Genomic DNA, 115,343 nt, shown 5'->3' with positions numbered 1-115,343 from the left:
AAGGTGGGCCGGGTGATCGGCGCCCTGAACGGCCTGCTGATTGTCATGAAGGGCCTGCCGCTGGCCTATTCCAAGGATATGCAGGAAGACAAGGAGCCGGTCTTCATGGCGGATGAGACGCTGGCTTTGTGTCTGGCGGCCACCACCGGCATGATCCGCGACCTGACGCCCGACCCGGCCTCCATGCGCCGCGCGGTGGAGGCGGGCTTCCCCACCGCCACCGACCTTGCCGACTGGCTGGTCCGGTCCCTGGGCGTGCCGTTCCGCGACGCCCACCACATTACGGGCCGCATCGTGAAGCTGGCGGAGGAGGCGGGCACCGGTCTGGCTGAGGTGCCGCTGGAAAAGATGCAGGCGGTGCATGCTGGCATCACCGACGCCGTCTATGGCGTGCTGACCTTGGAAGCCTCCGTCAACAGCCGCACCAGCTTTGGCGGTACCGCCCCGTCGCGCGTCCGCGAAGCGGTGGCGGCGGCGAAAGCGCGGTTCCTGTAATCAGCACCCGGAAGGAGCAAGCCCATGCGCAAAGCCATGCTTTTCGTTGCCCTGTTGGCGCTGGCCGGGTGCGGGATGAAACCGCATTTCCCCAAGGCCCCGCCGGGCAGCCCGCCGCCCAAGACCTATCCCGATCCGGCCAGCGACCCGAAGCCGGTCCCCCCTTCGTCTGAGAAGCCGCAACAATGACCTGCTTCCCCGTTCCCGGTTTCCACTACACCGATGGCGCGCTGCATGCGGAGGGCGTGGCCCTGTCCGCCATCGCCGCCTCGGTGGGCACACCCACCTATGTCTATACGACGGAAGGTTTGGCCGCTGCCTGGCGCGCTTACGCCGATGCCTTCGCTGGTCAGGATGTCACCATCTGTTACGCGCTGAAGGCCAATTCAAATCTGGCCGTCATCCGCACGCTAGCGCAGTTGGGGGCCGGTGGTGACGTCGTGTCGGTGGGCGAAATGCGCCGTGCCCTGGCCGCCGGCATCCCCCCGGCCAAGATCGTGTTCTCCGGTGTGGGCAAGACGCGGGATGAACTGGCCGCCGCGCTGAAGGCCGGTATCCACCAGATCAATGTCGAAAGCCTGCCGGAACTGGACGCCCTGTCAGCGGTGGCGGTGGAACTGGGCGTAGAAGCGCCCATCGCCATCCGCATCAACCCCGACGTGGATGCTGAAACCCATGGCAAGATCGCCACGGGCCGCAAGGAAGACAAGTTCGGTATTGATTTCGCCCATGCGGGCGAGGCCTATGCCCGCGCCATGGCGCTGCCCGGTATCAATCCGGTCGGCATTGCAATCCATATCGGCTCCCAGCTTCTGAAGACCACGCCGTTCCGCAAGGCGTTCGGCAAGCTGGCCGGGCTGGTGCGGGACCTGAAGGCGCAGGGCGTGCCCCTGTCGCGCATCGATCTGGGTGGCGGCCTGGGTGTGCCCTACAAGCCGGAGGACAGCGCCCCCGATTACCCCGCCTATGCCAAGGCAGTGGCGGAGATGGTCGGCGACCTGGGCTGCCATGTCACGCTGGAACCGGGCCGGTCGCTGGTGGCGGCTGCCGGTCTGCTGCTGACCCGCACTATCTTCGTGAAGGAAGGGCTGCACCGCCGCTTCCTGATCGTCGATGCCGCCATGAATGATCTGGTGCGCCCGGCCATGTATGAGGCCTGGCACACGGTGATCCCCGTGGCGCAGCCGGCGGCGGATGCTGTGCTGGCCGATGCCGATATCGTGGGGCCGGTGTGTGAGACGGGGGATACGTTCGCCCGCCTGCGCCCCATGCCGCCGGTGGCGCCGGGTGACCTGCTGGCCTTTTTGACGGCGGGTGCCTATGGCGCTGCCATGTCTTCGACATATAATTCCCGTCCCCTGGTGGCCGAGGTTCTGGTGTCGGGCGCGAAGTTCGAGGTGGTGCGTCGCCGCCCCAGCTTTGAGGACAGCCTGACGCTGGAGACGATGCCCGATTGGCTCTCCCCTTAAACAGTGAAAGCGGGGTAGGCTGTCGGGCGACTTGCTAAGGTTTGAACGACAGATGCCGCCCCGCCCGACCCCACCCCGTGATCCCAGCCAGCGACCGGCCAGCCAAAGCCATGCCCGGACGCTGGCGGTACGGCTGCGGTTGCTGCTGGGCCGGTATCGGGTGGGATCGGTGCCGGTGCCGGCCAAGGCACCCTTGCCCGGCGATGCCGGCAGCCGGCCCCTGAAACTGGCCCGCGCCATCCTGTGGTGGGAGGCGCTGTGGCCCCCGCTCTGGCGGCCCCTGTCGCTACTGGGCCTGTTCCTGGCCGTGGCCTGGATGGGCCTGTTCGTGCATCTGTCTCCCTGGCTGCATGTACCGCTGCTGCTGACCGCGTTGGGCGGGGTCGGGTATCTGGTGCGGCAGGGTCTACGGTCGCTGCGCCTGCCAACGGAGGCGGATGCCCGTCGCCGTCTGGAACGCGACAGCCGGCTGGCACATCGTCCCCTATCGCAATTGCAGGATGGTATCGCTGGCGGGGCCGGTGATCCGCTGGCCCACGCGCTGTGGCGGCTGGCGCAGGAGCGGGCGAAGGGCCAAGCGCGGGACCTGCGCGTTGATCTGCCCGATAGCCGTCTGGCCAACCGCGACCCCTGGGCCCTGCGCGTTGCCGTCGCCTTACTGATGGTGGTCGGGGCGACGGTCGGCTGGGGTGATCTGGGCGGGCGCACTTTGAGTGCCTTTGTACCTTCCATGGGGTTGGGAGGTGTGTTCACGCCCACCCGCCTGGATGCCTGGGCCACCCCGCCCGATTATACCGGACAGCCGCCCGTGTTCCTGACGGGGCTGAAGCCTCCCGATGCCCAGGACGAGGAGGGGCAGGAGAAGCCCCTGTTCCTGCCGGCGGGGACCAAGCTGGTGGTACGGCTTGACGGTGGATTGGGTACGCCCACCTTGCGCGCCAATAACCAGGATGTGGATTTCCAGCCCGTGGCCGGTGGCGGCCATCAGGTGGAACTGGCCCTGACGGATGGGGAGGGCGTGTCGGTACGGCAGTTCGGGCGCGAGGTGGCGTCCTGGCCCGTCCGGCTGGTGCCGGATCAGCCGCCGGGCATCGCCTTTCGTACCCCACCATCGGCCACGGAACGCAATGCCCTGCGCATCGATTATACCGGGGCCGATGATTACGGCATCCATGCTGTCACGGCGACGGTGACGCTGGCGACCGACCTGCCGCTGGGCATTGACAAGACACCCCTCGATCTGGCCCTGCCCGTCCCGGCCAAGAACAAGCGGGAGATCACGGGCACCGGCTATCATGACCTGTCGGGCCATCCCTGGGCGGGGATGCCGGTGACCGTCCGCCTGCGCGCCACCGACGGGGCGGGACAGGTCTCGCAGAGTGCCGAACAGGCCATCACGTTGCCGGAACGGCATTTTAATCACCCCGTGGCCCGCGCCATCATCGAACAGCGTAAGACCCTGATCCTGATGGGGGACACGGTGCGCCCGCTGGTGGGCCGCGCCCTGCATGACCTGTCGGTCAATCTGGACGGCTACAATGGCGATCCACTGGCCTTCCTGGCGCTGCGCAGCGCTGTTGGCCGCCTGATGCGCAATGCGGGGCCGGATACGGTGCCCAGCTCCATCGCCATGCTGTGGGATGTTGCCCTGCGTATCGAGGATGGGAACCTGTCGCTGGCGGAACGGGAATTGCGCGATGCGCAGAAGGCGCTGATGGAGGCGCTGGACCGCAATGCCCCGGCGGAAGAGATTGATCAGGCGATGCAGCGCCTGGAACAGGCCATGCGCGACTTCATGGATGCGCTGGAGCAGCAGGAGGCCAAGAACCCGCAGGCGCAGGATCAGCCGCAGAACCAGGGCGAACCCGACCCCAACGCTCAGTCCATGACCCGTGACGAGGTCGAGGACATGGTGCGCCAGATGCGCGATCTGGCCGCCTCCGGCAATCATGAGGCGGCGCGCGAGATGCTGTCGCAGCTGCAGCAGATGATGGAAAATCTCCAGAACGGACAGCCGCAACAGCAGCAGGATGCGGAGGCGAACCAGCAGGGCCAGGCTCTCGCCGAACTGAACCAGAAACTGCGAGACGTGCAGAAGCAGCAGCAGCAGTTGATGGACGAAACCTTCACCCAGCAGCAGGAGCAGTTCGACGGTGCCGAAGAATTGCCCCCCAACCAGCTTCCGGGCCTGTCCATGCCCAACCGCCAGGGCCGCCGCCCCGGCGACCAGGGCGCGCAGCGTGGCAAGGCCGATGCCCATGCCGACGCCATGGCCGGCAAGCAGGAGGAGCTGCGCGGCGAACTGGGCGAGATCATGCGCCGGCTGGGCGAAGTCGGCGGCGAAATCCCCCGTCCGCTGGGCCGCGCTGAACGCGCCATGAAGGATGCGGCCGACGCCCTGCGCAGCGGCGCGCCGGATCAGGCCGTGGCCTCGCAGGGGGAAGCGCTGGAACAGCTTCAGCAGACCCTGAAATCCATGCAGGAGCAGATGGCCAAGGCCAGCCCCGGACAGGCCGGCGGCCAGCGCAACCGGTCGGGCCGGCAGCAGGGCCGCGACCCGCTGGGCCGCCCGCTGCCCGGTTCTGGCACCCTGGACGGGGAAGAGGTCAAAATCCCCGCCGAGGCCGACATGCAGCGCGCCCGCCAGATCCTGGAGGAACTGCGCCGCCGCGCCGGGGAACAGAACCGCCCCAAGGCGGAGCGGGATTACATCGACCGGCTGCTGGACCGGTTCAAACGCTATTGAGGGCTAACGGTCTCGACATCACGGCCCCGTTGCGCCATGTTCCGGGACCTAGAACACAGCCGGAACGACAGGCCGCCCTATGCCGACCGACAGCGCCCCCAGCACCGCCCTTCCCCCGGCCGACGGCACGCCGCTTTATCTGGTGGACGGGTCGGGTTTCATCTTCCGGGCCTATCACGCGCTGCCGCCGCTGAACCGGCCGGACGGGACGCCGGTGAATGCCGTCATGGGCTTCACCAATATGCTGATGCGACTGCTGGCGGAGCTGAAGGCCGATGCGGTGGCCATCATCTTCGACAGCAAGCGCCTGAATTTCCGCAATGAGTTCTATCCCGATTACAAAGCGCACCGGCCCGAGCCGCCGGAGGATCTGCGGCCCCAGTTCGCGATCATCCGCGAGGCGGTGGAGGCCTTCAACCTGCCGCGCATTGAGCTGGAAGGATATGAGGCTGACGACCTGATCGCCACCTATGCCCGGCAGGCCCGCGCCCAGGGCCGGCCCGTTACGATCGTGTCGTCCGACAAGGACCTGATGCAGCTGGTGGATGACGGTATCCGCATGCTGGACCCGATGAAGAACAAGATGATCGGGCCGGACGAGGTGTTTGAGAAGTTCGGGGTGACCCCTGACAAGGTGGTGGATGTCCAGGCGCTGGCCGGTGACAGCGTCGATAATGTGCCGGGCGTACCCGGTATCGGCATCAAGACAGCGGCACAGCTGATCACCGAATATGGCTCGCTGGAGGAACTGCTGGAGCGGGCGGGGGAGATCAAGCAGGCCGGGCGCCGGCAGAAGCTGCTGGAGAATGCCGATCTGGCCCGCATTTCCAAGCGGCTGGTGAAGCTGGAAGAAAACGCCCCCGTGCCCGTGCCCGTGGAAGAGCTGAAAGTGCGGGAGCCGGATGTGAACCGGCTGCTCTCCTGGCTGGGCGTGCAGGGCTTCCGGTCGATCATCGCCAAGGTGAAGGCGGAAATCGCCGCCGATGGCACTCTGGCCGACGGGGCCGCCATCCATGCCGCCGCCGGGGACGGCGGTGAACAGCAGCGCCGTGACCTGCGCGCCGCGTTGGATGGCCGGTCCTATGCCCCCTCTGCCGCCCCGGCAGAGGTGCGGGCCGATGCCCATATTCCCCGTCCCGACAAGGTGGAGCATATCCTTGTCGATACGGAGGAGGCGCTGGCCGCTTGGGTGGCAGAAGGTTTGGAAGCCGGTGTCGTTGCCGTCGATACGGAGACCGATGGGTTGACGCCCATGCGCGCCAATCTGGTGGGCATTTCGTTGTCCACCCGTCCGGGTCGCGCCTGTTACATCCCGGTGGCCCATATCGATCCGTCCACGCCCAAGGAAGGGGCGGGCGGCCTGGATTTCGGTGATGGTGCGCCGCCGCCCCGCCAAGTGCCGCTGGACCGTGCGCTGACAATCCTGAAGCCGCTGCTGGAACATCCGGGCGTGCTGAAGGTCGGGCACAATATCAAGTTCGACTGGCAGATGTTCGCCAAGCATGGCGTCACGGTTGCCCCCATCGACGACACCATGCTGCGGTCCTATGTCATCGGCGGGGGACGTCATGGTCATGGCATGGATGAGCTGGCGCAACGCCATCTGGGCGTCACCACCATCTCCTTTGATGAGGTGACGGGCACCGGCAAGAACCGCATCACCTTTGACCGCGTGCCGTTGGACAAGGCCACTTCTTACGCGGCGGAGGATGCGGATATCACGCTGCGCCTCTGGCATGTGCTGCGCCATGACGTACTGGCCGACCGGATGGTGACGGTTTACGAGACCATCGAGCGTCCGCTGGTGCCCGTTGTGGCGCGGATGGAGATGGAGGGCGTGCTGGTCGACCGGCAGGTCCTGAAGGAGTTATCCAACGATTTCGCCAAGCGTCTGGTGGAGCTGGAGGCCGAAATCCATGTCCTGGCCGGTCGCACTTTCAATGTCGGCAGCCCCAAGCAGCTGGGCGAAATCCTGTTTGATGAAATGAAGCTGTCGGGCGGCAAGAAATCCGCCAAGACCGGGGCTTGGTCTACCGACAGTTCGGTGCTGGAGGAACTGGCCGACCTGGGCATTCCCATCTGTCAGAAGGTCATGGACTGGCGGCAGTTCGCCAAGCTGAAATCCACCTACACGGATACGCTGGGCGAACAGATCAATCCCGGTACAGGCCGCGTCCATACCAGCTTTGCGCTGGCCGCCACCTCCACGGGCCGCCTGTCATCCACCGATCCGAATTTGCAGAACATTCCGATCCGCACGGAAGAGGGCCGGAAGATCCGCCGTGCCTTTGTCGCGGCCCCCGGCAACCGCATCATGTCCGTGGATTACAGCCAGATCGAACTGCGCATCGTGGCGGAAATGGCGGGCATCCCGGCCCTGCGACAGGCCTTCCGCGACGGGATCGACATTCACGCTATGACGGCGAGCCAGGTGTTCAGCGTGCCGCTGGATCAGATGACCTCGGAAATCCGCCGCCGGGCCAAGGCCATCAATTTCGGCATCATCTATGGCATTTCCAGCTTCGGCCTGTCGCGGCAGTTGGGCATTTCCGCAGGCGAGGCCGGGGCCTTCATCAAGGCCTATTTCGAACGCTTCCCCGAGCTTCAGGCCTATATGGAAAAGACCAAGGCAGAGGCGGCGCGCGACGGCTATGTCCGCACCCTGCTGGGCCGCAAATGCTGGATCCAGGGCATTCAGGAGAAGGGGGCGCGCAAATCCTATGCCGAGCGTCAGGCCATCAACGCCCCCATTCAGGGCACCGCCGCCGATATCATCAAGCTGGCCATGATCAAGCTGCCGGGTGCGTTGGCCGAGGCAGGGTTGAAGGCCCGTATGCTTTTGCAGGTGCATGACGAACTGCTGTTCGAGGTGCCGGAAGCGGAGGTGGAGGCCACATCCGCCCTGGTCCGTCGGGTTATGGAAGGGGCCCTGGACATCGGCATTCCGCTGGTGGCGGAAGCCGGCGTCGGCCTGTCCTGGGCTGAGGCGCATTGATCTGTCCTTGATATCTAGATAAGGATAATAATTGATAAAAGCAAATGGCCGTGGGGTTGATTTGTCATCCGCTCGTTCCAGTTCAATGTCATGCAAGTAATTACTTGACGTGGTGGATCAAAATGCATCAATTCAATATTATTGTTGGGAGGAAGATCCTGGAATCATTTATTATTCACGATTATTTTCAAGTGTATTTTATGGGCGGAGGTATTCTAAATCTGTACAATAAACTAAACACAAACTTTAAATTGGAAGGTTGTGAGTTAAAAAACAAATCAATAACCTCGGTTGTTTTTAATGAGGGGGCAGTCACAATTAATATAGAAGAGTTTTCAATTAAAATGTTTTTATGTGGCGCTTGCTTTTCTGGACCGGAATCTATCGAGTATATATCGGAAACTGGTAAGATAATAGTATTCCCTTGATAAATTCACTTATGAGGACAGTTTCATGACCCTTCGCCGCCTTGGCCGCACCGACCTGATGGTTCCCGCCCTGTGCCTGGGCACCATGACCTGGGGCCGGCAGAATACGCCGGAAGAGGGCTTCGCCCAGATGGACATGGCGTTGGACCATGGTCTGTTCTTCTGGGACACGGCGGAGATGTATTCCGCCCCGCCCACCCCCGCCACCTATGGCCGGACGGAGGAGATCATTGGCGACTGGTTCGCCCGCACCGGTCGCCGTAACGAGGTGCTGCTGGCCAGCAAGGTGGTGGGTGAGGCCATGGGCATGGATTATATCCGTGGCGGCACATCGCGCCCTGACCGCAAGAACATCGTGGAAGCCGTGGAGGCCAGCCTTCGCCGCCTGCGCACCGATCATATCGATCTTTATCAGTTGCATTGGCCCGACCGGCAGACCGACCGTTTTGGCCGGATTGTCACCCATCCGGCGACCCAGCCGGGAGAGATACCGATCGAGGAGACATTGTCGGTCTTTGCCGATCTGATCCAGGCGGGCAAGATACGTCATGTCGGCGTGTCGAATGAAACGCCCTGGGGCGTTATGCGCTATGCCGCAGCCGCCGACCATCTGGGCCTGCCGCGCATCGTCAGCATCCAGAACCCCTATTCCCTGTTGAACCGCACATTTGAGATGGGGCTATCGGAGGTGTCGCTGCGCGAGGAGGTATCGATGCTGGCCTATTCCCCGCTGGGCGGCGGGACGCTGGCAGGCAAATATCTGGACGGGGCCATGCCGGCTGGTTCGCGCCGCGCCATTGATCATCGCAAGTCCCGCTATGACCTGCCGCGCGGCGAAGCCGCGACGCGCGATTATGTGGCCATTGCCCACGATAACGGGCTGGACCCCGCCGCCATGGCCATCGCCTTTGTCGTTTCCCGCTCCTTTGTGACCAGCACGATCATCGGGGCCACGACCATGGGCCATCTCAAGGTCGCCATTGCTGCCAGGTCGCTGACCCTGCCGGCGGAGGTGTTGGCGGCGCTTGATGCGGTGCATGCCGTCAACCCGAACCCCTGTCCGTGAGGGGCGGAGATGCTGCGCCTGTTCGTCGGGATACCGATGCCGGAGGCGGTGGTGGAACGCCTGTCCAGCCTGGCCCATGGCCTGCCCGGTGCGCGCTGGGTGCCGCCGGACAACTACCACCTGACCCTGCGCTTCTTGGGGGAGATTGATGAGGGTACCGCCCATGATGTGGATGAGGCGCTGGACCTCGTCACCGGCCCGTCCTTCCTTCTGACCCTGTCGGGTCTGGGCAGTTTCGGCAGCGGCCATAAACAGCATGCGCTGTGGGCCGGGTTGGTGGACAGCGACCCGCTGCTGCATCTCCAGGCAAAGGTCGAATCCGCCCTGGTCCGGTCCGGCCAGCCGCCGGAACAGCGCAAATACAGCCCGCATGTGACGCTGGCCTATCTCACCGACACGCCGCCGGCCAAGCTGGCCAATTATATGGGTGCCAACGGCCTGTTCCAGGCGGGGCCGTTCGTGGTGGATCGTTACTGCCTTTATGAAAGCGTCTTGGGCAGGTCGGGTGCGACCTACCACATCCTGCAGGAATATCCGCTGGGCGGATGGGGGGTGTGATCACCCCGCCAACCGCCGCGCCGCCGCCAGCAAGGCTTCCACGGCAGCTTCATCGCTGTTCCAGGCGGTGACCAGCCGGACGACATTGCCGTCCCAGCGATAAAAGCCGAAGCCCGCCGCTTCCAGCCCCGCGATCACCGGTTCCGGCAGGGCGATGAAGATCTCGTTACCATCCACGGGATGGGCCAGATGCGCGCCGGGCAGGGCCGACAGCCCATCGGCAAGCCGCATCGCCATGCGGTTAGCGTGGCCGGCCAGCCGCAGCCACAGCCCATCCTGCACATAAGCTTCCAGCTGTGCCGACAGGAAGCGCATCTTGGAGAACAGGTGGGCCGCGCGCTTACGGCGATAGCCAAAATTCTCCGACAGTTCACGGTCGAAGAACACCACGGCCTCTGCGCCCAGCGCGCCATTCTTGGTGGCACCAAATGAAAGGACATCCACGCCGGCCCGCCAGGTGATGTCAGCCGGCGAACAGCCCAGCGAGGCCACGGCATTGGCAAATCTTGCACCATCCATATGCACACGCAGGCCGTGATGCCGCGCCACTGCGGTCAGGGTCGCCACTTCTGCCGGGCTATAGACCGTGCCGCATTCGGTCAGCTGGCTCAGCGACAGTGTCGCCGGCTGCACGGCATGCACGAAGCCCTTATGGACGCGATCCAGGGCAGCCGACAGCGTGTCAGCCGTCAGCTTGCCATGATCGCCGGGAAGGGTGACCAGCTTCGCCCCGCCCGTGAACATTTCAGGCGCGCCGCATTCATCGGCCTGGATATGCGCTTCGGCATGACAATAGATGCTGCCCCAGGGTGGCGTCAGGGCCGCCAGTGCCAGGGCATTGGCGGCGGTACCGGTGGCCACGGGAAAGACGGCGACGTCACGTTCAAACAGGTCCGCCAGGGACTGCGTCAGCCGCCGGGTCCATTCATCATTGCCATAAGACGGCGCGGTGCCGCCATTTGCCTTGACGATGGCATCCAGGATTTCCGGTGCCGCCCCCGTCACATTGTCGGACATGAAATTCATTTAACGTCCATTTCCCATGGGAATCGGTTCTATTGTGACCAGGATCACGGCGCGGATGTCACAAGCACCGCATGTTCGCCCGTGGCCGGATCGATGAGAAGCACCTGCGTGCGGCCATCGGTCAGTTTCACCTGCACGGCGATGCGGCCATCCACGGCGGCAATGCCGGGCAGCAGGACTGCACCCGGCGGCAATGTCGCCGCCCCGGTCGGCATCGGTGCCTTCACGGGTGCCGGGACCGGTGGTGCTGTCGGTGTCGGCAGCTCGGCCTCGGGGGCTTTGCCCTGCATGCCGAAACGGGCCGAAAACGTGCGCGGATGATTGGGGTCCGTGGAGCGTTTATAGACTTCATAGCCCAAGAACGCGAACCCGGCCGCGATGATCACGGCCCCGATGATAAGGATGTTCTTCAGTGCCTGCACGTTCGGCAAATCCCCAGTTGAAGGCCACCGGCCGGACGGATATCCCGCCCGCCGGCCTGGAATTCGACCTGGATGACGATCTGTGCGACGAGGAATTCCTGCCCGCCGCCGATCTTGTTGCCCCTGTCCAGGGTACCGGCCCCGCCGACCATGACGCCATCATCGATGGCGACCGGGACGGGGACCGTCTGGACAAGGCGCTGGCGGATCTGCTCGCCGCTGCCGGCCTGTCGCGTTCCCGCCTGCGCGCCCTGATCGATCAGGGGCATGTCTCCACAGGTGGGCAGACCATAGACGACGCGTCCCGCCGGGTCAAAGCCGGCCAGACCTTCCGCGTGCATGTTCCGGCCAGCGCGCCTGCCTTGCCGGTGGCGCAGGACATCCCGCTGTCGATCATCTATGAGGACGAAGACCTGCTGGTTATCGACAAGCCGGCGGGCATGGTGGTGCATCCCGCTGCCGGCAACCCGGACGGCACCCTGGTCAATGCCCTGCTGCACCATTGCGGTGACCGGTTGTCGGGCATTGGCGGCGTGCGCCGTCCCGGCATCGTGCACCGGCTGGACAAGGATACAAGCGGCCTGATGGTGGTGGCCAAGAATGACCGCGCGCATCAGGCCCTGTCGGCGCAGTTCGCCGACCGCTCGCTGTCGCGCACCTATCAGGCCGTGGTCTGGGCCGTGCCCAACCCGCGCAGCGGAGAGATCAACGCCAATATCGGTCGCCACCCGACCGACCGCAAGCGCATGGCCGTGCTGGACCGGGGTGGCAAGGTCGCCATCACCCGCTACAGCACCGTCCGCGCGCTAGGTCCGGCGGCGGCCCTGATTGAATGCAAGCTGCTGACGGGTCGTACCCATCAGATCCGGGTGCATATGACCCATGTCGGCCATCCGCTGGTCGGTGATCCTGTCTATGGCCGGGTCCGCACGGGTCGCACGCGCGGCCTGTCGGAGGCCGCCAAACAGGCGCTGGAAAGCTTTCCACGTCAGGCGCTGCATGCCGCCGCCATTGAGTTCATCCATCCGGCCACAGGCGCCAAGGTGCGCTTCGAAACTGTGTTACCGGATGATTTCAAGAGCTTAATTCATGCGTTGGAGGTGCTATAATGCCGCCGCGCATGGTGACCGGGCCTCTTCTGGACGGGCGTCCTGCGTGTCCGTTCAGGACCCATTCATCGCTGTCGGTGCCAGTTGGGCCGATGGTGTCAACCAGCCTTATGCAAGGGGGTTAACATGACCGCTTCCGTTCCCGCCATTCCGGTCGTCAGCTCGGAAAGTAGCCTCAGCCGCTATCTCCAGGAAATCCGCAAGTTCCCCATGTTGGAACCGGATGAGGAATACATGCTGGCCAAGAGCTGGCGTGAGCATGAGGATACCAAGGCCGCCCACCGTCTGGTGACCAGCCATCTGCGCCTCGTGGCGAAGATTGCCATGGGTTATCGCGGCTATGGCCTGCCCGTCTCGGAACTGATCTCTGAAGGCAATGTCGGCATGATGCAGGCCGTCAAGCGGTTTGAGCCTGACCGTGGCTTCCGCTTGGCCACCTATGCCATGTGGTGGATCCGTGCCGCCATCCAGGAATATATCCTGCACAGCTGGTCGCTGGTGAAGATGGGCACCACGGCGGCGCAGAAGAAGCTGTTCTTCAATCTGCGTAAGCTGAAGGGCCAGATGCAGGCCATCGATGACGGCGACCTGTCGCCGGAGGTGGTGACCAAGATTGCCACCACGCTGGATGTGCCTGAAGCTGACGTTGTCTCCATGAACCAGCGTCTGGCTGCCGGCGACCATTCCTTGAATGCGCCACTGCGCATTGATGGGGAAGGGGAGTGGCAGGACTGGCTGGTTGATGAGCGTGAGAGCCAGGAAATCCGCCTGGGCGATGAACAGGAACTGAACAAGCGCAAGGCCCTGCTGGCCGGTGCCATGAAGGGCCTGAACGAGCGCGAACGTCATATCCTGATCGAACGTCGCCTGCGCGAGGAGCCGACAACGCTGGAGGACCTGTCGCAGCAGTACGGCATCAGCCGGGAGCGTGTGCGCCAGATCGAGGTGCGGGCCTTTGAGAAGCTTCAGAAGGCCATCAAGACCGCCGCCATCCAGCAACAGCTGACCTGATCGATAGGCCTACCGCCAACATCCGTTGGCTGGGATCACCCCACCGCCCGTTCCAATTCCACCTCCTCCCGGGGGAGGTGGCGGGGCAGGGTCAGGGTGAAACAGGTCCCGCGTCCTTCGGCGGAATGGACGCTGATGGCACCCCGCAGGGACTGTGTCACCAGATTGAAGACGATATGCAGGCCCAGGCCTGATCCGCCGCGCGCGCGGTTGGTGGTGAAGAAGGGTTCGAACAGCCGGTCCATATGGGCCGCCGGCACGCCCTTGCCATTATCCTGGAACCGCAATTCTACCTGATCTTCCGGCAGTTCGCGGGCCGTGATGGTGATCGTGCCCTGCGTATCTGGCTCAAATGCATGGATCAGGGCATTGATGATCAGGTTGGTCAGCACCTGGAACAGGGCACCGGGATAGCTGTCCATATGAATGCCAGGCGGGCATTCAACCCGGATGCTATGCGGCTCTCCGCGCAGACGCGGTGCCAAGCTTTGCAGCACCTCATCAATATAGGCGCCCAGCAGGAAGTCGCGCTGCTCTTCGCTGGCCTGATCCACGGCCACGCGCTTGAAACTCTGCACCAGATCGGCCGCGCGACCGATATTGCTGTGAACCAGATGGGCGCTGTCGCGCAGCGTGCCCTGATGTTCCGTCAACTGGCTGCGGGTCAGCTTGCCCGCGGCCACGGACTTGTCCAGGGAGGTGACGACATCCTCCAGATGGGTGATGGCGGTCAGGGCAATGCCGATGGGCGTGTTCAGCTCATGCGCGACACCGGCGACCAGTCTGCCTAGGCTGGCCAATTTCTCGGCTTGCGTCAGGCTGTTGCGGGTTTCGCCCAGTTGCTGCTGCGCCTCTTCCAGTTCGGCGACCTTGTGGGCCAACTCGTCGCGTTGGCTGGCGATGATGGTCTCGCGGCGAAGCAGCTCGGCATTGGCTTCTTTCAGCCGGGCCTGTTCTGCCTGCAACGCGCGCAGCCGCTGAAACTCCATACGGCGCAGGGTGGATAGCTGATAGGCCGTGAAGGCACCGAAAATATTAGCCAGCGACTGCATCACGGTCGCCGTGCTCATCTGCGAGGCGGTGGCCCCGGACGCGGGCATGAACACGCCGATATAGATGGCACTGGCTGCCACGCCCCACGGGATCATGAAGATCACCCGCGTCGGCAGGAACAGATAGTTCATCAGCACGACGATCATCACGAAGAAGCTGACCGTCAGGCCGACCTGTCCCCCGCGATGGATCAGCAGGGCCCCTGCCGAGGTGAGGGCCCAGATATAAGTCATGGTCAGCAGGACCAGACCATATCGCAGACCGACATACTTGGTTTTCACCGGCACCAGCATGGTGGCGATGATCAAGACGTAGACGATGCCACGTAGCGGCATCATTACGGTCAGAACGGTCTCAAGGCTGAAATAGACAAAGTCCAGAGAGGCCGCCAGCAGGTAGAAGGCCGCCAGCGCCAGCAGATTGCGCCGCAGCCCCCTGGCTTCCGGTTCCAGCATATGCTGGCGGAAATCCTGCTCCATGGTCCGATCGGCGAATTCCGCGAATCTCAACATCTAAACGGCGCGTCCTTCCCCTCTGGCGGCACCACGGCGCGCCCAAACGCGGGAAACATTCTAGGCAAGAAGGTCGAGCGCGGCAACAGAAGTGCAACCATAGGCGGGCGGCAGGCGAAGTGCCTCCACCGCCCACCGGTTACCTGTTCAATAGGCATATTCCTTATATATGGGGTCAACGTTGCCCCCCCACGAGCCCTGGTACTTTTCCAGCATCTCCGTGGACAGCGAACGCCCCGACTCCGCGATGGCGACCAGCGGTTCGATGAAGTGGGTTTCATCATCGCCCATGCCAGCGGTGCGGGCGCGGTTACGCAGACCTTCGCGGGCAATATCCACCACGCGGCGGGCCACATCCTGCACTGTGCCCCCCTGGAACGGGGTGGCAAGGCCCAGGCGCGGCACGTCGCGGCGCAAGCTGGCGCGGTCTTCCTGGGTCCAGCCCTTGACGATGTCCCAGGCGGCATCCAGGGCGGTAGTGTCATAAAGCAGCCCGACCCACAGCGCCGGCAAGGCGCAAAGCCGGCCCCAGGGACCGGCATCGGCCCCGCGCATTTCCAGATATTTCTTCAGGCGTACTTCCGGGAACATGGTCGTCATATGATCCGACCAGTCGGTCATCAGCGGCAACTCGCCCGGCAGGATCGACAGGTTCCCGTTCAGATAGTCACGAAAAGAAAGGCCCGATGCGTCCAGATATTGCCCATCGCGATAGACGAAATACATGGGCACATCGAGCGCGTAATCCACATAGCGTTCGAACCCGAACCCATCCTCGAACACGAAGGGCAGATCGCCGGTGCGGTCCTTGTCCGTGTCGGTCCAGATATGGGAACGATAGCTCTGGAACCCGTTGGGCTTGCCTTCCGTGAAGGGGCTGGCCGCGAACAGGGCCGTGGCAATGGGTTGTAGGGCCAGCGACACCCGGAACTTCTTCACCATGTCGGCTTCCGACGCGAAGTCCAGATTCACCTGCACGGTGCAGGTTCGGGTCATCATATCCAGGCCCAGCGTGCCCACCTTGGGCATGTAGGAGCCCATGATCTTGTAGCGGCCCTTGGGCATCCAGGGGATGTCGGACCGCTTCCATTTCGGGTTGAAGCCCATGCCCAGCATGCCGAAGCCCAGATCCTGGCCGATGGCCCGCACCTCTGCCAGATGCTGCCCCACCTCACCGCAGGTCTGGTGGATGCTGACCAGCGGCGCGCCGGACAGTTCGAACTGCCCGCCCGGTTCCAGGCTGATATTGGCCATGCCCTTGGTCAGGGCGATGATGTTGTCGCCCTCCCGCACGGGTTCCCAGCCGAATCGGCGCTGGAATTCGCCCAGGATTTCCCCGATCCCGCCAGGGCCGGCATAGGGGACCGGAGCATGGTCGGGGCCACGAAAAACGAATTTCTCATGCTCGGTGCCGATGCGCCAATCGCTGGCGGGCTTCGATCCCTTTTCCAGATACTCGACCAGTTGCCGGCGGTCGGTGATCGGTTCGCCGCGCGACGTCGGAGGTGCGGACATTGGTTCAGTTCCTTAACGCGAAGGACGTTGCAGAGACGGCGGGCGGGATTACGTTCAGGTGCGATTGGGCGGCCTTGCGTCGCCATTGGCTGATTGCCAGTCACCCGCCGCCGCCTGCCAGACGGCAAGGGCGGAAAAGGCAGCCGTATCAGCGCGTAGCACGCGGGGCCCCAGGCCCACGCTTACCACAAAAGGCAGGCGGCGCAGGGCATCAAGTTCCTGTTGGTCGAATCCCCCCTCCGGACCCACAAGGAATGCGACGGGCTTTCCCGCCGCCGCAGTGACGGCGGTCACCAGGGGCTGTGCCACCCCGCTTTCCGCCGCAACAAACAGGGTGCGGGCCGGGTCCCAACCGGACAGCAGCCGGCCTAGCTCGACCCCGTCCGCAACGTCGGGCGCGTCCAGCCGCTCGCACTGTTCGGCGGCCTCCAGCGCGTTGGCGCGCAGCCGGTCGATATTCACGCGGTTGACGTCGCCGCGCCGGGTGAAGACGGGCACCAGCCGGCCGACACCCAGCTCCACCGCCTTTTCAACCACATATTCAGTGCGCCCGCCCTTCAGCGGTGCGAATAGCAGCCAGGGGGCAGGGGGCGCGTCGCCGTCAGGGCGGCGTGTCTGCCGATCCAGGCGCAGGGTGCCGGCGGATTTGGACAGGGTCTCGATATGGGCCAGAAACTCCCCATCCCGGCCATTAAAGGCCAGAACCCCGTCTCCCGGCCCCTGACGCAGCACCGCCCGCAGATAATGCGCCCGATCCCCATCCAACGCCGCCACCCCACCAGGGCTCAAGGGCTGGTCGATGAACAGGCGGGTACGGGGCAGGGCGTCGGCAGCCATGGGTCATCCGGGAAGCTGATCTCCACAACAGGGATAGGCTTTCGCGCGGAAAAGTCCAGTGTTGTGGGGCAGAACGGGGGCCGTTGCCGGCCCCTGTCTGTTTATCACGCCTCGCTGGCGCGCTTCTCACCCTCAATGGCGGCCTGTGCGGCGGCCAGGCGGGCGATGGGCACGCGGTAGGGGGAGCAGGAGACGTAATCCAGCCCCACCTTTTCACAGAAATAGACCGACGATGGATCACCGCCATGTTCGCCGCAGATGCCCAGCTTGATGTCGGGGCGGGTCTTGCGGCCACGCTCGGCGGCGATCTGCACCAGTTCGCCCACGCCTTCGGTATCCAGCGTCACGAACGGGTCGTGTTCCAGGATGCCTGCCCGCTGATAATCGGGCAGGAAGGCGCCGGCATCGTCGCGGCTGATGCCAAAGGTGGTCTGGGTCAGGTCGTTGGTGCCGAAGCTGAAGAAGCCGGCGGTCTCCGCGATCTTGGCGGCCTGCAGCGCGGCGCGCGGCAGTTCGATCATGGTGCCGACCAGATAATCGACCTTGTGGCCGCTTGCGGCGATCACTTCCGCCCCGACGCGGTCGATCACCGCCTTCAGGATGTCCAGCTCCTTCTTGGTGCCGACCAGGGGGATCATGATCTCCGGGATCACGGTCTCACCGGTTTCCTTGAACACCTCCACCGCCGCCTCGAAAATGGCGCGGGCCTGCATCTCATAGATTTCGGGGTAGGAGATGCCCAGGCGGCAACCGCGATGGCCCAGCATCGGGTTGGCTTCATGCAACTGCAAGGATCGGTGCTGCACCTTCTGCAGGTCGGTGCCGGCGGCCTTGGCCACCTCCACCATCTCCGCCTCATTGTTGGGCAGGAATTCGTGCAGCGGCGGGTCCAGCAGGCGGATCGTGACGGGCAGGCCCTTCATGATCTTGAACAGCTCAACAAAGTCCTTGCGCTGCATGGGCGCGATCTTGGCCAGCGCGTGGCGGCGGCCCGCCTCGCTTTCGGCCAGGATCATCTCGCGCACGGCGATGATGCGGTCGGCGTCGAAGAACATATGTTCGGTGCGGCACAGGCCGATGCCTTCCGCCCCGAACTTGCGCGCGGTACGGGCGTCCAGCGGGGTTTCGGCGTTGGTGCGCACCTTCATGCGGCGATGGGCATCGGCCCAGCCCATCAGCTCGGCAAAGTCGCCCGACAGTTCCGGCTGAATGGTCGGCACCTCGCCCAGCATCACCTCACCGGTCGAGCCATCGATGGTGATGATGTCGCCGGCCCGCACCTCGACATTGCGGACGGTAATGATGCCGCGCTTGTAATCGATGCGCAGTTCACCGGCACCGGCCACGCAGGACCGGCCCATGCCACGGGCCACCACCGCCGCGTGGCTGGTCATGCCGCCACGGGTGGTCAGGATGCCCTTGGCGGCGTGCATGCCGTGAATGTCTTCGGGGCTGGTTTCCACGCGGCAGAGGATGACATTGTCGCCCAGGGCCGCCTGCTTCTCCGCCTCTTCGGCGGTGAAGACGACCTTGCCGGATGCGGCACCGGGGCTGGCCGGCAGGCCCTTGGCGATGATCTGCTTCTTGGCCTTGGGGTCCAGCGTCGGGTGCAGCAGCTGATCCAGCGATTTCGGCTCGATCCGCAGGATGCCTTCCTTCTGGCTGATCAGGCCCTCACGCACCATGTCCACCGCGATCTTCAGGGCCGCCGGGGCCGTGCGCTTGCCCGACCGGGTTTGCAGCATATAGAGCTTGGATTGCTGCACCGTAAATTCAATGTCCTGCATGTCGCGGTAATGCCGCTCCAGCTTCAGGCGCACCGCGTTCAGCTGCGCGAACACTTCCGGCATGCTTTCTTCCATGGCCGGCAGGTCGGAACCGTTGGCGATCTTGCCGGCGATGGTCAGGTGCTGCGGCGTGCGGATGCCGGCTACCACATCCTCACCCTGGGCATTGATCAGATATTCGCCATAGAAGGCGTTTTCGCCCGTGGACGGGTTGCGGGTGAAGGCCACGCCGGTGGCGCAGTCGCCACCCATATTGCCGAACACCATGGCCTGGATATTGACCGCCGTGCCCCATTCGGCCGGAATGTCATGCAGCTTGCGATAGGTGATGGCGCGCGCATTCATCCAGGAGCCGAACACGGCCCCGATGGCACCCCACAGCTGTTCCTGCGGGTCCTGCGGGAAGGGGCGGCCCAGCTCTTCCTGCACCACCTCCTTATAGCCCTTGATCACCGCCTGCCAGTCTTCGGCGGTCAGCTCGGTATCCAGGTTCAGGTCATGGTCGCGCTTGTGATCTTCCAGCACTTCTTCGAAATGATGGTGATCCACATCCAGCACGACATTGCCGAACATCTGGATGAAGCGGCGATAGCTGTCATAGGCGAAGCGGGCATCACCAGACCGGCGGGCCAGCCCCGCCACCGTCACATCGTTCAGGCCCAGATTCAGGACGGTGTCCATCATGCCCGGCATCGACGCGCGGGCACCGGAGCGGACCGAGACCAGCAGCGGGTTTTCCGCATCGCCGAACTTCATGCCCACGATCCGCTCAATCTCCGCCAGTGCGGCACCGACCTCGGCGCGCAAACTGTCGGGATACTGGCGGCCATTGGCATAAAAGTAGGTGCAGACCTCCGTCGTGACCGTAAAGCCAGGGGGCACCGGCAGGCCGAGATTGCTCATCTCCGCCAGGTTGGCGCCCTTGCCGCCCAGGAGGTTCTTCATCTCCGCGCGACCTTCGGCCTTGCCTTCACCGAAGCTGTAGACCCACTTCGTCATGATCTTGGTCCCGTTTGATTATGGGGTTGGACTGGTGGTGACGTGGTGAAACACCGTGCAACACTCTTGACGGTGTTGTTGCACGGGGATACGGGCCGGGGCCCGGATGGGGGATTGGCGTGAAGCCGCAGCTCTCCCGTCATCCCGGCGAAAGCCGGGACCCAGGGGGTGCGGGAAACAGGGTGCCGCCGCGATGATCGACAGGGGCGGAAAGGTCGGGCGTTTGGCCCCTGGGTCCCGGCTTTCGCCGGGATGACGACAGGGGGCGTGGCCGCGTCGCGGGTGGAGTGCGCGGACATTGTCGTTCCCCGCCACTACCAAACTACCGCACTGCAACAAGGATAGCGTAATTCCACTACCTTCACCGCCGCACCGCGCCCGCCGTAGCGGGCGGGGGGTGCGAGGGTGATGGATCATGGGGTCAGCCTTCGATCTTCGAGAAGTCGGCGATCAGGTTCAGCGTCGCGCGGATCTGGCTCAACAGGCGCAGGCGGTTGGCGCGAACCGGCGCTTCGGGCGCGTTCACCGTGACCTTTTCGAAGAAGGCATCGACGGGTGCACGGAGCGCCGCGAAGGCGGCCATGGCGCCGGTGAAGTCTTCCGCCTCGATCAGCGGGGCCGCCTGTTTGTGGGCCGCGACCAGGGCGTCGGCCAGGGCCTTTTCCTCATCCTGGCTCAGCAGGCCGGCATCAACGGCACCATCATGCGGGCCGTCCTTCTTTTCCTCGATACGCAGGATATTGCTGGCGCGCTTGGAGGCCGCCAGCAGGTTCTTGCCGTCATCGGTGGCGAGGAAGTTCGACAGCGCATCGACGCGGGCCAGCAGGCGGACGAAGTCGTCCTCGCCACCCAGGGCCAGAACGGCGTCGATCAGGTCGTGCCGGACGCCCTTTTCCTTCAGGGAGACCTTCAGGCGGTCGTAGAAGAACGGAAGCACCTCAGAAGCGCCGCGTAGGCACTTGTTGAAGACATCAACCAAAATGGTTTGCTTTGCGGCATCTGAAACATAGGACTTCAAGTGCGCGTGCAGGTCTTCTGCTGCCACTGTATTGTCGTTACCGACAATTCCAAATACCAACTCTTCGAGGTCTTTGCCAACATCGTGGCCGATGGAGGCACCTGCAGATCGCGCTACCAGCGGCAAGTGACGCTTGATCACCTCACCCAGCTTCACCCGCAGACCATTCTCCACGATCAGCCGGATCACACCCAGCGCCGCACGGCGCAGGGCGAACGGGTCGCGCGAACCGGTCGGCTTTTCATCGATGCCGAAGAAGGCGACCAGCGTGTCGATCTTTTCGGCGAGCGCCACCGCCACCGACACCTTGTCGGTCGGCACGCGGTCGCTGGGGCCCAGCGGCTTGTAATGGTCGGCAATCGCCTCTGCCACGGGGGCGGGCAGCCCTTCGTGATAGGCGACGTAGCGGCCCATGATGCCCTGGACCTCGGGGAATTCACCCACCACGCCCGTGGTCAGGTCGGACTTGGACAGGCGGGCGGCCAGGGCGGCCTGTTCAATCGTTGCCTCGTCCCAATTCAGGGCCTTGGCGATGGAAACCGACAGGGCCTTGATCCGCTCCACCCGCTGCGCCAGGGTGCCCAGCTTGGCATGGAAGGTGATGTCCTTCAGGCCGGGCACCCGGTCTTCCAGCTTCACCTTCAGATCCTGGTCCCAGAAGAACTTGGCGTCCGACAGGCGGGCGCGCAGGACGCGTTCATTGCCGGCGATGACCGCCTTGCCGCCATCGATGGTGGTGCGGTTGGCGACCACGACGAAGCGCGGGGCCAGCTTGCCGTCAGCAGTTTCCAGGGCGAAATAACGCTGATGCGTGCGCATGGAGGTGGTCAGCACCTCCGCCGGCACGTCCATGAACTGATTGTCGATGGCACCGGTCAGGACCACGGGCCATTCCACCAGACCCGCCACTTCCTCCGTCAGGCCCGGATCATCCTTCAGGACAAAGCCTTCCGCCGCCGCTGCCTTTTGCGCACCGGCCAGGATCAGGCGCTTGCGCTCCTCCCGGTCCAGAACGACATGGGCCGCCGCCAGCTTGGAAGCATAGTCGGCGAAGCTGCTGACGGTGAGGGGACCTGGCGACAGGAAGCGGTGGCCTTCCGTCTGGTTGCCATAGGCAATGCTCTTGGCCCCCAAATCCAGGGCACCGGGGATAACCGCGCCATCGAACAGGGCGATGATGGAATGCAGCGGGCGGACCCACATGAATTCATTGGCGCCCCAGCGCATGGACTTGGGCCAGGGCAGTTCGCGGATGGCGGCATCAATGATGCCGGGCAGGGCGTCGATGGTGGCACCGCCCTTCTTTTCGATCACCGCGAAATAGAACACGCCCTTGCCGGTGTCGCGCTGTTCGGCCTGATCGATGCTGGACAGGCCGGCGGATTTCAGGAAACCCGCCAGCGCCTGTTCGGGCGACCCGACGCGCGGACCCTTCTTTTCGTCGCGCACATCGGCCTGGGCCGTGGGCAGGCCATCGACCACAAGGGCCAGACGACGGGGGGTGGAATGAACCTCGGCCTTGGTGAAGCCAATACCCGCCGCCGACAGCTTGTCCGTCACCAGACGCTTGAAATCCTCAGCAGCACGCACCTGCATGCGGGCCGGGATTTCTTCCATGAACAGTTCGATCAGCAGTTCGGCCATTTTGGTCACAAGCGTCCGGTGTTTATTGTTCTGGTGTCGTAATGATCAGGTTCAGGCGGCTTTACCTTGGCGGTAGCCATCGGCCAGCCACGCCTCGCAACAGGCCTTGGCCAGCGTGCGCACCCGCAGGATATAGCTCTGTCGTTCCACCACCGAAATGACCCCGCGCGCATCCAGCAGATTGAACAGATGGCTGGCCTTGATGCACTGATCATAGGCCGGCAGGGCCAGACCATGGGACAGCAGGGCAGCGCACTCCTTCTCCGCATTCTGGAAATGCTGCAACAACATCTCTGTGTTCGCATATTCAAAATTATGCGCGGAGTATTCCTGTTCGGCGCGGTGGAACACCTCGCCATACTTCACCGCCGGGCGGTCACCCACAGGATCGTTGAAGCGCAGGTCGTAAACGTTCTCCACGCCCTGGATATACATGGCAAGCCGTTCCAGACCATAGGTCAGCTCTGCCGCCACCTTCTCCACGCCGATGCCGCCCACCTGCTGGAAATAGGTGAACTGCGACACTTCCATGCCGTCGCACCAGACCTCCCAGCCCAGGCCCCAGGCGCCCAAGGTCGGGCTTTCCCAGTCATCCTCGACAAAGCGGATATCGTGCAGGGCCGGATCAACGCCCAGGGCCACCAGGGACTGTAGATACAGGTCCTGGATGTTGGCCGGCGACGGCTTCATGATTACCTGGAACTGGTAATAATGCTGCAGCCGGTTGGGGTTTTCGCCATAGCGGCCATCCTTGGGACGGCGGGACGGCTGAACATAAGCGGCATTCCAGTTGTCGGGACCCAGCGCCCGCAAGGTGGTGGCCGGGTGGAACGTGCCCGCACCCACTTCCATGTCGTAAGGCTGCAAAACCAGACAGCCCTGGGCCGCCCAGAAATTCTGCAGGGTCAGGATAACGCCCTGGAAGGAGAGGGGTTCTTTCGCCGCCATGGTCCCGTTACTTCACACGCTTGTTACACTGCATCGCACCTTAGAGGGCGCCAAGGGCCAAATCAAGGCAACGACCTGACTACGTTCTGTGCGGGGAACGCAGGGCTGACGGTTGGTTTGTTGCGCGGGGGGCGGTATCAGCCCACCGACAGATACCGCGCCGAATGCAGGTCCAGCGGGTTATCGACCCAGCCTTTCAGCTTCGGACTGACCAGACGGCGGCTGGCCTGACGCATGACGGGGATCATGGGCATGTCGGCCATGGCGATCCTTTCCGCCGCCGCCAGTTTGGCGCGGAAATCATCCAGGGTCAGGGCCTGATCCACCTCTTCCATGGCGCGGTCCATGGCGGGATTGATATAGCCGGGGCCGACCGTGTTGGCGCGCGAGCGCAGCAGGTTCAGATACTCAGTGACCAGCCCCACGGCCCAGGTGATGCGGACGATATCCGGGTAGGTATGTTCCTTCATCCGGCTGACCACGACCTTGAATTCCTGGTTCGACAAGGTGGTCTTCACGCCCAAGGTCTGCTGCCACATGGCGGCGACGGCCACGGCCACCTGCCGGTTCAGCTCATTGGTGTTGTACAGCAGTTCCAGCGACAGCGGCTTGTCCGGTCCGTATCCGGCCTTGGCGAACAGAGCCTTGGCGCGGGCGATGCGTTCGGCGGTGGGCAGGTCAGCCCAATCCGGCCTGGGCGGGGTATAGCCGACCAGCCCCTCCGGCGTCATGGCATAGGCCGGCAGCTCGCCGCCCTTGGTGATCTTCTCCACAATCACCTTGCGGTCGATGGCCATGGACAGGGCCACGCACAGGTCGGGATTATCCTTCCACGGGGCCTTGGTCAGGTTGGGGATCAGGAAGAAGGTGCTGGCGCGATAGGCCAGACGCAGACTGTCGGCCAGATTGGCCCGCGCCCAGTCCAGCTGGGTTGGCGGCACCTCCTTGGTGGCCAGCAGTTCGCCGGCCCGGAACCGTTTCAGTTCCGTCTGCAGATCCTCCGTGACATGGTACTTGGCACCGGCCACAGCGATGGATGTCGCCCTGTGGTAATGCGGGTTGACGGTCAGGGCATAATGGCTCTGCGGTACGGCCCCGGTCAGCATGAAGGGGCCATTGCCGATCAGCTTGCCCGGCTGCGCGAAGCCATCGCCATGTCTGGTGACCGACGCGCGGTGCAGGGGCGACAATATCCAATAGGCGGTATAGACGGTCAGGTCGGGCTTGGGATGTTCCAGCGTCACCTTCAAGGTGCGGTCATTGACCGCCTCCACGCCCAGGCTGGCCGGGTCCTTGCCATTTTGCAGGATGGGCAGGGCGTTCTTGATGGGCGCGATCCATTCCGGCAGGCCCAGAAGCGTGGTGGGCGTCACGGCGCGCCGCCAGGCGAAGACGAAATCGGCTGCCGTCACGGCGCTGCCGTCCGACCATCTGGCATCGGCGCGCAGGAAGAAGGTCCAGGTCAGGCCATCGGCGCTGGTTTCCCACCGTTCCGCCACGCCGGGGATGATGGTCCCGTCAGCGGCAAAGGTGGTCAGCCCCTCCCACAGCTCAATAAACAGCTGTCCGGCCACGATGGTGGTGGATTTATGCGGGTCCAGCGTGTCCACATCCGGCCCCAGGCCGATATCAACCACCGGCTTGCCCTGCGCCAGGGCGGCGGAGGAGGGGGAGAGAAGGGGCAGGGCCGCACAGGCCGCCAGCACGCCACGCCGTGTAATCCCACGCATGATCAAGCACTTGATCCTTTCGTTCCAGGCTTGTGGAGACTGGACCGTTGCGGCACCCCTGTCGAGGGCCTATAGCACCGGTCCACCCTTTTCCTGCCCCGGTGGTGCCTTTGGCCCGCCATAAAGCAGGATAAGGATGATCATCAGGCCGGGATCGTCCGGCCCTTTGTGGGAGCGGCGGCCCGACAGGAAAGGCCGCCGGTTTGGGGATGAAGCGCTGGGTGGCCGCACTGGCCGGGTTGATGGTGATGAGTCAGGCGGGTGCCGCCCTGGCTGGTTCGGTGACCTTGTTCTCCGAACCCTATTTCCGGGGCGAACGGATCACCATCCATGACAATATCGACTCGCTGGCCAAGCTTCCGCCCTGGAACGACCGCACCCGCTCCCTGATCGTGCATTCCGGCACCTGGGAAGTGTGCAAGGACAAAAAGTACGACCATTGCCGTACCCTGGTGGATGGTGCCCGTGTTGCCGATGTGGCGGAGGTGAAGAATTTGCGCGGTGGCGTCAGCTCCCTGCGCGAGGTCGGGCGCCGTCGGGATTGGGATGGAGGTCACTATGATGACTGGGGCCGCCCGCCGCCCCCGCCCCTGCCGCCCCCGCCGCCGCGCCGGCATGATGATGACATCATCTGGAATGGTGGTGGCGGTGGATACGGCGGTGGCTATGTCACCAAGAAGCCGCAGAATGCCTGCCAGAGCGAGGTGGAGCGCGCCTTTATCCAGCGCTATGGCTACCGTGGTCGCAGCGAGTTCTCGGGCAACAAGGTGGAAGGCACCATCTGGTGGGAAGGCGAGCCCTGGCAATATCGCTGTGCCGGCGGGCAGACGAATATCTGGCGGTAATGCAAAAGGGGCGGCCCACGGGCCGCCCCTTTCGTTTCAACTTTCCTCAACCATCAGGGCTTATACAGCGTCCCATCCGGTGTGATGCCTGTCGGCTGTCCCACCAGGATGGTGGTCAGCTTGGCCGGGTCCAGCAGCCGGGCGGCGACCCGCTTGATGTCGGCAAGCGTGACGGCGTTCAGCAGGTCATTGCGCTTGTTCAGATAATCGATGCCCAGATTGTCCCGCTGCACCTGCAACAACAGGCCGGCAATGGCCCCGTTATTGGTGAATTGCAGGGGGAAGGAGCCGGTCAGATAGGTCTGGGCATCGCGCAGTTCGGCCTCGGTAATGCCGTTCTTCGCGACATCGCCCCAGATCTGCTTGGTGACGCTGATCGCCTCTGCCGCCTTGTCATTGACGGTGGAGCCGCTGACCGTGACCAGATTGGCATGGTCAAAGCTTTGCAGGTTGGAGCCGATGCCATAGGTCAGGCCGCGCTTTTCCCGCACCTCGTCCATCAGCCGGGAGGAGAAGCCGCCGCCGCCCAGCGAATAGTTCAGAATGGTGGCCGCGTACCAGTCCGGGTCCGACCGATCCATGCCGGCATGGGCCAGGATCATCACCGTCTGCGGGATGGGGCGGGGGACCAGAATGGTCTTGCCCGGTGCCGCCGCGGTGATATCGGCCACCGGCGTCAGGTCGGCCTTGGCGGGCAGGGCGCCGAACAGGCTGTCCAGCAGCGGGGCCAGTTCTTCACCCGTAATATCGCCCGAAACGGCCACCTTCAGCCCTTCACGGGCCAGACGCGTGCGAGCGAAATTCACCAGATCGTCGCGGGTGATGGCGGCCAGGGTCTGGGCCGTGCCACGCTGCGGCCGTCCATAGGCATGGCCGGGGAACAGCGTCTCCCCGAACGCCATCTGGGCCCAGTAATTGGGATCGGCCTGCGACCGGCGCAGGCTGGTTTGCAACTGGCCCCGGATACGCTCTACCGCTTCGGTATCAAAGCGCGGCTTGGTCAGCGCCAGACGCATCAGGTCGAAGGCGGTGTCCTTGGTTTCGCGCAGGGTGGTCAACTGCCCCACGAAACCATCGCGCCCGGCGCTGAAGGACAACTGGATGGAGTTTTCATCCAGCTTGCCCTGAAACGCCTGACTGTCCAGATCGCCAGCCCCTTCATCCATGGTGCTGGCCGTCATGATGGCAAGGCCCAGCTTGCCATCGGGGTCGCGCTCTGTCCCACCCGCAAAGGCGAATTGCATGGCGATGATGGGGTTCTTGGTGTCCCGCACCAGCCAGGCCTCAATCCCGCCGGGGCTGACCACCTTTTCGATATCGACGGCGGCGGCGGGCAGGCTGGTAAAGGCGAGCGCGAAGGCCGCAAGCAGCAGCAGGCCCGTGCGACGGATCATCTTCATCACATCCATTACTTTGCCCCCCCCTTGGCCGGGGCGGCCGCCTGTGCCGGGGCCGGTGCGGCGGCGGGCAAAAGGATGCCCGTGACATGGTTATCCTGACCCAGCACCAGCTTTGCCGCCTGTTCCACCTGTTCACGGGTGACGGCGGCGATGCGGTCGGGCCAGGCCTCCACATCCTCAACCGTTTGCCCCGTGGTCAGGGCCACGCCGAACGCGTAAGCCGGTCCCTGCAGACTGTCGCGTGCGAAGACCGCGTCGCGGCGCAGGCGCACCTTGGCCGACGCGACCTCCGCGTCCGTGACGCCGCCCGACAGCAGCTTCGCCAGTTCCGCATCCAGCGCCTTTTCCACGGCGGCCACATCCTGGCCAGGTGCCGGCGTGGCGGAGACGGACAGGGTGCCAAGGTCCAGCGCGTTGGGATTGTAGGACAGGTTCACACCCGCCGCGATCTTCTGTTCCACCACCAGCGACTTGTAGAGGCGTGAGGTGGCACCGTCGGCCAGGATGCTTTCCAGCACCTCCAGCGCGGAGGCGTATTGTTTCTCCCCGGCGCTGTAGCTGGGGGCCTTCCAGATACGCATCCAGTTGGGCTGCCGCACCTGATCATCGGTCAGGGTGATGCGCCGCGCCCCCTCCGTCGGCGGCTCCGTCACGCGCACGCGGGCGGGGATGTCCTTGGACGGCTTGATCTTGCCATAGGTCTTTTCGGCCAGCGGCTTCAGTTCCGCCGCGGTAATGTCTCCGGCCACCACCAGGATGGCATTGTTGGGCGCGTAGTGGCGCTTGTAGAAATCCAGCGCGTCCTGGGTGGTCAGCTTCTCGATCTCATGCATCCAGCCGATGATGGGCGTGCCATAGGGGTGATGCACGAACAGCAGGCTGTAGAGCTGTTCATAAAGCCGCGAAGCCGGCTCATTCTCCGTCCGCTGCCGGCGTTCCTCCTGGATCACCTTGCGCTCCGGCAGGACAATATCGTCCGTCAGGCGCAGGTTGACCATGCGGTCGGCCTCCATCCCCATGACCAGTTCCAGCCGGTCGCGGGCGATATTCTCGAAATAGGCCGTGTAATCATAGGCGGTGAAGGCATTGTCGCGCCCGCCATTGCGGGCCACGGTGCGGGAAAATTCCGACGGCTTCATCTTGGCCGTGCCCTTGAACATCAGATGTTCAAGGTAATGGGCCAGGCCGGATTTGCCCGGCTCCTCATCCGCGGAACCGACCTTGTACCAGACCATGTGGCTGACGACGGGCGCGCGGGGGTTGTTCACCACCACCACCTGCATGCCGTTCTTCAACGTGAAGGTCTCGGGATCGAAAACGCGGGCCGCGGCGGGGAATACCGCCAGCGCCGACAGGGCCACGCCAGCCACCAGGGCGCGCCAGCGGCGTCGTTGCGTTACGGGACGTGCATCATGGGTCACGGGTAAAAATTCCTCCCGGCACAACAGGGCTGTTGGCCCGTACTGTGGCGCGGAGGATTCGGAAAGCCAATGGATTTAACGTGAACGAATTGTAATGTGAAAACGCAACGGGCCGGCGCAAAGGCCGGCCCGCAACCAAAGATATCTGGACGAACCTTACGCCCGCTTGGCCCCGATATAGGCCACATCGCTGCGCGTGGCTTCAAAATCGGTCAGCTCGATCGGGTATTCGCCGGTGAAGCAGGCGTCGCAATATTGCGGCATGTCGCCATCGCGCTTGGCATGGTTCAACGACTTGTAGAGACCGTCCAGGCTGATGAAGGCCAGGCTGTCGGCATTGATATATTGACGCATTTCTTCCACCGACATGCGGTGGGCCAGCAGCTTCTCCTTCTCCGGCGTGTCGATGCCGTAGAAGCAGGGGTTGCTGGTCGGCGGGCTGGAAATGCGCATATGCACTTCCTTGGCACCGGCATCGCGCATCATCTCCACGATCTTCACCGAGGTGGTGCCGCGCACGATGCTGTCATCGACCAGGATGATGCGCTTGCCCTCAATGAAGTGCCGGTTGGCATTGTGCTTCAGCTTCACGCCCAGGCGGCGGATCTTGTCCGTCGGCTGAATGAAGGTGCGACCCACATAATGGTTGCGGATGATGCCCAGGTCGAAGGGAATCCCGCTCTTTTCCGCATAACCCAGCGCTGCCGGCACGCCCGAATCCGGCACGGGGATCACCAGATCGGCATCGATATGGCTTTCCACGGCCAGCTGCGCGCCAATCTTCTTGCGCACGCCATAGACCGAATGGCCTTCCATGAAGCTGTCGGGGCGGGCGAAGTAGATATATTCGAAAATGCAGAACTTGGACGCGGTCTGCTGGAACGGACGCAGGCTCTGCACCCCGCTCTTGTCCAGCACCACCATTTCGCCGGGGTCGATATCGCGCACGTAATCGGCACCGATAATGTCCAGCGCCACCGTTTCCGAGGCCAGAACATGGGTATCGCCCAGACGGCCCAGCACCAGCGGGCGCACGCCATGCGGGTCGCGCACGCCGATCACCTGATCCTTGGCCATGCAGACCAGGGAATAAGCGCCTTCCACCTGACGCAGCGCATCGACCAGACGGTCAATGACGGAGCCGTTACGGCTGGTCGCCATCAGATGGATGATGGTTTCGGTGTCGGACGTCGATTGGAACAGGCAACCCCGGCGCACCAGCTGCCGGCGCAGCTGCATGGCGTTGGTCAGGTTGCCATTATGGGCCAGCGCGAAGCCGCCAAACTCAAACTCCGCGAATAAAGGCTGCACATTGCGCAGCGAGCGTTCGCCCGTGGTGGCATAGCGGACATGGCCGATGGCGATGTCACCGGTCAGGTTGCGCATGACCGTTTCGCTGCCGAAAATGTCACCGACCTGACCCAGCGCGCGATGCTGCGGGAAGTCCTGGCCGTCGAAGCTGACGATGCCGGCGGCTTCCTGTCCGCGATGCTGAAGCGCGTGCAGGCCCAGCGCCACCAGTGCTGCCGCATCCTGGGGACCGTACACACCGAAGACGCCGCACTCCTCGCGCAGCTTGTCGTCGTCGAAGGGATGGGTCGTAAGCATGGGCTTCGCACCTTTCGCGGGGGAGATGGTGTCCGGTAGGGTCATGTTCAAAGGCCGGGTCAGCGTTGGTCCCCTTCGGGACGTCGATCCGGTTGGTTGGCTTGCGGCTGGTCGGTGCTTTTGATTACCTGGTCAAGACGGCCAAGGTCATCAGCATTATAGCCGCGATCCTTTTCCGGCACAGCCGCATTCCCCGCAGATGTGGGGCGCGGATTGGCAAGCCGTTCCAGGGTACGTTTGGCATTCTCTGCCTCTTCCAACCGGTTCTGCGCGCGCTGGGCCTCGCGCTGCGCCGGGGACAGGTCGGCATTGGGCAGGAAGCCGCGCAGAATATCGGCACCCGTCTCCAGGAAGGGCTTGGCCTTCGCCTCGCGCAGCCAGACCGGCTGTTCCGGCCACAGCCAGGCCGCGAACAGGTAGGCCAGCGACACCAGGACTGCGCCGCGTACCACGCCAAAGGCGAAGCCCAGTGAGCGGTCGATGGCGGACAGGCTGCTTTCCTGCACCTTGCCGGAAATGGTGCTGGTCACCACCGACAGGGCGATCAGGGACAGGGTGAACACGCCCAGGATGGTGACGCCATCGGCCACATACTGGGTGCTGATATAGACACGGGTGTAAGGGGCGGCCAGCGGGAACAGCCACAAGGTGGCAAGGGCGGCGCCGATCCAGGCGGCAACCGACAGCACCTCGCGCACGAAACCGCGCGCAAACGCCATCAGGGCGGAGATCAGAAGGACCGTGACGACGGCAACGTCAACGGGGTTCAGGCTGCTGCCTTCCATGCGGCTCCCCTCAATCCCGGCCACGCGGCGGGCGCGGTGGCGCGTCCGCCTGGAACAATGGCAGCAGATCGGACAGATGGTCCAGTTCAACCCGCCGCAACCCATCCGCCGAGCCATCGCCGCGCGACCGGCGCGGCTGCGGCATCAGGGCGCGGTTAAAGCCCAGCTTGGCGGCTTCCTTCAGCCGCTGGTCGGTCTGGCTGACGGCGCGGATATCGCCCGACAGGCCAATCTCGCCAAAGACCACGGCATCGGCCGGCACCGGCTCGCCCGTCAGGCTGCTGATCAGGGCGGCGGCAACGGCAAGATCGGCGGCGGGTTCAGAGATTTTCAGGCCACCCGCCACCGACAGATAAACGTCGTTCGCCCCGATGGCGACCCCGCACCGCGCCTCCAGCACGGCCAGAACCATGGCAAGGCGCGACGTGTCCCAGCCCACCACGGCCCGGCGCGGCGTGCCCAGGGGGGAGGGGGCGACCAGGGCCTGTACCTCCACCAGCACCGGCCGCGTCCCCTCCAGCCCGGCGAAAACGGCGGTGCCGGTAATGTCGCGGCGGCGGTCGGCCAGGAACAGTTCGGACGGGTTCGGCACCTCGACCAGCCCGTCTTCGCCCATCTCGAACACGCCGATTTCGTCGGTGGCACCGAAACGGTTCTTGACGGCGCGCAGGATGCGGAACTGGTGCCCGCGCTCCCCCTCGAAATAAAGGACCGTATCGACCATGTGTTCCAGCACACGGGGGCCGGCGATCTGTCCGTCCTTGGTCACGTGACCGACGATCAGCAGGGTGATGCCCTTGCGCTTCGCCACCCGGATCAGTTCCGCCGAACAGGCGCGAACCTGCGCCACCGTTCCCGGAGCGCTGTCCAGCGTGTCGATATACATGGTCTGGATCGAATCGATCACCGCCACTTGCGGGCCGTCGGCGGCCTCCAGGCTGGCCACGATATCCCGAACATTGTTGGCTGATGCCAGTTGGACGGGTGCGTTGGCCAAGCCTAAGCGGCTGGCGCGCATGCGCACCTGATCCACCGCTTCCTCGCCGCTGATATAGGCGCAGCGCGTTTCCTGGGCCAGACAGCAGGTGGCCTGCAGCAACAGGGTCGATTTGCCAATGCCGGGGTCGCCGCCGACCAGCAGCGCGGAGCCATGGACAAGGCCGCCGCCGCAGACCCGGTCAAATTCCTGAATGCCCGTCATGCGGCGGGGCGCGTCGCTGGGCACGCCCGACAGGGCCACGAATTCGATCTTGCGCCCGCCACCGGCCTTGCCCAGCCCCTTGGGCATGGCGTCGGCCACCTGTTCCTCGACAAGCGTGTTCCATTCCCCGCAGGCGTCGCACTTGCCCGACCATTTGGGATAGCTGGCGCCGCAATTCTGGCAGACATATTTGCTGGTGGCGCGGGCCAAGGTCGTGACAGCTCCCAGGGGTGGCGGACGCGGCCCCTATATAGACGCTGGAAGGGCCCGTGGGGAGCCCTTCATAACACGAATGCAATATGCGCGGGATGCGTGCCGGACGGGGTACGCCCTCAGCCTACCCGACGCGGATCGCGCGCCGGTGCCGTAATGACCGGTTCCCGCCGGCCATTGGGGCCGGGTGCGGGGCCGCCCAGGGTGGGTTCACGGCGCACAGCACCGCCTGCCGGCGGCGGGGGCGGGGCGGGGCGACGGCCCTTGGCCTTGGGTGCCGGCTTAACCTGCCGACGACCGCTTCCCCACCAGAAACCCAGCATGCCAACCAGCAGTGCGCCGATGGCCCCCATCAGGCCATAGCGTACCCAGTCGGGCAGGCTGTCCGGGTTGAAGCCACCGGCCTCTTCCGGGGTCTCATGCGTCACTTCGGTTTCGACGCTGCTGCGCGGGGCGGCGTCGGGCTGGGCATTGCTGCTGCCGACGGACGGGGCAGGGCTGGCCGATGGCGTTGCCGTCTGCGGCAGGGCCGCCTGTTGCTGACGCGTGGCGACCGGCAGATCAGTGCCGCCGCGCGACACGCCCAGGACCGTGCTTTCGGTGCCGCCGCCGCGATCAACAGACGTGGCGACGGGGGCCGCCTGCGGCTTCACATCCGCCTCACGCAGGTTCACGGGCGCGCTGGCCTTGGCGCGGCTGGTCGGGTCGGCCAGATTGCCGACACCGGTACGTTCGGGCCGACCGCGCATCATGCTGTCGATGGTGCCCTGATCCAGGCGGCCCGTGCCCTTCAGCCCATTCTTTTTCTGATAGGCGGCGATGGCGGCGGCGGTGGCGCTGTCCATCTTGCCGCTGGCCCGGCCCTGATAGAAACCCTGCTGATCCAGGATCTGCTGTGCCCATTGGATGGTGGCGGCATTGGGGCCCTGATCCTGCGCGGTCGCGGCCGGAACCGCCAACAGCAGCAGCAGGGCAAGCATTGCCATGCCAGCCTTGGGACGGTGGTGACGGGCGGGACGGGTACGGGCCGGCGCGGACAAGACAAACACCCCTGCAAAAGACGGGACGAAATTGGGCCACACTGTTGTTGCGGCGCATCATCAAGGGATGACACCGCCATTATCCGTTGGCAAGTGCGACAGGGGTGCGGCCGCATCATGGCAGATGCGGATGATGGACCGGCCCGCCGCCGCAGCCTATACATGGACATGGATCATGTCCTTTCGAAGGCCGAATTGACCAATTCCAGCAACGATACGGCACCTGCCGCGAACGCGCCCGACACGGCCCCGCCGCCCGACCTGATGCTGGCGGGCGGGGCGTGGCTGTCGATCATGGCGCTGCTGGACGCGCTGCTTCTGGGGCTGTCGCCTGTTCTGCTGGGCCTGCGCGCGGTAGGCCTTTTGCTGCTGGCGGCATGCTGGTGGCAGGGGCCGCGCGTGCAGCGCTGGCTGCCGCCGCTATGGCTGATCATCACGGCCACGGGGCAGGTGGCCGCCACATATCTGTGGGTGGATGCGGGCGTGGGGGCCATGGCCATGGCGGGCGGCACGCTGGCCGCCTTCCTGCTGTTGCCCGTGGCGGCACCCTTGCTGCGCGGATTATCCAGGCCGCTGCGTCCGGCCACAGCACCGGTGGCGACGTCGGATGCGGTGCCGCTGCCGGTGCTGCGGCTGATGGCGGATAATCTGAACGGTCGGCTTAATACCATGATCCTGGAACTGGAGGCGCTGACCAACGGTCCGGTATCGCCAGCCCAGGCGATCCAGCTTCGCCTGCTGCGCAACGAAGTGTCGGTCATTCAGACCCTGGTCCGGCAACGGCTGGGCGGCGCCTCTTCCTGGGATGTCCGCCGGCAAGAACCGGCGCGGGTGGTGCCCGTGACGCCCCCACCGCCCGCGCCATCGGCGGCGCGCATCGCCGGAACGCCCAACGGCCTGTCCGCCCTGATCGTTGACGACGATCCCGTTGGCCGCAGCCTGACGCGGCTGCTGCTGGAACAGGCGGGCTATGCCGTGGAAGAAACAGACGACGCCAAGATGGCGTTGGAAATGGCGCTGATGGAGGGGCCGGATGTGGCGCTGATTGCAGCCCGCATCGGTCGGCACAGCGGTCTGGCCCTGGCATGGTGCATCGGGCGGGGCGGGGGGCCGCCGGTCGTGCTGCTGCGCGGGCGCGCCGATCCTGTCAGCGACCATCAGCAACAGCGCAGCCGCATCGCCGCAACCCTGGGCAAGCCGGTCACGGCGGAGGGTCTGGTAAAGGTGCTGGATCCACTTCTGGCCGGGCGCCGACCAGTGGTGCCGTCAGCGCCCCCCGTCAGCACGCCCGCACCATCGCCGCCGGATACGGCACCGGTGCTGGATGTGCGGGTGCTGGAGGAACATCTGTCGATCCTGGGTGCGGCCCGGGTTATCCAGATTATGGACAGTTTCGGGCGCAATGCGCCGGACACGCTGGCTGCCGTCGCCGATGCCATGGAGAAGGGCGACATTGCCGGCGTGGGCAAGGCCGCGCACAAGCTGGCGTCGGGTGCCCTGACAGTTGGTTTGACGGTCCTGGGCCGGTTGGCCAAACAGGCCGACAGCGCCGCCAAGCGTGGCGATGACGCCGAAGCGCTGGCGGCGGCGCGGCAGTTCCATGCCGCCTTCGCCGCCGGTCAGGCGGCTCTGGCGGGTTTCCGCCGCGACCGGCTTACAGCTGATCCGTGATTTCGGCGGCCAGACGGTAGCCCAGGCCCTTTTCCGTGATGATCACGTCCAGCGAGCCGCTATCCTGCATCTTGCGGCGCAGGCGGCTGACCAGCACGTCGATGGTGCGGTCATTGGGGTTGCGGTCGGTGCCGCTGACCGCGTCGATCAGCTGATCGCGCGTGACGACCCGGCCGCCCGACCGGACCAGCAGACCCAGCAGCTCAAACTCGCCCCGCGTCACCCGCACCTCCACCCCCGCCGGATCGACCAGTCGGCGGCGGGCCAGATCCATGGTCCAGCCCGCGAAGTACCGCACCGTCCCCTCGGCCTTGTGCATCTTGGTCGGGTGGGTGCGGCGCAGCAGGTTGCGGGCGCGGGCCAGCAGCTCACGCGGGTTGGGCGGCTTGGTCACATAATCGTCGCCGCCCGTCTCCAGCCCGAAGACGCGGTCGCCATCATTGGCGCGCTGGGTGACGATGATGATCCCGACATTGGAAATTTCGCGGATGGAGCGTGCCAGGCTGAACCCATCCTCGTCCGGCAGCTCGATATCCAGAAGCACCAGATCGGGTGGCTGACGCTGCATCACCTCCCGCGTCTGCTTGCCATTCTCCGCTTCGGCCACCAGGAAACCGGCCTCGTGGAAATAGCCAGCCAGCAGGGCGCGGGTCGCCGGCTCGTCCTCGACGATCAGAACCAGCGGGGCATCGGCGATCTCGGACATCCGGAACGGAACTCCATCCAGCGGGTGCGGGATGCCGGTGCAAAAACAGCGCCCGGCGCGGAACGTTTCTCCGGCTATAGCCCTTTTTCGCAGAAAAATGAAGCCGTTGGGCGATGGTCCCCCGCATGGGAGACCACCACCCAACGGCGCGGTACGCGGACTGCTGTCTTTAGGTTGTAATTTATTTAAGACAGGAAACAGCTTGATTGTTTCCGCCGTCGGGCCAGGGTGCGGGGCTTGCCCCCTGGCCCAACTCTGTTACGCCCCCAGTTCCAGGAGCGAAGCATTGCCGCCGAAGGCCGTCGTGTTGACGGTCAGCGTCTTTTCCGTGACGAAACGGTGCAGATAGTGCGGGCCGCCGGCCTTGGGGCCCGTGCCCGACAGGCCCTGTCCGCCGAACGGCTGCACACCGACCACGGCACCCACCATGTTGCGGTTGATATAGGTGTTGCCCACGGGCAGCGTCTTGAACAGGTTCTGGGCGCGGCCTTCCAGGCGGCTATGCACACCGAAGGTCAGGCCATAGCCGGTGGCCGCAATCTCTGCCGCGACCTTGTCCAGGTCCGATGCCTTGAAGCGCACGATATGCAGGATGGGGCCGAACACTTCGCGCTTCAGCTGCGACAGGCTGCCGATCTCATACAGGCGCGGGCCGAAGAAGGTGCCGTTCTGCACCGCGTCCGGCACACTCACGGCCTTGATCAGCCGCGCCTCGCCATCCATCCGCTGCGCATGCGCGATCAGGATGTCGCGGGCATCATCATCGATGACGGGGCCGACATCGGTCGCCACATCGATGGGGTCGCCTAGGCGGATCAGATCCATGGCCCCGGCCAGCATGTCGGCCAGCTTGTCCGCGATCTCTTCCTGCGCGAACAGGACGCGCATCGCCGAACAACGCTGCCCCGCCGACTGGAACGCCGAGGTGACGCAATCATCCACCACCTGCTCCAGCAGGGCGGTTGAGTCTACGATCATGCAGTTCTGACCGCCCGTTTCCGCGATCAGGGGCACGATGGCGCCGTCACGCTCGGCCAGACTGCGGTTGATCAGGCGGGCGGTTTCGGTGGAACCGGTGAAGCAGACGCCGGCGATGCGGGTATCGGCGACCAGCGCGGCACCGACCGTCGCGCCATCACCGGGCAGCAGATGCAGGACATCGCCGGGCACACCAGCCTTGTGCAGCATGCGCACCGCCTCGGCGGCGATCAGCGGGGTCTGCTCGGCGGGCTTGGCAATGACGGCATTGCCGGTCACCAGGGCGGCCACCACCTGACCCACGAAAATCGCCAGCGGGAAGTTCCAGGGGCTGATGCAGGCAAAGGTGCCGCGACCGGTCAGGTGCAGCTCGTTGCGCTCCCCCGTGGGACCCGGCAGCAGCACGGGCTTCAGCCCGCTGCGCGCCTGGGCCGCATAGTAACGGCAGAAATCCACAGCCTCGCGCACCTCGGCGATGGCGTCGGGCAGGGTCTTGCCCGCCTCCCGCACCAGCAGGGCCATCAGCGCGGGCGCGTCGATCTCCATCAGGTCGGCGGCGCGGTCCAGGCAGGCGGCGCGATGATCGGCCCCTTCCCGGTCCCAGGCCTTCTGTGCGGCGACCGACAAGGACAGGGCGCGTTCCACGGCGTCCTTACCAGCCAGAACGACGGTGCCGACAGTGCGCGCCCGGTTGGCGGGGTCGGTCACGGGCTGGGTGGGGCCGTCCAGTTCAGCCCCGCCCACGATGGGGCCAGCGGTCCAGTTCCGGGCCAGGGCTGCCTGCATCTGCTCGGTCAGGGCCGCCACCTTTTCCGGGGCCGTCAGGTCGAAGCCTTTGGAATTGGGACGCTCGGCACCATAGATGTCGGCGGGGGTGGGGATGCGCGGATGACGCAGCATGCCTTCTTTCTCCAGGAATGCGGCCGGGTCGGCAACCACGTCACTGACGGGCACGTCCGGGTCCATGTAGGCGTTGACGAAATTGCTGTTGGCGCCGTTTTCCAGCAGGCGGCGCACCAGATAGGGCAGCAAATCCTCATGCGTGCCCACCGGCGCATAAATGCGCACACGCGGGAAGGCGGGCAGGACCTCGCGCGCTGCCGTGTACAGCAGCTCGCCCATGCCGTGCAGGCGCTGGAACTCCAGGTCGCGATTATCGCCGGCCAGATGCAGGATGGCCGCGATGGTATAGGCATTGTGGGTCGCGAACTGCGGATAGATCGCGTCCTTGGCCGCCAGCATCTTGCGGGCACAGACCAGATAAGACAGGTCCGTCGCCGCCTTGCGCGTGAAGACCGGATAATCGGGGTGGCTGGCAATCTGGGACATCTTGATCTCGGTGTCCCAATAGGCCCCCTTGACCAACCGCACCATCAGGCGGCGGTTGGCAGCGCGGGCCAGATCAACCAGCCAGTCGACCAGCAGATGGGTGCGCTTGGAATAGGCCTGAATGGCCAGACCCAGCCCGTTCCATCCGGCCAGATCGGGGTCATGGGCCAGGGCGGACAGGATATCCTGCGACAGTTCCAGGCGGTCTGCCTCTTCGGCATCAATGGTCAGGTTGATGTCCCAGCGCTTGGCCTGCAACGCCAGCCCCTTCACGGCGGGCACCAGACGGGCCATAACATCGGCATGCTGGGCCTGAACATAGCGCGGGTGCAGGGCCGACAGCTTGATCGACACGCCGGGGGCGGCCACCGGGCCACGGCCCGCCGCCTCTGCCCCCACCGCGTCGATGGCCTTCACATAGGCATCCAGATAGCGGGTGGCCTGTTCCCAGGTGCGGGCCCCTTCGCCCAGCATGTCATAGGAATGGACGGTGCCGGTGGGGCGGGCCTTGCGCGCCTCGGCCATGGCTTCCTTGATGGTGCGGCCCAGCACGAAATGCCCGCCCATGACGCGCATGGCCTGACCCATGGCGGTGCGGATCACGCTTTCGCCCGACCGGGCCACCATACGCTTCAGGAAATTGCCGGCATCGCGTTCGCCGCCGCGTTCCAGATCGGTGATCTTGCCCGTCAGCATCAGGCCCCAGGCGGCGGCATTCACAAAGGCGCTGTCGCTGCGGCCCAGATGCGCATCCCACTGACCCTGCGCGATTTTCTCAGCAATCAACCGGTCCGCCGTCTCCGGGTCGGCGATGCGCAGCAGGCATTCGGCGATGCACATCAGGGCCACGCCCTCATTGTTCGACAGGCCGAATTCCTGCAGGAAATTATCCAGCGGCCCCAGTTCACGCCGGCGCAGCCGCGCCGCCTCCACAATCGCCACGGCCCGGTCATGGATGCCGGTCCGCTCTGCGGCGGTCAGCCCATGGCTGCGCAGCAGACCGGTGACGACAGTGACCTCATCGGCATGCTTGGCCTTGCGCAGGTCATTCAGAACGGTGCCGGACATCGCCGTAACTCCGAGACATCAGATTAAGGTTAAGGTCGGCGACCGCCGACCCGCAGCACGTGCGGCGTAAGCCAAGGCGGCGGATGCCGCCGCCCGGCGCCTGATGGAACAGTAAATTCACTCGGAGTATGGCAAATTCTCTGGACGATTTTTCTCCAAAGAAAGGGTTTTTGCAGGATATCATCCGGTAAGATTGACATTCTGCCAGAGAATATAATGCCCGCTGATTCCGCATCTGCGAAGCTCGACCGTATCGACCAGAACATCCTGCGCATCCTGCAGGAAGATGGCCGCATCTCGAACGTGGAACTGGCCCGACGGGTGAACCTTTCCCCCACGCCCTGCCTGGAACGGGTGCGCCGTCTGGAACGCGACGGCTTCATCCGCCAGTACGTGGCCCTGCTGGACCCCGACCTGCTGGACCGCTCACTGGCGGCCTTTATCGAGGTCCGCCTGGACCGCACCACCCCAGACGTCTTCCAGATTTTCGCCGACGCTGTGCGCCGGTTGGATGAGATTCAGGAGGCCCATATGGTGGCCGGCGGCTTCGACTATCTGATCAAAGTCCGCGTCGCCGACATGGCCGCCTACCGCGCCTTCCTGGGCGACAAGCTCTCCTCCATCCAGGGGGTCGCGCAGACCCACACCTATATGGTGATGGAGGAAGTGAAGAACACGCATGTGGTGCCGGTGGTGGGAAGGTGAGGGGGGGTGGATCGTCCGCATTGTACGCGACAAGACTCAGACGTTCCGCCGCCGACAGGGCGATGCCGCCGGGAGGGTCCAATTGGGACAGCGTGTGGCCATTTACTGCCGCGTGTCCACGGCCGATCAGTCCTGCGAGCGGCAGGAGCGGGATCTGCTGACCCTGGCCATGCGGGCGGGGTACGAGGTTGTCGTCGTCTAGAAGGAAACAGGGTCCGGTGCCAAGCTGGACCGGGCGGAGCGGAAGAAGGTGATGGCGCTGGCCCAGGCACGACAGATCGATGCCTTGCTGGTGACAGAGCTGTCGCGCTGGGGCCGCAGCACCATGGACCTGCTGCACACGCTGCGGGAACTGGAGGCCCGCCGCGTGTCGCTGATCGCCATGAGCGGCATGGCTTTCGACCTGGGCACAGCCACCGGTCGCATGCTGGCGACCGTCCTGGCCGGGATCGCGGAATTCGAGCGCGACCTGTTGAGGGAACGGGTGCGGTCGGGCCTCACAGCGGCCAAAGTCCGACCGGTTGGCGCCCAAGGTACTGGCCCTGGTCGCGGCGGGGCGCAGCTATCGGCTGATCGGCAGGGAATTGGGGCCGAGCCAAGAATACGGTGGCGGAGATCGTCGAGGGCCACCGGGCCGCGGTGCCCCTCGACTGAACGGGTTCACCAGACTGCTGCATTCAGTTGCAACCACCTGCGAGGGTAGAAATTGACATAATTTTCGCTTATACTGATTACTGTCATATGCGCAGGGGGCGGCAGTTGGTTGGTCCTGGTATGGTTTTACAGAGGGGTATCAAGGCCGCCTTGTTCACCTCGACGATATTGCTGGCTCTGGTCGGTGCGGTCGCAGCGCAGGAACGGGACCCGCGCCTGAAGGACCCGACCATCGATTTCAACACGGTCGAACTTTCCACCCTGCCACCGCTGCAATTCACCTTCGTGCCGGAATGGCGGAAGCTGGAGGGGTTCAGGCGGTTTGTAGCGGCGAAGCCACTGCGGAGGCTTGCCACTCCAGGAAAGGAAGCGCTGTGCGAGTCCTTTTGGGCCGATTGGGGAAACAAAAGTGAAAAGATTAAGGTCGTGGAGCCGATCATCCAGACCAATATCGTGGATGAACTGGAATCCTCGCCTCTGAGGAAGATGTGCCCTGATTTGTCGCTTGTTTATCCCGGTTATTCCGAGAGTTCTACGGGTTACACTGATTTCAAGGCACGATATGGATTGAGAATATTTGATGCGTCTACAGATGCACAGAAAGTATATGTTTACCAAAAGGGGTACTTCGGATTGGGCAAGAGTGTTTGGGAGGAGCCCAAGACCCCGCAAGAATTGGAACAAATGATACAGAATAAGGTAAATCACTTGGAGAGACGCAGAGGTACAACCATTTTGATTCCTGAAAAATCCTGCAAGCCACGAGAGATTGCATCAAAGCTTACACCGTTCATGACCGTGGATCGCGTCGCGGATGATGGATACATCGCGGACGATATAGTGCTGTCTTATGAGGGGGGATTTTATACCTTGAGAACATATGATTATGTCCAGATAGGAAGGAGGATTGACTTGATATCAATGGAAGAAGGTGGGGATTTTGGTTGGGAAATATGCAAACTGTATAAGTGATTGAAGGGAATATAAAATGACCATAAAGGATAAGATAGTATCATCACAGAGTATATTGACCGCTATACGGGGCGGGTTATCCGAGACAGAAGGTGGCTTGGGCCCATCGGAATTCAAACTGACATCCAGCAGATGATCCCAAGATCATAAGGTGACCGTCAAACGGCCCTTTGGCGGTCAACACGGCGGCTGTCCGGAAATTGGCAGGTGCGATGGCAATCCGGACGAACTTTCCGGACACAGCGTTCGTAACAATGTCCGCTTATGTAACGTTCACCGGGACGCCCAAACGACCAAAACGGCGCGCATGGCTGACTTTTCCCCCCTCTTGTGCCATACTGGCCGCAACGGTGTCGCTGCGCGTGCGGACGCCGGAGCAGTCGATGCGGATAACGCTGTTGGTCGTGAAACACCCCCTTATTTTGTGTTGCATCATGTTGCACGGCGCGCCGCCGGATGCTCCCTTCCTTACCGCCAGGACCAAAGCCCGAAGGCACCGACATGACCCAGGACGCAACCTATCTTGCGGTTTTCACCAGCAATAAGAACAGTCCCCGCTGGCGGGCCTGGTACGCAATGAGTGAGGCGGAGAAGCGGGCCACGGATGAGCGGGGGCTGGCGGCACTCGCCGCCTGGGATGAAGCGCATAAGAATGTGATTGTCTATCAGGGCGGGCCGCTGGGGCCGACCAAGCGCACCTCACCCGACGGCATCGCCGATGTGGTGAATGAGTTGACCGTGTTCGTGGTGGTGCGGGCACCGTCGCATCAGGCGGCGGCGGAGATGTTTGCGGGGCACCCGCATTTCACCATCTTCCCCTGCGACAGCGTCGATGTCATGCCGCTGCTGGGGCCGAAACAGGATGCTTGAGGGGGTGTCGTGACGCATCGAGTTTACGCCATGAGCTTCGCCAACCTGTACCCACTCTACGTCGCCAAGGCGGAGAAGAAGGGGCGCACGAAGGCGGAGGTGGATGAGGTCATCCGCTGGTTCACCGGCCACAGCCAGGAAAGCCTGGAGGCGGAGATTGCGGCTGGGACGAACCTTCAGGACTTCCTGACCCAGGCCCCGGCCCTGAACCCGGCCCGCAGCCTGATTACCGGTGTCGTCTGTGGCGTGCGGGTGGAGCAGGTTGAAGAACCGCTGATGCGGGAAATCCGCTATCTGGACAAGCTGATTGACGAGTTGGCGAAGGGCAAGGCGATGGAGAAAATCCTGCGCCGGTAGGGTGCAGGCTCAGTCCAGAACCCGCGCCACCTTGCGCATGCCCAGCGCGTTGGTCAGGACCATGTCGTCGGCGCGGCGCAGGTCCGCTACCGTCACCGCCCGTTCCTCCGCCCGCCAGTTCTTAATCAGGGCGGCGCGCATGGTGCCGGGCAGGGCACCTTCGGCCACGCTCGGCGTCACCCAATGCCCGTCCAGAGACAGGAAGATATTGGCGGCGGTGGCCTCCGCCACGCGGCCCTGGCTGTTCAGCATCACGGCATCATCGGCCCCACGCGCCGTCGCCTCCCGCCTTGCGATGATGCTGTCCAGATAGTTGAGCGTTTTCAGCCGTGACAAGGGCGATTTCTCATTGCGGCAGGTGGTGCGCGCGATGATTAGCCTGGCCGGCGGTGCCTCTGCCGGGATGCGGCCGGCGGCCAGCATCAGGGTAGGGGCGGGGGTGTCGGGCCGGGGCAGGCCACGGGGGCCGGGGCCGGCGGTCAGGGTCAGGCGCACCGCCGCCTCCCCCTCCATCCCGTTGGCCCCCAGAAGGCCCAGGATGGCATCGTGCAGGACCTGATCGCCCACCGGAACGGGCAGGCCTAAGAAATCCGCCCCATCCCGCAGGCGCTTCAGGTGCGCATCCAGGCGCAGGGGTACGCCGGCCTTGACGGCGATGGTCTCAAACAAACCATCGCCCAGGGTCAGGCCGCGATCATGGGCCAGCAGGGCGGGTTTGTCGGCGGCGATGAAGTCACCGTTCAGCCAGATGACGCTCATGCCGCCCGCTCCCCCGCCTCATCCACCGCGATGGCGGGGGGCCAGGCCATGACGGGGTCCAATGCCGTCAGGATGGCCTTGGCCTTGGTCAGGCTTTCCTGATACTCGGCCTCCGGCTCGCTGTCGGCCACGATGCCGCCGCCGGCCTGCACCTGTACCCTGTCGCCCAATATGGCGGCGGTGCGGATGATGATGGAACTGTCCATGGCCCCATCCCAGCCGATCCACATCACCGACCCGCAATAAGGGCCGCGTCGGGCAGGTTCCAGCTCATGGATGATCTCCATGGCCCGGATCTTCGGCGCGCCGGTGATCGATCCGCCAGGAAAACTGGCGCGCAGCAGATCGACAGGGCCCAGGCCGGGCTTCAAATGTCCTGTGACCACCGAGGTCAGGTGATGGACGGTGCGGTAGCTTTCCAGCCCCCACAGGCTGGGCACCTTCACCGACCCGATCCGTGCGACCCGTGACAGGTCATTGCGCAGCAGGTCCACAATCATCAGGTTTTCTGCCCGGTCCTTCTCCGACGACAGCAGCTCGGCGGCCAGTGCGGCGTCGCGCACGGCGTCGGCATGGCGGGGACGGGTGCCCTTGATGGGCCGCGTCTCGATGGCCCCATCGGCGGACAGCGACAGGAACCGTTCTGGCGACCCCGACGCGATGGCGCGCCCGTCCCCGAGGTTCAGGAAGGCAGAGAAAGGGGCGGCGGTGCGCGGGCGCAGCCGGCGATAGGCGTCCCAGGCCGTGACGCCAGGGCGCAGGCGGCCCAGGAAGCGCTGGGTCATGTTGGCCTGATAGATGTCGCCCGCCCGAATATAGTCCAGGATGCGCGCCACACGGTCGCGGTAGATGGCAGGCGACAGCTCCGCCTCCCACCCCGGTCGGCGCAGCAAGCCGTCGCCATTGTCACGCGACAGCGGCGGGGCATTGGTCAACCGGTTGTGCAGCGCGTCGGCCAGCTCCCTGGCTCGGTCGGGCCGGCGGGCGGGATCGGCCTCGCGCTCCGCACCTGACAGAACCCAGGCCTTGTCCTGGGCATGGTCGATGATGGCGACCGTGTCATAAAGGCCGAAGGCCATGTCAGGCAGGTCGATGCCGGTGCCGCGCGGACTGGGCAGCTGTTCCAGATAGCGGCCCAGCTCATAGCCCATGACACCGACAGCGCCACCGGTGAAGGGGGGGAGGCCAGCGGGCAGGACCCGCGCAAAGGGGCGGAGGGCCAGCTCCAGTGCGGTGAAAGGATCGTCGGTCAGGCGCACACCATCGCGCGTCACCGTCCCGTCGCCCGCCACCTCGATCCAGGAAAAAGGGTCGGCGGCGAGGATGGAATAACGCGCCCGCCCCCCATCCGCCGCCCCGCCATCCAGCAGCATGGCCCCCTTCTGCCCCGCCAGCATCGCGAACGCGGCCATCGGGTCGGGCAAGGTCAGGGGCAGAACATGGAGCGCGGCGGGGTTGGTCATGACCGGGACCATAACCGGGCCGGGCGGGTTCAACAATGGCATCTGCCCTTCCAAATTTTGGAACCCGGCGTTAGGCTGAAGCATGATCGTGATCGGCACCAATCTGGTGGAAGCCTATTTCGCGGCGCATGCCGGCCATCGTGGCATACGCGCGGCGATGGGCCAGTTTGATGCATGGTTGACCATTGCCAAGGCTGCAAACTGGCGAACGCCCGAGGATGTGAAACGGTCCCATCCCAAGGCCAGTATCCTGAAAGGTGGCCGGGTTGTGTTCAATATCAAGGGCAATGACTTTCGCCTGATTGTGCTTGTTGAATACCGGGCCGGTGTTCTTGCTATCCGGTTCTTCGGTTCGCACGAAGATTATGACCGTATCGACGCGGAGACCATCTGATGAAGGCGACACTTATCCTTGTCGAGAATGACGCCGATCTGGCGGAGGCACAGGCATTGGTGGTCAGCCTGATGGCATCCGATGATCCGGGCGATCTGGCCCGGATGAGGGCGCAGGCCCGGCTGGTGGCCGATTATGAGGAGACCCGGTGGCCGCGGGGCCGTGTCTCCATCCCCGATCTTCTGACCCACCTGCTGGATCAGCATGGCATGACCCGCCGGGATCTGGTCCCATTGCTGGGCACCACCAGCCGGGTCAGTGAGGTGATGTCCGGCAAGAAGGCATTGAGCCTGTCGATGGTAAGGCGGCTGCGCGCCCGGTTTGGTATTCCCGCCGACCTGTTGATCCCTGTTGCGGGGGATACGCCCGCGCACGCCGCCTGAAAAGGCGGCACCAACCCCTGGCATCATGCCGCCAGCACCCCATATCCCGTTGGCGCCCCATCTCGCGCGGTGAGTGCGGGGTGGGGAACTTCATCGTAACGGGGTTGTTTCACCTCTGGTCGCGCGGCTGCCTTCGCGGTTAGTGTGGCCGGGTTCGGTATCAATCGGAACGGGTCATGCGGATCATCCTGCGCGTTTTCGCCATCATCGGCTTTCTGTCTGTGCTTTTTGTGGCGGGTGCCATCGCCCTTGGCGTGCATCTGGCCAACCGGCAGCCCAAGTTGCCCGACAGCATCGTTCTTGAACTGGACCTGGAGAAGCCGCTGGCCGAGGCACCGGCCAACAGCCCGGTCGCGGGCCTGCTGGGCGATCATCGCACCACGGTGGAACAGGTGGTCCGCACCTTGAACCGGGCCTCCAAAGACCCGCGCGTCAAGGGCGTCATCGCGCGCACCGGCAATGGCGTGCATTCGTTTGCCGTGACGCAGGAACTGCGCGACAGCATCGCCAAGCTGCGCAAGGCAGGCCGCTTCGCCATCATCCATGCTGAAAGCTTCGGCGAGATGGGCAACGGCATGCAGCCCTATTATCTGGCCACCGCGTTCGAGCAGGTGTGGATGCAGCCGATGGGCGACATGGCCATCACTGGCATGCAGGCCGAACTGACCTTCCTGCGCGGCACGCTGGACAAGCTGAAGGTGGAGCCGCAGTTCCGCAAGCGCGAGGAATACAAGTCCTTTGCCGAGCAATATACCGAAACCGGCCCGACCCCCGCCAACCGGGAGGCCATCGACAGCCTGATCGGTGATCTGTTCAATCAGTGGGTGACCGATGTGGCGCTGGCCCGTGGCATTAATGATGCCGCCGTCCGCGCCGCCGTCGACAAGTCCCCGTTGATGGACAAGGAGGCGCTGGACGCCAAGCTGATCGACAAGCTGGCCTATTGGGATGAGGCGGTGGATTGGGCCATCGAAAAGGCCAAGGCCGCCAGTACCGCCAATGGCGAGCCGGAACTGGTCAGCCTGCAGGATTATAATCGCGCGCCGCCGGACGGGATCGACATGTCGATCACCGATGCGCCGCTGGTCGCCATGATCGTCGGTGACGGTGCCATCATGCGCGGCGACAGCCAGTCCGATCCCCTGTCGGGTGACGAGAGCTTCGGTGCCGCCACCATCGCCGCTGCCTTTGACCAGGCCATCGAGGATGACAATGTGAAGGCCATCCTGTTCCGCGTGAACAGCCCTGGTGGCAGCGCCGTAGCATCAGAGGTGGTGCGCCGCAAGGTGCTGAAGGCCAAGGCGGTGGGCAAGCCGGTCATCGTCTCCATGGGTGCCGTCGCGGCCTCTGGTGGCTATTGGGTGTCCATGGGTGCCGACCGCATCGTGGCCGAACCCGGCACCATTACCGGCTCCATTGGCGTCATCGCGGGCAAGATGGTGGTGCGCGGTCTGACCGATTGGGCCGGGGTGAATATCGAGCCGATCAGCCGCGGTGCCAATGCCGGCATGTGGTCCTCCAACACGCCGTTCAGTGAGACCCAGGAAGCCCGCCTGAACGCCTTCCTGGACGGCACTTATGCCGCCTTCACCCAGGGCGTGGCCGAAGGCCGCAACCTGCCGCTGGACAAGGTGAAGCAGATCGCCAAGGGCCGTGTCTATACGGGGCGTCAGGCCAAGGAACTGGGCCTTGTCGATGAACTGGGTGGCTATGCCACCGCCATGGGCGAGGTGCGCAAGGCCCTGAAACTGGCCGATGATGCGCCCGTTCGTGCCGTGACCCTGCCGCACAAGCGCTCGCAGTTCGACTTCATCATGGAACTGCTGTCCGGTGATGCCCGCGCTACTGTCAGCGATGCTGTGACGGCGCAGGTGGCTGAGCGGACCCTGGCCCCGTTCCGGCCCGCTCTGTCCACCCTGGCCCCCTATCTGAAGGCGGATCAGGATATGGTGGTGCTGATGCCGGCCATGGTGCGGCACGGGTTCTGAACCCGGACCGTGACGGGTGGGTCTTCATGGCCCACCCGTACTTCTCTCTAATCGCTCTGTTCTTCGATCAGGCCGGCGGGTTCTGGCTTATCGTCGCCCTTACCCATGATTTCGGGGCCCCAATCGGCGATCAGCAGGCTTCGCCGTTCCTCCAGTTCCTTGATCTTGGCCTCGTTACGCAGGCTCATGATCGCGGCCACAATCTGGGGGATGAAGAAATAGAGCAGCCAGCCGATGGCCGCCGCCCCGAACATGATCAGCCAGGTGCCCGGATCGGCCAGCATGCGCAATGTGATGCCCATCTCGTGACCCTGCTGCCACAGGCGCACCACGTAGGGGGCGATGCCGCACAGGTTCATGGCACCCACGGTCAGGGCCGCTGATTTCTCCGGGTCGCGGTCGATCAGATAGGCGACGATGGTCGGTGCCAGCCCCGCCAGCACCAGCACGCTGGTCGGCATCATCATCAGCCCGGCCGGGGCCAGCAGAAGCAGCAACAGCAACGCTCCGCCACCGCCGCCCCGCCGCTTTGGAGGCCGTTTGCCCAGTGCCGCGCTCATCCCAGCCTCAGCATGTAAAAGACGGTGCCGATCATGGTCAGGCCGGCGACGATGGAGGTGACGACGGCGGCAATCTGGCGTCCGGTGCCGTCGGCCATGGCCATCTTGTCACTGGCCGCACCACGCAGCTTCTCAATCTGACGGGTCAGGCCTTCATATTGGCGCATGGCGGCCAGGAAGCCCTTGTCATCGGCGCGGATGGCATCGACATTATCGACAATGCGGACGATGGCATCCAGCACCCCGTCGCGCGCCACATTCGTGACCTCGGCCTTCATCCGCTCCCGCGTTTCCCGGTTCTTGAACCGTTTGAAGACGGGGTCCATCAGTGCCGCCAGCCACCCGCACAGGTTCGGCACGCGCGCGGGGCCGAACCGGCTTTGCACGTCGGCCAGTACCGTGATCATGGCAATCATCCGCCGCGCCGGGTCATGCGGGTTCGACAAGGGCACCAGCAGCCGGTCGTTCAGCTTCTTATGATGCGTGGTGATATAGCCCAGCACGTGCCGATCCACGGGGTCGCGCCCGCGGTTGGGCTTGGTCGCGATCTGATCCAGAGCGGACAGCAGCTCTGCCGGGCTCAACACATAATGGTCGCGCAGCTGTGGCGACAGGCAGGGGCAGGCGGGACACAGTTCATAGACGATGCGTTCGATGCCGAAGCCCATGCCGACATGTTCCAGCAGGGCGCGGTAGCCATCATAGGCCTGCACCATGGGCACATATTCGGGCCGGAAATCGGTCTGGCAATTCACCCAGAAATGCGGGAACTGCGCCACGACGAATTCGGCGAAGGGCTGCACGCCGCTATTCTGCCAGAGGGCTTCCGCCAGCGCTGTCCCCAGCCCGTCCGGCATGACGGAGATGCCGCGATAACGGATGGGTGAGGGCGGGTCCAGCGCGATAGCCACGCGGGTCACCAGCTTGTCTTCCTGCGACGCTCCGCGCCCGCCGGCCCCGGCGGATGCAATGGCGGTCTGCATCGCCTCAGCTCGCGCCTCGTCGCCCACCGACCGGCGCACCCATTTCTCGACATCGCCGCGTTCGATCAGGGCGGCGGCGGCGGCACTCTGCCGGGTCAGCGCGCGGGCCAGAGCCCGGCAATGCATCAACTCCTCGCCCTGGAATTCGAACGGGCGGGCACCACGGCGCGGCACCTGCGGCTGTTTGGGCGACATGCGCCGCCCCTGCAGCCACAGGTCCAAGTCGGAGACGGACCAGCGCTGCTTGGGATCATCGATCATCAGGCCGCGCAGTGGCTCCACCAGGCTTTGCGGCAGGCGTACCTGGCTGGTCAGGGCAGGATAGGTGCCCTTATCCATCTTCAGCTTCAGGATGCTTTCATCATCCAGATCGGCCAGCGGGTTGCGGCCCAGATAGAGCGCCAGCAGCGTGACACCCAACGCATACAGATCGTCGGCGATGGTGCCGGGGCCGCGCCCCGCCGGCTGCGCCATCCCCCGCTCGATGGTCTCCACCAGCACCGGCTGCCCATATCCCACCGGCGTGGACAGGCAGTCGCCAATTGTGACGGTGGGGGAGGCGGGGTCCTTCTGGAACAGGTTGGTAGGCCGGACAGCGCCACAGGTCATGCCCCGTGCATTCATTTCTCGCAACGCGAACAGCAATGATGGCATCAGTGACCGGGTGATCTGGTCATCCTGCATCGGTTCGCGCGTTTCGCCCATATCCTGCATGACCCGGCGTCCGCCGGGCCGTTCATAGATCAGAACGAAGCGCTTCTTGCCTTCCGGCGTCCAATCGACCGTGCCCCAATCCATGAGGCGCAGCACGGCCGGATTTTCGATGGCGCGGTACGTGGCCATCATGTCGATCCGGGCGGGGACGGGACGATTGGTGACGATGGCAAAGACTTCCGTCTTGCGATCCCGGCTCATCCGCGCGGCGAAGGCGGGGCCGCCAACTGAATCCAGCGCCGGTATGGGCGTGCCCGGCATGATTTCGCATCGGCCGCCCAGATCAATGGGCGACGAGGGGACCATCATCTCCGCGCTGCGGCGGGGCGGCGGCGGGGCGGGCGGCTCGTCAAGATCGGCGCTGCTGACCATGATCGAAAGGGGCGCTCCGGTCGGAAGATCGTAATGGCGGGGCAATGGTTCCGCGCGATCATCGCAAACCATGTGCGATTGCACAATGGCACGTGACCCGATCCAGCCGAAAGGAACAGACACCTGAACTTTGGCCTAATACGCCTATCCATCCATCAATGCTTGTGGCGAAGGTCCAGAACCTGTTGGGCGGTCAGGGGGCGGTAATAGAAAAAACCTTGGCCGTAATCGCAGCCAGCATCGGCCAGCGCCACCAGCTGGGTCAGGTGCTCCACCCCTTCCACCACGGTTCGCATGCCCAGACGGCGGGCCAGGACGACGATGAACTGCACCACGGCCAGCTGCCGTTCATTCTCCACGACATTGTCCACGAAGCTCTTATCGATCTTCAGGGTGGAGGCCGGGCTATTCACCAGCAGGGACAGGGCGGAATGGTCGCGCCCGAAATCATCGATGGCAATGCCGAAACCTTCCCTGGCGATGTCCTTCACCTGCGCCATCACCTCGGCATTGCTCAACAATCCCTCCGTGATCTCCAGTTCCAGCCGGTCCCGATCCAGGCCAAGGCGTCGACATTCCTCCGTCAATATCTCCAGCACCGACGGCGCGCAGTTGCCGGGTTGAAGCTGCAAGGGAGAAACATTGATCGACAGATGGATGGTGCGGCCCTGTTGCCGCCAGATCTGTTTCTGGCGCAGGGCCTCCCGCATCAGCCATTCGCCGATAGGAACGATGGTCTGGTTGCGTTCGGCCAGCGGGATGAATTCCGCTGGCGAGACGGGACCGAATTCAGGATGGTTCCATCGCAGCAGCGCCTCAACCCCGAATACCTCGCCGGCGGGAATGTCGATCTTGGGCTGATACAGCAGCGACATGCCCGCCCCGCTGCGCGCGAACCAGAGCCCGTCCTCCAATGCGCGCTGCCGGGCCAGTTTGCGGCGCAGATCGTCGGCGTACCAGCCGATCTGTCGTCTGGTGCGTAGTGCCTCATGCCGTGCCGACCGTGCGGCCATGACCAGCATGTCCATATTGTCCGCGGCATCCACGAAACTGGCCACTCCGCAGGACAGGGAAAGATGACATGTGGTGTCATGTACGCGCAGCGGCGTTTCCAGCAACCGTATGATGCCTTCCACATTCGCATTGGCATCGGGCAGCAGGGCCGCGAAACGCTCGCTGTCGAACCGGGCCAGCAATGCCTCCTGTCCGAAGGCCATTTTCATACGTTCCCGAATGGTGGTCAGCAAGACCAAGGCAGCATCATAGCCCAGGCGGGAAATCAGCCCGTCATAGTCGTTCAGTTCCATGTAGATCAGGATGGCGTTGCCGCCGCTGGCCGACAGGCCCTTCAGGACACGGTTACCCTTCGTGACGAACCCGTGCTTGTTCAGCATCCCGGTCAGCGGATCATGCAAAAGTGCCGGTGCCTGATAGACACAGGGGCATTCCGGTGGCACGGCCGGCAAATTGTTGATGCCTTTGATCATTCCTGGACACCATTGGTTCGACAGGATGAAAGCTACTATGTCCTAAGATCTATGCCATTTGTTCGGATGGTCAGGTTTCCAAGGTTCCTGTCCGGCAATGGCCCGCCGACATCATGCGGCGTGGCGCAGGTCCATGACCCGGCCCGCGCACATGGGGCGATAATAGAAATAGCCCTGGCCATAGTCGCAGCCCGCCCCAGCGACCGCCACCAATTGCCGGATATGTTCGATCCCCTCCACCACTGTCCGCATGCCCAGATCATGGGCCAGTTCCGTGATGAAGCGGATGATCGTGGCCTGACGCGGGTTGCGCAGGACATTATCCACGAAGCTTTTATCGATCTTCAACGTATGGGCGGGGCTTTCCACCAGTAGCGACAGGGCCGAATGGTCGCGTCCGAAATCATCAATGGCGATGCTGAACCCGGCATCGGCCAGCCGGCGTACCTGCACCATGGCGGCTTCGTCGGTCAGCATGCCTTCGGTAATTTCCAACTCTACCTTCCTGCGGTCCAGGTCCAGCCGCGCGCATTCGTCCAGCAGGATGTCCAGGACAGAGGCATGACCCGGCTCCACGATCAACTGCACCGGGGAGATGTTGATGGCCATGGACAGGTCCATGCCGGCCTGCCGCCAATCCGCCTGCTGTCGCAATGACTCACGGATCAGCCATTCGCCCAGCGGATTGATGGTGCGGGTCCGTTCGGCCACCGGGATAAATTCGGCCGGCGAAATCGTCCCAAGTTCCGGATGGTACCAGCGCATCAATGCCTCCACCCCCGTCACCTGGCCCGAGTGGATTTCGACCTTCGGCTGGTACAGGAGCGAGACGCCGGTTCCGGCCCGGCTGTCCCACAGTCCATCTTCGATGGCACGGCTGCGGGCCAGACGTTTGCGCAGGTCACTGGCGAAGAAGCCGACCGGTCGGCCCTCGTTGGCGGCATCGCGTCGTGCGATGCGGGCGGCCACGACCAGCATATGCATGTCGTCAGCGGCCTCGGGATAGGAGGCGATGCCGCAGGTGATGGACAGGTGATAGGCATGGCCGCCAATGACCACCGGCGTCTCCAGTGCGCGGTTCAGGGCCTCCAGACTGCCGCCGGCATCCGGCAAAAGGACGGCGAAACGTTCACTGTCGAACCGTGCCAGCAGGACATCGCTTCCGAAGGCCAGCTCCAGACGCCGCCGCATGGCATGCAGTAGGTCCAGCGCCTCCTCATATTCCATGCGGGACACGATACCTTCGTAATTGTTCAGCTCGATGAAGACGACATGCGGATGTTCGCCCGCCTGCGCCATCATGGGCAGCAGACGGGTGCCTTCGCGGATGAAACCGTGCTTGTTCAGCAACCCTGTCAGCGGGTCACGCAGGGCGACAGGCTGCTGCGGTCCTGAGGCCGAGGCGCTGTCGTCGCCCGCACGAAGGTAGTGCACCCGTTGCATATGAAGCCTGTCAATCACTTTGCAATCCATTGCAGGATGATAGGCCTGGAGCTTGAATTTGTCAGATGTGCAGAGGGATAGTTGGTGATTTTAAATGGTAAACTGTTTGTTGGTAATTGTGATTAAGGTATTCAGTAAATATCCATTTACGAAATTCGTTAATATCTGCTTCTGGATGGCGTGTTGGAAACCTTGGAAAGTTTGTGTTGCAACAAGTTGCGGGCATTTGGGTGCCATTCTGCGTCCATAAGAAACAGAATGACACCCGTACCGTGTTTCCTTATGCACCTTCAACGCGCAGGACGGCACCATCGACGCCCGTGACCCGCACGCGGCTGCCCTGCGGCAAGTCGGCGGCACCGGCAACCCGCCAGATCCCATCAGCGATGCGCGCTCGGCCATAGCCGTTCACGATCCCCTCTTCCAGGGTCAGAACCTGACCCAGATATTGTTCGCCCCGCCTGTTCAGCGTACCGGACTGCATGTCAGTGGGGTCGCGTCGCGCCAGAAGTCGCGACACGAACCAGGCCAGCACCGCCAGCACGCCGAACATCACCAGTTCCGTGGCAAGTCCGATATCGAAGACCAGTGCCGCGACGCCGACGATAGCCGCCGCCCCGCCGATCCAGAGCAGGGCAGCCCCTGGAATGAACATTTCCAGCGCCGCCAGCACCAGCGCCAGGCACCACCAGTACCAGTAGAGAACGCGAAACCCTTCCATCGCTTCCTCCCTTCTTCCGGTTCAAATCTCTCAAGCGCCGGTTTTGTCGCCCCAGGGCGACGGCTGCTGTTGCGCGGCCTTGATGGCGGCCGCCTGTTCGGCATTGGTGCCGCCGGCTGCGGGCAGGGGCGCCGTTGGCTTGCGGGGTGGTTTCGGGGGCAACTGCGCTGGGGAATTGCCACCCCCGTCGCCCTTAAACGTATCCTTGGCCAGTTCGGCCAAGCCCCCCAGCGAACTGATGATGCCCGTCGCCTCCATCGGCATGAAGAACACCTTCTGGTTCGGGCTGTGCGCGAATTCCTTGAAGGTGGTTAGATATTGCTGGGCCACAAAGTAATTGATGGCCTGGACGTTGCCGCCGGCAATGGCGTCAGACACCATGCGGGTGGCGGCGGCTTCCGCCTCGGCTTCGCGTTCGCGCGCCTCCGCGTCACGGAACGCGGCTTCGCGACGGCCCTCCGCTTCCAGGATGGCGGCCTGCTTCTGACCCTCTGCCTTCAGGATGGCGGACTGGCGTGCTCCTTCGGCTTCCAGGATCAGGGCGCGGCGGTCGCGCTCTGCCTTCATCTGGCGGGCCATGCTGTCCACCAGATCACGGGGCGGCTGGATGTCGCGGATTTCGATACGGGTGACCTTGATGCCCCAGGGCTGCGTCGCCTCATCCACCACATGCAGAAGCTGGGCATTGATGCGGTCGCGCTGCGACAGCAGTTCGTCCAGGTCCATGGAACCCATGACAGTGCGGATATTGGTCATGGTTAGGTTCAGGATGGCGACCTGCAGCTGGCTCACCTCATAGGCGGCCTTGGCGGCGTCCAGCACCTGATAGAAGACGACCCCATCGACCTTCACCATGGCATTGTCCTTGGTGATGACCTCCTGGCTGGGCACGTCCAGCACGATCTCCATCATGTTCATCTTGGCACCGATGCTGTCGACGAAGGGCACGATGAAATGCAGGCCGGGGCGCAGCGTGTGGGTATAACGACCGAACCGTTCGATCGTGTACTCCATGCCCTGCGGCACGGTCTTGATGCCGGCAAAGGCCAGCAGAACGCCGAAAAGGGCGACGACGCCCGCAAAGATCGCCAATTCCATATTTTGGTTTCCCCCCTTGAACCCATGTCCCCAGCATCGCATGTGGGATAGAGGAAAGGCGAGCGCAAGTGATCAGCTACAACCATTAACCGATTTTCCAGCGGGACCGTTTCCACCCCGCCCTTGCCCCTTTCTTCCGGCCGGCATAGCCTGCCCGCCATCGGTCCTTTGTCTGGATTTTCAGGAGCCTTGCCATGCGCCGCTTCCTTGCTGCCCTGCTGTTTCCCCTGCTGCTGGCCCTGCCGACCGCCGCGCAGGAGGTGGTGGGGGAGTTTAGCAATGACTGGACGGGGAATGAGCTGGACATCACCGCCTTTCCCGACCCGGCGGTGAAGGGTATTACCTGTCATATCGTGGATTTCGACCGTTCCGTCTGGGACCGGCTGTCCAAGGGCAACTGGTTCGAGGACCCGTCCAACGCCTCGCTGGCCTGTCGGCAGACGGGTGCCATCAGCATCGGCGATATTGACCTGTCTAAACGCGGGGAGGAGGTGTTCTCCGAACGCAAGAGCCTGGTATTCAAGTCGATCGCGGTGCGCCGCATCTATGACAAGGCCAATGACACCCTGATCTATGTCGTTTACAGCCGACAGGTGAAGGATGCCTCGGCCAAGATGTCGATCAGCACTGTGCCCCTGTTCGCCGCCAATCCTACATGGGAGAAAGGCAAGCCCAAGTGACAGAAGGGGCTACTTACACCGGTGCCTCGTGGCTTTCCTTTGGCAAATCCAGACAGATGGGTTAATACAAGGTTTATCTAGAGTACCGTTCGGTGGTATGTATCCCTTGTCCCAAAGGGACGATGCATACTCCAAAATGGGGACCGTTGGTCATGTGGATGACGAGCCTTGTCGGGGGCGGCAAGGGTTCCGCCATTGGGCGCCGTTTAAATTTCGAGGTGCAGACCTTCAAGGCCGATCACTGGGTCATTGAAGACAGTCTGGCCACCGAGGAAGAAGCACGGGCGCTGGCCACCAAGCTGTTGCCGAACCGCGACGGCGTGCGCATCGTCCGTGACTTTGCCGGTGTTCCGGGGAAACCCGCTACGGAAACCATCATCTTCTCCGAAATGCGGGAAGCCAAGGGCAAGACCATCGCGGTTCAGCCCGTGGATGACAGTCCCGTCTGCACGGACACCAAGGATTACCTCCAGGCTGACAGCCGGCAGACCATCTCCAAGCTGCTGCGCCAATATCTGGAAGACAAGGCGCTGACCGCATCTGAGCTGCTGTACAACGCGGCGGAGATGAAGCGCGCCATCAATTTTGAGAACCTAGTGCCGACCGCCGTCGGCCGTGTCGCCACCATCCAGGGCAAGGTGACAGGCCAGGATGTGCGCGAACGCCGCGACCTGATTTATTCCAGCCTGACCGACCTGCGCAGCAAGGCGGAAGAGGCGCAGAAGCGCGCCGGTTTCAGCGTGAAGCAGGATGGGTTCCGGGGTGCCCTGGACAAGGTGGAAGCCCTTTGCAACGGCGATGAGGCCGAGGCCGATTACCTGTCCAAGGTCATCCTCTGCCGCGATCTGGTCCAGATCCGCAATCTGCTGGGCAAGGTGGAATGGCTGTTGGAAAGTGCCGGTGACGCCGCACAGAACAAGGCCTCCCATATCCACATCATCGACACGCTGGTGGCCGATGCCAGCAGCTTCCAGTCGGTCATCCAGGATTTGCTGGGCCGCCAGCCGGACCTGGGCACCGCCCTGGGCCGCATGCTGGATATGGTGGAAGGCAAGTTCGAGCCGACCGAACGCGAGATGGCGCCGCCCATCGCCAAGGTGCTGAGCCAGTGGCTGGGCATGGGCCACGCACCGCAGACCTATCAGGTGGTGCTGGAGAGCTTCTTGCGTGGCCTGCGCGGCACCTCGCCACTGTCGCGTGACCCGGAACGCAACCGGGCCAGTTTTACGGCCCTGGTCGCCCGTGTCATGCTGCCGTCCGGTCTGTTCGGCGGTTCGCGCATGGCCGATGCCATGACCAATGGCTATCTGCGCTTCATCGAACAGGGCGGCGGCGAAGGCCGGCGCATGTCGATCGAAGGCGTGATGAGCCTGATGCCCACTTGGCGCGACCGCACCCTTTATCTGGCGGAACTGGCCGGTGGCGATGTGGGTCAGCGGGAGATGGAGACGGTGGTGGCGCGGCTGCGCAACTGTCTGTCGACCGACCGCGACGTGAATTCCATGGTTGGTCTTCAGGTGCCGCTGAAGCCCAAGATGCAGGCCATGGCCTCGCTCTATACCGCTATCAACAATTCACAATTGCCCGATGATGTGCGGCCCACCATGGCCGACCGTATTGATGAGATGGTGGCCAGCTACATCGCTCAGGCCAAGGTGATCGAACGGCTGGACGATCCCTCGGCGTCGCTGCGCATCCGCGCCACCCGCCTGATGCAGTTTGCGGCCAACGACGTACTGTCCAGCCCCAAGGCCCGCAAGATGGTGCGCGACCAGATCGTCGGCCTTTTGCGTCAGCCCAATTTCGACGGCAAGTTCGTGGAAGGACTGAGCACACCACAGGAACAGGCCAACGCCCTGCGGCAATTCTACGGCCTGCTGCGTCAGGCGCAGTTCATGTAATTTGTTCCCTCAATCGCCGAGCAAGGTCAATGCTCGTCGGTTGCTTTTACCTGCTCCTGCCACCGCCGCCACAAGTGATACGCGGCGGGTGCGAACAGGATGATCAGGACGATGCGGATGATATGGTGCGTGGCGACAAAGGCCGCATCCACGTGCAGGGCCAGCGCCACCAGGCTCATCTCCGCCAGACCGCCCGGCGCATAGGCCAGGATCAGCCCCGCTAGGTTCAGCCCCGTCAGCAGATGCACCAGCAGCGACAGGGCCAGTGTCACCAGCAGCAGCACCAGGGTCAGTCCCACCGCGATGCCGGCGGTGCGGGCGATACGCATCAGGGGCACCCGCTGGAACCGCCCACCGATGGAGGCGCCGATCACCACCTGCGCGGCGGCGACCAGCAGACCCGGCGGCTTCACCGCCGTTAATCCCGCCAGATGCAGACCTGCGGACAGCAGCATCGGCCCCACCAGGATGCCGGCGGGAATGCGCAGCTTCTGCGCCAGTGGTGCGCCGAGAAAACAGGCAGCGATGACACCATAGTCGATGAGGGTCAGTTCCCAGGGCCAGGGACCCAGCCCATGCAGGCTCCAATCCCGGCCCGCCGGGTCGTATCCGGGCAGGGCCTGGAACGCGAAGGGCACCGTCATGACCACCAGCATGATGCGCAAACTGTGGCCAAGCGCGATGGAGCGGTCGTCCCCGCCCAAGGCGCCGCCCATCATCACCATCTCCGTGAACCCGCCCGGCATGGCCGTGAAATAGGCGGTGGGCGGGTCATAACGGGCGAAGCGGCGCAGATAGAAGGTGCCGGCCACGGCACCGATAATGATGTAGACGGCCATGAAGATCAGGCTGACCGACCATTCGCCGAGATGGCCCAGAAGGGTGGGATTGAACGCAGCACCCAGCATGATGCCCAGCACGATCACCAACCCGTCGCGCAGCCCCCGCGGCACCATGGTCCGCACGCCACCCAGGGCGGCGATGGTGGTCGCCAGCATGGCCCCGATCATGAAAGCCAGCGGCACATGCAGCTTGAAACAGATGGTCCCGCCTGCCGTACCCAGCACCATGGCCGTGACGAAGGCGGGCCAGTCGATGCGTGGCTTGCGCCGGGTGGATGCCGGCACCGTGTCGGGCGGCGTGGTCATGCCGCGAGCCGGCCCAGCCTGACGGCGGTCTGTCCGCGTTCGGGATGGCGCGAGGGCATGATCAGCACGCAATCATCATAGGGCGTGCGCAGCGCCACCTCACCATCCAGGGCGAAAGGGGTGCCGGCCAAGGGGATGACATCCATACCCTGATAATCCTTCAGGAACCGGAAACGATCACTGCCCACCGTAACGGTTTCCGTCACCTCCACAAGCCGGGCGGGTGGCGGTTCGGCGGATGGCAGCCATGGGGTCAGCGCAGATACCGGCACGATGCCCGAGAAATGCAGGAACCGCGCTGCCGTTCGTATCGCCACCCCGGCGCTATCGGGGTCCCAATGCTGTCCGCATTCGGCCAGAAGCGCGACGGGACCCTCGTCACCATCGGTAAATCGCGGGTGATCAATCAGGCGGCTACCCCCCACATGGCCCCGGTCCGAAACCACAATGCCGGGCACACCCAGCCGTCGCGCCAGTTCCCGCCCGCGTGCCGACGGACCGGACAGCATCAGGGGGATGCGGTCGGCCTGCATCGAATGCAGATCCAGCAGCAGGTCTGCCGTCGCGAATAGCGGCCACAGCTCCCGCGCCCGCCGCCGCTCCTGGCTGGCGCGGCCATCCGCCAGGGAAGCGGGGGACCAGACGCGGTTCATATCCTCTTCGGCATACCGGGCCATGATGGGGAATTGTGGATCGAACTGTGCAAAGGCCTCCACATTGGCGAAGGTGATGGAAAGTGACCCGTGCGTAGGGCGGATGCCGGCTTCCAGCAGCCGTATCGCGGCAATGGCGCCCGAATATTCATTGCCATGCATCAAGGCGTTGATCAGGACATGTGGGCCGGCCTGTCCGCTGTCGAAATGGTGGGCAAAGGCAATGCCTGTATTCCCCGCCTGCCAGGGTATGATATCCGGGGGCTGAAGATCATCGGGTGACAAGGGATCGATACGCGCCATGGTCCCTCCCTCTCGGGTGGCCCTTTACGCCATCTCCTGTAGTTGGCGTTTCGCCCCCAAAGGCAGGCATGTCTTCTGTGCTATCGACGCCGGCCCTGACACCAAGGTATAGGTTCCAAGTCAATTCGATGAAAGGGCGGTTTCATTTCCCCGCACCTTCATCGCTGATTTTCCGCAACCGGAGACGGGGTTGAATGAGTTTGGTGATCGATGATGTGGTCGTCCGGCATGATCCGGTCGGGCCCGCGGTCCCGCTGCTGTTCGACAGCCCGCATAGTGGCACGCGCTATCCGGCCGATTTTGATTTCACCTGCCCGTTTCCCCTGCTGCGCCAGGCGGAAGACACACATGTGGACGAGCTGTTTTCGATGGTGCCCGATATGGGTGCCACGTTCCTGTGTGCGCTGTTCCCCCGTTCCTATATCGATGTGAACCGCGCGCCCGATGATATCGAACCCTCCATGCTGGACGGGGAATGGCCGGAACCGGTCAACCCGTCACCGAAAAGCGTGGCGGGCATGGGTCTGGTCCGTCATCTCTGCCGTCCGGGGGTGCCCATGTATGATGGCCGCCTGCCCGTGGGGGTGGTCCGCGACCGGATCGAGAATTACTGGCGGCCCTATCACGAGCTTCTGTCGGAAAGCCTGGATGTGCTGCACGCGCGGTTCGGCGCCGTTTATCACATCAATTGCCATTCCATGCCGTCCTTTGTGATCGGCCCGGACCGGCAGTCGCCGGACTTCGTCATCGGCGACCGGGATGGCACCACATCGGAAGCCGGGTTCACGCGTCTGGTCGTGGGCACTCTGCGGGGCATGGGCTACAATGTCCGCCTCAACGATCCTTACAAGGGCGTGGAACTGGTCCGCCGCTATTCCTGCCCTCCGCGGGGACGCAACTCCCTACAGCTGGAAATCGACCGCCGGCTTTATATGGATGAAGAGACGCTGGAACCCCATGCCGGATTTCAGGAACTGCGCACCAATCTGGCGACGCTGGTCCGCGTGATGCGCGATTACGCCCTCGACCGTGCGGGGCGCATGGCGGCGGAGTAGGGCTGGTCTCTCAAAGCAGCCAGCGCCCTTCGGCCCAGCGCAGGGCCCAGAGCGCGGTTCGCCCTAGGGTCCAGCGCCCGGCCCAGGTGGCCAGCGCCTCCCCATTGCCCAGGTCGATGAACAAAGGCGGCCTGCGCGTCGGCGCGTGGCGGGGTACCAGATCGGTGGCAATTGCCGTCAGATTGTAACTGGCCGTTCCCCAGGACGGGTGTCGCCCGCCGGTGGGCCTCACCGCCTCTCCAACCGCCAGCACATGTTCCAGCCCGCCGACGAACAGTTTGGTATCGGTGCGCAGATGGCCATCGGCCTCTATATCCAGGCCACTGGTCTTCAGCCATGCGGGACCGATGCCGCCGGTGGCGTTCAAGAACAGGTCGAAGGCGACGCGGTCGCCATTGACCAGCACGGCCTCGTTCCCTTCCACGCGCGCCACGGGGGCCTTTTCGATCAGGATGGCGCCATGGGCCGACAGGATTTCCGCCAGCCGAACCCCCGCCGGTCCCGGCAGACCCTGCATCAGCAGGCCGCGCGTCAGGATGGTGATGCCGACATGTCCCCCCAGGCTGGCGGCCAGTTGGATGATGGACAGGGCAATGCGCGCCGCCTCCACCCCGCCGCCGGCGATGGTCAAGGCCACGACACGGCCCGGGTGCTGTTCAAACCGTGCCTCCAGCGCCGCCCGCAGGTCCAGCAGCCGCGACAGGGGCCGGGTGGCGAAGCAGCGGGCATGCCCTTGCGTGCCGGTCAGCGGCCTTGTCATCGCATCCGGGGCCATGGACAGAAGGTCGAAGGCGACCGGTTCCCCCTCATGGCGGTGGACGAGGCCGGCTTTCAGGTCCAGGCCCAGGACGCTGTCATCGATGAAGCCAATGCCGGCGTCCCGCGCCATGCTGCCGGCATCTATTCGCGCCGTTGCGGGATCAATCCGCCCGGCCAGCAGTGCCGGCACCGCCTCGGCCCAAATCTGGGGTGCGGGGGCCAGAAGGGTAACGCGATGACCCCGCTTCACCAGGGCGGAGGCTCGTTTCAGCAGGGCGGGCTGTGCATGGCCGCCACCCAGGAGCAGGATACGCTGTGGCCGTCTCAAACGGCGGCCTTCGCTGCCGTTGCCCCCTCGGTCGGGTCGCGCAGGACATAGCCGCGGCCCCAGACCGTTTCGATGTAGTTTTCGCCGTCCGTAGCGGTGGTCAGCTTCTTGCGCAGCTTGCAGACGAAGACGTCGATGATTTTCAGCTCCGGCTCATCCATGCCGCCGTAGAGATGGTTCAGGAACATCTCCTTGGTCAGGGTCGTGCCCTTGCGCAGCGACAGCAGTTCCAGGATGCCGTACTCCTTGCCGGTCAGGTGCAGGGGCGAACCCTCCACGGTCGCCGTCTTGGCATCCAGGTTCACCGTCAGCTTGCCCGTGCGGATGACACTTTCTGAATGGCCCTTGGACCGGCGGATGATGGCCTGTACGCGGGCGATCAGTTCGCGCTTGTCGAACGGCTTGGTCAGGTAATCATCGGCACCGAAGCCCAGACCCTTGATCTTGTTGTCCAGGTCGGACAAGCCGGAAAGGATCAGGATCGGCGTGTTGACGCGTGAGGCGCGCAGGCGGCGCAATACCTCATACCCGTCCATGTCGGGCAGCATCAGATCCAGGATGATGATATCGTAGTCGTAGAGCTTACCGATCTCCAGCCCGTCCTCACCCAGGCTGGTGGCGTCCACGATGTACCCGCCTTCGGCGGACAACATCAGCTGGATGCTTTTCTGCATCGCGGCATCGTCTTCAACCAGCAGGACGCGCATGACAAGTTCCTCGGGCATGAATGGGTATAACCCATCTACGGCAGATAGGTTAACAGAGCCTCTACGGATATGCTATCCGACCATTGGCTTTGCCAGGGGTCATAGGCGGTTCATTCGTATGGTTCCGGTCATGTCGTTGCAATGTTGCCAAAGACCAGGGGCATTCCATGCTTGATCACGATCAGTTGGTACAAGAGATCAACGCCTTGCCGACCTATGCCGTCTTTGGCCGCGTCACCTCGGTCCTTGGCATGATGGTTGAAGTGGGCGGTGTGGAACGGCGTCTGTCCATTGGCGGGCGCTGTCGCGTCATCACGCGCGGGGGAAAGCCCGTTCCATGTGAGGTGGTGGGCTTTCGCGGCGGGCGCGCATTGCTGATGCCGTTCGGCACGCTGGACGATATTGGCCTGGGCTGCCGGGCGGAGGTGGCGGAGGGTCAGGCGTCGATCTATCCGACCCAGGCCTGGCTGGGCCGTGTCATCAATGCCTTGGGACAGCCCATCGACGGCAAGGGGCCGCTGCCCACCGGTGACGTGCCCTATCTGATCAAGGCCGGCCCGCCGCCCGCCCATGCGCGCAAACGGGTGGGGGCGAAGATGGATCTGGGCGTGAAATCCATCAACACTTTCCTGTCCTGCTGCCGGGGACAGCGTATGGGCATTTTTGCCGGCTCCGGCGTGGGTAAGTCGGTGCTGATGTCCATGCTGGCCAAGTATACGGAGGCGAATGTCAGCGTAATCGGCCTGATCGGCGAACGCGGGCGTGAGGTGCAGGAATTCCTGGAACATGACCTGGGGCCGGAAGGTATCGCCCGCTCCGTCGTCATCGTGGCGACGTCGGACGAGCCGCCTTTGATGCGCCGTCAGGCCGCCTATCTGACCTTCGCCGTGTCGGAATTTTTCCGCGATCAGGAACAGGATGTCCTGTGCCTGATGGACAGCGTCACCCGATTCGCCATGGCCCAGCGTGAAATCGGCCTTTCCGCCGGCGAGCCGCCGACCACCAAGGGCTATCCCCCCACCGTCTTCGCCGAACTGCCGCGCCTGCTGGAACGCGCCGGGCCGGGCACGGGCGTGGGCACGATCAGCGGCCTGTTCACCGTGCTGGTGGAAGGTGGCGACATGGAAGAACCCATCGCCGACGCGGTGCGCGGTATTCTGGACGGCCATATCGTGATGGAGCGCAAAATTGGCGAGCGCGGGCGTTACCCCGCCATCAACATCCTGCGTTCCGTCAGCCGCACCATGCCGGGCTGCAACACGCCTGAACAGAACGCCCTGGTCGGCAAGGCGCGGCGGTTGATGTCGGCCTATTCCGACATGGAGGAGATGATCCGCTTAGGCGCCTATCGCAAGGGCAGCGACGCGCAGGTGGACGAGGCCATCCACTATAACCCCGCCATTGAGGCCTTTCTGCGCCAGGGCAAGGGCGAACGCAGCACCCTTGACCAGGGCTACGCCGAACTGGCGGCTATCCTGGGCGGGGCCGGTTGATGAAAGACCTGAAGCCCCTGATCCGCCTGAACCAGCGGGAGGTGGACCAGCGCCGCCGCGTGGTCGTACAGCTTCAGGAAAGCCAGGACCGGCTGGTGGCGGAACGGGAGCAGTTCGAACAACAGGTGATCGTGGAGCGCGAGTTGGCCGCTACGGACCTGATGCTCGCCAAATCATATCCCGCCTTCGCCCGGCGGGTGGAGATGATGCGTGAGGAATATGAACGCCGCGCCGCCACATTGCGCCTTGAACTGGAGCGGGCAGAGGAATCCCTGGCCGAGGCGTTCCGCGAGCAGAAGAAGTTCGAGCAGGTGCAGGAACAGCGCGACCTTGCCGCCAAGGAGGCCCGCCGCTACCGGGAAACCCAGATGTTCGATGAGGTCGCCTCCATCCGCTTCTCCCGACAGCAGGGGGTAGCGGAGGAGGGGGAGGGCTAGCTCACTTCATCTTCGCCAGACACTCCACCTCCAGCAACGCACCCAGCGCCAGACCGTTGGTCCCGAAGGCGGAGCGGGCGGGCAGGCGGTCGGGCTTGAAATAGGTGACGTAGATCTTGTTGAAGTCACCCCACTGCTTCATGTCCGCCATCATGACGGTGCATTTGAAGACATGGTCCATGGTCAGGCCGCGTTTTTCCACGGCGGCCTTGATATTCTCCATCACCTGCCGGCCCTGCGCCGCCATGCCGTCGGGCAGTCTCAGGTTGGCGTCGGTGCCCAACTGTCCCGACAGGTAAAGCACCCCATCCACCTCCACGGATTCGGAGAAGGGGGCGCCGGGGAAGGATTTGTGGAAGACCATGTCATCGGCCAGGGCCGGTGCTGTGGACAGTCCGGCCAGCATCAGGCCAGTTGCAAGTGCATGCTTCATCAACATCGTTGTTCCCCTTAACCCCAGACATCGCGCGCGAAGCGCAGGAAATTGCGACCCAGGATCTTTTCCACCTGCGCCGTCTTCAACCCCTTGGCCAGCAGCAGGTCGGCCAGTTTCTGGAACTGTCCCGGCCCGCGCAAATCCATGATGAAGGGGGTGGTAGTCGCACTTTCGCCTGCCGCCGCGATGCCCAGCCTCACCCGCTGCTCATTCTCCTTCCGCAACTCCTCCATATAGGCGTCCATATCGTCATAGGAGGTGACATAGCCGTCGGTGCCGATGCCGATATGATCCTCCCCCGCCACCTTGACCGCATGCAGGATATGGGTGGCGACATCGTCGGCGGTGGCGATGCGGCCCTTGGCCAGGAAGGGCATGAAATAGATGCCGACAAAGCCGCCCTTGTCGGCGATGCCGCGCATTTCGGCGTCGGTCTTGTTCCGGGCCAGATCGGTGATGGCGCGGCAGCCGGTATGATTGACCGACAAAGGCCGTGTCGCCGCCTTGATCGCGTCCAGGCAGGTCTGGCGGTTGGAATGGGACAGATCGACCATGACCCTGTTCGCCTCGATCCGGGCCATTACCTCCCGCCCGAAATCGGTCAACCCCTGATCCTCCGGCATCAGGCTGCCGGAACCCAGATCATTCTGGACATTGTAGGTCAGCTGCATGACCCGCACGCCCATATCGGCAAAAAGATCGACGCGTGAGGCATCCTTGCCGAACATCGTGGCGTTCTGGAAACCCATGATGATGCCGATTCTGCCCTCGGTCCGCGCGCGCTCAATATCGCCCGCCGTCAGGATCAGGGACAGATCGCGCGGCTGGTTGCGGATTTGCAGAAGGGTGGAGGCCGTCTCCCGCACGCTGAATTCAAACGGCTCTTCCGGTCCGGCGACCCAGCCGATGGTGTTGTTGACCACATGCAGGCCCGACCGGCGGGCATCATCCAGCGCGCGCTGATCGATGCGCAGCTTTTCCGCCCGTGAGGCCCCGTCCGCCGGCTTCACATTGGGATTGCCCAGCCCGCCCAAGGCATTGATGACCAGCATGTCGCGGATGCTTGTGGCACCTGTGGGGCCGGGGATCGCGGTGGCGGCCTGTGCCGCCACGGGCAGCAGGGTTGCCATGGCCCCGGTCAGCAGCAGATGGCGTCGGGCAATCTCAATCATCCTGTGGCATCTCCTGTGCGGTGATGGGGCGATAGGCGGTGCGGTCAAGGCGCGTGCCGCGCTTTACCGTGAAACGGATGGAAGTCAGGTTGCCCAGGTCGGCCAGCGGGTCCTGGGCCAGCACCACGAAATTGGCAAGCTTGCCGGCCTCCACACTGCCCATCTCCGCTTCCTGGCCCAGGACGCGGGCACCGTCCAGCGTGGCGGCGCGGATCACCTCTGCCGTGCTCAGGTCCGCGCGGCTATGCAGCAGGTTCAGCTCATCATAAAGCGCGGGCCAGGGATGGGCGGCGGGCGGTACGCCGTCGGTGCCGGTGACGATGGTGACGCCTTCGCGCCGCGCCTGCGCCGTCAGGGCCGCCGCCACCTCCAGGGTGCAATGGGGGCGGGGCTTCATGTCGGGCTTGGCGGCCAGCCGCTGATCATATTCCTGATAAACGCGCAGGGTCGCGTCCAGGATGATGCCCCGCTTGGCCATTTCCCGGAACAGGGCCCCCATCTCTGGATTGTCGCCGCCCTTCAGCCTGTCGATCTCCACCAGCCGCCGATCCTTATAGGTCAGGGGGCGGGGGTTGGAGATATGGTAGGCAAGGTAGCACGTGTGCGAAATGCTGTCGACGCCGGCACCCACGACATCGGCGGGCGGAGTCGGGAACACCATGCCATGGGCCCAGACGCGCATGCCCTGGCGGTGCGCCTCCGCCGTGATGGCGCGGACATCCTGGGGCCGCAGATTGTCATACAGCTTGACGGCGATGGCGGAGGTTCCGCGCGCCAGCGTGACGGCCTCGGACAGGTTCGTGGCGTCATCCACGGCGCGCATCCAGGGCACGGTGCCGGGCTTCACCCCCTCCGCCGCCGCCGCCGTGCGCGGATCATCGAAGAAATCGGGACCCGCGAAAAGGGCGGCGGCCCAGATGTCCGGCCCCGGCACCTCGCCCACGCGGGTGGTGCGGGCATATTCATTGACGGCGCGCAGGTCGTCGGCCATGTCGCGCACGGCGGTGACGCCGCCGAAGACATCCCGGCGCATCTGGGCTTCGGCCTGCACCCGGTTGGGTGGCGTTGCCATATGCTGATGGCTGTCGATCAGGCCGGGGATCAGGAAATGGCCGGTCAGGTCGATCAGGGTGGCACCCTGGTGGGCGGCGTCGTCCAGCTGTGAAAGCGGCAGGACCCTGGCGATCCGCTCCCCCTCCGTGATCACCGCCATGCCGGACTGTGCCGGACCACCGCGCCCATCAATCAGGGTGACGCCCGCATAGATCACCCGTATTGCCTTGTCAGCGGGCGCAAAGGGCCGGGCAGCGGCACCGGGCGGGCTGTGCGCTGATGCTGTCGGCGGCAGGGACGACAGCATCAGCAGAAGCGCCAGCCCCCCAGCCCCCAACATCCTTAAGGGGCGTGATCTCGGGGGAACTGGCCGGCAACCATCGGGCATATCATCCACCACGGCTATTTACCGTGATTGGTACTGTAAATGCGCCGATCCGCCAAGCCTGCGCGGGACCCGGCTCAGGCGGCCTGACGATCTCCTTTCGTCGTCTCGCTCAACCGGCTCAGCCGTTCATCCATCTTGCCACGTTGCTCTTCCGACAATGTAAAGCGCAGGGACGCGCCCCTTTCGTTGCCGGACAAGACTGTGAAATCCAGCGGTGCCGCGCCGTCGCCCAGGTCAAGCCTGCCTCTGGTGCCGTCGGCCAGATCTGCCCCTTCGACCAGGGCCCCACCGACCGAAATGTTCTGCAACATGCTCGCGATCGTCCTCCCGCCCAACAGCAGGGTGATGGGGCGGACGATGGCCAGCCGCTGGCTGCTGCGGCGATCAACATCCACCGTGGCCGTGCGCACCACACGCACCAGGGTCTGACGCAGTTCCTGGATCGCGTCTGCCACCTGTGTGGTCTGTTGGCTGACATACCCCGCCTGTTCACCCGCATTGCGCGCCTCATCCGACACGGTGGCGATGCGATGTGCCGTTTCGCGCGCGGCGGCGGCGGCCTGGACCACATTGCGCGCGATTTCGGCCGTGGCGGCACCCTGTTCCTCCACGGCGGCAGCCACGATGGTCGAAACTTCATCAACCTCATGCACGCTGCGGGTCATGGCCAGGACGGCATCGGTGGCCTGCATTGTTGCAGCCTGGATTTCTGCGACCTGCCGGGTGATGTCCTCTGTCGCCTGCGCCGTCTGATTAGCCAGGCTCTTCACCTCCGACGCGACGACGGCGAAGCCCTTGCCCATTTCGCCCGCCCGCGCCGCCTCGATGGTGGCGTTCAGGGCCAGCAGGTTGGTCTGGCTGGCGATCTCGGAAATCAGACGGGTCACCTCATTGATGCGGCCCACGGCGTCGCCAAGCTGGTTGATCATGTCGGCGGCACCATTGCCCCGCTGCACCGCCTGTCGGGTCACCTCGGTCGCATGGGTCACCTGCGACGCGATTTCGGAGATGGAGGCCGACAGCTGTTCGGTGGCCGACGCCACGGCCTCGCTGTTCTGCAAGGTCTGCTGGGCGGCGGCGGCCACGACGGTGGAGCTTTCAGAAACCAGACCCGCACTCAGCGCCATACGACCGGCGCGGTCGTTCATCTCGCTGGTACGCTCAGCAACATGGGACACGGCCTGGCGGGTCTCGGTCTCCACCTTCTCGGCCATGGCTTGCAGGGCCTCATTGCGGGCGCGTTCTGCGTCCAGCCGGTCCTGCTCCACCTGTTGCCGCAGCTTCAGCGCTTCCAGGCTGTTCAGCCGCAACTGGTCAATGCTGCGGGCCAGATCGCCGATTTCATCCTCGCGGCTGCGACCTTTTGGTTCAATATCATACTGCTCTCGGGCATAGGCGCGGGTCGCAGTGATCATGGTCAGCAAGGGTGTGACGATGGTGCGGCCCATGGCCCAGAAGACCATCGTTAGAAAGCCGATACCAGCAAGCGCCAGCACAATGGTCTTGGTGATTGCCTGCTGCGCCCGAGTGACGGCGGCATTCGCGATGGCCTTGTTATTTTCGCTGATGGCTTCTGACGCCTTCTCCATCTCGACGGCAAGCTGATCATATTGCTTATCAAAATCGGCCACAGCTTCCCCCAGCTGGGCATCATTCGCGTACTTTTGGTCCAGCAGGCGACGCGCCGTTGCGGCGTATTTCTTCAGCTCAGCCTGCGTGCGCACGACCTGGGCCGTGGCTTCCGCCGGCAGATCGGCCTTGGCGTTGCCGTCCAGGAGGGCAGTGAAATCAGTAATATTTTCATCCATGCGCTTGCGGGCATCGGCCAGATAGGCCTGGTCCTTGCGCTGCTGGGCCAGCAGACCCGCCATCACATCGCGCGCGATGGCATCATGCATCATATCAGCCTCGATCTGCCGGTTGGATGCCTCGGCCGAACTGATCAGATTTTCCACCAGAGTTGCTACAATGGAAACATCGCGCAACTCCAAGGCGGCATTGAAGCTCAGGAAGCCAGCAGCAAGGCCCCCGGACAGTAAGAGTTTCCAAGTGATACGCAAATTGTTTGTCAAACGCACGATCTGTCGCATTCCACCCGCTCGCATACAATGGGGCTTGTATTGGCGGGCGAATATATAGAGGGATTAATTTTTGGTAAACAGTCCATTTTAATATCAGGGTTTACTACTAAGGTGCCGAATGTGTGTCGATTGTTACAGTAGAAAAAAATTTCAAAATGATGGAATAAATCTAACTCACGGCAAACTGCCGTTGAAACTGATTCACGACTTTAATTGTCGGGCTTGGAAGACACGCCAAGCTTAGTCCCATGGTCGAACACCGGATGGGCAGACATTAGAAGCTTTTTTCGTCACGCACCGCTTTGGGCCGGTATTTGTCCTGTGGGGCGTTACAGCACCAGCTCCGGCCAGCCGCGTTTGCGCACCGTCGGCATGAAGGTGGCACTGACCGGGACCAGCAGCCCGCCTTCCAGCCGCAGCGCCCATTTACGCCCGTCGCGCCGTTCCAGCCCGCGCACGGCGCGTGCCGACACCCAATAGCCGCGATGCACCTGCTCCCCGTCCAGGGGGGACAGTTCGGCCAACGCGTCGCGTAGCCGGTAAAGGACCAGCGGCTTGCGTCCATCGGCCAGATGCAGACGCAGGTAATGATCCTCCGCCTCCACCGCCATCACCTGTGCCGGGTCGGTGACGCCGGCGCGCATAAGCAGGCTGCCGGTGATGGCATCGGGCGGGGTGGTGGCCGGTTCCGTGCTGTCGGGAATGCTGTCCGGTATTGATGGTGGGATCACCGGTTCGGCGGGGCGCAGGCGGCGCAACGCGGCGATACCGATGGTCATGGTCAGGCCCATGGCGGCGGCACTGCCATAGATGGCCCAATAGGGCATAGGCCCCTTGCCGCCGACGGCCATGTTGGCAGCCCAGACCTCCAGCGGCAAAGGCAGGTTCACCACCAGCACGCCGGCCAATGCCAGAAACAGCATCGACCGTGGCTTCCAGCCCAGATAATGACCGCCGATACGGAACCAGAGCGTCCATTTCACGGTATTGACCCCGATCAACGCCAGCCAATAGGGCAGGCGCAGGGCGAAGGGCAGGGAAATGGTGCCGAACGGCCCGGCGATGGTCACCGCTATCGACGCGATGATCCAGATCAGGGCAAGCCGGGAGACGGGAATGGGGGCGGTGAACATCGCACAGGGAGGCCATGGCAAGGGACGCCAGGATACTGGAAGGGCGACAGCGGTGCCACCCTCATAGGCAATCCCCTGGTGCCAATCTGTTACGGGGGTTTACGCCCACCCCCGGTTCCCGGCACACTCCGCGCCGTTTCGGTTCTGACGGTGCGGAAGGTGCGGTATGACGGCTGGGCGTTGGCAATTCTGGATCGACCGGGGCGGCACCTTCACCGACATCGTGGCCCGCCGCCCGGATGGCAGCCTGCGGACCCACAAACTTCTGTCGGAAAACCCCGAGCGCTATCGTGATGCGGCGGTGCAGGGTATCCGCGATCTGCTGGGCGTGGTGCCGGGGGAACCCGTACCGACGGACGCGGTGGAGGCGGTGCGCATGGGCACGACGGTCGCCACCAATGCCTTGCTGGAACGCAAGGGGGAGAAGACCCTGCTGGTCATCACCGCCGGCCTGGGCGATCAGTTGCGCATCGGCTATCAGGCACGGCCCAAGATTTTCGCGCGGAAGATCGAACTGCCGGAACAGCTTTACACCAGCGTGGTGGAGGTGCCGGAACGCGTGATGGCTGATGGCACTGTTTGCCGCCCCCTGGACCTGGATGCCGCGCGGGCGGGGTTGCAGGCGGCGCTTGCTGAAGGTTACCGCGCCTGCGCCATCATCTTCATGCACGGTTACCGTTATCCCGCACACGAGGCCGCCGTGGCTGATCTGGCGCGGGAGATCGGCTTCACCCAGGTATCGGCCAGCCATCAGGTCAGCCCCCTGATGAAGCTGGTGGGGCGTGGCGACACGACCGTGGCCGATGCTTATCTGTCGCCCATCCTGCGCCGCTATGTGGCGCAGGTGGCCGACGCGCTGCCCGGTATTCCCCTCTATTTCATGCAATCCAATGGCGGCCTTACAGAGGCTGCGCGTTTCCAGGGCCGCGACGCCATCCTGTCCGGTCCCGCCGGCGGGATCGTTGGGGCCGTGCGCACGGCGGCGGCGGAAGGGTTGGACCGTATCATCGGTTTCGACATGGGCGGGACCAGCACCGACGTTTCCCACTATGCCGGCACCTATGAACGCAGCCTGGAAACGGTGGTGGCGGGTGTGCGCCTGCGCGTGCCCATGCTGCGCATTCATACGGTGGCGGCGGGCGGTGGCTCCATCTGCCGGTTCGATGGCGCGCGGCTGCGGGTGGGGCCGGAATCGGCCGGGTCCAATCCCGGTCCCGCCGCCTATCGCCGGGGCGGCCCGCTGACCGTGACCGACTGCAACGTCATGGTGGGCAAGCTGCACCCCGATTTCTTCCCCGCCGTCTTCGGTCCTCATGGTGATGAGAAGCTGGATGCCGATGTGGTGCGGGCAAAGTTTACGGCGTTGGCGGCAGAGGTGGCAGCGGCCACGGGGCGGCCCATGGGGGCAGAAGCACTGGCCGAGGGCTTCCTGAAAATCGCCGTGGAGAATATGGCGAATGCCATCAAGCATATCTCGGTTCAGCGCGGATACGATGTCACCCGCTACGCCCTGAACTGTTTCGGCGGTGCCGGTGGGCAGCATGCCTGTCTGGTTGCCGACGCGCTGGGCATGACCAGTGTCTATCTGCATCCGTTCGCGGGCGTGCTGTCGGCCTACGGCATGGGGCTGGCCGATCTGGGGGCGTTGCGCGACCGGTCGGTGGAGCTGACCCTGGGGCCGGATGCGATGGCGGAACTGTCATCGGTGCTGGACGTCCTCGGTGCCGATGCAGCGGCGGAACTGCGCGAACAGGGGGTGGTGGATGCCGGCATCCGCCTGATCCACACGGCCCGCATCAAGGTGGCGGGCACCGATGCGACGCTGGAAGTTCCGTTCGGGGATGAGGGGGCGATGCGCGCCGCCTTTGCCGCCGAACATCGGCAGCGCTTTGGCTTTGACGTGCCCCACCGCCCCCTGGTGGTGGAAAGCCTGTCGGCAGAGGCGGTGGCAGCCAGCGGGGAGCAATTAGCCGAAGATGCGATGGCCGAGCCGGAGAGCGTGGCCGCCCCGCCCCCGCGTGCCACGGTGCCTGTGTGGATGGAGGGTGTGGAGCGGGCGGTGGCGGTCCATGACCGCGACGCCCTGACCCCCGGTGTCGCCATCAACGGTCCCGCCATCCTGACGGAGGCGACGGGGACGACACTTGTCGAACCCGGCTGGCAGGCGCGGGTGACGGCGCGCGGCGGCCTGATTCTGCGCCGGGTGGTGCCGCTGCCGGCCCGTGTGGCTGTGGGCACCGATGCCGATCCGGTTATGCTGGAAGTGTTCAACAACCTGTTCATGTCCATCGCCGAACAGATGGGGCTGGCGCTGGAGAACACGGCCCATTCGGTCAACATCAAGGAACGGCTGGATTTCTCCTGCGCCCTGTTCGACGCGGGCGGCAACCTGATCGCCAATGCCCCGCATATCCCGGTGCATCTGGGGTCGATGGGCGACAGCGTGCGCACCGTGATCAACGCAAGGCGTGACAGTTTGCGCCCCGGCGATGCGGTCATGCTGAACAACCCCTATCGCGGCGGCACGCATCTGCCCGATGTGACCGTGGTGACGCCGGTCTTTGATCAGGCGGGAACGGATATTCTGTTCTGGGTGGCCAGCCGGGGGCATCAGGCCGATATCGGCGGCATCACGCCGGGATCGATGCCGCCCGACAGCACCCATATCGACCAGGAAGGCATCCTGATCGACAATTTCCTGCTGGTCCGCGATGGTGTCCTGCTGGAACGCGAGGTCGTGGACCTGCTGACCAGCGGCCCCTATCCCGCCCGCAATATCGAACAGAATCTGGGCGACCTGCGCGCCCAGATCGCCGCCAATGCGCGCGGGCGGGATGAGCTGATGAAGATGGTCGATCTTTTCGGAATCGAAACGGTCACCTCCTACATGGGCCATGTTCAGCGCAATGCCGAGGAGCAGGTGCGCCGGGTGATCGGCGTGTTGAAAGATGGTCATTTCGATCTCGAAATGGATAGCGGTGCACATGTGCGCGTCGCCGTGTCCATCGACCGTGCTTCCCGGTCGGCCAAGATCGACTTCACTGGCACATCCCCACAGCAGCCGGGCAATTTCAATGCGCCATCGGCCATCGTCCGCGCCGCCGTCCTCTATGTCTTCCGCACCCTGGTGGATGATGACATCCCGTTGAATGATGGCTGTCTGCAGCCGCTGGAGATCATCATTCCCGAAGGCAGCATGCTGAACCCACGCTATCCCGCCGCCGTCGTGGCCGGGAATGTGGAGGTCAGTCAGGCCGTGACCAATGCGCTTTATGGCGCGCTGGGCGTGCTGTCGGCCTCACAGGGGACCATGAACAACTTCACCTTCGGCAATGCGGTGTACCAGTATTACGAGACGATCTGTGGCGGGTCGGGTGCCGGCCCCGGCTTTGACGGGACCGACGGGGTTCACACCCACATGACCAACAGCCGCCTGACCGACCCGGAGGTGCTGGAATGGCGCTTCCCCGTTCTGCTGGACAGTTTCCGCCTGCGCCGCGGTTCGGGCGGACAGGGCCGCTGGAAGGGCGGGGAGGGGGTTGAACGCCATATCCGCTTCCTGGAGCCTATGACCGCGGCCATCCTGTCCAACAACCGCCGCATCCGGCCCTATGGTCTGGACGGCGGCGGGGATGCCCTGCCGGGTGGCGCGCGGGTCGAAAGGGCCGACGGAACTGTGGAGACGCTGTCGGCCACGGCCAAGGCCGCCATGGGGGCAGAAGATGTGTTCGTGATCGAGACGCCCGGCGGCGGGGGCTATGGTTCGGCACGCCAGCCATAGTTGTAGAATCCTCTTCACGTCACCGTGCTGCTGATTCCCCAAAGCCTGCGGAGTTGCTATGGTGCGGCATCATAAAGATCGCAGCAGATGATGCCCCGCCTCCCTTCCTCACGTCGCCATCCGCTGTTGTCACGCCGGCCCCTGGCTGCGGCTCTCCTTGCCCTGTCTTTGCTGGTGTCTTTGCCAAGTCGGACCGACGCCGCAGACTGGTCCGGTTTCGCTGATCCGCTTTTTGAGCGTCTGGGGCGCGAACAGGGACTGCCCAATGATGTCGTGGGCGCCATCGTTCAGGATCAGGCGGGCTTCATCTGGTTCGGTACGGGCGGCGGTCTGGCCCGGTATGACGGGCACCGGTTTCGCCATTACACCAACGATCCCGCCGATCCCGGTAGCTTGCCCGACACCTATGTCACGGCCCTGCATGTCGATCCCAAGGGCGTCTTGTGGGTCGGGACCAATGCCGGTGGTCTGGCGCGCTATGACGCGGCATCAGACCGATTCGTGCGGGCCAATGAAGGGCTGCAGAACCTGTCAATCCTGTCGATCCTGACGGATGCCAAGGGCCGGCTGTGGACCGGCACCGTGGGCGGGGTGCATATGCGCGACCCCGCGACGGGCACCAACCGCTTCTACACCCGGCGCGGGCCGGAACCGGACAGCCCCGCCCTGGATCAGATCCGCGACATGGTCGAACTGTCCGACGGTGCCTTGCTGCTGGCCAGCGGGCGCGGGCTGGTGCGGTTTGAACCATCAGGCGATCTGACCACAGCTGTATCGCTGGGCGGTCTCATCCCGTCCGACGCGGCGGTGCAGAGCCTTATGCGTGACAGCAAGGGCCGGCTTTGGGTGACGGGGGAGTTTCCGGGCGTGGTCATGTGGGACCCCGCCAGCGGTGAACAGAAACTGTTCACCCTGTTGGGGGCTGCTGACCCGGACCAAGCCCCGGTGCCCAAGCACGCGTTGGCAGAACTGTCACACGACCGGATCGTGGTGGGCACGCAAGGGTCGGGTCTGGCCGAACTCAGCGTGACCGACGGAAAGGTCGTCGTGCATCGCAATGACCCGACCTTGAGCAGTTCCCTGGTCGCATCCGATATTCGGTCCCTGCTGGTCGACCGGTCCGGCATTCTGTGGGTCGGGACCTGGGGCGGCGGTGTCTGTCGGCGCAATCCGCCGACCCAGGCGGTGCTGTCGCTTCCGGCCTCTCATATTCGCCCCGACCGGCTGTCCGACCCGCAGGTGCGCAGCCTGATGCTGGCCGCCGATGGCCGTTTATGGGCGGGCTTGCAGGCGAACGGCATCGACATCCTGGATGCCGCCACAGGCACCCGTGACGGTATCCGCCCCGGCCTCAGCGGCCTGCCCGACGGGGCGGTTCTGGCCATGGAGACGATGGCCGATGGCGGCGTGTATATTGGCACGCAGCGCGGCCTGTTCCGCCGCCGTCCGGGCGGCACAAGGCTGGAGCCGCTGCCCCTGCCGGCGCCCACGCCGAAGGCCGCCGTCTGGTCCCTTATGCGGCAGGGCGATGTGTTGTGGATCGCCACAGATGGTCTGGTGGCGCTTGATCTCAACAGCGGTACCATGCGCGTGGACCGCACGCGGCTGGGCGATGCCCGTTCACTGATCGACAACCGGGTCCGGGTTTTGGCACCGGGGCCCGATGGCGGATTGTGGGTGGGTGGCAATGCCGGCCTGCATTACCGCGACCCTGCCGGCGGGTTTCAGCGTATCCGCACCGACCCTGCCGATCCGGCGTCGCTGTCGCATAATTTCATTACGGCTGTCCTCACCGACACCCGTGGCCGCGTCTGGGTGGGCACGCTGGGCGGCGGCTTGAACATCATGGAGGCGGGATGGAAGCCCGGCCAGCCGGCCCGGTTCCGGCGTCTGGGGCTGGCCGATGGCCTGCCCACCCTGCTGATCAATGCCCTGCGTCAGGATGCGGCGGGCCGTATCTGGGCCTCCACCGATGCGGGCCTTGCCGTCATCAATCCTGACGACCTGTCGGTCCAGGTTCTGGGTCGGCCGGATGGCGTGGGCGTGGGCAGTTTCTGGGGCAATTCCGTCACCACCGATGCCGACGGACAGATGATGTTCGGCGGGCGCGACGGTCTGGTGGTGGTGCGACCGGAACGGCTGGACAGCTGGCGGACCCTGGCCCCGACCGTCGTTACGGAAATGCGGGTGGATGGAAAGCCTGTGCCCGCCGACCCGTATAACCTGCCCGCCGCCCCGACCTTGAAGCTGCGTCCCGATCAGCGGTCGCTGTCGGTGGAATTCGCGGCCCTGGATTACACGGCCCCCGACCGCACGCGCTTCCTTTATCGTCTGGAGGGGTTTGACGAACAATGGATCGCGGGCGATGGCAATCATCGCAATGTCGCCTATGCCAACCTCGCCCCTGGTGATTACCGGCTGCTGGTACGGGGCAGCAACCGCACCGGCATGTTCGCGCCCGATGCGCTGGTGGTGCCGGTCACGGTGCTTCCGGCTTGGTATCAGACATGGTGGTTCCGCGTGCTGATGGCCCTGTCCGTCATTGCCGTCGCCGCCGGCGCGGTACAGCTGCGCACGCTCAGCCTGCGCCGCCGTCAGCGGGAGCTGGAGCGCGAGGTGGCGGAGCGGACAGAGGTAATCGCGCATCAGAAGGATGAACTGGCCGCCACGCTGGAGGATCTGCGCGCCACACAGGACCGTCTGGTGCGGGAGGAGAAGCTGGCCAGCCTGGGCCGTCTGGTATCCGGCGTGGCGCATGAGATCAACACGCCGCTGGGTGTGGCCATCACCACCTCCACCTATCTGGCGGAGGAGATGGGCGGCCTGGACCGGCAGGTGACGGCCAAGTCCTTGACCCGCACAGCCCTGTCCGATTTCCTTGCCACCGGGCGGGAGGCCATGGCTGTGCTGCACGCCAATTTGCAGCGCGCGGCCCGTCTGGTGCAGAGTTTCAAGCAAGTCTCGGCAGAGGAATATGCCGGCCCGAAGCAGCGTCAGCGTCTGGCCACCCTGGTGGGGGAAGCGGCGGCACCCTTGCAGCCTCGGTTCAGGGAAAAGCAGATCACGTTCCTGGTGGAGGGAGCGAAGGAACTGACAGCCCTGGTGCAGCCCGGTGCCATGATCAACGTCCTGACCAACCTGATGCTGAACGCGCTTCAACATGCCTGGCCGACAGGCGGCGGCGGCACCCTGACCATTACCTTGGCCGCCGTGGACGGCACCGCCATCGTGACGGTGGCCGACGATGGCGTCGGCATGACCGATGCGGTGCGCGCCAAAGCGTTCGACCCGTTCTTCACCACCAGCCGCGATCATGGCGGCACGGGCCTGGGCCTGCATATCGTCCATAATCTGGTGGCGGGCCCGCTGTCGGGCAGTATCAGCCTGGATACAGAACCCGGCCTTGGCTGCCGCCTGATCGTCACCCTGCCGGGCGCGGTGGTCACCGAGGCGGCCTGAACCGCCATGGATGCAGGGGTGCGGGCGGCTTTGTCCGCTTGCTACCGGCACCGCCAGCCCATAAAGTCCCGCCCCATCGTCATTTCCCACTTGGTGAGTTTTCCTCCCATGCGCATGTCCAGCTACTTCCTGCCCACGCTGAAGGAGACGCCGTCGGAGGCGCAGATCGTCAGCCATCGTCTGATGCTGCGGGCCGGCATGATCCGCCAGACCTCGGCCGGCATCTATGCCTGGCTGCCGCTGGGCTGGAAGGTGTTGCAGAAGGTCAGCCAGATCGTGCGGGAGGAGCAGGACCGCGCCGGTGCGCAGGAACTGCTGATGCCCACCATTCAGTCGGCGGACCTGTGGAAGCAGTCGGGCCGGTACGAGGCCTATGGCAAGGAGATGCTGCGCATCACCGACCGCCATGACCGCGAGATGCTGTTCGGCCCCACGAATGAGGAGATGATCACCGACATCTTCAAGACCTTCGTGAAGTCCTACAAGGACCTGCCGCGCAACCTGTACCATATCCAGTGGAAGTTCCGGGACGAGGTGCGGCCCCGCTTCGGCGTGATGCGCGGGCGTGAATTCCTGATGAAGGATAATTACTCCTTTGATCTGGATGCCGAGGGCGCGCGCCTGTCCTATCGCAAGATGTTCCTGGCCTACCTGCGCACCTTTGCCCGCATGGGCATCAAGGCCATTCCGATGCGCGCCGATACCGGCCCCATCGGCGGCGACCTTTCCCACGAATTCATCATCCTGGCCGAGACGGGTGAAAGCCAGGTGTTCTGCGACAAGCAATGGCTGGACATGGATGTCCTGGCCGACAATCCCGACGCCAATGGCGACCTGAAGGATTTCTTCACCAAATACACCTCCATCTATGCCGCGACGGAGGAGATGCACGACGCCGCCAAGGCGCCCGCCGATCTGGTCACCGCGCGCGGGATTGAGGTGGGGCACATCTTCTATTTCGGCACCAAATACTCCGCCCCCATGGGTGCCGTCGTGACCGGCCCCGACGGGCAGCCGGTGACGGTGGAGATGGGGTCCTATGGCATCGGCGTTTCCCGTGTCGTCGCGGCGCTGATCGAGGCCAGCCATGATGATGCCGGCATCATCTGGCCGGACCAAGTCGCCCCCTACAAGGTGGCCCTGATCAACCTGAAGGCCGATGACGAGGCCTGCCGCAGCACCTGTGATGGCCTCTATGCCCGCCTGCAGGATGCCGGTGTGGAGGTGATCTATGATGACCGCAACGAACGTCCGGGTGCCAAGTTCGCCGACATGGACCTGATCGGCATCCCCTGGCAGCTCACCATCGGCCCCCGCGGCTTGAAGGCTGGCACGGCGGAGCTGAAGCGCCGCGCAACCGGTGAGAAGCTGGAACTGCCGTTGGAAGAGGCGCTGGCCAAGGTGATGGCGTAAGCGGGGTTTGAGGTTGGTGTGATGGATATGGGGGCGGTGCCGTTGGTGCCGCCCCCTTTTTCGTTGCCACCTCGACAGCCATATCAACAGGTGCCACTATCGGACGCGGTCAAAGGAGGGTGCCATGTCGACGATTGAGATCGACCATCTGACCCCGGCGGAGAAGCTGGAGCTGATCGAACGTCTGGTCGACAGTCTGGAGCCGGGCGATATCCCCCTGCCACCAGGGCACCGGGAGGAGTTGGAGCGGCGGCTGGCGACCTTAGACGCAGACATTTCCAATGGTATGTCGTGGGAGGATTTTGACACCAGCTTGCGGAAGCGTTTTGGCTGATGTCCCGCTTGATCGTCACGCCTCTGGCGCAACAGGATATTGTGGTTGCGGCGGAGTGGTATGAAGACCAGAACCCTGCACTGGTGCATTCCTTCCTGGACCAACTTCGCGACGTTAAAGAACGTATCGTCAAGACGCCGCTGATCTATCAGGAGCGCTTTGCATCCATTCGGGTTGCGCGCCTGCGTCGCTTTCCCTATTGCATCTATTACCGCGCCGATGCCGATCTGATTGTGGTCATCGCTGTGCTGCATGAACGCCGCGACCCAGTGGTTTGGCAGGCACGCCGATAGGGCCAGACTACACGTCCGGCCATCCGTCTGCTCCGTGAAGCGCCAATCCGATCCGCGGCATGCCGGGCCTTATCGACGGTCGCCCAGCAGATAAAGCAGCGGCACATCCAGCCGGGCGCGCCAGGATTGCTCATTATGGTCGGCCCCTTCAAACCCGCGCGCCATGAAATCGCGTTCGGGCACCAGCCCCTTTGCAGCCATGGCGGCAACCATCACGGCATGTTCGGGCGGGTAGCTGGCATCCAGGTTCAAGGTGCCATGGTCGAAATAGAGCCGGTGCGCACCATCGGCGGGGAACGACCCGGCGACATAGTTGATCATGGCCTGAAGAGGCGTGACCTCGCCATTCCACCAGGGCTGGAATTCCGTTCCGACCGACCGCCAGTGGGCTGACACGGCCGCCGCCCCGCCAAACACCTGCGGATATTCCAGCATGGCATAGGTTGCGATCAGGGCACCGCTGCTGGACCCGATGGTCACGGTGTGGGTGGGGTCGGGGCGCGTGCGGTAGGTGCGGTCGATGAAGGGCTTCACGTCCTGCACCAGATAGCGCAGATAGGCATCCGACACGGGCTTCTGCCCCAGGGAATTGGCAAAGATGCTCCAGCGCGTGCGCCAGCTGGCGGCATCCAGAACCTTGGCCGGCGTATATTCCGCCCACCGATTATCGGTGTTCCAGATGCCGACGACGATGGTGCGGGGCAGCTTGCCCTGGGCCATCAGGTCGGTCACCACCTCATCCACACCCCATTCGTGGCCGTAGGAGGTGGTGGCGGCATCGAACAGGTTCTGGCCGTCATGCATATAGATGACGGCATAGCGATCATCCCCCTGTTCGTACCCATCCGGCAGCCAGACGGCGATGCGGCGCGGGGTGATGTTCTGCGACGGGATATCGTCATGAAACACCAGCCGACCCGCCGTCACCGAGCTGTCGGCGGCATGCGCCGTCGGCACCAGCATCAGCAGGCAGGTGGCGATAAGAACGCTCAACCGCCGCACAAACCTAAATGCCCGCATGACCGGCATCCTTTCCATTCTTGTTATCCAGCAAATTGAAATAATTGAAATTATTAGACATTCAGATGCCGGATCATCCCCGCCTTGATAAGGTCGTGGATTATGGCTGTCGAGGGCCGGATTGATGGAACCAGGGTGGTTCCACTCTCGCGGCGATCCCAATGACCAACCCAACAGGAGAAATCATGATGAGTGGGGCGGATAGGGAAGTTCCGGGATTTTTGGTGCATCGGATCCCATGAATTCATCCGCAATGGCATTGTGGTAACCAATTAGCCAGTTATATTTTTCGATTATTCTGGCGTCATTTTTCATTGGTGGAGGTATGTCATCGACAATATTCTTTATTTGATTTAATTGACTCTGCAATATTGCCATATTTATGTTATGGCTGGGCATGTTATTGAAATGCAATAAGTGGTCAAGAAAATGCCAACCGTCGTTGTCTATTCTCCAATTTCGTTGGTATCCGATAGGGGTCCCATCTAGATTAGAGAAAAGGGTGCCTTGTTTCCAATGTTCAGCGATGGAGTGGTCGAGTATAATCCGTGGGTATTTTGCATGTTCTTGTTCCAACTCATATGCTCGGACAAGCGCTGGTCCGTACACAATCCCAGGCCTATGTATAATCTTGCCAATAGTTATAGCCCCTCTTACCGGAAAGCCGAGATTCAGCATTTGTTGTAAAAATATCATCAGATGAGAGATGATTTCGCGCTCGGCTTGTGCATCAATTGGCACTGAAATTACAACGCAATCAGAGAAACTTGTCATTTCGGCTTGAGAATTTTCCTTGATATCTTTGAACATACTGTTGATGGATTCGACGTATTTTGAATGCATCCTAACTGAGTTGAGCGCTAATCCTAATTTCTTCGTTAGTTCATCGTCTATTACAGATCGTCTTATTGCGTCTCTCCAGCCCAGTATATCCATGAACGCAACTATCCTATTGTCATAATTCAGAGAATTCTTAAATTCCTCAAATTCTTCCTGTTGTCTCTTAGCTTCTGCATCTCGTAACGGCCTTTCGGCCTCCCACTTTGCTTCCTCGGCATCCCGCTCGCGCTCCTCCTCGTCTGTCAATTCACAGTGGTAATTACCCATTTCCATATCTGCTACTGACCTATAGCGTCTATTCGGGTCGCGTTTGTTTCCTGGCACGGGTACCAGTTTTCCATCTACCTTCCGATAGACAGGCAACTCATCGGACATGGAAATCTCCTGAAATTTTTAGGTCAGTATGACATCACTTCATACAGCTTCGGCGACAGCGTCAAACGGAACTGTTCCGCCCCCGCCCCATTTCCGCCTATAAGCAAGGCTAAACCGCCGCATCCCCATCCCCCCGCAGCCAGGGCCCCGATGATCTTCACCCCTTTTGAACGTATGGTCGCGTTGCGGTACCTGCGGGCGCGGCGGCAGGAGGGGACGGTGTCGGTGATTGCCGGCTTTTCCTTCATCGGGGTGGCGCTGGGCGTGGCGACCCTGATTATCGTTATGTCGGTGATGAATGGGTTCCGGGCTGAACTGGTCAGCCGGATACAGGGCGTGTCGGCCCATGCCGCCGTGACCGTCACGGGCGGCGGGCCGCTGAATGACTATGCCGCCCTGCTGGATCGGCTGCGCGCCGCCCCCGGCGTGACGCAGGTGATGCCGGTGGTGGAGGGCCAAGCGCTGGCCACCGTCAATGGCCGGGCCGTGGGGGTAAAGGTGCGAGGGCTGGAGGTTGCGGATTTTCAGGCCCGGCCCATTGTGGGGCGCAGCGTGATCCGTGGCCTGTCCGACCTGGGCGAGGATGGGGTGGCGCTGGGCTTCAATCTGTCCCGCTCGCTGGGCATTTCGGCGGGTGGCAATGTCACCCTGATCAGCCCGAAAGGCACCGTGACGGCCTTCGGCACCATGCTGCGGCGAAAGGAATTTCCCGTTTATGCCGTGGTTGATCTGCGCATGCCCGAACAGGATGCCAACCTGATCTATATGCCGCTGTTGGCCTCCCAGGCCTTTTTCCGCATGGGCCAGGGGGTCAGCGCCATTGACGTGTTCGTCAGCGACCCGCGCGATGTGGACCTCCTGCGCGCCAACCTGGAGAAGGCGGCGGGGCCCGGCTTTATCGTCACCGACTGGCGGCAGGCCAATAAGGGGCTGGTCACGGCGCTGGGGGTGGAGCGGGTGGCGATGTTCGTGGTGCTGACGCTGATTATCCTGGTCGCCAGCTTCAACATCGTCTCCTCCATGGTCATGCTGGTGCGTGGCAAGGCGGCCAGCATCGCCATCCTGCGCACCATGGGGGCGCAGCGCGCGTCCGTGTCGCGCATCTTCCTGCTGGCCGGTGCTTCCATCGGGGCGGTCGGCACGCTGGTCGGGTTCGCGCTGGGGGTTTTGCTGACCGTGAATGTGCAGGCCATCGGCTATGCCCTGGGTCAGGTGCCGGGCATCGCGGGCTCACAGATGCTGCTGTTCCTGACCACCCTGCCGGCCATCATCGATTGGGCGGAGGTGGCCTTGGTGGTGGCGCTGGGCCTGCTCCTGTCGGTGGGGGCCACGCTGTATCCCGCCCGCCGGGCGGCCGCGATGGACCCGGTGGAGGCGCTGCGCCATGGCTGATCGTTCCCGCATGTTCGGCGTCCTGGAACGCTGGATCGCCTTTCGCTATCTGGGCGCACGACGGCAGGAGGGGTTCATCTCTGTCATTGCCGGCTTTTCCTTTCTGGGCATCGCGCTGGGCGTGGCGACGCTGATCATCTCCCTGTCGGTGTTCAACGGGTTCCAGCGCGACCTACTCTCCCGCGTGCTGGGATTTCAGGGCCATGTCGTGGCCGTGGGCCAATATGGCCCGTTCCAGGCGTCAGACGCGATGGTGGAGGGGGTGCGTGGCGTGCCGGGCGTGGTGTCGGTGATGCCCAGCCTGGATGCGCAGGGTCTGCTCTCCACCCGTGACTTTGCCGGCGGCGTGCTGGTCAAGGCGCTGCGCCCCGCCGACATGGTTGCCCGGCCCGCCTTTGCCGACGCCCTGGTGGAAGGAACCCTGGCAGAGGGCGACGGCATCGCCATCGGCAAACGTATGGCCGACAATGGCCGCATCAAGCTGGGCGACCGGGTCACGATCCTGTCGCCGCAGGTGGATGCACAGGGCGGCCCACCCCGGTCCCGCGCCTTCACGGTCACCGGCATCGTGGCCTTGGGCGTGTCGGAATTTGACAATACCCTGGTGCTGATGGACCTCGCCACGGCGCAGGAATTCTTTCAACTGGACGGCAATGTGACGGCGGTGGAGGTGACCTTTACCGACCCCGCCCTAGGCCCGGCCCGCATGGCCGACGTGGCGGCGCGACTGCCCGCCGGCCTGCATGTCCAGAACTGGCAGCAGGTGAATGGTGCCTTCTTCGGGTTTATTGAGACGCAGCGCAATGTCGTCTCCCTGATCCTGGGCATGATCGTGGTGGTCGCCGCCTTCAACATCATTTCCGGCATGATCATGATGGTGCAGGACAAGGGGCGGGAGATTGCCATACTGCGCACCATGGGGGCCGGTCGCGGCACCATCCTGCGCATCTTCCTGATGTCCGGTGCCTCTATCGGTGTTGCCGGCACGGCGGCGGGGCTGGTTCTTGGCGTGACCTTGTCGGGCCATATGGAACAGTTGCGGCAGCTGGTGAAGGCCGCCACCGGCGTCGATCCGTTTAATTCGGACATCTATTTCCTGTCCTCCTTGCCCTCCTTCACCGATCCGTGGCAGGTGGCGCAGGTGGCGGTTGCATCTGTGGCCCTGTCGCTGCTGGCCACGCTCTACCCTTCCTGGCGGGCGGCAAGGCTGGACCCCGTCGAAGCCCTTCGATACGAGTGACAAATGTCAGACATCGTCCTGCGCCTGACCGGCATTCACCGCTCCTTTACGCAGGTAGAAACGCCGCTGCATGTGCTGCGCGGTGTCGATGCCGCCATCCAGGCGGGGGAGATGGTGGCATTGGTGGGGCCTTCCGGGGCTGGCAAATCCACCCTGCTGCATATCGCGGGCCTGCTGGAACCGGCCGACAAGGGTGGGATTGAGATTGCGGGGCAGAAGGCGGATGGCTTGTCTGACGCCGAACGCACCGCCATCCGCCGCGACAAGATCGGCTTTGTCTATCAGTTCCACCATCTGCTGCCGGAATTCACCGCGGAGGAAAACATCATCATCCCGCAGATGCTGGCCGGCGTTTCGCGGTCGGCGGCAAGGGACCGGGCGCGCGAATTGCTGGGCCTTGTCGGCCTGGCACCCCGCGCCGGCCATCGCCCGGCCAAACTGTCGGGCGGGGAGCAGCAGCGCGTCGCCATTGCCCGCGCGCTCGCCAACCGCCCGCGCCTGCTGATCGCGGATGAGCCGACAGGGAACCTGGACATGCACACGGCTGAAAAGGTGTTCGCCCTGTTCGCCGATTTGGTGCGCGGGCAGGGGCTTGGGGCATTGGTCGCCACCCACAATCTTGATCTGGCGCGGCGCATGGATCGGGTGGTGGAAATGCGCGATGGCGTCCTGGTCGCGGGTTGAACCATGGCAAACCTGCCCGATATCGCCCTGCCTGCCGGTTACCGCGCCGATTGGGTTCTCTCCTACCATGGCCGCGACCCGGACGGACTGTCGGAACGGGTGGTGGGCAATGTCATCACCAAGGTCCTGGCCCCTGTGGGCCGGGCCATCCGGGTGGAGATCACCATCCACCCCACCCATGCCACCCTTACCGCCGATCCCGCCGACCTGACGGATGCAGAGGCGGACAGCCTGTTGGCATCTGCCGCCCGCATGTTGGGCGTGTCGGGCGACGTGTCGGGGCTGGAGGCGCTGGCGGCAGAGGATGCCCAGGTCGCCCGCCTGCTGTCGCGCTGCGGCCCCGGCCTGCGTCTGGCCCAGACGGCGGGCGTGTTTGAGGCCATGTGCTGGGCCGTGGTCGGCCAACAGGTCAATCTGCGCTTCGCGGGCCAGTTACGACGCACCCTGATCGAACTGGCGGGCCTTCCGCACGCCTCGGGTATGAAGGCGCACCCTACGCCCGCCGGCATTGCGGCCCTGGACCCGGACCTTCTGGGTACCCTGAAATTCTCCCGCTCCAAGGCCGCCTATCTGATCAATGCCGCGCGCAGCGGCATTGATTTCGAAAACCTGCCCAACGGTGATGCCGCCACAGCAGAGGCCGCGATGACGGGGGTGAAGGGGATCGGCCCCTGGACACGGGCCTATGTGCTGCTGCGCGCCTGTGCCTTCCCGGATGTGGCTCCCATCGGCGATGCCGGTCTGTCGGCGGCGCTCCAGAATTTCCACGGGCTGGACCATCGGCCGGGTCCGGCGGAGCAGGAGGCGCTGATGCGTCCCTTCGCACCGTGGCGCAGCCTGGCAACGGCCCATCTTTGGGCGGGTTGGAGCTGAAAACCTGCCATAAATTCGCCTAGAGCCGGGTCCATCCTGTCAGCATGAACGATGTTCGTAACGGACATCCCGGCTGCTGGTGAGGCTATCATGCGGTTTCGCGAATTCGGAAAACTGACGCTGACGGCGGTTCTGGCCCTGTCGCTGGGCACGGCCCCGGCCATGGCCGGCGACTGGGACCGGGACGGGCGCGGGCATCGCGACGACCGTCATGATCACCGGGATCAGCGGCGCGATGATCGCTATGACCGGCGTGATGATCGCCGGGACGACCACTATGACCGGCGCGACGACCGGCGGGACCATTACCGGGGCGACCGCGATTATCGCTATCGCGCCCCGCCGCCGGGCTGGTACGCCCATGGCGGCTATCCGGTGCGGCATTGGGATGTGCCGCCGGCCCGCCGCCGCGTCTATCGCGATGTCGTGGTCGTGCGGCCCTATGGTCATTGGTATTCAGGCTATGGCCGCTACCGCCGCGATGACGATGCCCTGTTCTTCCTGGGCCTGACGGCCATCAGTCTGATCGCACTCAGCTCCCTGTCGGAGGCGCAGCAGCGTGCGCACGAGGATGCGCAAATCCGCGCTACCTCCGCCCCCATAGGCCAGCCCATCATCTGGTCCGACGGGCAGGCGACGGGTGCCGTCACCTCCCTGCGCGAAGGCCGCGCCGCCGATGGCGCCTATTGCCGGGAATTCCAGCAGCAGGTGACCATCGGTGGGCGCACGGAAGACGCCTATGGCACGGCGTGCCGGCAGCCGGACGGGTCCTGGCAGGTGGTCAACTAATAGCCATCGACCGCCGTCACGCGGGCCTGGATCTCTGCGACCTGTAAGGGCCCCCGGCCCGGCGGCACCGCCTCGCCAGGCTTGCACCCTTCATCCAGCAGGAACCGCAGCTTCAGGTCTGGGTGGGTGCTGTTGAAGGCATAAGCGGGCACGATCCCATCGAACCACAGCATCCCGTCCTCTGACGGTGGTGCCTTGGGATCGCGCATGATCTGCGTCACGAAGGCGGGGCCGGTGGGCACGTCCACCACAATGTGCCGGCCCTGATGGAAGCTGGCTTCCTTGATGCCGATGCGCAGAACCACCAGCTCGCTGGCCGTAGGCGTGCGTTGAAGGGCTACCTTGCGCCAGGCCGGCTTGTCCGCCGTCACTTCCGTCACCTCCTCCGCAAGGGCGGGCGGTACCAATAGCAATCCGGTCAGCAGCAGGGCGAAAGCGCGCATCAGGTCCCCTCCCTTGGCGATCAGGTCCCCATGATGCGTGGGCGGCAACACGCATGCAATGTAAAACTGCCGCACGCATGACGCGCTCTGGTAGAAATGGGCGTAGTCACGTCAGGCAGATGGCCGATAGTCCCCGCCCATAGTCCGGTTCCTGACGCAGGCAGGCCCGGCGATAGCTGAAGAACAGATCCTCCCGCGCCAGCGTGTCCAGACCGGTGGTTTCCACCTGTCCCAGCCCTGCGGCCTGCAACCGGCCCAGAACATAGCCGCCGATATTGAACATCCAGTGATCGGCCCGGTCCGACGGGCGGAACAGCACGTCATGTCCGGGATCGGTGGACACAAAGCGTTCGCGGAATTCCGGCCCCACCTCGTAACTATCCCAGCCGATATGCGGGCCGATGCCGGCCAGGATGCGGGGCCGGTCGGCCCCCAGCGCCACCATGGCCGCCACGGTGGCCTCCAGCACGCCCGTCACCGCGCCCTTCCACCCGGCATGGGCCGCACCGATGACGCGGGCGACCGGGTCGACGAACAGGACCGGCACGCAATCCGCCGTCAGGATGCCCAGGGCGATACCGGGCCGGTCGGTGACCATGGCGTCGGCCTTGGGTGCTACGCTGTAGGCAAACGGCTCGGTTACCGTCACCACATCGGGGCTGTGGACCTGATAGACGGTGGTGAGCGCGGAGGCGGGAACACCCAGCAACTCCATCGCGCGTGCCCGGTTGGCCGTGACATTGGCGGGATCATCGTTGGAGCCATAGCCGCAATTCATGGCGGCCAGGATGCCCGTCGATACGCCGTCGGTGCGGGTGAAAAACCCGTGGCGCAGGCCGGGAACGGCGGTCAGATGGTCAAGCGTGATCATGCGCTGTCTCCGGTCTAACGGGCAAAGCCGGCGGGAACTGGTGCCGCCGGATGGGTGATGGCAATGGCGCGGAACAGGCGGCCCATGCTGTTGGGCGCTGTCAGCCGGGTCAATGCGGATTGGATATCCGCCTGCTGCGCCGGGCTGGCACGGGCCGACAGGGCGGATGCCCGCGCAGCAATACCCAGGGCGTGCAGCAGGTGTCCCTGTTCCACACTGTGGCCCACACCGGGATGCACCTGCGCGCCGGCCTGACGTGCTGCTTGCGCCACGGCCGTGAAATCGACATGGGCCGTCAGGTCGGCAGAGCCGGGATCGTCCAACACCGCGACGGGCCTGTGCGCGCGCAGGGCCTGCAGCGTGTCGCCGATGGCGGGACCGTCATAGCCATAATCGATGATCAGGGCGGCCCCGGCCTGTGCCGACAACCGCCGCCCAATCTCTGCCGCCACGGCAATACCGGCCGGGCATGTCTCTGCAATCGCGCCCGGCGGGATGTCTGCTTCCCGGTGCAGCGGCGTCAGCAGGGCACCGCCGGGCGTCGGGTCGAAGGTGAAGGCCAACTTGCCTTCGGGGTTCAGCCCGACCTTGCGTTCGGCCCAGCCGGGAGGCGTGCGGATGAACTGCCGGATGGGCAGGGCGTCAAAGAACTCGTTCGCGACCAGCAGCATCGGCCCATCGGGCACACCATCCAAGCGATCATGCCAGCGGGGGCTAAAGCCGGACAGGGTGGCGGCCTGCCGCTCTCGCAGGGCCGGACTGGTTTCCACCAGATGCAGGCGGATGGCCTGATGAAACCCCGGCACCCGTGCGGTGGCGCGCAAGGCATCGGCCATCAGGGTCCCGCGCCCCGGCCCCAGCTCCACCAGTTGCACCGGGTTCGGGCAGCCCTGATTGATCCAGCAATCGGCCAGCCAGACGCCCACCATCTCCCCGAACATCTGGGAAATCTCAGGTGCCGTGGTGAAGTCGCCCTTGGCCCCCAGTGGGTCGCGGGTGATGTAATAGCCATGCTGGGGATGGCCCAACGCCTCGCCCATGAAGCTGGCGATGCTGATCGGCCCGGTCAGGGCGATGCGGCGCACCAGCAGGTCATGCAGCGCGCCCGTCATTTCTGGGCAGGGGCGGGTGCCGGGACGGGCGTGCCGAATGGTGCGCGCAGCACCATCCATACCCCGATGATCAGCATGGGCATGGACAGCAACTGTCCCATGGTGGTGCCAAACGCCAGGAAACCAAGCTGGGCATCGGGCTGCCGGAAGAATTCACCCACCATGCGGGCAATGGCATAGCCGATCAGGAATGCGCCCGACAGGGTGCCGGTCCGCGACCGGATGGCGGGATTGCGCGCCAGGAAGAAGATCACGGTGAACAACAGCAGGCCTTCCAGCCCCGCCTGATACAGTTGGCTGGGATGGCGGGGCAGGCCGGCGGGATCGGTGGGGAAGATCATGGCCCAGGGCACATCCGTGGGCCGCCCCCACAGTTCCGCATTCACAAAATTCGCCAGCCGGCCCAGCAGCAGCCCCACCGGGGCCGCACAAGCGACCAGATCGCCCAGCGCGAAGGGCGAGAAGCCTCGCCGCCAGGAGAAGAGCAATATCGCCGCGATGACGCCGGTCAGCCCGCCATGGAAAGACATACCCCCATGCCAGACGCGCAGCGCCTCCAGCGGGTCATTGATATAGGTGTCGAGATTATAAAACAGGATGGAGAACAGCCGTCCGCCGATCAGGATGCCACCCGCCGCCCAGACAACGAAATCGCCCAGATCATCCTCGGTCGGGCGCAGGCCGCTGTTACGCGCCAGCCGGACGCAGTACCACAGCGCAAAGGCGATGCCGGCGGCATAGGCCAGCCCGTACCACTTTATGGAGATCGGACCCAGGGCCAGTGCCACGGGGTCCAGGTCGGGGAAGGGGATGGCCAAAATCATGCGATATCCCGTCACGTTCCATCCCCGGCGGGGAAGACGCGACCTATATAGAGGGTTGGGGATCATGACGGCAAGGCGCGGGGCGGACCCGTATCTAACGCCATGGACAGGGATAGGCCCTATCCCCATAATGCGGCGCTTTTTTGAAGGGGACCCGCCATGCAGGTGGAAAACAAGCTGTTCGATGATCTGGCCCGTGTTGCCAGCGGGGCCATGGGTGCCATCTCCGGTATCCGGGGTGAGGTCGAAGGCCAGATTCGCCAGCAGTTCGAACGTATCCTGGCCCAGATGGACGTCGTCAGCCGGGAAGAGTTCGAGGCGGTGAAAGCCGTCGCCGCCGAGGCGCGGGCCCGTCAGGAGGCGCTGGAGGAAAAGCTGGCAGCCCTGGAGGCCAGGCTTTCCAACGGTTCCGAGGGCTGACACGGCCCCGGCCACCGCCGGACTTCAGATCGGTTTTGTTTCACGAAACGGCAAGGAACCGGAATCCGGTTGCGCCTGCGAAATGGCGCTGGCACCGTATTCCTGGTGGTTCCAACGCCGACAGGGCCACAATATCTGGACACCCCGATATGTGGCCCGCCGCTTCGCCTGGGGGATGGCGCTGCGGCAGGGTATTTGGGAGTGAGGGGGACGGCATGACGGCCTTGAATATCGAGACCCAGGCATCGACGCATAATCCGCTGGACATGCTGGAAGAGATGGTTGTCGCCAATGAATGGCCCTTCGACCGCGTCTCCGAGGAGGAGATGGTGGTGGAGATCAATGGCCGCTGGTGCGAATACCGCTTGTTCTTCATGTGGCAGGCAGAGGTGAGCGCGATGCAGTTCTCCTGCCAATACGACATGAAGGTGCCGCCGGGCCGCAAGAATGCCGTCGCGGAACTGCTGGCCGAGGTCAATCCCAAGATGTGGCTGGGCCATTTCGATGTCTGCCACGATCAGCACACGCCCATGTTCCGGCAGACCACCCTGCTGCGCGGTGCGCGCGGGGCCAGCTCTGAACAGTTGGAAGACCTGATGGACATTGCCCTGTCGGAATGCGAGCGTTTCTATCCGGCCTTCCAGTTCGTGATCTGGGGCGGCAAGACCCCGGCTGAGGCCGTGTCCGCCGCCATTCTGGACACGGTGGGCGAGGCCTGATCAAACCGGACGGGGCCAACGCCGTCGGGGATGAACCCCGCGACCCCGCCGGATACATGGGGGAAACACCGGATGAGTGCGAGTTTGCTGCTGGTCGGGTGCGGTAAGATGGGCGGGGCCATGCTGGCCGGCTGGAAAGCCGCTGGTGCCGCCGGTTCGGTCGTGGTGGTGGAACCGTTCGGCGTGCCCAGGGGGCTGCCCGCCGACGTGCTGGTCGTCAAGGAAGCCTCTGAAATCCCCGCTGATTTCGTGCCCAATGCCGTCATCCTGGCGGTCAAGCCGCAGATGATGGATCAGGCGCTGCCCAATTATGCCCGCTATGCCGGATCGGCCCTGTTCCTGTCCATTGCGGCGGGAAAGCCCATCGCCTATTTCGAAAAACATCTGGGGGCCAATGCCGCCATCGTGCGTGCCATGCCCAACACACCCGCTGCCGTGGGCCGGGGCATCAGCGCTGCCGTGCCTAATGCCAATTGCTCCGACGCGCAAAAGACCCTGGCCCGCACCCTGTTGTCGGCGGTGGGGGAGGTGGCCTGGGTGGCGGATGAAAGTCTGCTGGACGCCGTGACGGCCCTGTCGGGCAGCGGTCCCGCCTACGTTTTCCTGTTGGTGGAAACCATGGCCAAGGCCGGCGTGGCCGCCGGCCTGCCGCCGGACTTGTCGATGCAGCTGGCGCGCGCCACCGTCATGGGTTCGGGCGAATTGCTGCGCCAAAGCCACGAATCAGCCGAGCAGCTGCGCCGCAACGTCACCAGCCCCAAGGGCACGACGGAGGCGGCCTTGAACGTGCTGATGGTGGATGGGCCGGGGGGTATGCAGGACCTGCTGACCCGCGCCATCGCTGCCGGCACCGTCCGGTCGCGTGAGCTGGCGGGTTAAGAACAACCAAGGGTCATGAAAATGACCCTTGGTACGACGGCGACTGCCGTCGCGCGGCACGTGCCGCGTGAAGCCAAGCCGCCGGATGGCGGCGCCCGGCGTTTGAGGGAACATGAAATCAGCTTTGGTCGGTAACGATCAAAGCTGATTGGTATGGATAGGGAGTAAGGTTGGGATGGCCGGACCGTTAAGCCCCAGTGCGCAGAAGATACAGAACCTTCTGAACGATCTGGGCCATCCCATCCATGTCCTGGAATTCGCCGCCGCCACCCGCACCTCCGCCGAGGCGGCGGCGGCCATTGGCTGCGACGTGGCGCAGATCGCCAAATCGATCATGTTCCGCACACGCGACACGGGCCGCCCCGTCCTCGTCGTCACCTCGGGCAGCAACCGGGTGAACGAGGCGTCGGTGATCCGGCATCTCGCGTCAGCGCTGGGCGGGGAAAAACTGGCCAAGGCCGATGCCGATTTCGTGCGGCAGAAGACAGGCTATCCCATCGGCGGCGTTCCGCCCCTGGGCCACAATGTCCCGCCCATCACCCTGTTCGACCGCGACCTGTTGAACTTCACCACCGTCTGGGCCGCCGCCGGAACCCCCAACACCGTCTTCCCCATCGCGCCCGACGCGCTGGCCGGTATTGTGGGCGGTGTTGTGGCGGATGTGGTCTGAGGGCTGTGGTAGGCGGATTGAAGACATCCCCGCCGCTTCCTGCTAAGATGCGACCGCCAACACCATTCCCATGTCCGCACCCATCCGGAGCCATCGGCGTTCGGATCGGAAACGCTCCGAACGATGAAACACACCCTTGTTTTGTGTTTCACATCGTTGCACAGGCCCGCTTCCGGTTGGGGCGGACCTGTGGTCGATGGCGAATCCAGGAATGATTTAAAGGGTTGTTCTCACTCCGCCGGGACCAGCCGGCGGGTCTGAAGCACGCGGTGGGTCTGTGTGCTGCGGGCCTTGTCGATGACACCGGCCAGACGCTCGGCGGCACGCGACAGGCGTTCCGGTGTGAACGCGGCATAGCCCAGGATGACGGCCCCTGGATCCCCGGCAATGCCGGGCCCACGCCGGCAGGCCGACACGGCGGGTAGCGCGATGCGGGCCTGGGCGGCCAAGGCCGACAGGGTGGCGTCATCTATGCCGACCGATGGTGACAGCCGCCCGACCAGATGCAGACCGGAACCGACGGCGTCGACGGAGATAGCCCCGGACCAATGCCGTTCGGCGGCGAACAGTAGTGCCTGTTGCCGTTCGGCATAAAGGCGGCGGGTGCGCCGCATGTGGCTGGCATAATGGCCTTCCACCAGGAAATCATGCACCGCCATCTGCTCGGGCAGCGGCACATGCATGCCCATGCGGGCGCGCAGGTTCTGGGCGGCGGAGACCAGCGATGACGGCACAACCAGCCAGCTCAGGCGCAGGGCCGGCACCAGGGTATTATCCAAGGCACCCAGATGCAGGACGCGTTCATTCTCATCCAGCCCCTGCAGGGCCGGCAGCGGACGGCCCGTGTAGCGGTAGCCGCCGTCGCGGTCATCCTCCAGCAGCCAGGCCCCGCTGCGCCGCGCCCAGGCCAGCACTGCCATGCGGCGGCGCAACGGCATGGTGCCGCCCGTGGGGTATTGCCAGCCCGGCGTGACGACGGCCAGCCGCGCATCGGGGGCCAGACGCGCGCCGCGTTCCGGGTCGATGCCATCGGCATCCACTGGCACGTGGGCGACATTGTAGCCACGGTGGGCGAAGGTCAGCGCCTGCAGGGGCAGCCCGGCTCTTCCAGCCAGACGGTATCCCCCGCTGTCAGCAGCAAGGTAGCGACGAATTCAAGGCCCGACCGGCGGTCGGGCAGGATCAGAATCTGTTCGGGATCGCACGCGATGCCCCGGCTGGTCTGCAAATGACCGGCCAGCACGCGGCGAAGCGCGGTCCAGCCGCCGGACGTATCATTGCCCAGCAGCAAACCGCCAGCATCGCGCCAGCGTTTGGCCAGAAGCCTGCGCCAGGTGTCGATATCGAACTGGTCATAGGCGGGGGTGCAGGGCTCAAAGGGCAGAAGCTCGGCCCCGGCGGCAGGCACCGGCACGGTGGGCTTGGGGGCTGTGGTCTGCGGCGCGCGGGCGGCGGCGTTGCTGGCCAGGCGCACGGCGGGTGCCATAGCATCATCGGGCAGGGTGCGGCAGACGAAGGTGCCAGACCCGATACGCGCCTCCAGATATCCCTCTGATGTCAGCCGATCTACCGCCGCCACCACCGTATTGCGCGACACGCCCAGATCGGCAGCCAGCGTTCGGGTGGAGGGCAGTCTTTCTCCAGGGCGGATGGCGCCGTTCACGATGGCACCGCGCAGACGGTCGAACAGGCGCTGCTGCAGCGGCGTGCCGTCGGAACCGTCGAACAGGGAAAGCAGGGGGCCTTGGCTGAGTTTCATGTGCGGATACCTCGAAGCGCTCAACCGGGTGTCATTCCGGACCTCGGGCGGAACGGCGTCCCGTATCGTTCCGTGATTGGCGGGCAGGAAAGTGGTTGTGCCGGCGGACCGGGGCGTTGATGGGGTCGCCCCATGGCCCGCCGGCAAACCTTGGAGCGGCCGGACAACCGGGGAAGGCCGCTCCACCATCACCGGCGACGGGGCTTGCCGGTGATGATTGGGTGTAGGGTGTCAGGTCAGCTGACGATCTCGCCGGTGGCGGCATTGACCTTCAGCGTGGCAAAGCGGATGCCGTCGGCGGACTTCAGTTCCACCAGGAACACACCATCCTTTTCGCGGATATCGCCGACACGGCCGAAGCGGTAATTGTTGCTCTTCATCCAGGTCCGGGCGATGTCGCGGGCTTCGGAGCTGCTGACGGGCTCGGTGCGGGTGACGGCGGACGCTGGCTCCTTTGCCGCGACCTGTGCGCTGTCGCTGGCATGGGCGGCGGTAACGCCAAGGGCCGCGACGAAGGCGAGGGCGATCAGGGTGCGCATTGGTGCTTCCTCTTCATCTCTGACTTCCGGTTGCCGGTTGTTTCCGGCGACAGGCCCATCTGAACATCCGCCCTTTGCCGTTGCATGACGATGAAAGGGGCTTTGTGAAACACTCTGTTTCCAAAGGCCTGAGACGTTACATTGTGGTAACAACATGGCCGTCGGCAGCCCGTCTGCCCTTCGATTATGATAGCGACATGACCGAGAGCAGCACCCACCTCCTGGTCGTCGATGACGACCGTGAAATCCGCGATCTGCTGACGCGCTATCTGACGCGCCATGGCTACCGTGTGACGGCGGCCAAGGACGGACAGGAGATGCGTCGCTATCTGGCTGATCGCAATATCGACCTGATTGTCCTGGATCTGATGATGCCGGGCGAGGATGGTCTGTCGCTTTGCCGCGCCGTGCGCGCTGATGGCGGGCCGCCCGTCGTCATGCTGTCGGCTATGGGAGAGGATGCGGACCGCATCCTGGGCCTGGAGATCGGGGCGGACGATTACCTGCCCAAGCCGTTCAACCCGCGCGAACTGGTGGCCCGCATCAAGGCTGTTCTGCGCCGCGCCGCGACCCCGTCGGGGGCGGCACAGGTCACAGCAGGTGCGATCAATTTCGCCGGCTTCACCCTGGACCAGGCCCAACGCCGTCTGACCGACGCCAAGGGCGAAGAGGTGACGCTGACCGCTGGCGAGTATGAGCTGCTGGTGGCGCTGGCCACCCGCCCGCGCCGGGTCCTGTCGCGCGATGATTTGCTGGAGATCACGCGCGGCCGGTCGGCTGGACCCTTCGACCGGTCCATCGACGTGCAGATCAGCCGTCTGCGCCGCAAGATTGAGGTCGACCCTGCCGAGCCGACCATCATCAAGACGGTGCGGTCGGGCGGTTACATCTTCTCACCCGAGGTGCCGGCATCATGAGGGCGCTTACCGACCGCATGTCCTATTCGATCTTCGCGGTGCTGGTCGGTGGCATCCTGTTGTCCCAGGCCATCGCCCTGGGTCTGTACCGGTCCGACCGGGCGGAGGCCGTGGCCGATGCCGAGGGCGGGCAGCTAGCCAATTGTCTGGCCGGATTCGCGCAGGTGATTGAGGAGCAGCCGACTGAGGTACGCCTGTCGGTGCTGCGCGGCCTGAAGGAACGCGAACTGACCGTGCGGACCAGTGCGGGACATACCGTTCTGCTGGACGTTTACGAGAAACAGCCCAAAACGCCGGGTAAGCCGGAAATGTCGCCGGCCGTTTCCATCCCTCCCTTCGGCCTGCCCGTTCCGCCCCCGCCGCAGCCCAATGTGATCGAGGTGTCGCGGCAGCTGAAGGACGGTACTTGGATGCGGTTCCACGCGCCGGTCACCGCCACCGATGCCCTGCGCGAACCGGGCTTCATCGCGTCCCTGGGCGGATCGGCGGCGGTGGCTATCCTGCTGTCGGCCTGGGTTCTGGGCTTCACGACGCGGCCTCTGCGCCGCTTTGCGGCAGCGGCCAACCGGCTGGGCATCGACATGAACGCCCCGTCGCTGGACGAGGCCGGCCCGCGTGAGGTGCGGCTGGCGGCGTCTGCCTTCAACAAGATGCAGCGTCGGCTGCGCGCCTTCGTGGAGGATCGTACCCGCATGCTGGCGGCGGTCAGCCACGATCTGCGCACACCCCTGACCCGTCTGCGCCTACGCGCCGAATTCATCGATGACGATGTTGTGCGCGACAAGATGCTGGAGGACCTCTCGGAGATGGAGGCCATGATCGGTTCCACCCTGGCCTTCGCCCGGGATGAGGCCGCCAAGGAAGCCATCGAGCCGTTGGAACTGAACGCGTTGCTGGCCCGGTTGGGTGAGGATATGCGCGACGCCGGCAAGCCGGTGGGCGTGTCGCCGGCACCCTTTTCCATCCCCATCGCGGGAAGGCGCATGGCGCTGCGCCGGGCGTTGGGCAACCTGATGGAAAACGCCGTCAAATATGGGCAGACGGCGCAGGTCGCCCTGGCCGTGACGGGGGAGAATGTCACCATCACCATCGACGATGAAGGACCCGGCATTCCCGAAATGGAATTCGAGAATGTGTTCCGGCCCTTCTTCCGGCTGGAGGCGTCGCGGTCCCGCGATACGGGCGGCACCGGACTTGGCCTGTCGGTGGCAAATGACATCGTCCGGGCACATGGTGGCGAAATCCGTCTGGCGAATCGACCGGAAGGTGGGTTGCGGGTGACCGTCGTCCTGCCCGTGGAACCCAGCGCGGCCTGACGGGAAGGGCGGGCGCGTTACGCCCGCCCCCGCCTTTATCAGAACGTGTAGGACAGGCCCAGGCCGCCCATGAACTGGTCCCGACTGCCATTATCCTTCACGAACGGGCTGTCTGCGGCGTCGCCCAGCAGGCGGGAATAGCCCGCGAAGCCGGTGACGGACCAGTTGTCGTCCAACGGGTGGATCATGATAGCCGTCAACCCGGCATTCTTGAAACCGGCTTCCGCCTTGTATCCCGTGCGCGATCCGGGCAGCACAAGTTGTGTCGGCCCCGTCGGAGCCAGACGGTCAGCCGTCGTGCTGAAGTAAGAATGCATGTAATCGTCGCTGGCCCAGGTCAGTGAGGGGCCGACCATCAGCATCGTGCGACCGACCGGGTTGAACATCCACGTCGCCGACAGCGTCGCTTCGGTTCCCTTGTGCCCATCGCCCAGAAGATCGGTGCCGACATCGACGGACAGCATCAGCTTGTCGATCGTGTATTCGGCGAAGATATGGCCGACCGCCGTGTCGCCGACATTGCGGTAACCCCGCAGGGCCACGTCCTTCTTGGACTTACGCCCACCGTCAAAGGCGATGGAGGCACCCAACGTCAGATTGTCGTTGCTGATCAGATTGGCGCCAAGCCCCTGCCGTGACAGGAAGAAGCGGTCATAGGTGATTTCAATGTCGGGAACAGGCCGGACCTTGTAAGTGTCGGACCCTTCATATTCGGGTGCGACAAAGGCCAACGTGCCGAGGCGGACGTACCAGCCATCATCGGACTGCGGCCGCTGGGCCAGAGCGCCCGTGGCACAGGTGAGCGAAAGCAGGGCGGACATGGCTGCCACCATGCGCAACCGCCCGGTCGAACGGGTGTTCATTGTTTTCTCTCCGATCCATGATGCGGCACCGGCCCGTTGCCCCAGCCATCGCCGCGCCGGCACTGTGACAAAGCACCCAAGTGGCAGATGTGATGGGCATCACCAAAATGAACAATGCTCAAAATATTCATCTTTGCTCTTTCGGTGATGTTTCCCCGGTTCCCAGCAGAGAGTTAAGCCGATAAACTGCCCGTCAATGTCGCTTGCGACTTTTCGTGTGAACAGGGCGGCCGAAGAAGCCTCTCAGCGACAAGGACGCTGCCGCCTGCCGGAGTTCAGGGACCATGCCCATCATCAACCGTATCGCCGACTTCCACGCCGACATGACCGCGTGGCGCCATCATATCCATGAGAATCCCGAGACCGCGTTCGAGGAGTTCAAGACGTCTGACTTCGTGGCGGAAAAGCTGAAGGCCTTCGGGGTCGAGGTGCATCGCGGCATCGCGGGAACCGGCCTGGTCGGCGTGCTGCACGGCAAGGATGGCCCAAACGGCAAGGCAATCGGTCTGCGCGCCGACATGGACGCGCTGAACATGGATGAGGGCAATACTTTCGCCCATGCCAGCAAGATTCCGGGCAAGATGCATGGCTGCGGCCATGACGGGCACACGACCATGCTGCTGGGTGCTGCCCGCTATCTCTCTGAGACCCGTAATTTCAGCGGTACCGTCAATTTCATCTTCCAGCCCGCCGAAGAAGGTGCGGGTGGTGGCCGGCGCATGGTGGAGGAGGGGCTGTTCGACCGATTCCCCTGCGACATGATTTTCGGCATGCACAACTGGCCTGATCTGCCGCCCGGCGAGATGGTGGTGAAGGCTGGCCCCATCATGGCGGGTGCCGATCAGTTTGAGATCAGGGTGGCGGGCAAGGGCGGTCACGCCGCGCTGCCGCATCATGCCATCGACCCGGTGGTCATCGCCGCCCATATCGTGACCGCCACGCAAACCATCGTCAGCCGAAATGTCAGCCCCATTGAAAGCGGCGTCATCTCGATCACCCAGATCCATGCGGGCAGCGCCTATAACGTCATCCCGCAGGAAGTGATCATGCGCGGCACCGTCCGCGCGCTGAGCCACGAGGTGCGCGACCAGCTGGAAAATGGGTTGCGCCGCATCGTGGAGACGCTGCCGGTGGCTTTCGGGTCCAGCGCCACGCTGACCTATCGCCGGGGCTATCCGCCCACGGTCAATCATGAAGGCGCGCCCACCAATCTGGCGGCCCGCGTGGCGGCAGATCTGGTTGGGGCTGACAAGGTCTATGACAATGTCGGACCCAGCATGGGGGCCGAAGATTTCGCCTTCATGTTGCAGGAGCGCCCCGGCTGTTATGTCTGGATGGGGCAGGGCGGAGCAGCGCTGGGCTGTCTGCTGCATAACCCGGCCTATGATTTCAATGATGAGATCCTGCCACTGGGCACCAGTTACTGGGCAAAGCTGGTGGAAACGGCGCTGCCGGTGGCGGCCTGACGCCATGGCAGGTTGGGTAGACGGGACAGGCCGGCCGGCGCTGACGGTTCTGGCCCTGGCAGTGCCCCTGGTTCTGGCCGGTTGTGGCGGGGGGGCAGGGGCTTGGTTGGCGGGGGAAACGGCGGGGGCGGTATCCGGCATGTCGGGTGACGCACCGCCGCCCCTGGCCGCCCGCGCCATGTGGCGGGCAGAAAATGCCCGTGCACAGTCGCAATCTTTCCTGGCCGCGCGTAACGATGCCGAATGGGCGGCGCTCTGGGACTTGGCGGGGCGACCGCCACCGGGCCGCCTGCCGCCGGATCAGATGGCGCTGGGCGTGTTCCTGGGTACGCGCACGACCACCGGCTATTCTGTCGATATCCTGCGCCTGCGCCCGGAACGACGCGACGGGCAGCGTGACCGGCTGGTCGTTGAATATCGGGAAGTGACGCCGCCGGAAGGGCTGATCACCGCCCAGGTACTGACCAGCCCTTATGCCATCATCTTGGTCGATCGCAGCGACGCCGCAGTCCGGTATAACCGAATGCCATAGAGCGCGGATGGGGCAGGTTTATTCTCCCGCCCCATCCATGACCACGCGGTTACGACCGCTGCGCTTGGCCTGATACAGGGCCGTGTCGGCGCGGCGAAGCAGGGCATCACCCGATTCGGGCCGCCCCTCGGCATCCAAGGTCCAGTCGGCCAGGGCGACGCCGATGGAAATGGTGACATCGATCTTGCCAACGGGTGCCGATACGGCGAACGGCTCCTCCGCGATGCGCCGGCGCAGGCGTTCAGCGACTGCCATCGCCTGACTGCTGTCTGTGTCGGGCATGATCACCACGAACTCTTCACCGCCCAGTCGGGCGACAAGGTCGAAATTGCGCAGATTGCGGCTGGTACGCTGCGCCACTTCCTTCAACACCTCGTCGCCCACCCCATGGCCCCAGGTGTCGTTGACCACTTTGAAATGATCGATATCGAACAGCAGGGCCGATACGGGCTTGTTATTGCCACCAGATCGGTCAAGCAGGCGGGGCAGGTGGGCCGACAGGTATCGGCGGTTGAAAAGGCCCGTCAGGCTGTCGGTCAGGGCCATCGACAGGCTGGCCTCGTAATTGGCGCGCAGCTTGTCCTGATAGCGCTTGCGCCGCACCTGGGTACGGGTGCGGGCCAGCAACTCATTCCGGTCGATGGGCTTAATCAGGTAATCATTGGCACCCAGCTCCAGGCCCTTGGCGATCCGGTCCATATCCGTCTCGTCTGCCAGGAGCAGGATGGGGATCTGACGCGTTTTCTCATGGCTGCGCAGCTGCGAGCAGAGCCGGAGCCCATCCTCCCGCATCAGCGTCAAGGAGATGACGATCAGCTCAAACTCTTCCGCCAGGGCCAGTTCCAGGCCGCCGGCGCAGGTGTCGGTATCGGTGACGATGTCGCGGTCGCGGGCCACCGTCTCCACGATTTTATCCAGATCGATGGCGCTGTCCTCAACCACCAGGACGCGGGCAGCCTCCGCCGTCTGGGTGTGCACCGAATCGGTGGCGACCAACATGCCCAGTTGACCTGACGTGCTTTCGCGCAGGCGCCATTCGTCGGTCATCATCTTCAGCCGGACCAGCGAGCGGACGCGGGCGAAAAGGGCCACGTCATTAACGGGCTTGGTCAGGAAATCGTCGGCCCCGGCCTCCAGCCCCCGCACGCGGTCGGATGCATCTGACAGGGCGGTGACCATGACGACAGGAATGTGCATGGTGGCCGGGTCGGCGCGGATTTTCTCACACACCTCGAATCCGTCCATGCCGGGCATCATCACGTCCAGCAGCACGATGTCCGGATGCTGGGCATGGATACGCTCCAGGGCCTCTGGCCCTGAGTTGGCGGTGACGACGTCGAAATATTCCCTGGTCAGCTTGGCCGCCAGCAGCTTCACATTCGGCAGAACATCATCAACGACAAGGACCCGAGCCGACATGGTTCACACACCCACCGGCCTGGTCTTCCAAGCCGTCAAAGGAAACGTTGCACCGTCTGGAGAAACTTCGCGACGGAGATTGGCTTGGCGATGTAATCCTCGCAACCACCTTCGCGGATTTTCTCCTCATCCCCCTTCATGGCGAAGGCGGTGACGGCGACCACGGGGATCGCCTTCAGATCATCATCTTCCTTCAACCACTTGGTAACCTCAAGCCCGGATACCTCGGGAAGCTGTATATCCATCAGGATAAGGTCCGGGCGGTGCAGGCGGGCGAGGCGCAGCGCCTCCATCCCGTCCTTGGTCTGCAGGGTCGCATAGCCGTGCGCCTCCAGCAGATCGTGGAAGAGCTTCATATTCAGCTCATTATCCTCCACGATCAGCACGCGGCGAGGACGTGCTGCGGTCAAGTCGCCCCCCTGGACAGTTTCACCACTTATCGGCACGGTTCCGCCTTCCCTATGATCTCCGGTGCCGGTACCGCCATTGTCGAAGGGTGACAGCGATCGGCCCGTCGCAGTGCATAATGCCATTAGACGGCGACAGTTCTTAACCATTCGTTACCATTTGACATCATCCACCATGCCAACCGATTCGTCAGCCCCCGTTTCCAGCCAGAGACACGATGCCCTGTGCCGTGACTGCGGGCTGGCACAGATGGCCACCCGCCGTTGCGGGGCATGCGGTTCCGTCAGGGTGGTGAAGCATGGGGAACTGCACAGCCTGTCCATTGCCCATATCGATTGCGATGCCTTCTATGCCAGCGTGGAGAAGCGGGACCGCCCTGAACTGGCGGACCAGCCGGTGATCGTGGGCGGCGGGCACCGTGGTGTTGTGTCGGCTTGTTGCTATATCGCCCGCCTCTACGGCGTGCGGTCGGCCATGCCGATGTTTAAGGCGTTGCAGCTGTGTCCCCAGGCGACCGTCATCAAGCCCGACATGCGCAAATATGTGACGGTTGGCCGGGAGGTGCGGGCGCTGATGCAGGAGACCACCCCACTGGTGGAAGCCATATCCATCGACGAGGCCTTTCTGGATTTGACGGGCACGGAACTTCTGCATGGCGGCAGCCCGGCGCGCACCCTGGTCCGGCTGGTCCGCCGAATTGAAACGGAGGTCGGGGTCACCGCCTCCATCGGCCTGTCGCACAACAAGTTCCTGGCCAAGCTGGCCAGCGATCTGGATAAGCCGCGTGGATTCGCCATTATCGGCAAGGCGGAAACCTTGTCGCTCCTGGGCCCCCGTCCCGTGGGCATGATCTGGGGCGTGGGCAAGGCGCTGGCGGCCAAGATGGAGGCGGAAGGCATCCGCACCATCGGTCAGATCCGGGAAATGGAGATGAAGGAACTGGTTCGCCGCTATGGCTCCATGGGCATGCGGCTTTACCATTTCTCGCGCGGGCAAGATGACCGATGCGTCACGCCCCACAGCCCGATGAAGAGCATTTCTGCTGAGACCACCTTCAATACGGACCTGTCTTCCTTGGAGGAACTGGAGCGGGCATTGTGGCCGCTGGCAGAGAAAGTGTCGAAGCGCATGAAGGCCGGCGGACATGCGGGCCTGACGGTAACATTGAAGCTGAAGACGCCGGATTTCAAGCTGATCACCCGGAACCAGCGGCTTTCATCACCGACTCAGCTGGCTGACCGCATCTTCCGCACGGGCCGTGACCTGCTTCGCGCCGAATGTGATGGGCGCCGGTTTCGGTTGTTGGGAATCGGCTGTCACGATCTGGCGGACCCGCGCGACGCCGACCCCCCGGACCTGGCCGATCCCGGGCAATTGCAGCGGGCAAAGGTGGAGCGGGCCATCGATGCGGTGCGGGCCAAGCTGGGTGGTCAGGCCATATCAAAAGGACGCGGCTTGCCGACCGCCGGTGGCAGGGCCGGGCGTGAACCGATTGAAACAGAATGATTATTTGCCAAACGTGAAGCGCACGCCAGCAAGGGCCGACCAAGTCTGTGCCGTGCCGTGCGTGGCGAAATCATCAGTAGCAGTGAAGCTCGGCTCCCCACCGCGCACATAGCGTCCGTCGGCGAAGAAGGAGAAACTGCCGCTGACCGGCACCGAGAGACCGACCACACCCTGATAGGCGAAGCTGTCGGCGCGGGCATCGGTATAGCCGGTGGCAAGCCGTTCCGCCTCTGTCCGGGTCCAGCCCATACCGATACCGACATAGGGTGTCAGCCAGTCCGTAACCTTCATATTGACGCGGGCATTGGCCATAGTGCCCAGCGAGCCGATGGTGCCATCGACGCTTGGTGCGGTCAGCAGCGCCGAATCACGGTCGCGATAAGCATATTCCAGTTCCAGACGGAAGGTCTCCATCGGGTGCCAATCGTTGCCAGCACTCAGCCCCGGATTGGTATTGCCCAGGCCATAGGTAGTGGCGTTACCCGTCGCGCCACCAACATAGCGGCCCGACAGTCCCTGAATATACGCACTGGGCAGTTCAGAATCGGGCGCGCCCGCATCCTGCGCCATGGCAGGGACGGTGACGAGGCCGAAACAAACGGCGAAAAGGGCGGTCTTCAGCGACTTCATGACATCAACTCCGGACCCATCACTAATAGCCGAGGTCGCATTTGCTGTCATGTAAGGATCAGGGTTAACGCCCCTTGGATTTCTGATCCTCTGCCATGTGTGTCAGTGTAGACACGGAATTTTATTCCCAGTTGGCGGTGCGAAGACTTGAACCTGATTCAACCGCTGCCGGCCCGTGTCCCGCGGTCCCCCAGGCGCGACGGGCCTGGGGGCGCACTGCTGGCCGTCATCCGCATACGCAGATGCAAGCTGCCGGTGCCAAAATCCAGCGCGAACCCGTCACTGAGGCCCAATACGTCCATGCCCAGGATGAAGGCAGGCTCATCCTCCAGCCCCAGGGCCGTGTAGGCATGGGCATCCACCAACGTTGCCGGCAGGCCGGTTACGCTGACCGGTCCGATCTTCACGCGTGGCAACAGGAAGACTTCGCCGATCCGTTTCTCCCCCGCCAGATTGACGACCTCGATCTTGCCAACCAGATCGGCCGGCTTGCCGCGATCCTGCAGAGCCCGCAGCAGCACAGGATTGAACATGGACCGTTCTGCACCTGTATCGACCAGACCATTGACAACCATTCCGCCGATTTCAATGGGGACAATGACCAGCCCCGTCGGGTGTACGCGGCCTTTTACCGAATCATAGCCGGCGGGTGCGTAGCGGCGGGATTGTTCGATCTTGATCTCATCACGCCGGAAACTGACCGACAGGCGCTTGCCTTGCAGACTGTTGGTACCCAGAACCCCGCCAGCCCCCGACAGATCGCCAAAGGACAGGACCGGGGTGACCATATCCTCTGCCACGAACCGGCCCATATCGATGCGGCCCACCCTCATGGTCGGCATGATCATGGGGCCTAGCACATCATGCACCCGCATCAGATTGCCGGTTACCGTCACGTCAGCGCCCATGGCCATACCCGGGACCGTCGGGATAGGGGGCGGAATGAAGCCCAGTGCGCGGGCGATATCCATGCCGATCATGGTACCCGAACAACCGGTATCGACCAGGAAGCGCACCGGACCATAGCCATCAACAACCACCGGGGCCAGCACACGTCCGGCCCGATCAGGGCGGGTCGGGATGGCGTAGACAGGACCGGGCGGCGGCGGTGGGGGCGTCATTTCCGCCAGGGCGGGGCTTGCGCCAGCCAGAAGCAGGGCCAGGGTCTTCGCAATGGTCAGATGCCTGCCGGACAGATGTCGCTTCATGATCGCCCCCCCCCCTTGCCTAGCATCTTCTGGTGTGGATCGGGATGCCAATGACAGCTTAATCCAGAATGAAGCCAGTAAAGCCATTATTCGTGGCATGGCTTGACCCGTGAAGGTCCGCTTTATCGGGGGTGCTGAGGACCAGCATTGGCGAGCATATTTGCACGACCGCAATAAAGAAAAGGCCGAACCCAGGGGGACCGGCCTTCACTTCAATCAAACAGAATATTGTTCGTATACTTAATACTCTGTTAATTCGCCTTGGCGGCGGGCGCCGGCTGCTGGGTCGGGGCCGTCAACGGCTCCTTGCCCTTTTCCTTCAGCACCTTGACAATGCCAGCGGAGGCGGCGTCGGCTTGGGCCTTCTCCGCATCCGTTGCCTCATGCGAGAAGACGTTCAGTACACGGATCGCCTGCTCCTGCCCCGGTTGTTTCGGAAGTTCAATGAGCTGCATGACAATGGCGACGTGGATCTTGTTGCCATTGCTGTCACACGATACGGAACCGGAACGAAGCTGATAGGCTGGTACTTTCTCAATGGCACCCATGGAAGGTGTATAGGTGCCTTCGCAGCTTTTCTTCAGCTGTTCCATATAGGTCTCGCCCACCTTGGCGAAATCGCCAGCGGCGTCACCCATGGGGAAGCTGCGGACAGCGCCCAAAACCTTCTCGCCGATCTGCCAGGCATAGTCGCCGGGACGCTGCTGCGGCGGGATCTTGTCGATCGGGATGGCGCGGGCGTTGGACAGGCCGGCATCGACCAGCAGCTTGGCCAGCGTGGGTGCAATGGCCGGCTCCGTCGGGGCGGGCAGCTTCAGCGTACCTTCCTTGCCGCCCTTTACGCAGGCGGTCAGGTCGTTCATGGCCTTCGTCGTGCCCTTCAGTTGGAAGGCGGCAGTGTCGCCCGGCACTTCGATGGTCAAGACCGAACCCGTGGTCAGGCCCTTCAGCAATTCAGCATCATCACCCAGACCGATGGCCAAGGCGTTGGGCTGGCTGACCACGGCGGCGACTTCACGGTTGATCTTGCCGTCGATGGACATCTTGACGGGCGCACGCTGGCCGGTGGGCATCTGCGCACCGGGAATGCCCAGGACCATCTGCGTCCGGTCGGCCGGATTGCGCAGCAGGATCAAGTGCAGATTGTTGTCATATTCGACCGAGGCACCGCACATCTTGAAGCTGCCATCGGAGAAAACCTGCGGCGCCACCTGCCATTCGCCCTTCGGCGCACCCGGCTTTGCTGGCTTGGGCGGCGCAGCGGCGGCGGGACGGGCAGCAGGCGTGCCCTGTGCGGCGGCACCAACGGTACCTGCGGCAGGACCTTGCGCTGCGGGTCGGGGTTGCTGCTGGCCGATTGTGCCGGCAGCGGGGCCGCCAATTGTACCGGCGGCCGGGCCACCCTGCGGTTGCTGCGGCTGAACAGTGCCGGGCAGGATCAGGCCGTTGCCGGACGGTTGCTGCTGACTGTTGGACTGGGCGGTAGCGCCACCGGTGACACACAGCGCAGCAGCGCCGGCAAGCAACAGGTGACGCAGGACGCGCGGCGCGGAAAACGACATGCTGGAAACCACGGGTAACAACCCCTCTGCACATTGGGCGGTGGGACCCTAGGCCGGTTGCCGCGTCAAGGCAAGGGGGCATATGAGACGTCAAACTACCAGCAATCGCGCGGCTGATCAGCGTTTGAACGGCGCTCACCCCTTACTGGTGGCGGACGCGAAAAAAACCGGGCTGTTGGGGTGAGGTGGGGACGGCGTCGCGACGTCATCTAAACATAACCTGAAGGGGTATTTTTGCGCTCGCGCACCTTCGGGCCCCTGTCGTATGTATGAGGCGTCGGTCAGGGAGCATCAGGGGCGATGCGGCCTTATTCGACGGGCGAAGGAACGGGCATGCAGTACGAAGAGACGCGCCTGCGACATGCCGGGATCGGGGTGCCAGAATGGGCACGATCCGACGATCCCCGCATATTGGCGCGCCGTTACGCGGATTTGCTGTTCAATGACCATGCCTTCATCCGCATGGCCTATCGCAATTTCCACCGCATCGGGCCGGATATGTATCGATCCAGCCAGCCCACACCAGGGCAAATGGATGATCTTGGCCGTATGGGCATCCGTACCATCATCAATCTGCGGGGTCGCCGCCCGACCTGCGGTTCCTATTTCTTCCAGGTGCGGGCCGCGGCCCGGCTGGGCATCGACCTGATCGATTTCCCCGTGCGTTCCCGCGATGTGCCGCGAAAGGAAGATTTGTTGGCGGCCCGTGATCTGTTCGCCCGGCTGACCGGTCCTGCCGTCATGCATTGCAAGGCGGGTGCGGACCGTGTCGGATTGATGAGCGTGCTGTACCAGTTTGTGCATCTTGGCCTGCCGCTGGAACAGGCGATGAGCCAGCTTTCGTGGAAGTACGGCCATCTGCGACAATCGAAGACCGGTATCCTGGACCATTTCTTCGAAAGCTTCCTGGTCACTGGCGGGCGCAGCGTCGATGAATTTTATGCATGGGTCGAAAACGGTTATGACCCGGTGGCGATGAAGGCAGGCTTCCTGTCACGGCGCTGGGCTAACGTCATCATGGACCGGCTGCTGCGGCGGGAGTGACCGTCTGAAAGCCCCTATGCCAACCGGTCGATCTGTTGCGCCGTCAGGTTACCGGGCACGATGACCAGGGGGATATCCAGCGACCCTGCCAATTCACTCGCCAGCCAGGATATAAGCTTGCCCTTGCGTACAGACGCGGGGGCGGCCCCTACGACAAGGGCGTGAATGTCGCCATCCTCGCGTATGGCTTCCAGAATCTCCGCCCCGATACCGCCGCGCCGGAAATGCAGTTCCGCGATCAGGCCCGTCAGGGCCCAGACCTCGCCGGCCAGATCCTGCAGCAGACATTCCGCCTCCTCCCGCTGCTCGGCCTCCATCGTTTCGGCCACGCGCATCCAGCCGTGGCAATCCACAGGTTCGCAGACATGCAGCAAGGCAAGCAGCCCGCCCGTGTTACGGGCGCGCAGTGCGGCAAAGCGAAGGGCGGCCCGGCTTTGCGGGCTGCCATCGACACAAACCAGGAACTTGAACCGTTCAGTCGCCAACGTCTGTTCGGGCGGCAGACGCGGAGATGGAACAGGTTGCTCGTCCCGGCGGTGCCATAGGCCGCCGGACATGGGCATGAACATGACCGATCTCCTGTCAAGAACGGCATGGGATGCGAGGGGCACAACAAAGCCGGGGGGTCAGCCCCGGCCTGCCACGTAATCCCGCAGGCTTTCCACCTCATGGGTGTATTCAGCCAGACGGAACTTCACGACGTCGCCAATGGAAATGACACCGACCAGAATGCCGTTATCCACCACGGGCATGTGGCGGAACCGGCCTTCCGTCATCCGGCTCATCACCGTGGCCACGGTGTCGGTCGGCGTGCAGGATACGACTTTTACCGTCATCAGCGACGAGACAGGCTTGTCCATGACGCTAGCGCCATGCAGGGCCAGTCCGCGCACGATATCCCGCTCGGACAGGATACCCGCTATCCCGCCTGCTTCATTCAGCACCAAGATGGCGCCGATGCGGTTGGCGTGCAGCACATGGGCGACGGTCGATACGCTTTCGTCGGGGCGCGTCGTGATGATGGTGGCGCCCTTGTTTTTCAGGATGGCAGACACATGCATAAGCGGTCCTCCCCTTCCTCCTTCGGGGTGTTAACCCCGTGCAAATCAGGGAACGCGATGTTGCGCCGCACGCGCAAGCCCTATTCTGTGACCCTGCCCAAGCGGGTCAAAAGCAATCGCCGATCGGGTTGGTTGATCCCTACCCGGTCGGCGACATCCAGGGCTTGGCGAAGCTGTTCCGCAGCCCCCGCTTTGTCGCCCAGACGTTCCAGCATTGCAGCCTTTGTCGTGGCAAACAGGGGGTAACGGGCGATCAGCCCGTCGCCCTCCAGCGGGGCCAGGGCCGCCAGCCCTGCCGCCGGCCCGTCGCGTTCTCCCATCGCCACGGCCCGGTTCAGCACGGTGACGGGACCGGGCGACAGGATGATCAACCGTTCATAGAGGCTGACGATATGCGGCCAGTCGGTGGCGTCCCAGGTTGGGGCCATGGCATGGGCGGCGGCGATGGCAGCCTCAATGTGCCAGCGTGTTTCAGCCGGGCCGGCCATGCTGGCCTTCAGGTGCCGGAAGCCGGTGGCGATCAGCCCCGGATGCCACAGTCCCCGATCCTGGTCGGCCAGCAGCACCGGCAGACCATCTGCCCGCTGCCGGGCCGGAAGCCTCGCTGCCGTCAGGCAGGTGAGCGCCGCCATGGCCTCCGCCTCTGGTCGGCCTGCCACCGGATGGTCGGCCAGATACCGTGCCAGATGCAGAGCCTCTGACACCAGATCGGCCCGGATCAACTCCTCCCCATCGCTGCAGCCCACTCCCTCATTGAACAGAAGATAGAGGGTGCCCAGGACGGCCTCCAGCCGTTCAGGCAGGTCGCCGCCTGCGGGGATGGCAAAGGGCACCTTCACGTCGGCCAGCTTGGCCTTCGCCCGCGTGATCCGCTGGGCCACGGTTGGTTCCGACAGCAGAAAGGCCCGGGCGATCTGTCCCGTGCCAAGTCCACAGACCGACTTCAAGGTCAGCGCTACCCGCACCTCCAGTGTCAGCACAGGATGGCAACAGGCGAATATCAGGCCCAGCTTCTCGTTTGATAATTCGGCGGCAAAGCGTGGATCGTCGGTGGCGGCTGCGTCATCGGGCAGACTGTCGGCCAGATCCTCTGGCGTGAAGGCGGCGGTGAAGCGGCGCCGGCGCAGGCCGTCCACCGCTTCGTTCCGCGCTGCCCGCCATAGCCAGCCCACGGGGTTGTCGGGAATGCCTGTGCGGGGCCAGACATGCAGTGCCTTGGTCAGGGCTGACTGCACAATCTCTTCCGCATCGTCCAAACGGCCCGGCCCCAGCAGCCGCGCCAGCCGGGCGGTCAGGCGCCCAGCCTCCGTGCGGAACAGGCCCGCAATAAGCGGTCCCGCATCCTCAGCCATCGATATTGTCGACCTGCCGGATTTCGACCACTCCATACTTAATGTGTGGACATTCGGCTGCGACGGCCTCGGCGTCGGCATAGTCCGTCGCCTCAATGATAAAGAAGCCGCCGATCACTTCCTTGGCTTCCGCATAAGGGCCATCCGTGGCCACCAGGCTGCCAGACCGGGCCGTCAGATGGCGTCCGCCCTCGTCGCGCAGCTTCTCGCCGCCCGCCATCCGCCCTGCCATGCCCAGTTTCTGAGCCCAGGCACTGTATTCCTGAATGATTGCCTGCATCTCGTCCGGGGACAGCGAGGCAAAGGTGGCGGGGTTTTCCCGCAGGATCAGCATAAACTTGGCCATGGAATGCTCCCTCATGGATCAGGCCCGGCGCCCATCGCCGAACCTGATCCCCCTGACGACCCAGCTTTCGTGGTTTCGACAGGATTGTCGAAAATTTTTTCACACCCCACTATTGAAGGGAGAGCATGGTTTGGTTCGGGGATGATGATGAAGCTTGAAGACCGTATGGCGGTAAAGCTGCTGGCGCTGGCGTCGGTACAGCTGGGCAAGGCCGTGAACGAGAGCCTGTGTACCGAACCGGACCGCCGGCTGGTCAGGGGATTGCTGTCGGATGTGAAGGAACTGCTGTCGGATTTCGAACAGCAGTATTTCCAGGACCAACAGGGGTAAAGGCGGCGTCCGGCACCATAAAATTTCTCGTGCCGGTCCGGCGGGGGCGGCGCCCCCAACGCCGGCTCTGGCACCCTCAGGTGCGACCCACCTGGGCTTTACGCTTCATATGGTCGGTCGGTCGGGCGGCCCGCCATTCCTTCTCACGCAGATCGGCTGCACCCACATCATTGACGTGGGGCTGCCGCGCGGCCGGATGCTGCATCGGGCCGGGTTTCATCCGAGCCTGTCGCCATTCGCTTTCGGCCAGACGGGGGGAGGTATTGTTCGGCATCGGCATGATCAACTCCATTTCCGTGAAAAGCGGGTTTCCACTGGTTCCACTCTCGGCAAATCAACAATCCCCTGCTACCCATGTTCCCGGTGATCACCCGGCAGGGGAGGGACGGTAGTGGACGGAAACGATATTGCAGGCCATGCGGCCCACGGCTTTTCCATGGTGGAAGAGACGTTGATGTTCCTGTCCGTCGCCGTTACCTGCATCCTACTCCTTCATCGTCTGCGAATCAGCCCTGTTCTGGGTTACCTAGCCGGCGGCCTTATTCTCGGCCCCTCGGGCTTTGGCGTCGTGACGCTGGAGGAGGATGTCCGCGCCGTGGCGGAGCTGGGCGTGGTCTTCCTGTTGTTTCTGATCGGCCTGGAATTGTCGGGCGACCGTCTGCGCGCCTTGCGCCGGTGGGTCTTCGGGCTTGGATTGGCGCAGTTCCTGGTGACGGGGGCCCTTCTGGCCGTTGTGGGGGTGTTGCTGGGCCTTAAGGTGCCGGTGGCGGTTCTGCTGGGAGGCGGTTTGGCGCTGTCCTCCACTGCGGTCGTGGTGCAGTTGCTGATCGAACGCGGACAGGTGGCTTCCCCCACCGGACGCGTCACCTTCGCCGTGCTGCTGTTACAGGATCTGGCGGTTGTCCCGCTGCTGCTGCTGGCCACCACCCTGTCGGGCCCGCCGGGGCAGTCGGTGCCCCTGGCGCTGGCTGTTGCCGTGGGCAAGGCGGTACTGGCCGTGGCGCTGATCCTCCTGCTGGGGCGATTTACTCTGGGTCCCCTGCTGCGGGCTGTGGCGGCGACGCGCAGTACCGAACTGTTCACCGCGACAGCCTTGCTGATCGTGCTGGGGACAGGCTGGGCAACGGGGCTGGGTGGGCTATCGGCGGCGTTGGGTGCCTTCCTGGCGGGACTCGTCCTGGCAGGGACTGAGTTCCGGCATCAGGCCGAATCGGACATGCAACCTTTCAAAGGCCTGTTGCTCGGCCTGTTCTTTCTGTCCGTCGGTCTTGGCATCGATGTCGCTGCCATCGCCGATCACGTGCACTGGATCGTCCTGGGTGTCCTGGGCCTGATCACCTTGAAGGCGCTGGTGGCCGGTTTGTTGGCAAGGGCCTTTGGTGCGCCGCGCGATGTCGCCATCCGGTCCGGCCTGCTGCTGGGGGAGGCGGGGGAATTCGCCTTCGTCATCATCACCACTGCCGTTACGGGGCGGTTGATCGACAATGGCTGGGGGCAGACCTTGGCCGCGACGGTGGGCCTTTCCATCGCCGTTACTCCCTTCCTGCCGGCCCTGGCCGACCGGCTGGTGGCGCGGTTCGCGCCGCCTTCCGCTTCTGCCACCATGGGCAGCGGGGAGGACGAGGAGCCGCATAATCACGTCATCATCTGTGGATTCGGGCGCGTGGGCCAAACAGTTGCTGCCCTGATGGCGCGCCAGCAGGTGCCTTTTGTTGGTATCGACATGAATGCCGATCTGGTCCGGCAACATGCATTGAAGGGGCTGCGCATACTTTATGGTGACAGCGCCCGGCATGAAACGCTGAAGCGATTGGGCGCCGATCATGCCGTGGCCGCCATCATCACCCTGGATGACCCACAGGCGGCCGCCCGCACCGTCGCTGCCTTCCGCGACCATTGGCCAAGCCTGCGCCTGTTTGCCCGTGCCCGCGACCGGGCCCACGCGGCCGCCTTACTGGCTCTTGGCGTAGAGGCTGTCGTGCCGGAAACTTTTGAGAGTAGTCTGGTCCTTGCGCAGGGGGCGCTCGAATCACTGGGGGTGCCATCTGCCGCCGTTGATGAGCTCGTAACGCTCTATCGTGAGACCGACCATGGCATGACCAAAGCCAGCGACGGCCAAACCTGAGCAGCTTTCAGGGCCTATCCTTCCGCGCCACAAAAAAAGATTAACGCACTTGGCGGATAGTGCGATGGTTCGCCGGGCGCTGGCCTGCCCCAAAAGGGGTAGGCGGGCCGGCTATTCATTGACGGGAGCGGGATCGTGAGCCGGTCCATCGAAGGCGTATCGAACTGGATGCATATGTTCCGCTGGATCGTGAAGCTGATCCGCGATGAATATGGTGTCGATGAAAAGATACTGACCCGCACCGCCATGCTCGAGACCGACTGCGGCCTCGCCATCGAACAGGTGGAAGAGGTTCTGGAGATCATCGCCGAAAGCTTCGAGGTGCGCTTTCCTTCCGGCACACTGGATGAAGTGCTGAAGCTTGAAGAATTGTGCATGCTGGCGGCGTGGCTGCGTGGCCTGTTCAAGAAGCCGGAATTCATCTCTGCGGATTTCGAGGGGCGCTGCCGCGCCTCCAACCCGCTTGCCGGAGCCTGATCTCCGGTCCATATCAGAAGCCCTGATTTAACATCCGGGCGTATGCCGATATGACCATCCATCTTCTGCGTCTGGCTGTGGGTGCCGAAAGCCTTCAGTCCATGCGCGACTGGCGCCGTGATCACCAGATCACGTGGCAAGGGCGCGCCGTCGTTCCCACTTATACAAAGCGGGCACCGACCCGGGCGGCGGAGCTGCTGGATGGCGGCTGCATCTATTGGGTGGTTAAGGGCTTTGTGCAGTGCCGTCAGCGCTTTGTCGGTTTTGACATGATCCGCGATGTCGATGGCACTGAATATTGTCGCATGCTGATGGATCCGGAACTGACCGAAACCGTCGCAATGCCCAAGCGCCCTTTCCAGGGGTGGCGCTATCTGAAGCCAGAGGAAGCGCCGGCTGATCTGGGAGAAGGGCAGGGGGGCGACCCTCTGCCGGATCATCTTCTGGCCGAGTTGCGGGCCCTGGGGCTGGCCTGAAGGAAAATGCGGCAGGTGCGAAAATAGTTGTTGCAGTGCCCAGTCACCGGGTCTATACCCCGGCTCCCGCTTGGGGCGGCGCTTTGCGGTGCTGAGACGAGAGGGGTTTGGGTGTTGGTTTTGGCCAGTATCCGATGGTTCTTTGGCTGGTTTTTCTGGCCATACAAGTTAACAAGAAGTTGACCATTAATGGTTGGTGGTTGTTAAGCGGTTGTTAAGACTGTTTGATGATTGTCGGTCTGGTTGGTTGCTTTGGCTGTTGATTTTCGGTGCTGGTGACGGCGGTGAAAAAA

Annotated in this window: 101 protein-coding genes and 1 pseudogene (1 of these 102 running past the window's edge); 48 read left to right on the top strand and 54 right to left on the bottom strand. The window is 63.9% G+C overall.

All coding sequences use genetic code 11. The annotated features are described in order from the left end of the window. From argH to thpR, 7 genes are all read left to right on the top strand, one after another. Nucleotides 1–495 carry the final stretch of an argininosuccinate lyase gene (gene argH, locus ABC729_RS10100; RefSeq protein ID WP_495607477.1) on the top strand. The gene continues 924 nt to the left of window position 1, outside the view, so the window shows 495 of its 1,419 coding nt (coding positions 925–1,419); the start codon falls outside the window, past its left edge; its stop codon occupies nt 493–495. Nucleotides 496–519: 24 nt separating this feature from the next. Then, nucleotides 520–684 carry a hypothetical protein gene (locus tag ABC729_RS10095; RefSeq protein WP_495607476.1) on the top strand — a complete coding sequence of 55 codons (165 nt, stop codon included), beginning with the start codon at nt 520–522 and terminating at the stop codon, nt 682–684. Next, complete coding sequence (gene lysA, locus ABC729_RS10090) at nt 681–1,964, top strand: diaminopimelate decarboxylase (protein WP_495607475.1); 1,284 nt, start codon at nt 681–683, stop codon at nt 1,962–1,964. Before ABC729_RS10095 ends, lysA begins: the two co-directional genes overlap by 4 nt. Before the next feature lie 52 nt (nt 1,965–2,016). Continuing rightward, the gene (locus ABC729_RS10085) at nt 2,017–4,710 is read left to right on the top strand and encodes a TIGR02302 family protein (RefSeq protein WP_495607474.1); all 2,694 of its coding nucleotides are present in this window, start codon (nt 2,017–2,019) and stop codon (nt 4,708–4,710) included. A 79-nt stretch (nt 4,711–4,789) separates the two neighbouring features. Beyond that, on the top strand, nt 4,790–7,705 hold the full coding sequence (gene polA, locus ABC729_RS10080; protein WP_495607473.1) for a DNA polymerase I: 2,916 nt from the start codon (nt 4,790–4,792) through the stop codon (nt 7,703–7,705). A 453-nt stretch (nt 7,706–8,158) separates the two neighbouring features. After that, nucleotides 8,159–9,199 (top strand): aldo/keto reductase, encoded by a 1,041-nt coding sequence (locus tag ABC729_RS10075; RefSeq protein WP_495607472.1) that lies wholly within the window; start codon nt 8,159–8,161, stop codon nt 9,197–9,199. Nucleotides 9,200–9,208: 9 nt separating this feature from the next. After that, the gene (thpR, locus tag ABC729_RS10070; protein WP_495607471.1) at nt 9,209–9,757 is read left to right on the top strand and encodes an RNA 2',3'-cyclic phosphodiesterase; all 549 of its coding nucleotides are present in this window, start codon (nt 9,209–9,211) and stop codon (nt 9,755–9,757) included. Here the strand turns inward: thpR and ABC729_RS10065 are convergent, their stop codons facing one another. Next, nucleotides 9,758–10,783 carry a threonine aldolase family protein gene (locus tag ABC729_RS10065; protein WP_495607470.1) on the bottom strand — a complete coding sequence of 342 codons (1,026 nt, stop codon included), beginning with the start codon at nt 10,781–10,783 and terminating at the stop codon, nt 9,758–9,760. It abuts the gene before it with no gap. Between the two features lie 44 nt (nt 10,784–10,827). After that, the gene (locus ABC729_RS10060; protein ID WP_495607469.1) at nt 10,828–11,205 is read right to left on the bottom strand and encodes a hypothetical protein; all 378 of its coding nucleotides are present in this window, start codon (nt 11,203–11,205) and stop codon (nt 10,828–10,830) included. Here ABC729_RS10060 and ABC729_RS10055 point away from each other — a divergent pair. Both ABC729_RS10055 and rpoH read left to right on the top strand, forming a co-directional pair. Continuing rightward, a complete protein-coding gene (locus tag ABC729_RS10055; RefSeq protein ID WP_495607468.1) occupies nt 11,196–12,314 on the top strand; it encodes an RluA family pseudouridine synthase in 1,119 nt (372 codons plus the stop codon). The genes ABC729_RS10060 and ABC729_RS10055 overlap by 10 nt on opposite strands. Nucleotides 12,315–12,440: 126 nt before the next feature. Next, nucleotides 12,441–13,325: an RNA polymerase sigma factor RpoH gene (gene rpoH, locus ABC729_RS10050; protein WP_495607467.1), complete on the top strand. Its 885-nt coding sequence runs from the start codon at nt 12,441–12,443 to the stop codon at nt 13,323–13,325. Nucleotides 13,326–13,360: 35 nt separating this feature from the next. On the opposite strand, the gene ABC729_RS10045 is transcribed toward rpoH, so the two are convergent. The 7 genes from ABC729_RS10045 to ABC729_RS10015 all read right to left on the bottom strand — a co-directional run bounded on the left by ABC729_RS10045 (nt 13,361) and on the right by ABC729_RS10015 (nt 25,368). Beyond that, nucleotides 13,361–14,890 (bottom strand): sensor histidine kinase, encoded by a 1,530-nt coding sequence (locus tag ABC729_RS10045; RefSeq protein WP_495607466.1) that lies wholly within the window; start codon nt 14,888–14,890, stop codon nt 13,361–13,363. Nucleotides 14,891–15,037: 147 nt separating this feature from the next. Next, nucleotides 15,038–16,405 (bottom strand): glutamate--cysteine ligase, encoded by a 1,368-nt coding sequence (locus ABC729_RS10040; RefSeq protein WP_495607465.1) that lies wholly within the window; start codon nt 16,403–16,405, stop codon nt 15,038–15,040. Between the two features lie 54 nt (nt 16,406–16,459). Continuing rightward, the gene (locus ABC729_RS10035) at nt 16,460–17,242 is read right to left on the bottom strand and encodes a 16S rRNA (uracil(1498)-N(3))-methyltransferase (protein WP_495607464.1); all 783 of its coding nucleotides are present in this window, start codon (nt 17,240–17,242) and stop codon (nt 16,460–16,462) included. 104 nt (nt 17,243–17,346) lie between these two features. After that, on the bottom strand, nt 17,347–20,028 hold the full coding sequence (ppdK, locus tag ABC729_RS10030; RefSeq protein WP_495607463.1) for a pyruvate, phosphate dikinase: 2,682 nt from the start codon (nt 20,026–20,028) through the stop codon (nt 17,347–17,349). Between the two features lie 421 nt (nt 20,029–20,449). After that, on the bottom strand, nt 20,450–22,690 hold the full coding sequence (gene glyS / locus ABC729_RS10025; RefSeq protein ID WP_495607462.1) for a glycine--tRNA ligase subunit beta: 2,241 nt from the start codon (nt 22,688–22,690) through the stop codon (nt 20,450–20,452). Between the two features lie 51 nt (nt 22,691–22,741). After that, nucleotides 22,742–23,638 (bottom strand): glycine--tRNA ligase subunit alpha, encoded by an 897-nt coding sequence (locus ABC729_RS10020; protein WP_495607461.1) that lies wholly within the window; start codon nt 23,636–23,638, stop codon nt 22,742–22,744. A 137-nt stretch (nt 23,639–23,775) separates the two neighbouring features. Beyond that, nucleotides 23,776–25,368 carry a peptide ABC transporter substrate-binding protein gene (locus ABC729_RS10015; RefSeq protein ID WP_495607460.1) on the bottom strand — a complete coding sequence of 531 codons (1,593 nt, stop codon included), beginning with the start codon at nt 25,366–25,368 and terminating at the stop codon, nt 23,776–23,778. A gap of 209 nt (nt 25,369–25,577) precedes the next feature. On the opposite strand from ABC729_RS10015, the gene ABC729_RS10010 reads away from it, so the two are divergent. Further along, nucleotides 25,578–26,213 (top strand): beta/gamma crystallin-related protein, encoded by a 636-nt coding sequence (locus tag ABC729_RS10010; RefSeq protein ID WP_495607459.1) that lies wholly within the window; start codon nt 25,578–25,580, stop codon nt 26,211–26,213. Nucleotides 26,214–26,266: 53 nt separating this feature from the next. Here the strand turns inward: ABC729_RS10010 and ABC729_RS10005 are convergent, their stop codons facing one another. The 6 genes from ABC729_RS10005 to ABC729_RS09980 form a co-directional block, all read right to left on the bottom strand. Then, nucleotides 26,267–27,613: a M16 family metallopeptidase gene (locus ABC729_RS10005; RefSeq protein WP_495607458.1), complete on the bottom strand. Its 1,347-nt coding sequence runs from the start codon at nt 27,611–27,613 to the stop codon at nt 26,267–26,269. A gap of 8 nt (nt 27,614–27,621) precedes the next feature. After that, a complete protein-coding gene (locus tag ABC729_RS10000; RefSeq protein ID WP_495607457.1) occupies nt 27,622–29,034 on the bottom strand; it encodes a M16 family metallopeptidase in 1,413 nt (470 codons plus the stop codon). Nucleotides 29,035–29,190: 156 nt separating this feature from the next. Next, the gene (gene purF / locus ABC729_RS09995; protein WP_495607456.1) at nt 29,191–30,642 is read right to left on the bottom strand and encodes an amidophosphoribosyltransferase; all 1,452 of its coding nucleotides are present in this window, start codon (nt 30,640–30,642) and stop codon (nt 29,191–29,193) included. A gap of 59 nt (nt 30,643–30,701) precedes the next feature. Then, the gene (locus ABC729_RS09990) at nt 30,702–31,427 is read right to left on the bottom strand and encodes a CvpA family protein (protein ID WP_495607455.1); all 726 of its coding nucleotides are present in this window, start codon (nt 31,425–31,427) and stop codon (nt 30,702–30,704) included. Between the two features lie 10 nt (nt 31,428–31,437). Further along, nucleotides 31,438–32,838: a DNA repair protein RadA gene (gene radA / locus ABC729_RS09985; RefSeq protein WP_495607454.1), complete on the bottom strand. Its 1,401-nt coding sequence runs from the start codon at nt 32,836–32,838 to the stop codon at nt 31,438–31,440. Nucleotides 32,839–32,960: 122 nt separating this feature from the next. After that, nucleotides 32,961–33,827 (bottom strand): peptidoglycan-binding domain-containing protein, encoded by an 867-nt coding sequence (locus tag ABC729_RS09980; RefSeq protein ID WP_495607453.1) that lies wholly within the window; start codon nt 33,825–33,827, stop codon nt 32,961–32,963. 171 nt (nt 33,828–33,998) lie between these two features. Here ABC729_RS09980 and ABC729_RS09975 point away from each other — a divergent pair, with 171 nt between their 5' ends. After that, nucleotides 33,999–35,552, top strand: a complete 1,554-nt coding sequence (locus ABC729_RS09975; protein WP_495607452.1) for a response regulator — start codon at nt 33,999–34,001, stop codon at nt 35,550–35,552. Here the strand turns inward: ABC729_RS09975 and ABC729_RS09970 are convergent. Both ABC729_RS09970 and putA read right to left on the bottom strand, forming a co-directional pair. Then, nucleotides 35,536–36,258, bottom strand: a complete 723-nt coding sequence (locus ABC729_RS09970) for a response regulator (protein ID WP_495607451.1) — start codon at nt 36,256–36,258, stop codon at nt 35,536–35,538. The genes ABC729_RS09975 and ABC729_RS09970 overlap by 17 nt on opposite strands. A gap of 258 nt (nt 36,259–36,516) precedes the next feature. Further along, nucleotides 36,517–39,633, bottom strand: coding sequence for a bifunctional proline dehydrogenase/L-glutamate gamma-semialdehyde dehydrogenase PutA (gene putA, locus ABC729_RS09965; RefSeq protein ID WP_495607450.1), 3,117 nt, complete (start codon nt 39,631–39,633; stop codon nt 36,517–36,519). A gap of 216 nt (nt 39,634–39,849) precedes the next feature. On the opposite strand from putA, the gene ABC729_RS09960 reads away from it, so the two are divergent. The 5 genes and pseudogenes from ABC729_RS09960 (at nt 39,850) to ABC729_RS09940 (ending at nt 43,191) form a co-directional block, all read left to right on the top strand. Continuing rightward, complete coding sequence (locus ABC729_RS09960) at nt 39,850–40,338, top strand: Lrp/AsnC ligand binding domain-containing protein (protein ID WP_495607449.1); 489 nt, start codon at nt 39,850–39,852, stop codon at nt 40,336–40,338. After that, a pseudogene (locus tag ABC729_RS09955) lies at nt 40,313–41,041 on the top strand (recombinase family protein). The gene ABC729_RS09960 and the pseudogene ABC729_RS09955 overlap by 26 nt, the downstream one beginning before the upstream one ends. A 56-nt stretch (nt 41,042–41,097) precedes the next feature. Further along, nucleotides 41,098–41,964: a hypothetical protein gene (locus ABC729_RS09950; protein ID WP_495607448.1), complete on the top strand. Its 867-nt coding sequence runs from the start codon at nt 41,098–41,100 to the stop codon at nt 41,962–41,964. Nucleotides 41,965–42,465: 501 nt separating this feature from the next. Continuing rightward, the gene (locus ABC729_RS09945; RefSeq protein WP_495607447.1) at nt 42,466–42,834 is read left to right on the top strand and encodes a hypothetical protein; all 369 of its coding nucleotides are present in this window, start codon (nt 42,466–42,468) and stop codon (nt 42,832–42,834) included. Nucleotides 42,835–42,864: 30 nt separating this feature from the next. Continuing rightward, nucleotides 42,865–43,191 carry a DUF2200 domain-containing protein gene (locus tag ABC729_RS09940; RefSeq protein ID WP_495607446.1) on the top strand — a complete coding sequence of 109 codons (327 nt, stop codon included), beginning with the start codon at nt 42,865–42,867 and terminating at the stop codon, nt 43,189–43,191. Nucleotides 43,192–43,200: 9 nt separating this feature from the next. On the opposite strand, the gene ABC729_RS09935 is transcribed toward ABC729_RS09940, so the two are convergent. Next, complete coding sequence (locus tag ABC729_RS09935; protein ID WP_495607445.1) at nt 43,201–43,950, bottom strand: aminotransferase class IV; 750 nt, start codon at nt 43,948–43,950, stop codon at nt 43,201–43,203. Continuing rightward, the gene (pabB, locus tag ABC729_RS09930) at nt 43,947–45,413 is read right to left on the bottom strand and encodes an aminodeoxychorismate synthase component I (protein WP_495607444.1); all 1,467 of its coding nucleotides are present in this window, start codon (nt 45,411–45,413) and stop codon (nt 43,947–43,949) included. The genes ABC729_RS09935 and pabB overlap by 4 nt, the downstream gene beginning before the upstream one ends. 82 nt (nt 45,414–45,495) lie before the next feature. Here pabB and ABC729_RS09925 point away from each other — a divergent pair, with 82 nt between their 5' ends. The 3 genes from ABC729_RS09925 (at nt 45,496) to sppA (ending at nt 48,178) form a co-directional block, all read left to right on the top strand. After that, nucleotides 45,496–45,807, top strand: a complete 312-nt coding sequence (locus ABC729_RS09925; RefSeq protein WP_495607443.1) for a type II toxin-antitoxin system HigB family toxin — start codon at nt 45,496–45,498, stop codon at nt 45,805–45,807. Next, the gene (locus ABC729_RS09920; protein WP_495607442.1) at nt 45,807–46,190 is read left to right on the top strand and encodes a helix-turn-helix domain-containing protein; all 384 of its coding nucleotides are present in this window, start codon (nt 45,807–45,809) and stop codon (nt 46,188–46,190) included. Before ABC729_RS09925 ends, ABC729_RS09920 begins: the two co-directional genes overlap by 1 nt. Nucleotides 46,191–46,366: 176 nt before the next feature. Beyond that, entirely contained in the window at nt 46,367–48,178 is a 1,812-nt protein-coding gene (gene sppA / locus ABC729_RS09915) for a signal peptide peptidase SppA (RefSeq protein WP_495607441.1), read from the top strand. Nucleotides 48,179–48,225: 47 nt separating this feature from the next. On the opposite strand, the gene ABC729_RS09910 is transcribed toward sppA, so the two are convergent. The 6 genes from ABC729_RS09910 to ABC729_RS09885 form a co-directional block, all read right to left on the bottom strand. Next, complete coding sequence (locus ABC729_RS09910) at nt 48,226–48,738, bottom strand: hypothetical protein (RefSeq protein ID WP_495607440.1); 513 nt, start codon at nt 48,736–48,738, stop codon at nt 48,226–48,228. Continuing rightward, nucleotides 48,735–50,807 (bottom strand): protein kinase family protein, encoded by a 2,073-nt coding sequence (locus ABC729_RS09905; RefSeq protein WP_495607439.1) that lies wholly within the window; start codon nt 50,805–50,807, stop codon nt 48,735–48,737. The genes ABC729_RS09910 and ABC729_RS09905 overlap by 4 nt, the downstream gene beginning before the upstream one ends. A 155-nt stretch (nt 50,808–50,962) precedes the next feature. Then, nucleotides 50,963–52,294: a putative bifunctional diguanylate cyclase/phosphodiesterase gene (locus ABC729_RS09900; protein WP_495607438.1), complete on the bottom strand. Its 1,332-nt coding sequence runs from the start codon at nt 52,292–52,294 to the stop codon at nt 50,963–50,965. A gap of 111 nt (nt 52,295–52,405) precedes the next feature. Then, nucleotides 52,406–53,755, bottom strand: a complete 1,350-nt coding sequence (locus ABC729_RS09895) for a putative bifunctional diguanylate cyclase/phosphodiesterase (RefSeq protein ID WP_495607437.1) — start codon at nt 53,753–53,755, stop codon at nt 52,406–52,408. Nucleotides 53,756–54,017: 262 nt separating this feature from the next. After that, complete coding sequence (locus tag ABC729_RS09890; protein ID WP_495607436.1) at nt 54,018–54,458, bottom strand: NfeD family protein; 441 nt, start codon at nt 54,456–54,458, stop codon at nt 54,018–54,020. A 30-nt stretch (nt 54,459–54,488) separates the two neighbouring features. Continuing rightward, nucleotides 54,489–55,556 carry an SPFH domain-containing protein gene (locus ABC729_RS09885; protein WP_495607435.1) on the bottom strand — a complete coding sequence of 356 codons (1,068 nt, stop codon included), beginning with the start codon at nt 55,554–55,556 and terminating at the stop codon, nt 54,489–54,491. A 194-nt stretch (nt 55,557–55,750) separates the two neighbouring features. Here ABC729_RS09885 and ABC729_RS09880 point away from each other — a divergent pair, with 194 nt between their 5' ends. Together ABC729_RS09880 and ABC729_RS09875 are read left to right on the top strand one after the other, a co-directional pair. Further along, the gene (locus ABC729_RS09880) at nt 55,751–56,236 is read left to right on the top strand and encodes a CreA family protein (RefSeq protein ID WP_495607434.1); all 486 of its coding nucleotides are present in this window, start codon (nt 55,751–55,753) and stop codon (nt 56,234–56,236) included. A gap of 158 nt (nt 56,237–56,394) precedes the next feature. Continuing rightward, nucleotides 56,395–58,137, top strand: coding sequence for a hypothetical protein (locus ABC729_RS09875; protein WP_495607433.1), 1,743 nt, complete (start codon nt 56,395–56,397; stop codon nt 58,135–58,137). 26 nt (nt 58,138–58,163) lie between these two features. On the opposite strand, the gene ABC729_RS09870 is transcribed toward ABC729_RS09875, so the two are convergent. Both ABC729_RS09870 and ABC729_RS09865 read right to left on the bottom strand, forming a co-directional pair. After that, on the bottom strand, nt 58,164–59,285 hold the full coding sequence (locus tag ABC729_RS09870; RefSeq protein WP_495607432.1) for an AbrB family transcriptional regulator: 1,122 nt from the start codon (nt 59,283–59,285) through the stop codon (nt 58,164–58,166). Further along, nucleotides 59,282–60,241, bottom strand: a complete 960-nt coding sequence (locus ABC729_RS09865; protein ID WP_495607431.1) for a M14 family metallopeptidase — start codon at nt 60,239–60,241, stop codon at nt 59,282–59,284. The genes ABC729_RS09870 and ABC729_RS09865 overlap by 4 nt, the downstream gene beginning before the upstream one ends. A 194-nt stretch (nt 60,242–60,435) precedes the next feature. On the opposite strand from ABC729_RS09865, the gene ABC729_RS09860 reads away from it, so the two are divergent. Continuing rightward, nucleotides 60,436–61,296, top strand: coding sequence for an N-formylglutamate amidohydrolase (locus ABC729_RS09860; protein WP_495607430.1), 861 nt, complete (start codon nt 60,436–60,438; stop codon nt 61,294–61,296). A gap of 10 nt (nt 61,297–61,306) precedes the next feature. Here ABC729_RS09860 and ABC729_RS09855 read toward each other — a convergent pair whose 3' ends face one another. Both ABC729_RS09855 and ctrA read right to left on the bottom strand, forming a co-directional pair. Further along, a complete protein-coding gene (locus tag ABC729_RS09855) occupies nt 61,307–62,383 on the bottom strand; it encodes an NAD(P)/FAD-dependent oxidoreductase (RefSeq protein ID WP_495607429.1) in 1,077 nt (358 codons plus the stop codon). Further along, nucleotides 62,380–63,090 (bottom strand): response regulator transcription factor CtrA, encoded by a 711-nt coding sequence (gene ctrA, locus ABC729_RS09850; protein ID WP_495608666.1) that lies wholly within the window; start codon nt 63,088–63,090, stop codon nt 62,380–62,382. The genes ABC729_RS09855 and ctrA overlap by 4 nt, the downstream gene beginning before the upstream one ends. Nucleotides 63,091–63,257: 167 nt before the next feature. Here ctrA and fliI point away from each other — a divergent pair, with 167 nt between their 5' ends. Together fliI and ABC729_RS09840 are read left to right on the top strand one after the other, a co-directional pair. Continuing rightward, nucleotides 63,258–64,583, top strand: coding sequence for a flagellar protein export ATPase FliI (fliI, locus tag ABC729_RS09845; RefSeq protein ID WP_495607428.1), 1,326 nt, complete (start codon nt 63,258–63,260; stop codon nt 64,581–64,583). Next, nucleotides 64,583–65,020, top strand: coding sequence for a flagellar FliJ family protein (locus ABC729_RS09840; RefSeq protein WP_495607427.1), 438 nt, complete (start codon nt 64,583–64,585; stop codon nt 65,018–65,020). The genes fliI and ABC729_RS09840 overlap by 1 nt, the downstream gene beginning before the upstream one ends. 1 nt (nt 65,021) lies before the next feature. Here ABC729_RS09840 and ABC729_RS09835 read toward each other — a convergent pair whose 3' ends face one another. The 5 genes from ABC729_RS09835 to ABC729_RS09815 form a co-directional block, all read right to left on the bottom strand. Next, nucleotides 65,022–65,453 carry a RidA family protein gene (locus ABC729_RS09835; RefSeq protein WP_495607426.1) on the bottom strand — a complete coding sequence of 144 codons (432 nt, stop codon included), beginning with the start codon at nt 65,451–65,453 and terminating at the stop codon, nt 65,022–65,024. Nucleotides 65,454–65,470: 17 nt separating this feature from the next. Then, nucleotides 65,471–66,628: a dipeptidase gene (locus tag ABC729_RS09830; protein WP_495607425.1), complete on the bottom strand. Its 1,158-nt coding sequence runs from the start codon at nt 66,626–66,628 to the stop codon at nt 65,471–65,473. Further along, a complete protein-coding gene (locus tag ABC729_RS09825; protein ID WP_495607424.1) occupies nt 66,621–67,988 on the bottom strand; it encodes an amidohydrolase family protein in 1,368 nt (455 codons plus the stop codon). The genes ABC729_RS09830 and ABC729_RS09825 overlap by 8 nt, the downstream gene beginning before the upstream one ends. A gap of 155 nt (nt 67,989–68,143) precedes the next feature. Beyond that, nucleotides 68,144–70,147 carry a methyl-accepting chemotaxis protein gene (locus tag ABC729_RS09820; protein WP_495607423.1) on the bottom strand — a complete coding sequence of 668 codons (2,004 nt, stop codon included), beginning with the start codon at nt 70,145–70,147 and terminating at the stop codon, nt 68,144–68,146. A 332-nt stretch (nt 70,148–70,479) separates the two neighbouring features. Further along, the gene (locus ABC729_RS09815) at nt 70,480–71,283 is read right to left on the bottom strand and encodes a LytTR family DNA-binding domain-containing protein (RefSeq protein WP_495607422.1); all 804 of its coding nucleotides are present in this window, start codon (nt 71,281–71,283) and stop codon (nt 70,480–70,482) included. Nucleotides 71,284–71,449: 166 nt separating this feature from the next. Between ABC729_RS09815 and ABC729_RS09810 the strand changes: the two genes are divergently transcribed. The 5 genes from ABC729_RS09810 to ABC729_RS09790 all read left to right on the top strand — a co-directional run bounded on the left by ABC729_RS09810 (nt 71,450) and on the right by ABC729_RS09790 (nt 80,563). Continuing rightward, entirely contained in the window at nt 71,450–75,064 is a 3,615-nt protein-coding gene (locus tag ABC729_RS09810; protein ID WP_495607421.1) for a hydantoinase B/oxoprolinase family protein, read from the top strand. An 87-nt stretch (nt 75,065–75,151) separates the two neighbouring features. Next, on the top strand, nt 75,152–78,523 hold the full coding sequence (locus ABC729_RS09805; RefSeq protein ID WP_495607420.1) for a sensor histidine kinase: 3,372 nt from the start codon (nt 75,152–75,154) through the stop codon (nt 78,521–78,523). Between the two features lie 108 nt (nt 78,524–78,631). Continuing rightward, a complete protein-coding gene (gene proS / locus ABC729_RS09800; protein ID WP_495607419.1) occupies nt 78,632–79,936 on the top strand; it encodes a proline--tRNA ligase in 1,305 nt (434 codons plus the stop codon). A 124-nt stretch (nt 79,937–80,060) separates the two neighbouring features. Next, nucleotides 80,061–80,270 (top strand): addiction module protein, encoded by a 210-nt coding sequence (locus ABC729_RS09795; RefSeq protein WP_495607418.1) that lies wholly within the window; start codon nt 80,061–80,063, stop codon nt 80,268–80,270. After that, the gene (locus ABC729_RS09790; RefSeq protein WP_495607417.1) at nt 80,270–80,563 is read left to right on the top strand and encodes a type II toxin-antitoxin system RelE/ParE family toxin; all 294 of its coding nucleotides are present in this window, start codon (nt 80,270–80,272) and stop codon (nt 80,561–80,563) included. Before ABC729_RS09795 ends, ABC729_RS09790 begins: the two co-directional genes overlap by 1 nt. Nucleotides 80,564–80,632: 69 nt before the next feature. Here ABC729_RS09790 and ABC729_RS09785 read toward each other — a convergent pair whose 3' ends face one another. After that, nucleotides 80,633–81,583: an alpha/beta hydrolase gene (locus ABC729_RS09785; RefSeq protein WP_495607416.1), complete on the bottom strand. Its 951-nt coding sequence runs from the start codon at nt 81,581–81,583 to the stop codon at nt 80,633–80,635. A 183-nt stretch (nt 81,584–81,766) separates the two neighbouring features. Continuing rightward, nucleotides 81,767–82,798: a hypothetical protein gene (locus ABC729_RS09780; protein ID WP_495607415.1), complete on the bottom strand. Its 1,032-nt coding sequence runs from the start codon at nt 82,796–82,798 to the stop codon at nt 81,767–81,769. Nucleotides 82,799–82,948: 150 nt separating this feature from the next. Between ABC729_RS09780 and ABC729_RS09775 the strand changes: the two genes are divergently transcribed. The 5 genes from ABC729_RS09775 to ABC729_RS09755 all read left to right on the top strand — a co-directional run bounded on the left by ABC729_RS09775 (nt 82,949) and on the right by ABC729_RS09755 (nt 87,776). Continuing rightward, complete coding sequence (locus tag ABC729_RS09775; protein ID WP_495607414.1) at nt 82,949–84,190, top strand: lipoprotein-releasing ABC transporter permease subunit; 1,242 nt, start codon at nt 82,949–82,951, stop codon at nt 84,188–84,190. Continuing rightward, a complete protein-coding gene (locus tag ABC729_RS09770; protein WP_495607413.1) occupies nt 84,183–85,430 on the top strand; it encodes a lipoprotein-releasing ABC transporter permease subunit in 1,248 nt (415 codons plus the stop codon). The genes ABC729_RS09775 and ABC729_RS09770 overlap by 8 nt, the downstream gene beginning before the upstream one ends. A 3-nt stretch (nt 85,431–85,433) precedes the next feature. Further along, nucleotides 85,434–86,114: an ABC transporter ATP-binding protein gene (locus tag ABC729_RS09765; RefSeq protein ID WP_495607412.1), complete on the top strand. Its 681-nt coding sequence runs from the start codon at nt 85,434–85,436 to the stop codon at nt 86,112–86,114. Nucleotides 86,115–86,117: 3 nt separating this feature from the next. Continuing rightward, nucleotides 86,118–86,987, top strand: coding sequence for a DNA-3-methyladenine glycosylase family protein (locus tag ABC729_RS09760; RefSeq protein WP_495607411.1), 870 nt, complete (start codon nt 86,118–86,120; stop codon nt 86,985–86,987). 90 nt (nt 86,988–87,077) lie between these two features. Next, nucleotides 87,078–87,776, top strand: coding sequence for an RT0821/Lpp0805 family surface protein (locus ABC729_RS09755; protein WP_495607410.1), 699 nt, complete (start codon nt 87,078–87,080; stop codon nt 87,774–87,776). Here the strand turns inward: ABC729_RS09755 and ABC729_RS09750 are convergent. From ABC729_RS09750 to lgt, 4 genes are all read right to left on the bottom strand, one after another. Beyond that, nucleotides 87,773–88,219 carry a hypothetical protein gene (locus ABC729_RS09750; protein WP_495607409.1) on the bottom strand — a complete coding sequence of 149 codons (447 nt, stop codon included), beginning with the start codon at nt 88,217–88,219 and terminating at the stop codon, nt 87,773–87,775. The genes ABC729_RS09755 and ABC729_RS09750 overlap by 4 nt on opposite strands. A gap of 106 nt (nt 88,220–88,325) precedes the next feature. Continuing rightward, nucleotides 88,326–89,090 (bottom strand): peptidoglycan editing factor PgeF, encoded by a 765-nt coding sequence (pgeF, locus tag ABC729_RS09745; RefSeq protein WP_495607408.1) that lies wholly within the window; start codon nt 89,088–89,090, stop codon nt 88,326–88,328. 14 nt (nt 89,091–89,104) lie between these two features. Beyond that, nucleotides 89,105–90,262: a class I SAM-dependent methyltransferase gene (locus ABC729_RS09740; protein WP_495607407.1), complete on the bottom strand. Its 1,158-nt coding sequence runs from the start codon at nt 90,260–90,262 to the stop codon at nt 89,105–89,107. Further along, a complete protein-coding gene (lgt, locus tag ABC729_RS09735; RefSeq protein WP_495607406.1) occupies nt 90,199–91,026 on the bottom strand; it encodes a prolipoprotein diacylglyceryl transferase in 828 nt (275 codons plus the stop codon). The genes ABC729_RS09740 and lgt overlap by 64 nt, the downstream gene beginning before the upstream one ends. 159 nt (nt 91,027–91,185) lie before the next feature. On the opposite strand from lgt, the gene ABC729_RS09730 reads away from it, so the two are divergent. The 4 genes from ABC729_RS09730 to ABC729_RS09715 all read left to right on the top strand — a co-directional run bounded on the left by ABC729_RS09730 (nt 91,186) and on the right by ABC729_RS09715 (nt 93,714). Then, complete coding sequence (locus ABC729_RS09730) at nt 91,186–91,446, top strand: accessory factor UbiK family protein (RefSeq protein WP_495607405.1); 261 nt, start codon at nt 91,186–91,188, stop codon at nt 91,444–91,446. Between the two features lie 215 nt (nt 91,447–91,661). Then, on the top strand, nt 91,662–92,165 hold the full coding sequence (locus ABC729_RS09725) for a type III secretion system chaperone family protein (RefSeq protein ID WP_054170140.1): 504 nt from the start codon (nt 91,662–91,664) through the stop codon (nt 92,163–92,165). Nucleotides 92,166–92,237: 72 nt separating this feature from the next. Next, complete coding sequence (gene proC, locus ABC729_RS09720) at nt 92,238–93,044, top strand: pyrroline-5-carboxylate reductase (protein ID WP_495607404.1); 807 nt, start codon at nt 92,238–92,240, stop codon at nt 93,042–93,044. A 175-nt stretch (nt 93,045–93,219) separates the two neighbouring features. Further along, a complete protein-coding gene (locus ABC729_RS09715) occupies nt 93,220–93,714 on the top strand; it encodes a YbaK/EbsC family protein (protein WP_495607403.1) in 495 nt (164 codons plus the stop codon). Nucleotides 93,715–93,944: 230 nt separating this feature from the next. On the opposite strand, the gene ABC729_RS09710 is transcribed toward ABC729_RS09715, so the two are convergent. The 3 genes from ABC729_RS09710 to ABC729_RS09700 form a co-directional block, all read right to left on the bottom strand. Next, nucleotides 93,945–94,760, bottom strand: a complete 816-nt coding sequence (locus ABC729_RS09710; protein ID WP_495607402.1) for an aminotransferase-like domain-containing protein — start codon at nt 94,758–94,760, stop codon at nt 93,945–93,947. A 32-nt stretch (nt 94,761–94,792) separates the two neighbouring features. Next, the gene (locus ABC729_RS09705) at nt 94,793–95,473 is read right to left on the bottom strand and encodes a GntR family transcriptional regulator (RefSeq protein ID WP_495607401.1); all 681 of its coding nucleotides are present in this window, start codon (nt 95,471–95,473) and stop codon (nt 94,793–94,795) included. A 236-nt stretch (nt 95,474–95,709) separates the two neighbouring features. Next, nucleotides 95,710–96,012: a hypothetical protein gene (locus ABC729_RS09700; RefSeq protein ID WP_495607400.1), complete on the bottom strand. Its 303-nt coding sequence runs from the start codon at nt 96,010–96,012 to the stop codon at nt 95,710–95,712. Between the two features lie 197 nt (nt 96,013–96,209). On the opposite strand from ABC729_RS09700, the gene ABC729_RS09695 reads away from it, so the two are divergent. Together ABC729_RS09695 and ABC729_RS09690 are read left to right on the top strand one after the other, a co-directional pair. Continuing rightward, the gene (locus tag ABC729_RS09695) at nt 96,210–96,929 is read left to right on the top strand and encodes a response regulator (RefSeq protein ID WP_495607399.1); all 720 of its coding nucleotides are present in this window, start codon (nt 96,210–96,212) and stop codon (nt 96,927–96,929) included. Then, nucleotides 96,926–98,245 (top strand): ATP-binding protein, encoded by a 1,320-nt coding sequence (locus ABC729_RS09690; protein ID WP_495607398.1) that lies wholly within the window; start codon nt 96,926–96,928, stop codon nt 98,243–98,245. Before ABC729_RS09695 ends, ABC729_RS09690 begins: the two co-directional genes overlap by 4 nt. A 38-nt stretch (nt 98,246–98,283) precedes the next feature. On the opposite strand, the gene ABC729_RS09685 is transcribed toward ABC729_RS09690, so the two are convergent. Beyond that, nucleotides 98,284–99,108, bottom strand: coding sequence for a MipA/OmpV family protein (locus ABC729_RS09685; protein ID WP_495607397.1), 825 nt, complete (start codon nt 99,106–99,108; stop codon nt 98,284–98,286). 284 nt (nt 99,109–99,392) lie between these two features. Here ABC729_RS09685 and ABC729_RS09680 point away from each other — a divergent pair, with 284 nt between their 5' ends. Further along, nucleotides 99,393–100,574, top strand: a complete 1,182-nt coding sequence (locus ABC729_RS09680) for a M20 aminoacylase family protein (protein ID WP_495607396.1) — start codon at nt 99,393–99,395, stop codon at nt 100,572–100,574. A 4-nt stretch (nt 100,575–100,578) separates the two neighbouring features. After that, entirely contained in the window at nt 100,579–101,106 is a 528-nt protein-coding gene (locus ABC729_RS09675; protein ID WP_495607395.1) for a protease complex subunit PrcB family protein, read from the top strand. Nucleotides 101,107–101,124: 18 nt separating this feature from the next. Here the strand turns inward: ABC729_RS09675 and ABC729_RS09670 are convergent, their stop codons facing one another. Both ABC729_RS09670 and ABC729_RS09665 read right to left on the bottom strand, forming a co-directional pair. Then, nucleotides 101,125–102,525: a PleD family two-component system response regulator gene (locus ABC729_RS09670; RefSeq protein WP_495607394.1), complete on the bottom strand. Its 1,401-nt coding sequence runs from the start codon at nt 102,523–102,525 to the stop codon at nt 101,125–101,127. Nucleotides 102,526–102,560: 35 nt separating this feature from the next. Next, complete coding sequence (locus ABC729_RS09665) at nt 102,561–102,935, bottom strand: response regulator (RefSeq protein WP_495607393.1); 375 nt, start codon at nt 102,933–102,935, stop codon at nt 102,561–102,563. Nucleotides 102,936–103,107: 172 nt separating this feature from the next. On the opposite strand from ABC729_RS09665, the gene ABC729_RS09660 reads away from it, so the two are divergent. After that, nucleotides 103,108–104,439 carry a DNA polymerase IV gene (locus ABC729_RS09660; protein WP_495607392.1) on the top strand — a complete coding sequence of 444 codons (1,332 nt, stop codon included), beginning with the start codon at nt 103,108–103,110 and terminating at the stop codon, nt 104,437–104,439. Here ABC729_RS09660 and ABC729_RS09655 read toward each other — a convergent pair whose 3' ends face one another. The 3 genes from ABC729_RS09655 to ABC729_RS09645 form a co-directional block, all read right to left on the bottom strand. Continuing rightward, nucleotides 104,440–105,069 carry an outer membrane protein gene (locus ABC729_RS09655; RefSeq protein ID WP_495607391.1) on the bottom strand — a complete coding sequence of 210 codons (630 nt, stop codon included), beginning with the start codon at nt 105,067–105,069 and terminating at the stop codon, nt 104,440–104,442. Between the two features lie 158 nt (nt 105,070–105,227). Beyond that, complete coding sequence (locus ABC729_RS09650; protein WP_495607390.1) at nt 105,228–106,277, bottom strand: aspartyl protease family protein; 1,050 nt, start codon at nt 106,275–106,277, stop codon at nt 105,228–105,230. Between the two features lie 251 nt (nt 106,278–106,528). Beyond that, a complete protein-coding gene (locus ABC729_RS09645) occupies nt 106,529–107,839 on the bottom strand; it encodes a hypothetical protein (protein ID WP_495608695.1) in 1,311 nt (436 codons plus the stop codon). 300 nt (nt 107,840–108,139) lie between these two features. Here ABC729_RS09645 and ABC729_RS09640 point away from each other — a divergent pair, with 300 nt between their 5' ends. After that, nucleotides 108,140–108,883 carry a fused DSP-PTPase phosphatase/NAD kinase-like protein gene (locus ABC729_RS09640; protein WP_495607389.1) on the top strand — a complete coding sequence of 248 codons (744 nt, stop codon included), beginning with the start codon at nt 108,140–108,142 and terminating at the stop codon, nt 108,881–108,883. Nucleotides 108,884–108,897: 14 nt separating this feature from the next. Here the strand turns inward: ABC729_RS09640 and ABC729_RS09635 are convergent, their stop codons facing one another. The 4 genes from ABC729_RS09635 to ABC729_RS09620 all read right to left on the bottom strand — a co-directional run bounded on the left by ABC729_RS09635 (nt 108,898) and on the right by ABC729_RS09620 (nt 111,642). Next, nucleotides 108,898–109,452, bottom strand: coding sequence for a universal stress protein (locus ABC729_RS09635; RefSeq protein WP_495607388.1), 555 nt, complete (start codon nt 109,450–109,452; stop codon nt 108,898–108,900). 57 nt (nt 109,453–109,509) lie between these two features. Further along, nucleotides 109,510–109,944 carry a CBS domain-containing protein gene (locus tag ABC729_RS09630; RefSeq protein WP_495607387.1) on the bottom strand — a complete coding sequence of 145 codons (435 nt, stop codon included), beginning with the start codon at nt 109,942–109,944 and terminating at the stop codon, nt 109,510–109,512. Between the two features lie 80 nt (nt 109,945–110,024). Then, nucleotides 110,025–111,296, bottom strand: a complete 1,272-nt coding sequence (locus ABC729_RS09625; RefSeq protein ID WP_495607386.1) for an RNA polymerase sigma factor — start codon at nt 111,294–111,296, stop codon at nt 110,025–110,027. Next, the gene (locus ABC729_RS09620; RefSeq protein ID WP_495607385.1) at nt 111,289–111,642 is read right to left on the bottom strand and encodes a YciI family protein; all 354 of its coding nucleotides are present in this window, start codon (nt 111,640–111,642) and stop codon (nt 111,289–111,291) included. The genes ABC729_RS09625 and ABC729_RS09620 overlap by 8 nt, the downstream gene beginning before the upstream one ends. 141 nt (nt 111,643–111,783) lie before the next feature. Between ABC729_RS09620 and ABC729_RS09615 the strand changes: the two genes are divergently transcribed. Next, entirely contained in the window at nt 111,784–111,972 is a 189-nt protein-coding gene (locus ABC729_RS09615; protein WP_495607384.1) for a hypothetical protein, read from the top strand. 76 nt (nt 111,973–112,048) lie between these two features. Here ABC729_RS09615 and ABC729_RS09610 read toward each other — a convergent pair whose 3' ends face one another. Next, entirely contained in the window at nt 112,049–112,252 is a 204-nt protein-coding gene (locus tag ABC729_RS09610; RefSeq protein WP_495607383.1) for a hypothetical protein, read from the bottom strand. 111 nt (nt 112,253–112,363) lie between these two features. Here ABC729_RS09610 and ABC729_RS09605 point away from each other — a divergent pair, with 111 nt between their 5' ends. The 3 genes from ABC729_RS09605 (at nt 112,364) to ABC729_RS09595 (ending at nt 115,050) form a co-directional block, all read left to right on the top strand. After that, nucleotides 112,364–114,097 carry a monovalent cation:proton antiporter-2 (CPA2) family protein gene (locus ABC729_RS09605; RefSeq protein WP_495607382.1) on the top strand — a complete coding sequence of 578 codons (1,734 nt, stop codon included), beginning with the start codon at nt 112,364–112,366 and terminating at the stop codon, nt 114,095–114,097. Nucleotides 114,098–114,232: 135 nt separating this feature from the next. Further along, complete coding sequence (locus tag ABC729_RS09600; RefSeq protein ID WP_094453193.1) at nt 114,233–114,574, top strand: acyl carrier protein; 342 nt, start codon at nt 114,233–114,235, stop codon at nt 114,572–114,574. A 50-nt stretch (nt 114,575–114,624) separates the two neighbouring features. Beyond that, the gene (locus ABC729_RS09595) at nt 114,625–115,050 is read left to right on the top strand and encodes a DUF1489 family protein (RefSeq protein ID WP_495607381.1); all 426 of its coding nucleotides are present in this window, start codon (nt 114,625–114,627) and stop codon (nt 115,048–115,050) included. The last annotated feature ends 293 nt before the right edge of the window (nt 115,051–115,343 follow it).

It is taken from the genome of Niveispirillum sp. CC-CTL257, from assembly GCF_059489915.1.
Note: the sequence above shows the minus strand (reverse complement) of the source record. Positions and strands in the feature narration are given on the sequence as shown.

Coding starts and splice junctions, on each gene's coding strand:
- ABC729_RS09970 (WP_495607451.1), bottom strand. CDS start 36,258: ATGTCCGAGATCGCCGATGCCCCGCTGGTTCTGATCGTCGAGGACGAG.
- ABC729_RS09620 (WP_495607385.1), bottom strand. CDS start 111,642: ATGGCCAAGTTTATGCTGATCCTGCGGGAAAACCCCGCCACCTTTGCC.
- ABC729_RS10035 (WP_495607464.1), bottom strand. CDS start 17,242: ATGGCTGCCGACGCCCTGCCCCGTACCCGCCTGTTCATCGACCAGCCC.
- ABC729_RS09730 (WP_495607405.1), top strand. CDS start 91,186: ATGCAGGTGGAAAACAAGCTGTTCGATGATCTGGCCCGTGTTGCCAGC.
- ABC729_RS09640 (WP_495607389.1), top strand. CDS start 108,140: ATGCGGCCTTATTCGACGGGCGAAGGAACGGGCATGCAGTACGAAGAG.
- ABC729_RS09595 (WP_495607381.1), top strand. CDS start 114,625: ATGACCATCCATCTTCTGCGTCTGGCTGTGGGTGCCGAAAGCCTTCAG.
- ABC729_RS09780 (WP_495607415.1), bottom strand. CDS start 82,798: ATGTCCGATGAGTTGCCTGTCTATCGGAAGGTAGATGGAAAACTGGTA.
- ABC729_RS09835 (WP_495607426.1), bottom strand. CDS start 65,453: ATGAAGCATGCACTTGCAACTGGCCTGATGCTGGCCGGACTGTCCACA.
- ABC729_RS09885 (WP_495607435.1), bottom strand. CDS start 55,556: ATGGAATTGGCGATCTTTGCGGGCGTCGTCGCCCTTTTCGGCGTTCTG.
- ABC729_RS09650 (WP_495607390.1), bottom strand. CDS start 106,277: ATGAAGCGACATCTGTCCGGCAGGCATCTGACCATTGCGAAGACCCTG.
- fliI (WP_495607428.1), top strand. CDS start 63,258: ATGCTTGATCACGATCAGTTGGTACAAGAGATCAACGCCTTGCCGACC.
- ABC729_RS09625 (WP_495607386.1), bottom strand. CDS start 111,296: ATGGCTGAGGATGCGGGACCGCTTATTGCGGGCCTGTTCCGCACGGAG.
- ABC729_RS09695 (WP_495607399.1), top strand. CDS start 96,210: ATGACCGAGAGCAGCACCCACCTCCTGGTCGTCGATGACGACCGTGAA.
- ABC729_RS09610 (WP_495607383.1), bottom strand. CDS start 112,252: ATGCCGATGCCGAACAATACCTCCCCCCGTCTGGCCGAAAGCGAATGG.
- thpR (WP_495607471.1), top strand. CDS start 9,209: ATGCTGCGCCTGTTCGTCGGGATACCGATGCCGGAGGCGGTGGTGGAA.
- ABC729_RS09980 (WP_495607453.1), bottom strand. CDS start 33,827: ATGGCAATGCTTGCCCTGCTGCTGCTGTTGGCGGTTCCGGCCGCGACC.
- ABC729_RS09910 (WP_495607440.1), bottom strand. CDS start 48,738: ATGAGCGCGGCACTGGGCAAACGGCCTCCAAAGCGGCGGGGCGGCGGT.
- purF (WP_495607456.1), bottom strand. CDS start 30,642: ATGCTTACGACCCATCCCTTCGACGACGACAAGCTGCGCGAGGAGTGC.
- ABC729_RS09945 (WP_495607447.1), top strand. CDS start 42,466: ATGACCCAGGACGCAACCTATCTTGCGGTTTTCACCAGCAATAAGAAC.
- ABC729_RS09785 (WP_495607416.1), bottom strand. CDS start 81,583: ATGCGGGCATTTAGGTTTGTGCGGCGGTTGAGCGTTCTTATCGCCACC.
- ABC729_RS09630 (WP_495607387.1), bottom strand. CDS start 109,944: ATGCATGTGTCTGCCATCCTGAAAAACAAGGGCGCCACCATCATCACG.
- ABC729_RS09880 (WP_495607434.1), top strand. CDS start 55,751: ATGCGCCGCTTCCTTGCTGCCCTGCTGTTTCCCCTGCTGCTGGCCCTG.
- ABC729_RS09900 (WP_495607438.1), bottom strand. CDS start 52,294: ATGATCAAAGGCATCAACAATTTGCCGGCCGTGCCACCGGAATGCCCC.
- ABC729_RS09680 (WP_495607396.1), top strand. CDS start 99,393: ATGCCCATCATCAACCGTATCGCCGACTTCCACGCCGACATGACCGCG.
- ABC729_RS09685 (WP_495607397.1), bottom strand. CDS start 99,108: ATGAACACCCGTTCGACCGGGCGGTTGCGCATGGTGGCAGCCATGTCC.
- ABC729_RS09760 (WP_495607411.1), top strand. CDS start 86,118: ATGGCAAACCTGCCCGATATCGCCCTGCCTGCCGGTTACCGCGCCGAT.
- ctrA (WP_495608666.1), bottom strand. CDS start 63,090: ATGCGCGTCCTGCTGGTTGAAGACGATGCCGCGATGCAGAAAAGCATC.
- ABC729_RS09870 (WP_495607432.1), bottom strand. CDS start 59,285: ATGACCACGCCGCCCGACACGGTGCCGGCATCCACCCGGCGCAAGCCA.
- putA (WP_495607450.1), bottom strand. CDS start 39,633: ATGTCCGGCACCGTTCTGAATGACCTGCGCAAGGCCAAGCATGCCGAT.
- polA (WP_495607473.1), top strand. CDS start 4,790: ATGCCGACCGACAGCGCCCCCAGCACCGCCCTTCCCCCGGCCGACGGC.
- ABC729_RS09790 (WP_495607417.1), top strand. CDS start 80,270: ATGTCCCGCTTGATCGTCACGCCTCTGGCGCAACAGGATATTGTGGTT.
- ppdK (WP_495607463.1), bottom strand. CDS start 20,028: ATGACGAAGTGGGTCTACAGCTTCGGTGAAGGCAAGGCCGAAGGTCGC.
- glyS (WP_495607462.1), bottom strand. CDS start 22,690: ATGGCCGAACTGCTGATCGAACTGTTCATGGAAGAAATCCCGGCCCGC.
- ABC729_RS09765 (WP_495607412.1), top strand. CDS start 85,434: ATGTCAGACATCGTCCTGCGCCTGACCGGCATTCACCGCTCCTTTACG.
- ABC729_RS09825 (WP_495607424.1), bottom strand. CDS start 67,988: ATGCTGTCGTCCCTGCCGCCGACAGCATCAGCGCACAGCCCGCCCGGT.
- ABC729_RS09805 (WP_495607420.1), top strand. CDS start 75,152: ATGATGCCCCGCCTCCCTTCCTCACGTCGCCATCCGCTGTTGTCACGC.
- ABC729_RS09940 (WP_495607446.1), top strand. CDS start 42,865: ATGAGCTTCGCCAACCTGTACCCACTCTACGTCGCCAAGGCGGAGAAG.
- ABC729_RS09920 (WP_495607442.1), top strand. CDS start 45,807: ATGAAGGCGACACTTATCCTTGTCGAGAATGACGCCGATCTGGCGGAG.
- ABC729_RS09700 (WP_495607400.1), bottom strand. CDS start 96,012: ATGCGCACCCTGATCGCCCTCGCCTTCGTCGCGGCCCTTGGCGTTACC.
- sppA (WP_495607441.1), top strand. CDS start 46,367: ATGCGGATCATCCTGCGCGTTTTCGCCATCATCGGCTTTCTGTCTGTG.
- ABC729_RS09905 (WP_495607439.1), bottom strand. CDS start 50,807: ATGGTCAGCAGCGCCGATCTTGACGAGCCGCCCGCCCCGCCGCCGCCC.
- ABC729_RS09865 (WP_495607431.1), bottom strand. CDS start 60,241: ATGGCGCGTATCGATCCCTTGTCACCCGATGATCTTCAGCCCCCGGAT.
- ABC729_RS09725 (WP_054170140.1), top strand. CDS start 91,662: ATGACGGCCTTGAATATCGAGACCCAGGCATCGACGCATAATCCGCTG.
- ABC729_RS10045 (WP_495607466.1), bottom strand. CDS start 14,890: ATGTTGAGATTCGCGGAATTCGCCGATCGGACCATGGAGCAGGATTTC.
- ABC729_RS09860 (WP_495607430.1), top strand. CDS start 60,436: ATGAGTTTGGTGATCGATGATGTGGTCGTCCGGCATGATCCGGTCGGG.
- ABC729_RS10005 (WP_495607458.1), bottom strand. CDS start 27,613: ATGAAGATGATCCGTCGCACGGGCCTGCTGCTGCTTGCGGCCTTCGCG.
- rpoH (WP_495607467.1), top strand. CDS start 12,441: ATGACCGCTTCCGTTCCCGCCATTCCGGTCGTCAGCTCGGAAAGTAGC.
- proS (WP_495607419.1), top strand. CDS start 78,632: ATGCGCATGTCCAGCTACTTCCTGCCCACGCTGAAGGAGACGCCGTCG.
- ABC729_RS10075 (WP_495607472.1), top strand. CDS start 8,159: ATGACCCTTCGCCGCCTTGGCCGCACCGACCTGATGGTTCCCGCCCTG.
- pgeF (WP_495607408.1), bottom strand. CDS start 89,090: ATGATCACGCTTGACCATCTGACCGCCGTTCCCGGCCTGCGCCACGGG.
- ABC729_RS09975 (WP_495607452.1), top strand. CDS start 33,999: ATGGCAGATGCGGATGATGGACCGGCCCGCCGCCGCAGCCTATACATG.
- ABC729_RS09615 (WP_495607384.1), top strand. CDS start 111,784: ATGATGATGAAGCTTGAAGACCGTATGGCGGTAAAGCTGCTGGCGCTG.
- ABC729_RS09705 (WP_495607401.1), bottom strand. CDS start 95,473: ATGAAACTCAGCCAAGGCCCCCTGCTTTCCCTGTTCGACGGTTCCGAC.
- ABC729_RS09875 (WP_495607433.1), top strand. CDS start 56,395: ATGACGAGCCTTGTCGGGGGCGGCAAGGGTTCCGCCATTGGGCGCCGT.
- ABC729_RS09670 (WP_495607394.1), bottom strand. CDS start 102,525: ATGTCGGCTCGGGTCCTTGTCGTTGATGATGTTCTGCCGAATGTGAAG.
- ABC729_RS10065 (WP_495607470.1), bottom strand. CDS start 10,783: ATGAATTTCATGTCCGACAATGTGACGGGGGCGGCACCGGAAATCCTG.
- ABC729_RS09840 (WP_495607427.1), top strand. CDS start 64,583: ATGAAAGACCTGAAGCCCCTGATCCGCCTGAACCAGCGGGAGGTGGAC.
- ABC729_RS09990 (WP_495607455.1), bottom strand. CDS start 31,427: ATGGAAGGCAGCAGCCTGAACCCCGTTGACGTTGCCGTCGTCACGGTC.
- ABC729_RS09715 (WP_495607403.1), top strand. CDS start 93,220: ATGGCCGGACCGTTAAGCCCCAGTGCGCAGAAGATACAGAACCTTCTG.
- ABC729_RS09960 (WP_495607449.1), top strand. CDS start 39,850: ATGCCCGCTGATTCCGCATCTGCGAAGCTCGACCGTATCGACCAGAAC.
- ABC729_RS09770 (WP_495607413.1), top strand. CDS start 84,183: ATGGCTGATCGTTCCCGCATGTTCGGCGTCCTGGAACGCTGGATCGCC.
- ABC729_RS09810 (WP_495607421.1), top strand. CDS start 71,450: ATGACGGCTGGGCGTTGGCAATTCTGGATCGACCGGGGCGGCACCTTC.
- ABC729_RS09815 (WP_495607422.1), bottom strand. CDS start 71,283: ATGTTCACCGCCCCCATTCCCGTCTCCCGGCTTGCCCTGATCTGGATC.
- ABC729_RS09935 (WP_495607445.1), bottom strand. CDS start 43,950: ATGAGCGTCATCTGGCTGAACGGTGACTTCATCGCCGCCGACAAACCC.
- ABC729_RS09755 (WP_495607410.1), top strand. CDS start 87,078: ATGCGGTTTCGCGAATTCGGAAAACTGACGCTGACGGCGGTTCTGGCC.
- ABC729_RS10095 (WP_495607476.1), top strand. CDS start 520: ATGCGCAAAGCCATGCTTTTCGTTGCCCTGTTGGCGCTGGCCGGGTGC.
- lysA (WP_495607475.1), top strand. CDS start 681: ATGACCTGCTTCCCCGTTCCCGGTTTCCACTACACCGATGGCGCGCTG.
- proC (WP_495607404.1), top strand. CDS start 92,238: ATGAGTGCGAGTTTGCTGCTGGTCGGGTGCGGTAAGATGGGCGGGGCC.
- pabB (WP_495607444.1), bottom strand. CDS start 45,413: ATGACCAACCCCGCCGCGCTCCATGTTCTGCCCCTGACCTTGCCCGAC.
- ABC729_RS09775 (WP_495607414.1), top strand. CDS start 82,949: ATGATCTTCACCCCTTTTGAACGTATGGTCGCGTTGCGGTACCTGCGG.
- ABC729_RS09890 (WP_495607436.1), bottom strand. CDS start 54,458: ATGGAAGGGTTTCGCGTTCTCTACTGGTACTGGTGGTGCCTGGCGCTG.
- ABC729_RS09830 (WP_495607425.1), bottom strand. CDS start 66,628: ATGATTGAGATTGCCCGACGCCATCTGCTGCTGACCGGGGCCATGGCA.
- ABC729_RS09690 (WP_495607398.1), top strand. CDS start 96,926: ATGAGGGCGCTTACCGACCGCATGTCCTATTCGATCTTCGCGGTGCTG.
- ABC729_RS10020 (WP_495607461.1), bottom strand. CDS start 23,638: ATGGCGGCGAAAGAACCCCTCTCCTTCCAGGGCGTTATCCTGACCCTG.
- ABC729_RS10085 (WP_495607474.1), top strand. CDS start 2,017: ATGCCGCCCCGCCCGACCCCACCCCGTGATCCCAGCCAGCGACCGGCC.
- ABC729_RS09645 (WP_495608695.1), bottom strand. CDS start 107,839: ATGTCGTTTTCCGCGCCGCGCGTCCTGCGTCACCTGTTGCTTGCCGGC.
- ABC729_RS09675 (WP_495607395.1), top strand. CDS start 100,579: ATGGCAGGTTGGGTAGACGGGACAGGCCGGCCGGCGCTGACGGTTCTG.
- ABC729_RS09740 (WP_495607407.1), bottom strand. CDS start 90,262: ATGGATGGTGCTGCGCGCACCATTCGGCACGCCCGTCCCGGCACCCGC.
- ABC729_RS09925 (WP_495607443.1), top strand. CDS start 45,496: ATGATCGTGATCGGCACCAATCTGGTGGAAGCCTATTTCGCGGCGCAT.
- ABC729_RS09660 (WP_495607392.1), top strand. CDS start 103,108: ATGCCAACCGATTCGTCAGCCCCCGTTTCCAGCCAGAGACACGATGCC.
- ABC729_RS09750 (WP_495607409.1), bottom strand. CDS start 88,219: ATGCGCGCTTTCGCCCTGCTGCTGACCGGATTGCTATTGGTACCGCCC.
- ABC729_RS10015 (WP_495607460.1), bottom strand. CDS start 25,368: ATGCGTGGGATTACACGGCGTGGCGTGCTGGCGGCCTGTGCGGCCCTG.
- lgt (WP_495607406.1), bottom strand. CDS start 91,026: ATGATTTTGGCCATCCCCTTCCCCGACCTGGACCCCGTGGCACTGGCC.
- ABC729_RS09635 (WP_495607388.1), bottom strand. CDS start 109,452: ATGTTCATGCCCATGTCCGGCGGCCTATGGCACCGCCGGGACGAGCAA.
- ABC729_RS09795 (WP_495607418.1), top strand. CDS start 80,061: ATGTCGACGATTGAGATCGACCATCTGACCCCGGCGGAGAAGCTGGAG.
- ABC729_RS10040 (WP_495607465.1), bottom strand. CDS start 16,405: ATGTCCGCACCTCCGACGTCGCGCGGCGAACCGATCACCGACCGCCGG.
- ABC729_RS09655 (WP_495607391.1), bottom strand. CDS start 105,069: ATGAAGTCGCTGAAGACCGCCCTTTTCGCCGTTTGTTTCGGCCTCGTC.
- ABC729_RS10010 (WP_495607459.1), top strand. CDS start 25,578: ATGAAGCGCTGGGTGGCCGCACTGGCCGGGTTGATGGTGATGAGTCAG.